Source organism: Bacillus sp. LBA3-1-1.1 (assembly GCF_040676495.1).
Taxonomy (GTDB): domain Bacteria; phylum Bacillota; class Bacilli; order Bacillales; family Bacillaceae_G; genus Bacillus_A; species Bacillus_A nitratireducens.
The window spans coordinates 1-115,343 of record NZ_JBEGIB010000008.1; the positions used below are offsets into that span (position 1 = coordinate 1).

General features: G+C 35.8%; 116 protein-coding genes, 2 pseudogenes and 2 riboswitches (1 of these 120 running past the window's edge). Of the genes and pseudogenes, 42 read left to right on the plus strand and 76 right to left on the minus strand.

The annotated features are described in order from the left end of the window. Positions 1-3,563 (minus strand): MSCRAMM family protein (locus MRBLBA3_RS08435; RefSeq protein ID WP_363380805.1); only part of this gene is annotated, 3,563 nt, incomplete at its 3' end. Between the two features lie 397 nt (positions 3,564-3,960). Beyond that, a complete protein-coding gene (locus tag MRBLBA3_RS08440; RefSeq protein ID WP_363380808.1) occupies positions 3,961-4,830 on the minus strand; it encodes a Cof-type HAD-IIB family hydrolase in 870 nt (289 codons plus the stop codon). Between the two features lie 134 nt (positions 4,831-4,964). Here MRBLBA3_RS08440 and MRBLBA3_RS08445 point away from each other — a divergent pair, with 134 nt between their 5' ends. Beyond that, complete coding sequence (locus tag MRBLBA3_RS08445) at positions 4,965-5,579, plus strand: DNA-3-methyladenine glycosylase (RefSeq protein ID WP_363380811.1); 615 nt, start codon at positions 4,965-4,967, stop codon at positions 5,577-5,579. A gap of 180 nt (positions 5,580-5,759) precedes the next feature. On the opposite strand, the gene MRBLBA3_RS08450 is transcribed toward MRBLBA3_RS08445, so the two are convergent. The 6 genes from MRBLBA3_RS08450 to MRBLBA3_RS08475 form a co-directional block, all read right to left on the minus strand. Next, positions 5,760-6,869, minus strand: coding sequence for a glycosyltransferase family 2 protein (locus MRBLBA3_RS08450; protein ID WP_363380814.1), 1,110 nt, complete (start codon positions 6,867-6,869; stop codon positions 5,760-5,762). Between the two features lie 50 nt (positions 6,870-6,919). After that, the gene (locus MRBLBA3_RS08455) at positions 6,920-7,999 is read right to left on the minus strand and encodes a tetratricopeptide repeat-containing glycosyltransferase family 2 protein (RefSeq protein ID WP_098323146.1); all 1,080 of its coding nucleotides are present in this window, start codon (positions 7,997-7,999) and stop codon (positions 6,920-6,922) included. 201 nt (positions 8,000-8,200) lie between these two features. After that, positions 8,201-8,959, minus strand: coding sequence for an alpha-acetolactate decarboxylase (gene alsD / locus MRBLBA3_RS08460; protein ID WP_044738399.1), 759 nt, complete (start codon positions 8,957-8,959; stop codon positions 8,201-8,203). A 17-nt stretch (positions 8,960-8,976) separates the two neighbouring features. Continuing rightward, entirely contained in the window at positions 8,977-10,665 is a 1,689-nt protein-coding gene (gene alsS / locus MRBLBA3_RS08465) for an acetolactate synthase AlsS (protein WP_000103525.1), read from the minus strand. Positions 10,666-10,888: 223 nt separating this feature from the next. After that, a complete protein-coding gene (locus tag MRBLBA3_RS08470; protein ID WP_000164622.1) occupies positions 10,889-11,245 on the minus strand; it encodes a YlbF/YmcA family competence regulator in 357 nt (118 codons plus the stop codon). Between the two features lie 143 nt (positions 11,246-11,388). Beyond that, positions 11,389-12,525: a DUF445 domain-containing protein gene (locus MRBLBA3_RS08475; protein ID WP_033658275.1), complete on the minus strand. Its 1,137-nt coding sequence runs from the start codon at positions 12,523-12,525 to the stop codon at positions 11,389-11,391. 134 nt (positions 12,526-12,659) lie between these two features. On the opposite strand from MRBLBA3_RS08475, the gene MRBLBA3_RS08480 reads away from it, so the two are divergent. Next, positions 12,660-13,712, plus strand: a complete 1,053-nt coding sequence (locus MRBLBA3_RS08480; RefSeq protein WP_000242808.1) for a YheC/YheD family protein — start codon at positions 12,660-12,662, stop codon at positions 13,710-13,712. 19 nt (positions 13,713-13,731) lie between these two features. After that, a complete protein-coding gene (locus MRBLBA3_RS08485) occupies positions 13,732-15,192 on the plus strand; it encodes a YheC/YheD family protein (protein ID WP_000658126.1) in 1,461 nt (486 codons plus the stop codon). 16 nt (positions 15,193-15,208) lie between these two features. Here the strand turns inward: MRBLBA3_RS08485 and MRBLBA3_RS08490 are convergent, their stop codons facing one another. Beyond that, positions 15,209-15,454: a hypothetical protein gene (locus MRBLBA3_RS08490; protein ID WP_000510461.1), complete on the minus strand. Its 246-nt coding sequence runs from the start codon at positions 15,452-15,454 to the stop codon at positions 15,209-15,211. Positions 15,455-15,880: 426 nt separating this feature from the next. Between MRBLBA3_RS08490 and sasP the strand changes: the two genes are divergently transcribed. Then, a complete protein-coding gene (gene sasP, locus MRBLBA3_RS08495; protein ID WP_000013349.1) occupies positions 15,881-16,084 on the plus strand; it encodes a small acid-soluble spore protein, SasP family in 204 nt (67 codons plus the stop codon). Positions 16,085-16,135: 51 nt separating this feature from the next. Here sasP and MRBLBA3_RS08500 read toward each other — a convergent pair whose 3' ends face one another. The 5 genes from MRBLBA3_RS08500 to MRBLBA3_RS08520 form a co-directional block, all read right to left on the minus strand. Beyond that, positions 16,136-16,870 (minus strand): amino acid ABC transporter ATP-binding protein, encoded by a 735-nt coding sequence (locus MRBLBA3_RS08500; protein WP_000623595.1) that lies wholly within the window; start codon positions 16,868-16,870, stop codon positions 16,136-16,138. Between the two features lie 28 nt (positions 16,871-16,898). Next, positions 16,899-17,597, minus strand: a complete 699-nt coding sequence (locus MRBLBA3_RS08505; protein WP_033658177.1) for an amino acid ABC transporter permease — start codon at positions 17,595-17,597, stop codon at positions 16,899-16,901. Continuing rightward, positions 17,584-18,381, minus strand: coding sequence for an amino acid ABC transporter substrate-binding protein (locus tag MRBLBA3_RS08510; protein ID WP_000732862.1), 798 nt, complete (start codon positions 18,379-18,381; stop codon positions 17,584-17,586). Before MRBLBA3_RS08510 ends, MRBLBA3_RS08505 begins: the two co-directional genes overlap by 14 nt. A gap of 307 nt (positions 18,382-18,688) precedes the next feature. Continuing rightward, complete coding sequence (locus MRBLBA3_RS08515; RefSeq protein ID WP_000116597.1) at positions 18,689-20,689, minus strand: ABC transporter ATP-binding protein; 2,001 nt, start codon at positions 20,687-20,689, stop codon at positions 18,689-18,691. Next, positions 20,686-22,446: an ABC transporter ATP-binding protein gene (locus MRBLBA3_RS08520; RefSeq protein WP_000493212.1), complete on the minus strand. Its 1,761-nt coding sequence runs from the start codon at positions 22,444-22,446 to the stop codon at positions 20,686-20,688. The genes MRBLBA3_RS08515 and MRBLBA3_RS08520 overlap by 4 nt, the downstream gene beginning before the upstream one ends. Positions 22,447-23,041: 595 nt before the next feature. On the opposite strand from MRBLBA3_RS08520, the gene gapN reads away from it, so the two are divergent. After that, positions 23,042-24,481, plus strand: a complete 1,440-nt coding sequence (gapN, locus tag MRBLBA3_RS08525; RefSeq protein ID WP_363380823.1) for an NADP-dependent glyceraldehyde-3-phosphate dehydrogenase — start codon at positions 23,042-23,044, stop codon at positions 24,479-24,481. 51 nt (positions 24,482-24,532) lie between these two features. On the opposite strand, the gene racE is transcribed toward gapN, so the two are convergent. After that, positions 24,533-25,360 carry a glutamate racemase gene (racE, locus tag MRBLBA3_RS08530; RefSeq protein WP_098883384.1) on the minus strand — a complete coding sequence of 276 codons (828 nt, stop codon included), beginning with the start codon at positions 25,358-25,360 and terminating at the stop codon, positions 24,533-24,535. Positions 25,361-25,560: 200 nt separating this feature from the next. Further along, positions 25,561-25,742, plus strand: a riboswitch (Lysine riboswitch). 146 nt (positions 25,743-25,888) lie between these two features. Here racE and MRBLBA3_RS08535 point away from each other — a divergent pair. The 3 genes from MRBLBA3_RS08535 to MRBLBA3_RS08545 all read left to right on the plus strand — a co-directional run bounded on the left by MRBLBA3_RS08535 (position 25,889) and on the right by MRBLBA3_RS08545 (position 28,935). Continuing rightward, entirely contained in the window at positions 25,889-27,313 is a 1,425-nt protein-coding gene (locus MRBLBA3_RS08535) for an amino acid permease (protein ID WP_098323141.1), read from the plus strand. A 60-nt stretch (positions 27,314-27,373) separates the two neighbouring features. After that, positions 27,374-28,573: an ABC transporter permease gene (locus MRBLBA3_RS08540; protein ID WP_363380827.1), complete on the plus strand. Its 1,200-nt coding sequence runs from the start codon at positions 27,374-27,376 to the stop codon at positions 28,571-28,573. A 158-nt stretch (positions 28,574-28,731) separates the two neighbouring features. Further along, positions 28,732-28,935, plus strand: coding sequence for a hypothetical protein (locus tag MRBLBA3_RS08545; protein ID WP_001066491.1), 204 nt, complete (start codon positions 28,732-28,734; stop codon positions 28,933-28,935). A 38-nt stretch (positions 28,936-28,973) separates the two neighbouring features. On the opposite strand, the gene MRBLBA3_RS08550 is transcribed toward MRBLBA3_RS08545, so the two are convergent. Both MRBLBA3_RS08550 and MRBLBA3_RS08555 read right to left on the minus strand, forming a co-directional pair. Then, the gene (locus MRBLBA3_RS08550) at positions 28,974-29,765 is read right to left on the minus strand and encodes a MerR family transcriptional regulator (RefSeq protein WP_098323139.1); all 792 of its coding nucleotides are present in this window, start codon (positions 29,763-29,765) and stop codon (positions 28,974-28,976) included. A 107-nt stretch (positions 29,766-29,872) separates the two neighbouring features. Then, positions 29,873-31,135 (minus strand): MDR family MFS transporter, encoded by a 1,263-nt coding sequence (locus MRBLBA3_RS08555; RefSeq protein ID WP_098323138.1) that lies wholly within the window; start codon positions 31,133-31,135, stop codon positions 29,873-29,875. 105 nt (positions 31,136-31,240) lie between these two features. Here MRBLBA3_RS08555 and MRBLBA3_RS08560 point away from each other — a divergent pair, with 105 nt between their 5' ends. Both MRBLBA3_RS08560 and MRBLBA3_RS08565 read left to right on the plus strand, forming a co-directional pair. Then, positions 31,241-32,980 (plus strand): SgrR family transcriptional regulator, encoded by a 1,740-nt coding sequence (locus MRBLBA3_RS08560; RefSeq protein WP_363380832.1) that lies wholly within the window; start codon positions 31,241-31,243, stop codon positions 32,978-32,980. Between the two features lie 183 nt (positions 32,981-33,163). Then, positions 33,164-33,682 carry a general stress protein gene (locus MRBLBA3_RS08565; protein WP_098883387.1) on the plus strand — a complete coding sequence of 173 codons (519 nt, stop codon included), beginning with the start codon at positions 33,164-33,166 and terminating at the stop codon, positions 33,680-33,682. A 54-nt stretch (positions 33,683-33,736) separates the two neighbouring features. Here the strand turns inward: MRBLBA3_RS08565 and MRBLBA3_RS08570 are convergent, their stop codons facing one another. After that, the gene (locus MRBLBA3_RS08570) at positions 33,737-34,285 is read right to left on the minus strand and encodes an NAD(P)H-dependent oxidoreductase (protein WP_098404622.1); all 549 of its coding nucleotides are present in this window, start codon (positions 34,283-34,285) and stop codon (positions 33,737-33,739) included. Positions 34,286-34,308: 23 nt separating this feature from the next. Beyond that, a complete protein-coding gene (locus MRBLBA3_RS08575; protein ID WP_000367281.1) occupies positions 34,309-34,848 on the minus strand; it encodes an ester cyclase in 540 nt (179 codons plus the stop codon). Positions 34,849-35,017: 169 nt separating this feature from the next. On the opposite strand from MRBLBA3_RS08575, the gene MRBLBA3_RS08580 reads away from it, so the two are divergent. Then, on the plus strand, positions 35,018-35,356 hold the full coding sequence (locus MRBLBA3_RS08580) for a winged helix-turn-helix transcriptional regulator (protein WP_000065117.1): 339 nt from the start codon (positions 35,018-35,020) through the stop codon (positions 35,354-35,356). 33 nt (positions 35,357-35,389) lie between these two features. Here MRBLBA3_RS08580 and MRBLBA3_RS08585 read toward each other — a convergent pair whose 3' ends face one another. The 5 genes from MRBLBA3_RS08585 to MRBLBA3_RS08605 form a co-directional block, all read right to left on the minus strand. Further along, complete coding sequence (locus tag MRBLBA3_RS08585; protein ID WP_098883389.1) at positions 35,390-36,592, minus strand: MFS transporter; 1,203 nt, start codon at positions 36,590-36,592, stop codon at positions 35,390-35,392. Between the two features lie 210 nt (positions 36,593-36,802). Further along, the gene (locus MRBLBA3_RS08590) at positions 36,803-37,381 is read right to left on the minus strand and encodes a TetR family transcriptional regulator (protein WP_002100298.1); all 579 of its coding nucleotides are present in this window, start codon (positions 37,379-37,381) and stop codon (positions 36,803-36,805) included. Between the two features lie 138 nt (positions 37,382-37,519). Continuing rightward, positions 37,520-37,834, minus strand: a complete 315-nt coding sequence (locus MRBLBA3_RS08595) for a DMT family transporter (protein WP_000539704.1) — start codon at positions 37,832-37,834, stop codon at positions 37,520-37,522. Positions 37,835-37,836: 2 nt separating this feature from the next. Continuing rightward, positions 37,837-38,193 (minus strand): DMT family transporter, encoded by a 357-nt coding sequence (locus MRBLBA3_RS08600; protein WP_000790622.1) that lies wholly within the window; start codon positions 38,191-38,193, stop codon positions 37,837-37,839. Positions 38,194-38,751: 558 nt separating this feature from the next. Beyond that, positions 38,752-39,111 carry a MerR family transcriptional regulator gene (locus MRBLBA3_RS08605; RefSeq protein WP_098883390.1) on the minus strand — a complete coding sequence of 120 codons (360 nt, stop codon included), beginning with the start codon at positions 39,109-39,111 and terminating at the stop codon, positions 38,752-38,754. Between the two features lie 140 nt (positions 39,112-39,251). Here MRBLBA3_RS08605 and MRBLBA3_RS08610 point away from each other — a divergent pair, with 140 nt between their 5' ends. Next, the gene (locus MRBLBA3_RS08610) at positions 39,252-40,022 is read left to right on the plus strand and encodes an SDR family NAD(P)-dependent oxidoreductase (protein ID WP_098883391.1); all 771 of its coding nucleotides are present in this window, start codon (positions 39,252-39,254) and stop codon (positions 40,020-40,022) included. A 78-nt stretch (positions 40,023-40,100) separates the two neighbouring features. Here the strand turns inward: MRBLBA3_RS08610 and MRBLBA3_RS08615 are convergent, their stop codons facing one another. Next, positions 40,101-40,556 (minus strand): N-acetyltransferase, encoded by a 456-nt coding sequence (locus tag MRBLBA3_RS08615; RefSeq protein ID WP_098883392.1) that lies wholly within the window; start codon positions 40,554-40,556, stop codon positions 40,101-40,103. 128 nt (positions 40,557-40,684) lie between these two features. After that, the gene (locus MRBLBA3_RS08620) at positions 40,685-41,179 is read right to left on the minus strand and encodes an Lrp/AsnC family transcriptional regulator (protein WP_000446106.1); all 495 of its coding nucleotides are present in this window, start codon (positions 41,177-41,179) and stop codon (positions 40,685-40,687) included. 204 nt (positions 41,180-41,383) lie between these two features. On the opposite strand from MRBLBA3_RS08620, the gene MRBLBA3_RS08625 reads away from it, so the two are divergent. Next, positions 41,384-42,295 carry a DMT family transporter gene (locus tag MRBLBA3_RS08625; protein ID WP_001146284.1) on the plus strand — a complete coding sequence of 304 codons (912 nt, stop codon included), beginning with the start codon at positions 41,384-41,386 and terminating at the stop codon, positions 42,293-42,295. A 32-nt stretch (positions 42,296-42,327) separates the two neighbouring features. Here the strand turns inward: MRBLBA3_RS08625 and MRBLBA3_RS08630 are convergent, their stop codons facing one another. The 9 genes from MRBLBA3_RS08630 to MRBLBA3_RS08670 all read right to left on the minus strand — a co-directional run bounded on the left by MRBLBA3_RS08630 (position 42,328) and on the right by MRBLBA3_RS08670 (position 50,022). Then, complete coding sequence (locus MRBLBA3_RS08630) at positions 42,328-42,810, minus strand: PRK06770 family protein (protein WP_098404616.1); 483 nt, start codon at positions 42,808-42,810, stop codon at positions 42,328-42,330. 87 nt (positions 42,811-42,897) lie between these two features. Next, complete coding sequence (locus tag MRBLBA3_RS08635; RefSeq protein WP_001126711.1) at positions 42,898-43,299, minus strand: nuclear transport factor 2 family protein; 402 nt, start codon at positions 43,297-43,299, stop codon at positions 42,898-42,900. A 157-nt stretch (positions 43,300-43,456) separates the two neighbouring features. Then, on the minus strand, positions 43,457-43,861 hold the full coding sequence (locus MRBLBA3_RS08640) for a DoxX family protein (RefSeq protein WP_001077751.1): 405 nt from the start codon (positions 43,859-43,861) through the stop codon (positions 43,457-43,459). Between the two features lie 161 nt (positions 43,862-44,022). Then, positions 44,023-45,087 carry a DUF871 domain-containing protein gene (locus MRBLBA3_RS08645; RefSeq protein WP_363380844.1) on the minus strand — a complete coding sequence of 355 codons (1,065 nt, stop codon included), beginning with the start codon at positions 45,085-45,087 and terminating at the stop codon, positions 44,023-44,025. Between the two features lie 48 nt (positions 45,088-45,135). Next, positions 45,136-46,500, minus strand: a complete 1,365-nt coding sequence (locus MRBLBA3_RS08650; RefSeq protein ID WP_363380847.1) for a PTS transporter subunit EIIC — start codon at positions 46,498-46,500, stop codon at positions 45,136-45,138. A 24-nt stretch (positions 46,501-46,524) separates the two neighbouring features. Continuing rightward, positions 46,525-47,409: an N-acetylmuramic acid 6-phosphate etherase gene (gene murQ / locus MRBLBA3_RS08655; RefSeq protein WP_000892369.1), complete on the minus strand. Its 885-nt coding sequence runs from the start codon at positions 47,407-47,409 to the stop codon at positions 46,525-46,527. Positions 47,410-47,559: 150 nt separating this feature from the next. Beyond that, positions 47,560-48,423: a MurR/RpiR family transcriptional regulator gene (locus MRBLBA3_RS08660; protein WP_000648176.1), complete on the minus strand. Its 864-nt coding sequence runs from the start codon at positions 48,421-48,423 to the stop codon at positions 47,560-47,562. Positions 48,424-48,440: 17 nt separating this feature from the next. After that, positions 48,441-48,770 carry a hypothetical protein gene (locus tag MRBLBA3_RS08665; protein WP_016101746.1) on the minus strand — a complete coding sequence of 110 codons (330 nt, stop codon included), beginning with the start codon at positions 48,768-48,770 and terminating at the stop codon, positions 48,441-48,443. Positions 48,771-48,894: 124 nt separating this feature from the next. After that, positions 48,895-50,022 carry a cation:proton antiporter gene (locus MRBLBA3_RS08670; protein WP_000899801.1) on the minus strand — a complete coding sequence of 376 codons (1,128 nt, stop codon included), beginning with the start codon at positions 50,020-50,022 and terminating at the stop codon, positions 48,895-48,897. A gap of 368 nt (positions 50,023-50,390) precedes the next feature. Between MRBLBA3_RS08670 and MRBLBA3_RS08675 the strand changes: the two genes are divergently transcribed. Next, positions 50,391-51,794 carry an amino acid permease gene (locus MRBLBA3_RS08675; RefSeq protein ID WP_098883395.1) on the plus strand — a complete coding sequence of 468 codons (1,404 nt, stop codon included), beginning with the start codon at positions 50,391-50,393 and terminating at the stop codon, positions 51,792-51,794. 145 nt (positions 51,795-51,939) lie between these two features. On the opposite strand, the gene MRBLBA3_RS08680 is transcribed toward MRBLBA3_RS08675, so the two are convergent. Further along, positions 51,940-52,143 (minus strand): hypothetical protein, encoded by a 204-nt coding sequence (locus MRBLBA3_RS08680; RefSeq protein ID WP_000391508.1) that lies wholly within the window; start codon positions 52,141-52,143, stop codon positions 51,940-51,942. Positions 52,144-52,222: 79 nt separating this feature from the next. Then, complete coding sequence (locus tag MRBLBA3_RS08685) at positions 52,223-54,685, minus strand: FN3 and LamG domain-containing metallophosphoesterase family protein (RefSeq protein ID WP_363380852.1); 2,463 nt, start codon at positions 54,683-54,685, stop codon at positions 52,223-52,225. A gap of 353 nt (positions 54,686-55,038) precedes the next feature. Between MRBLBA3_RS08685 and MRBLBA3_RS08690 the strand changes: the two genes are divergently transcribed. Further along, the gene (locus MRBLBA3_RS08690; RefSeq protein WP_098883397.1) at positions 55,039-55,464 is read left to right on the plus strand and encodes an S-Ena type endospore appendage; all 426 of its coding nucleotides are present in this window, start codon (positions 55,039-55,041) and stop codon (positions 55,462-55,464) included. Between the two features lie 60 nt (positions 55,465-55,524). On the opposite strand, the gene MRBLBA3_RS08695 is transcribed toward MRBLBA3_RS08690, so the two are convergent. The 5 genes from MRBLBA3_RS08695 to MRBLBA3_RS08715 form a co-directional block, all read right to left on the minus strand. After that, positions 55,525-55,869, minus strand: a complete 345-nt coding sequence (locus tag MRBLBA3_RS08695) for a DUF3992 domain-containing protein (protein WP_098883398.1) — start codon at positions 55,867-55,869, stop codon at positions 55,525-55,527. A gap of 20 nt (positions 55,870-55,889) precedes the next feature. Further along, positions 55,890-56,258, minus strand: a complete 369-nt coding sequence (locus MRBLBA3_RS08700) for a DUF3992 domain-containing protein (RefSeq protein ID WP_001277545.1) — start codon at positions 56,256-56,258, stop codon at positions 55,890-55,892. A gap of 110 nt (positions 56,259-56,368) precedes the next feature. After that, a complete protein-coding gene (locus MRBLBA3_RS08705; protein ID WP_002010780.1) occupies positions 56,369-56,974 on the minus strand; it encodes a DedA family protein in 606 nt (201 codons plus the stop codon). An 11-nt stretch (positions 56,975-56,985) separates the two neighbouring features. Further along, positions 56,986-57,267, minus strand: coding sequence for a YkvA family protein (locus MRBLBA3_RS08710; protein ID WP_000733856.1), 282 nt, complete (start codon positions 57,265-57,267; stop codon positions 56,986-56,988). 242 nt (positions 57,268-57,509) lie between these two features. Next, positions 57,510-57,920, minus strand: a complete 411-nt coding sequence (locus MRBLBA3_RS08715; protein ID WP_363380858.1) for a VOC family protein — start codon at positions 57,918-57,920, stop codon at positions 57,510-57,512. Between the two features lie 108 nt (positions 57,921-58,028). Here MRBLBA3_RS08715 and MRBLBA3_RS08720 point away from each other — a divergent pair, with 108 nt between their 5' ends. The 4 genes from MRBLBA3_RS08720 to brnQ2 all read left to right on the plus strand — a co-directional run bounded on the left by MRBLBA3_RS08720 (position 58,029) and on the right by brnQ2 (position 60,681). Continuing rightward, positions 58,029-58,244 carry a spore coat associated protein CotJA gene (locus MRBLBA3_RS08720; protein ID WP_098775069.1) on the plus strand — a complete coding sequence of 72 codons (216 nt, stop codon included), beginning with the start codon at positions 58,029-58,031 and terminating at the stop codon, positions 58,242-58,244. An 8-nt stretch (positions 58,245-58,252) separates the two neighbouring features. Continuing rightward, positions 58,253-58,516 (plus strand): spore coat protein CotJB, encoded by a 264-nt coding sequence (locus tag MRBLBA3_RS08725; RefSeq protein WP_000194953.1) that lies wholly within the window; start codon positions 58,253-58,255, stop codon positions 58,514-58,516. Between the two features lie 61 nt (positions 58,517-58,577). Next, the gene (gene cotJC / locus MRBLBA3_RS08730; protein WP_000265283.1) at positions 58,578-59,147 is read left to right on the plus strand and encodes a spore coat protein CotJC; all 570 of its coding nucleotides are present in this window, start codon (positions 58,578-58,580) and stop codon (positions 59,145-59,147) included. 217 nt (positions 59,148-59,364) lie between these two features. Beyond that, positions 59,365-60,681 (plus strand): branched-chain amino acid transport system II carrier protein BrnQ2, encoded by a 1,317-nt coding sequence (gene brnQ2, locus MRBLBA3_RS08735; RefSeq protein ID WP_001260916.1) that lies wholly within the window; start codon positions 59,365-59,367, stop codon positions 60,679-60,681. Between the two features lie 39 nt (positions 60,682-60,720). Here brnQ2 and MRBLBA3_RS08740 read toward each other — a convergent pair whose 3' ends face one another. The 4 genes from MRBLBA3_RS08740 to MRBLBA3_RS08755 form a co-directional block, all read right to left on the minus strand. Further along, entirely contained in the window at positions 60,721-62,643 is a 1,923-nt protein-coding gene (locus MRBLBA3_RS08740; RefSeq protein ID WP_363380863.1) for an ABC transporter permease, read from the minus strand. A 139-nt stretch (positions 62,644-62,782) separates the two neighbouring features. Next, a complete protein-coding gene (locus MRBLBA3_RS08745) occupies positions 62,783-63,787 on the minus strand; it encodes an ABC transporter permease (RefSeq protein WP_044738366.1) in 1,005 nt (334 codons plus the stop codon). A 1-nt stretch (position 63,788) separates the two neighbouring features. After that, positions 63,789-64,655 carry an ABC transporter permease subunit gene (locus MRBLBA3_RS08750; protein WP_000239667.1) on the minus strand — a complete coding sequence of 289 codons (867 nt, stop codon included), beginning with the start codon at positions 64,653-64,655 and terminating at the stop codon, positions 63,789-63,791. 88 nt (positions 64,656-64,743) lie between these two features. Further along, positions 64,744-65,478 carry a TIGR02206 family membrane protein gene (locus tag MRBLBA3_RS08755; RefSeq protein WP_000388705.1) on the minus strand — a complete coding sequence of 245 codons (735 nt, stop codon included), beginning with the start codon at positions 65,476-65,478 and terminating at the stop codon, positions 64,744-64,746. Positions 65,479-65,689: 211 nt separating this feature from the next. Here MRBLBA3_RS08755 and MRBLBA3_RS08760 point away from each other — a divergent pair, with 211 nt between their 5' ends. The 4 genes and pseudogenes from MRBLBA3_RS08760 (at position 65,690) to entC (ending at position 70,616) form a co-directional block, all read left to right on the plus strand. Beyond that, positions 65,690-66,793, plus strand: coding sequence for an efflux RND transporter periplasmic adaptor subunit (locus tag MRBLBA3_RS08760; RefSeq protein ID WP_098775072.1), 1,104 nt, complete (start codon positions 65,690-65,692; stop codon positions 66,791-66,793). Continuing rightward, on the plus strand, positions 66,790-67,464 hold the full coding sequence (locus MRBLBA3_RS08765; RefSeq protein WP_000609096.1) for an ABC transporter ATP-binding protein: 675 nt from the start codon (positions 66,790-66,792) through the stop codon (positions 67,462-67,464). The genes MRBLBA3_RS08760 and MRBLBA3_RS08765 overlap by 4 nt, the downstream gene beginning before the upstream one ends. Before the next feature lie 26 nt (positions 67,465-67,490). Further along, complete coding sequence (locus tag MRBLBA3_RS08770; RefSeq protein ID WP_414645979.1) at positions 67,491-68,642, plus strand: ABC transporter permease; 1,152 nt, start codon at positions 67,491-67,493, stop codon at positions 68,640-68,642. Positions 68,643-69,205: 563 nt separating this feature from the next. Beyond that, a pseudogene (entC, locus tag MRBLBA3_RS08775) lies at positions 69,206-70,616 on the plus strand (cell wall-binding protein EntC). Between the two features lie 54 nt (positions 70,617-70,670). On the opposite strand, the gene MRBLBA3_RS08780 reads toward entC, so the two are convergent. From MRBLBA3_RS08780 to MRBLBA3_RS08815, 8 genes are all read right to left on the minus strand, one after another. Beyond that, on the minus strand, positions 70,671-71,594 hold the full coding sequence (locus tag MRBLBA3_RS08780) for a HEAT repeat domain-containing protein (protein WP_044738362.1): 924 nt from the start codon (positions 71,592-71,594) through the stop codon (positions 70,671-70,673). Between the two features lie 107 nt (positions 71,595-71,701). After that, the gene (locus MRBLBA3_RS08785; RefSeq protein WP_098775074.1) at positions 71,702-72,787 is read right to left on the minus strand and encodes a DUF871 domain-containing protein; all 1,086 of its coding nucleotides are present in this window, start codon (positions 72,785-72,787) and stop codon (positions 71,702-71,704) included. Beyond that, the gene (locus MRBLBA3_RS08790) at positions 72,777-73,055 is read right to left on the minus strand and encodes a hypothetical protein (RefSeq protein ID WP_000900032.1); all 279 of its coding nucleotides are present in this window, start codon (positions 73,053-73,055) and stop codon (positions 72,777-72,779) included. The genes MRBLBA3_RS08785 and MRBLBA3_RS08790 overlap by 11 nt, the downstream gene beginning before the upstream one ends. Then, positions 73,031-74,341, minus strand: a complete 1,311-nt coding sequence (locus MRBLBA3_RS08795; protein ID WP_088038566.1) for a PTS sugar transporter subunit IIC — start codon at positions 74,339-74,341, stop codon at positions 73,031-73,033. Before MRBLBA3_RS08795 ends, MRBLBA3_RS08790 begins: the two co-directional genes overlap by 25 nt. Positions 74,342-74,418: 77 nt before the next feature. Beyond that, the gene (locus tag MRBLBA3_RS08800; protein WP_363380871.1) at positions 74,419-74,724 is read right to left on the minus strand and encodes a PTS sugar transporter subunit IIB; all 306 of its coding nucleotides are present in this window, start codon (positions 74,722-74,724) and stop codon (positions 74,419-74,421) included. Position 74,725: 1 nt separating this feature from the next. Beyond that, complete coding sequence (locus MRBLBA3_RS08805) at positions 74,726-75,046, minus strand: PTS lactose/cellobiose transporter subunit IIA (RefSeq protein ID WP_000131329.1); 321 nt, start codon at positions 75,044-75,046, stop codon at positions 74,726-74,728. 111 nt (positions 75,047-75,157) lie between these two features. Further along, a complete protein-coding gene (locus MRBLBA3_RS08810; RefSeq protein WP_363380874.1) occupies positions 75,158-77,098 on the minus strand; it encodes a BglG family transcription antiterminator in 1,941 nt (646 codons plus the stop codon). 146 nt (positions 77,099-77,244) lie between these two features. Beyond that, positions 77,245-78,333 (minus strand): DUF871 domain-containing protein, encoded by a 1,089-nt coding sequence (locus MRBLBA3_RS08815; RefSeq protein ID WP_363380877.1) that lies wholly within the window; start codon positions 78,331-78,333, stop codon positions 77,245-77,247. Positions 78,334-78,805: 472 nt separating this feature from the next. On the opposite strand from MRBLBA3_RS08815, the gene MRBLBA3_RS08820 reads away from it, so the two are divergent. The 3 genes from MRBLBA3_RS08820 to MRBLBA3_RS08830 all read left to right on the plus strand — a co-directional run bounded on the left by MRBLBA3_RS08820 (position 78,806) and on the right by MRBLBA3_RS08830 (position 83,348). Further along, a complete protein-coding gene (locus tag MRBLBA3_RS08820) occupies positions 78,806-80,008 on the plus strand; it encodes an MFS transporter (protein WP_363380880.1) in 1,203 nt (400 codons plus the stop codon). 185 nt (positions 80,009-80,193) lie between these two features. After that, positions 80,194-81,183: an NAD(P)-dependent alcohol dehydrogenase gene (locus tag MRBLBA3_RS08825; protein ID WP_002169108.1), complete on the plus strand. Its 990-nt coding sequence runs from the start codon at positions 80,194-80,196 to the stop codon at positions 81,181-81,183. A 509-nt stretch (positions 81,184-81,692) separates the two neighbouring features. Beyond that, positions 81,693-83,348, plus strand: coding sequence for a Na/Pi cotransporter family protein (locus MRBLBA3_RS08830; RefSeq protein ID WP_000456190.1), 1,656 nt, complete (start codon positions 81,693-81,695; stop codon positions 83,346-83,348). A gap of 36 nt (positions 83,349-83,384) precedes the next feature. Here MRBLBA3_RS08830 and MRBLBA3_RS08835 read toward each other — a convergent pair whose 3' ends face one another. Then, positions 83,385-84,383 carry a YhdH/YhfP family quinone oxidoreductase gene (locus MRBLBA3_RS08835; protein WP_001066585.1) on the minus strand — a complete coding sequence of 333 codons (999 nt, stop codon included), beginning with the start codon at positions 84,381-84,383 and terminating at the stop codon, positions 83,385-83,387. A 314-nt stretch (positions 84,384-84,697) separates the two neighbouring features. Between MRBLBA3_RS08835 and MRBLBA3_RS08840 the strand changes: the two genes are divergently transcribed. Further along, positions 84,698-85,900 (plus strand): LCP family protein, encoded by a 1,203-nt coding sequence (locus MRBLBA3_RS08840; RefSeq protein ID WP_363380884.1) that lies wholly within the window; start codon positions 84,698-84,700, stop codon positions 85,898-85,900. 148 nt (positions 85,901-86,048) lie between these two features. Next, positions 86,049-86,483 carry a hypothetical protein gene (locus tag MRBLBA3_RS08845; protein ID WP_000642368.1) on the plus strand — a complete coding sequence of 145 codons (435 nt, stop codon included), beginning with the start codon at positions 86,049-86,051 and terminating at the stop codon, positions 86,481-86,483. Positions 86,484-86,522: 39 nt separating this feature from the next. Here the strand turns inward: MRBLBA3_RS08845 and MRBLBA3_RS08850 are convergent, their stop codons facing one another. From MRBLBA3_RS08850 to MRBLBA3_RS08900, 11 genes and pseudogenes are all read right to left on the minus strand, one after another. Further along, positions 86,523-87,281: a sulfite exporter TauE/SafE family protein gene (locus tag MRBLBA3_RS08850; protein WP_363380887.1), complete on the minus strand. Its 759-nt coding sequence runs from the start codon at positions 87,279-87,281 to the stop codon at positions 86,523-86,525. Positions 87,282-87,314: 33 nt separating this feature from the next. Continuing rightward, positions 87,315-87,794, minus strand: coding sequence for a DsrE/DsrF/DrsH-like family protein (locus tag MRBLBA3_RS08855; RefSeq protein ID WP_000437714.1), 480 nt, complete (start codon positions 87,792-87,794; stop codon positions 87,315-87,317). A 72-nt stretch (positions 87,795-87,866) separates the two neighbouring features. After that, entirely contained in the window at positions 87,867-88,163 is a 297-nt protein-coding gene (locus MRBLBA3_RS08860) for a rhodanese-like domain-containing protein (RefSeq protein ID WP_000661801.1), read from the minus strand. Positions 88,164-88,178: 15 nt separating this feature from the next. After that, on the minus strand, positions 88,179-88,541 hold the full coding sequence (locus MRBLBA3_RS08865) for a rhodanese-like domain-containing protein (protein WP_001092307.1): 363 nt from the start codon (positions 88,539-88,541) through the stop codon (positions 88,179-88,181). Positions 88,542-88,571: 30 nt separating this feature from the next. Next, positions 88,572-88,802: a sulfurtransferase TusA family protein gene (locus MRBLBA3_RS08870; protein WP_002094724.1), complete on the minus strand. Its 231-nt coding sequence runs from the start codon at positions 88,800-88,802 to the stop codon at positions 88,572-88,574. 21 nt (positions 88,803-88,823) lie between these two features. After that, positions 88,824-89,960, minus strand: a pseudogene (locus tag MRBLBA3_RS08875) (MBL fold metallo-hydrolase). Positions 89,961-89,998: 38 nt separating this feature from the next. Beyond that, on the minus strand, positions 89,999-90,559 hold the full coding sequence (locus MRBLBA3_RS08880) for a sulfurtransferase TusA family protein (protein WP_363380892.1): 561 nt from the start codon (positions 90,557-90,559) through the stop codon (positions 89,999-90,001). Between the two features lie 88 nt (positions 90,560-90,647). Continuing rightward, entirely contained in the window at positions 90,648-90,911 is a 264-nt protein-coding gene (locus tag MRBLBA3_RS08885; protein ID WP_000456201.1) for a metal-sensitive transcriptional regulator, read from the minus strand. Positions 90,912-91,095: 184 nt separating this feature from the next. Continuing rightward, on the minus strand, positions 91,096-92,760 hold the full coding sequence (gene cdr, locus MRBLBA3_RS08890; protein WP_363380895.1) for a CoA-disulfide reductase: 1,665 nt from the start codon (positions 92,758-92,760) through the stop codon (positions 91,096-91,098). Positions 92,761-93,027: 267 nt separating this feature from the next. Beyond that, positions 93,028-93,612, minus strand: a complete 585-nt coding sequence (locus MRBLBA3_RS08895) for a DUF3238 domain-containing protein (protein WP_001284287.1) — start codon at positions 93,610-93,612, stop codon at positions 93,028-93,030. Between the two features lie 132 nt (positions 93,613-93,744). After that, the gene (locus MRBLBA3_RS08900) at positions 93,745-94,329 is read right to left on the minus strand and encodes a DUF3238 domain-containing protein (protein ID WP_000247260.1); all 585 of its coding nucleotides are present in this window, start codon (positions 94,327-94,329) and stop codon (positions 93,745-93,747) included. Between the two features lie 145 nt (positions 94,330-94,474). On the opposite strand from MRBLBA3_RS08900, the gene MRBLBA3_RS08905 reads away from it, so the two are divergent. After that, complete coding sequence (locus tag MRBLBA3_RS08905; RefSeq protein WP_000350029.1) at positions 94,475-94,948, plus strand: MarR family winged helix-turn-helix transcriptional regulator; 474 nt, start codon at positions 94,475-94,477, stop codon at positions 94,946-94,948. Between the two features lie 126 nt (positions 94,949-95,074). Here the strand turns inward: MRBLBA3_RS08905 and MRBLBA3_RS08910 are convergent, their stop codons facing one another. The 3 genes from MRBLBA3_RS08910 to MRBLBA3_RS08920 all read right to left on the minus strand — a co-directional run bounded on the left by MRBLBA3_RS08910 (position 95,075) and on the right by MRBLBA3_RS08920 (position 98,537). Then, positions 95,075-96,337, minus strand: a complete 1,263-nt coding sequence (locus tag MRBLBA3_RS08910) for a neutral/alkaline non-lysosomal ceramidase N-terminal domain-containing protein (RefSeq protein WP_363380900.1) — start codon at positions 96,335-96,337, stop codon at positions 95,075-95,077. Between the two features lie 109 nt (positions 96,338-96,446). After that, positions 96,447-97,862, minus strand: a complete 1,416-nt coding sequence (gene spoVR, locus MRBLBA3_RS08915; protein WP_001202725.1) for a stage V sporulation protein SpoVR — start codon at positions 97,860-97,862, stop codon at positions 96,447-96,449. 114 nt (positions 97,863-97,976) lie between these two features. Then, positions 97,977-98,537 (minus strand): nitroreductase family protein, encoded by a 561-nt coding sequence (locus MRBLBA3_RS08920; protein WP_363380904.1) that lies wholly within the window; start codon positions 98,535-98,537, stop codon positions 97,977-97,979. A 232-nt stretch (positions 98,538-98,769) separates the two neighbouring features. Between MRBLBA3_RS08920 and MRBLBA3_RS08925 the strand changes: the two genes are divergently transcribed. The 9 genes from MRBLBA3_RS08925 to MRBLBA3_RS08965 all read left to right on the plus strand — a co-directional run bounded on the left by MRBLBA3_RS08925 (position 98,770) and on the right by MRBLBA3_RS08965 (position 105,617). Then, positions 98,770-99,366, plus strand: a complete 597-nt coding sequence (locus MRBLBA3_RS08925) for a hypothetical protein (RefSeq protein ID WP_000277042.1) — start codon at positions 98,770-98,772, stop codon at positions 99,364-99,366. Positions 99,367-99,644: 278 nt separating this feature from the next. Further along, positions 99,645-101,150, plus strand: coding sequence for a spore germination protein (locus MRBLBA3_RS08930; protein ID WP_363380908.1), 1,506 nt, complete (start codon positions 99,645-99,647; stop codon positions 101,148-101,150). Then, entirely contained in the window at positions 101,147-102,229 is a 1,083-nt protein-coding gene (locus MRBLBA3_RS08935; protein WP_000799216.1) for a Ger(x)C family spore germination protein, read from the plus strand. Before MRBLBA3_RS08930 ends, MRBLBA3_RS08935 begins: the two co-directional genes overlap by 4 nt. 12 nt (positions 102,230-102,241) lie before the next feature. Next, a complete protein-coding gene (locus MRBLBA3_RS08940; RefSeq protein WP_000840531.1) occupies positions 102,242-103,351 on the plus strand; it encodes a GerAB/ArcD/ProY family transporter in 1,110 nt (369 codons plus the stop codon). 45 nt (positions 103,352-103,396) lie between these two features. After that, the gene (locus MRBLBA3_RS08945; protein WP_000761030.1) at positions 103,397-103,906 is read left to right on the plus strand and encodes a PCYCGC domain-containing protein; all 510 of its coding nucleotides are present in this window, start codon (positions 103,397-103,399) and stop codon (positions 103,904-103,906) included. Positions 103,907-104,027: 121 nt separating this feature from the next. Beyond that, entirely contained in the window at positions 104,028-104,276 is a 249-nt protein-coding gene (locus MRBLBA3_RS08950) for a YhdB family protein (RefSeq protein WP_001195459.1), read from the plus strand. A 165-nt stretch (positions 104,277-104,441) separates the two neighbouring features. After that, on the plus strand, positions 104,442-104,861 hold the full coding sequence (locus MRBLBA3_RS08955; RefSeq protein ID WP_000532269.1) for a disulfide oxidoreductase: 420 nt from the start codon (positions 104,442-104,444) through the stop codon (positions 104,859-104,861). Between the two features lie 12 nt (positions 104,862-104,873). Further along, the gene (locus MRBLBA3_RS08960; RefSeq protein WP_000738437.1) at positions 104,874-105,329 is read left to right on the plus strand and encodes a thioredoxin family protein; all 456 of its coding nucleotides are present in this window, start codon (positions 104,874-104,876) and stop codon (positions 105,327-105,329) included. Between the two features lie 72 nt (positions 105,330-105,401). Continuing rightward, on the plus strand, positions 105,402-105,617 hold the full coding sequence (locus MRBLBA3_RS08965; protein WP_001115400.1) for a DUF1540 domain-containing protein: 216 nt from the start codon (positions 105,402-105,404) through the stop codon (positions 105,615-105,617). Between the two features lie 32 nt (positions 105,618-105,649). On the opposite strand, the gene MRBLBA3_RS08970 is transcribed toward MRBLBA3_RS08965, so the two are convergent. The 3 genes from MRBLBA3_RS08970 to MRBLBA3_RS08980 all read right to left on the minus strand — a co-directional run bounded on the left by MRBLBA3_RS08970 (position 105,650) and on the right by MRBLBA3_RS08980 (position 107,909). Beyond that, positions 105,650-105,901: a hypothetical protein gene (locus MRBLBA3_RS08970; RefSeq protein ID WP_000834188.1), complete on the minus strand. Its 252-nt coding sequence runs from the start codon at positions 105,899-105,901 to the stop codon at positions 105,650-105,652. Between the two features lie 187 nt (positions 105,902-106,088). Then, positions 106,089-106,850: a L,D-transpeptidase gene (locus MRBLBA3_RS08975; RefSeq protein WP_000758417.1), complete on the minus strand. Its 762-nt coding sequence runs from the start codon at positions 106,848-106,850 to the stop codon at positions 106,089-106,091. Between the two features lie 192 nt (positions 106,851-107,042). Further along, positions 107,043-107,909 carry an SDR family oxidoreductase gene (locus MRBLBA3_RS08980; RefSeq protein ID WP_002094726.1) on the minus strand — a complete coding sequence of 289 codons (867 nt, stop codon included), beginning with the start codon at positions 107,907-107,909 and terminating at the stop codon, positions 107,043-107,045. 224 nt (positions 107,910-108,133) lie between these two features. Between MRBLBA3_RS08980 and MRBLBA3_RS08985 the strand changes: the two genes are divergently transcribed. The 4 genes from MRBLBA3_RS08985 to MRBLBA3_RS09000 all read left to right on the plus strand — a co-directional run bounded on the left by MRBLBA3_RS08985 (position 108,134) and on the right by MRBLBA3_RS09000 (position 113,294). Next, positions 108,134-109,435 carry an NCS2 family permease gene (locus tag MRBLBA3_RS08985; RefSeq protein ID WP_000482734.1) on the plus strand — a complete coding sequence of 434 codons (1,302 nt, stop codon included), beginning with the start codon at positions 108,134-108,136 and terminating at the stop codon, positions 109,433-109,435. An 89-nt stretch (positions 109,436-109,524) separates the two neighbouring features. Further along, positions 109,525-109,630: riboswitch (SAM riboswitch) on the plus strand. Between the two features lie 88 nt (positions 109,631-109,718). Further along, positions 109,719-110,831 carry a sugar ABC transporter substrate-binding protein gene (locus MRBLBA3_RS08990; RefSeq protein ID WP_363380913.1) on the plus strand — a complete coding sequence of 371 codons (1,113 nt, stop codon included), beginning with the start codon at positions 109,719-109,721 and terminating at the stop codon, positions 110,829-110,831. Continuing rightward, positions 110,828-112,315 carry a sugar ABC transporter ATP-binding protein gene (locus MRBLBA3_RS08995; RefSeq protein WP_363380915.1) on the plus strand — a complete coding sequence of 496 codons (1,488 nt, stop codon included), beginning with the start codon at positions 110,828-110,830 and terminating at the stop codon, positions 112,313-112,315. The genes MRBLBA3_RS08990 and MRBLBA3_RS08995 overlap by 4 nt, the downstream gene beginning before the upstream one ends. Further along, positions 112,299-113,294, plus strand: a complete 996-nt coding sequence (locus tag MRBLBA3_RS09000) for an ABC transporter permease (protein WP_097811659.1) — start codon at positions 112,299-112,301, stop codon at positions 113,292-113,294. The genes MRBLBA3_RS08995 and MRBLBA3_RS09000 overlap by 17 nt, the downstream gene beginning before the upstream one ends. 176 nt (positions 113,295-113,470) lie before the next feature. Here the strand turns inward: MRBLBA3_RS09000 and MRBLBA3_RS09005 are convergent, their stop codons facing one another. The 4 genes from MRBLBA3_RS09005 to MRBLBA3_RS09020 form a co-directional block, all read right to left on the minus strand. Then, positions 113,471-113,743 (minus strand): hypothetical protein, encoded by a 273-nt coding sequence (locus MRBLBA3_RS09005; RefSeq protein ID WP_000143386.1) that lies wholly within the window; start codon positions 113,741-113,743, stop codon positions 113,471-113,473. Positions 113,744-113,791: 48 nt separating this feature from the next. Continuing rightward, the gene (locus tag MRBLBA3_RS09010; protein WP_000432819.1) at positions 113,792-113,995 is read right to left on the minus strand and encodes a hypothetical protein; all 204 of its coding nucleotides are present in this window, start codon (positions 113,993-113,995) and stop codon (positions 113,792-113,794) included. Between the two features lie 128 nt (positions 113,996-114,123). Continuing rightward, the gene (locus tag MRBLBA3_RS09015; RefSeq protein WP_000892708.1) at positions 114,124-114,978 is read right to left on the minus strand and encodes a patatin-like phospholipase family protein; all 855 of its coding nucleotides are present in this window, start codon (positions 114,976-114,978) and stop codon (positions 114,124-114,126) included. Positions 114,979-115,108: 130 nt separating this feature from the next. Beyond that, positions 115,109-115,343: the 3' portion of a MarR family transcriptional regulator gene (locus MRBLBA3_RS09020; RefSeq protein WP_097811660.1), read on the minus strand. The gene runs 227 nt beyond the window's last position; only the last 235 of its 462 coding nucleotides appear in the window; its start codon lies beyond the right edge, outside the window; the stop codon is at positions 115,109-115,111.

A 115,343-nucleotide genomic window follows, 5' to 3' on the forward strand; every position in this document is an offset into this window, starting at 1 on the left:
GTTCCTTCACCTGGTGTTTCCGTTCCTTCACCTGGTGTTTCCGTTCCTTCACCTGGCTCTTTTTGATTTGTAATTTGAAGTTTTATAGCTTCAATTTTTTGATTAGAAATCGTAAATCTGATTTCTTTATCAGATAAAGTGTATCCTTCTGGAGCCTGAACTTCTTTTAAAATATAATCTCCTGGCTCCAATTCTTTCGAAGTTACTTTACCATTTTTATCTGTTGTTAATGTGTCTATTTTTGTTCCGTCTTTCAAAATTTCAAAGACTGCGCCTGCTAATGTTTTATCTGTATCATTAGCATCTACCTTTGTAATTTCTACTTGGCCTGTAATTTTTTCTTTCACTTTTTCATTCAATACTTCTTGTTTTGCTACTTCATTTGCAACAATGTTTACTTCTACTGTTACTTCTAGCGCTTTATAACCTTCTGGCGCTTTCGTTTCTTCTAACGTGTATTTTCCTGGTACTACGTTTTCGAATTTCACAACACCATCTTTATTTGTTGTTTTCGCTTCTCCAACTACTTGACCAGCTTCGTTCTTTAACTTAAATTCCGCACCTGCTAGAACTTTTCCACTTTCTGCATCCTTCTTGATTACTTGTAAGCTTCCTAGTTCTTTTGCGTTTTCTACTTGTACTTGTACTACTTTGTTCGCTTCCACAACGACTTCAATTTCTTCTTTTAACAACTTATACCCTTGTGGTGCTTTCGTTTCTTTCAATGTGTATTTTCCTAGTTCTAATTTCTTAGAGATTACTTTACCTGTTTTATCTGTTCGTAATGTCTCTACTTTTTTACCATCTTTATACACTTCAAATTCTGCGTCTGATAATACTTTCGCTTTATCATTTGCATCTACTTTTACGATTTCGAATTGACCAAGGCTCTTACTATTCGTTACTTTTACATCAATAACTTTTTCACCATCAACTGTTGCATGAATTACTTGTTTTGTTAACTCATAACCTTCTGGCGCTTTCGTCTCTTCTAACGTATATTCACCCGGCACTAGTCCGTCTACTTTAACAGTTCCAGACTCATCTGTTGTAATTCCTTCTTTTACAACATTTCCTTTCACATCTTTCAATGTAAATTCTGCGCCTGCTAAACGTTTCGCTTGATCTTTATCATCCGTTTTAATAATTTGTAGAGAACCTAAGACTTTTTCATTTTCTGCCTCTACTTTTACTATTTCGTTCTCATTTTGAATTGTTACTTTCCATTCTTTATTAGAAAGCTTGTAACCTTCTGGTGCTTTCGTTTCTTTCACTGTATATTCACCTAATGGTAATTTCGGTGACATCACTTTTCCACTCTCATCTGTTTTCAGTTCCGCTACCTTTTTGCCATCTTTATACAATGCGAATTCTGCACCTGATAACACTTTCGTTTTATCATTCGCATCTACTTTTACGATTTCAAATTGACCTGTTACTTTTTCGTTCATAACTTCTTGTTTTACTACTTCATTCGCTACAACGTTTACTTCTACTGTTACTTCTACTGCTTTGTAGCCTTCTGGTGCTTTCGTTTCTTCTAACGTGTACTTTCCTGGCACTAAGTTTTCGAATTGGACTACACCATCTTTATTCGTTGTTTTCGCTTCTCCAACTACTTGACCACTTTCGTTCTTCAGTCTAAATTCCGCGCCTGCTAGAACTTTTCCACTCTCTGCATCCTTTTTGACTACTTGTAAGCTTCCTAGCTCTTTTGCGTTTTCTACTTGTACTTGTACTACTTTGTTCGCTTCCACAACGACTTCAATTTCTTCTTTTAACAACTTATATCCTTGTGGTGCTTTCGTTTCTTTTAATGTGTACTTTCCTGGTTCTAATTTCGTAGAGATTACTTTACCTGTTTTATCTGTTCGTAACGTATCTACTTTTTTACCATCTTTGTACACTTCAAATTCTGCATCGGATAATAGTTTCTCTTTATCATTTGCATCTACTTTTACGATTTCAAATTGACCTGTAGCTTTTTCAACGATCTTTTTATTCAACACATCTACAGTCACTGTTTTATTAGCAGCTACATCAACATGAACTAAACTAGATGATAGTTCATAACCTTTTGGTGCTTCAACTTCTTTTAATGTATATGTTCCAACTGGAAGTTGTTTCGATAAAGCTTCACCTTTACCATCTGTAATAATTGTTTCGACAACGTTCCCATCTTTATCTATAACATCAAACTTTGCACCTGGTAGAAGTTGACCAGATTCACTATCTTTCTTCAATATTTTAAATTGACCATTCTCTACTTTTTTCGTATTCTTCATAACAATTTCAATTACCTTTGTATTATCAATTGTTACTTTTACTGGTGTATCAACTTTTATATATCCTTCTGGTGCACTAATTTCTTTTACAAAATAGTCACCAAGTGGTAAATCTTTAACTTCCGCAATACCCTTTTCGTTTGTTGTAACAGTAGCCACAACATTATTCTCTTTGTCTATAACATCAAATTTTGCGTCTTTTAAAACAATGTTTTCATCGCTTTCATCAACTTTTTTAATTTGTAAATTTCCTTTTTCAGCTGCCGGCTTTTTCCACTTCGGCCAGTTAAATTTAAAATTATGAACCTCAAATCCATCTCTTTGGTGTAATCCTCCAACAAAGGCTTGTCCATTAATAGAACCACCTTTTGTCTCTACAACAGCATTAGGCGCAAACACACTACCTACTACACCATATCCTTTAGTTGTTATCTTTGTAGCATTAGGGAACACCCAAATGACCTTACTAGCTAACTCAGTAAAAGATGAATTAGGATCATATGCTTGAGATGTATTAATTAAGTCTGTTGCCATCCCAGTATTTCTTGTATCATACAAAATTGCACCACTAGCAAAATTAACTGTTTCCGCATCTGAGTAAATAACAATAAAATCCTTGTTATCTACATTCGGAAGAAAAACATCTTTTACATCAAACGTTTTCTCTCCTGTTAACCCTGAAGAAACATAAATATTAGGATTTTTTACATCCTCACCAATTCCAAAGCTCATATTCGGTTTTGGTTTATCAGTGTGTAATTGGCCCGCATCCCCAATTACGCCATCAACGTCTTTTCTAAATTCTTTAAATTTAGCATCAATCTCCGCTTGCTCTTTATAAGCGATACGGTCATATGATGTTTTCATTGCGCCTTCTGGGTCACCGTCTTTTGTCATCGCCACTGTTCCATCTTGGATAATTACTTGTCCTGCTCCCGCTTTCGTAAATTGACCACCTAATAATAACGATGGATATCCTTCATCTACCCATGTTGCTCCAGCTAAGTTGTTCGCTCCAGTTGCAGCCGCTAAGACTGTATAACTTGATGCATTCATATTTTTTTGAACAGCCATCGCACCTTCAATATCCGCACTTGTTGCACTATGATCTCCAAAAATGATGGCGTTGTAATAAGATACGTCACCTAAACCTTTTAATTCTGTTGTAGCCGCCTCTGCTTTAAATGGTAAATGGATTAAAAAATTCATACATACTAGTAATACAACTATTAAACTACTACTTATTTTCTTTACTTTTTGATTAAATGATTTCCTCAAGAAATTCATTCCCCCTTTTAAACTTTTTAAAACCACAAAAAGAAGCACATTTTATATGTACCAAGTCTTACTCACATTAACTTAAAATAATCCATTTAAATAAAACAAAGAAATTCTACAACTAATTAATAAAATTACTACAATTCATTTTTGAAATAATACATGAACTAAACTATCATGCGGAAATGTTTTTACGTACGGGAGCCCAATAAAATTAATCTGAAGAATATTTCACGTGGTGTAACTACTTTGGCAACATCATCCACTTTACAACATTTTCCTAGAGTATTCAAGTGAATTGTATAGACTTCATACACAATTCACATTTTAAAATGCTTTCATTCATTTTAATAAGTTCAACAAAAAAACGTAGCCAAAAAGCTACGTTTTCCTTTCATCATTTCGGTGTATGTTTATGATTCTTTAAAAATGGAAGCGGAAATTGCTTACGGAAATGCTCTTTAATCATATATTCTACGCCGTTCTCAGTATTCGAACGTGTAATCCAGTCAGCGGCTTGCTTTAATTCTACAGGAGCGTTCCCCATCGCTACCCCGAGCCCAACACTTTCAATTACCTCTAAATCTTCTACGCTATCCCCAATCGCAACCATTTCACTAAGGTGAATATTTAAATGCTCCCCAAGTAATTGTAACCCGCGTAACTTTGATACATTTTGCGGCAAGATTTCTATTCGTTTCGGGTCACACTCAACATACTGTATATCTTGGAATGCTTTTCTTAGCGTAGTTAGCCCTCTTTCTTTTTCACCTTTACTATGGAAAACAACATCAATTTTTGGCGCCGCTACCGGATGATCACGAAGCGCATCACCTAACGAATCTACAAATTGAACTGGATAAAATAACGGATCTGCGCTTGATAGTACAGTACGCGCAATTAAGTTAGGTGTATTTCTCTCACGATTTCCGATTGAAAACCGTTCATGAGAAATGCGTACGTTACAATCAAAGTGCTCTAACACTTGCACAATATTAAAAGTCTTCTCTTCGGATAATCTCTTTTGAATGTACGGTTTATCTAGCGTTGCTGAAACGAAAGCACCACCGTGTGTCACTAATATAGAATCTAATTTTAACGCCTTTGCTACTTTATGAGCGGATTGAAAATTACGACTCGTAAATAATGTAACGTATACATCTTTTCTTTTCACAAATTCAATTGTTTCTCGTAGCCCTTTTGCGATTTTTCCGTTGTTGTATAGTAGTGTCCCATCTATATTAAGAGCTAGTAAGCGATAAATCATGTCGCACTCCCCCTCTTCGCTGTTGTACTCTATCCATAATTTATGAAATAAATGTAGCAAATAGAACGAGTTAGAATTACTACTCAAAATTTGGTTTACTATATACATATACAACCAGCAAAGGAGATAGTACAATGCAGGCACCACCTTCTTTTTATGAAGGCGATACGTTAGAAGTCGCAAAGAAGTTACTCGGACATAAACTTGTTCATATTGCGGATGGAATAAAACGAAGCGGAATTATTGTAGAAGTAGAAGCATACAAAGGTCCAGATGATAAGGCCGCACATAGTTACGGTGGCAGACGAACAGATCGAACAGAAGTAATGTTCGGTGCACCCGGACATGCTTACGTATATCTTATTTATGGTATGTATCATTGTTTTAACGTAATTACAGCACCAGTCGGCACCCCGCAAGGAATTCTCATTCGTGCTCTTGAGCCTATAGACGGAATCGAAGACATGAAACTAGCGCGCTACGACAAAACCGATATTACGAATAAGCAGTATAAAAACTTAACAAATGGACCTGGAAAACTATGCCGCGCACTCGGAATCACTTTAGAAGAACGCGGGGTATCATTACAAAGTGATACATTGCATATTGATTTAGTTCCGGAAGAAGAACATTTATCATCCACACATAACATAATAGCTGGCCCTCGTATTAATATTGATTACGCAGAAGAAGCCATTCACTACCCATGGCGGTTTTATTATGAAAAGCATCCGTTTGTTTCAAAGTAAAGAAGCTATCCTATAAGTAAGTGAAACCAACTTATAGGATAGCTCTTTTTTTCATAATTCATCACACGTCGAAAAGCCGAAATCCGGGCTCGGATTTCGGTTTTGTTTCTATAAAAGAAACCGTTGTTCCTCCAACATTGCCAAATACAGTTCATCTCCACAGAGAAAATCTTAAAAGCATTATTTTTTTAATGCATAATAATTATCCAAATTGAATTTCGACATAATGAAAGTTCCTGTTGGCGTTAAAAGTTGTGACATAGATTGTATGACATGCGGTAATTTCGCTGGCTCAATGGGATGTGATAGTAGGATGTACTGAAATTTTTCATCTGTAAATACCTCATGTAACTTGTCATACGCAGCAGAAATTGTAGGAGCTATCCTATTTGCAAGAGCTGCCGCTTTTTCATTACTTTCTGCTCCGAATAAAGAAACTGCCTGATAACACCCTTTTATTTTTAATAAAGTGGCACCACATCCAGCTCCTATATGAAGAATATTTACTTGATCAGGCGCAAATCGCTCTAAAATCGCTAGTAAATCATAATGAATGTATAAACTTTCACCATAAAACCCCCATTTTTCATACAATTTTATATTATTTGCATGTAAAACTACGGAAAAGTTAACACTGTCTTCTCTCCACGATACACTTCCGTAGTGATGAATAAATGTATCTTTACATAAATACAATTTATATCCTTTTTCAAACATCCTTAGTGACAAATCATCATCTTCATAATTCCCCGGTGTAAATCGTTCATCTAATAATCCAACTTCATCTAACACTGATTTTTTTATCAGCATACAGAATCCAATTAATTTCATACGTTCTTCCCATTTATCTTTATCACTTTGATTATATAAAGTTGCAAACTTCTGCATTCCTTCAATATCTTTATAAAAGGTTGGTATAGCGGTATAGTAAGCGGCATTATTAGTTACGGGCCCTACCGCTCCAGTATCCTTACTTTCATATAAACACCGAATTAAGTTGCTTAGCCAATTTTCAGTTACGACCACATCATTATTTAATAATAGAATATTATCACCTTTTGCCTCTTTAATCCCCTGATTGCATCCCTTTGGAAAACCCATATTCTCCGCATTTTCCACTAGCATAATATCCGATTGTTTTTGTAACCATTCTACAGTACCATCTGTTGACGCATTGTCCACAACTATTAACTCATACTCTTGTTCCACTGTATAAGTTCTAATACTTTGGATGCATTCTTTTGTATATTGTAATTGATTATGAGTCAATATAATTATACTTGTGAGCATGAATCAAACTCCTCTCAACAGCCAAAATGATCATCTAGTATTATTAAATACTATTTTTTTGATAAACTATCAAAATATTTTCTATTATATTCAATGCTTGGATTATTAGGTATGAACTGCGCAGCTTGTTCGTTATGATAAATTGCCTTTTCATATTCTTTTATTCGATCATAACAAATACATAGTTGAATATGCGGCAACCATGTATGACATTCTTCTCGGACAAACGGAGAATCCTTTGGTCGTGGCCCGTCAATTGCTGCATGGTACCAATATATCGCTTTAGAATATTCCCCTTGTTGCAAAAATACACGTCCTAAGTGGCAACAAAGTTCTCCTCTAGGCGTGTCATACGTAAATGATTGCAAACAAGACTGTATAGATTTTTTTAAGTCCCCCAATTCTAAATAACATTCGGCTCTTTTTAAACAAGCTTGAATATTATCTTCAACCCAACCCTTTTCATCATCTAAAAATTTAGAATACCCCTTAACAGCCTTATCAAATAATCTGTGATCCCTACATTCATTTGCATAATAGTACACATCACGGGGACTAAATTCTTTTCCACTCTCAAGATGTTTTTCGTATATTTTTAAATTACGATTAGTATATGCTTTTATTTTTTTATGACTTACCCCTACATCACTATTTATAAGATTTCCATACACCTCTAAATATTCATGAACAAATCCATGCCATTGAAAATTTCTACTTCTTTTGACTAATCGATATCGCCTTAAAGAATGTGTTGGATTTCCTTCTATATCAAAAGTTAAATAATATTTCATAGATACTGCATCCGTACTACGATCTAACGTATTTTTTAACTGTAGAAATTTCTTTATATCTTCCGTATCTATTATGTCATCTGCGTCTAGCCAAAGAATATATTCTTTTGTAGCTTTAGAAAATGCAAAATTTCGTGCCGCTGAAAAATCTTCAATCCATTGAAAATCATAAACTTTCGCATCATACTTCTTCACAATTTCTTTTGTAGCATCTGTGGAACCTGTATCTACAATAATAATTTCATCCACAACACTTTTGACCGATTCTAAACATTTCGATATAGTTTGTTCCTCATCTTTTACAATCATGCATAAACTAATAGTAATCAAGTTTCCCATCATATCCCCCCTACCCTTTTGATGTATATGTTTGGGGAGAAATTTATATTTCTTTTGCTTCAAAATTGAGTTTTCATTTTACAAATGAAACATAATGAGGCGGTACGGGTGAATTCACGAGAAGATTGCGCATCAATAAAAAAAACGAAGCCTGAACAAGACTTCGTTTCTTATATAGAGAATACATGATTTCGATTCCTTTTACTCCGCACCTTCCGCAGTCGCAATATCATTCTCTAAGTTTTCTCTCGATAATTCAGCTGCCATAAAATCAGCTGTTTCCGGAAGTGCTAAATGCATATGAGATTTTTGGCAAATTTGGATCGTACAGTTTTCTACAACATAATCGAAAACATGTCCGCCACCATTTCTCTCATCATCAATGTAATGTAAGTGGAAACCAGCTACACCAATACCTTGCGCGTAATCTGGTGTCCAAAATCCAGCAAGTGTACCTTCTGTATCTTTAAATGAAAAAATCGGTTGTGATTTCGTCACTTCAACGAGCGGCGTATACGGTTTTTCTTGTCTTGGAACGGTTCTCGTTCTCACTTCACGGAACGTACCATCCATTCGAATCGCATAAAATAAATTTTTACTTGGCATTAATTCATGTAATAACGCTTCAACTTCTTCACGATTCATCGGACGCTCTACCGTATAACTCATTTCTTTTTCAAAAAACGTTACAGTCGCAAAAGGTGTTGTTTCTTCCGGTTCTACTTTTTCCGCTGAACCATCTGAACGTAAATGGTAAAACTCATTATCAAACGCAATCATTTCACCATCTAATTGATCAAATGTACCGATGCCGAAATCACCACGTTCTTTCAATTCCTCAAAGTTAATAACACCATCATATATACCATCTAATAGCGCAAGCATTGTAGATGTCTGATATACTTCATTACTCGTTTTCGTTCTTTTTGCATCAATATCAATTAATTGCGCAACATTCATCTCACTCATGCCCCCCATTAGTTTAATTGGTTCGGTAATAGTTTTTCGCTTAATTTAATGTTGTCACGGTAATCGATTGGAATATCAATAATGACAGGACCGTCTGCTTCTAATGCCGTTTTCAATACATCTTCTAATTCATCTGGTGTATTAACACGAAGACCTAACGCCCCGAAACTTTCCGCATATTTCACAAGATCAACATCCCCAAATTCTGTAGCTGATGTTCTGCCGTATTTCATCATTTGTTGGAACGCAACCATATCGTACGTACCGTCTCTCCATACGAGATGGACAACAGGCGCATTTAAACGTACCGCTGTTTCTAATTCCATCGAAGAGAATAAGAAACCACCATCACCTGACACGGAAACAACTTTCTTGCCCGGTTCAACTAAAGTAGCGGCAATTGCCCAAGGTAGTGCAACACCTAACGTTTGCATACCGTTACTAAATAATAGTCTACGTGGTTCATAAGAACGGAAACATCTTGCCATCCAAATAGAATGTGAACCGATGTCACATGTAACGGTTGTATCGTCACTAATTAAAGAACGAAGTGTACGAATGACTTGAAGTGGATGCGTAACACCTTCTGAAGCACGGTTTGGAACTTCTGCTTGCTCTGATAATTTCGAGCGTAATCGTTCTAAAACTGCTTCTGATTTCGTATTTAATACAAGCTTTGGTAATTTCTCTGCGATGCTATTTACAGTTAAAGCGATATCGCCAATTAATTCACGCTCTGGTTGGTAATCATGATCGATATCCGCTTGGTGGTCATCAAGATGAATAATCGTTCTGTCTCCAAGTTTATTCCAGAATTTCGGATCATACTCAATTGGGTCATAACCGATTGAAATAACAAGATCTGCTTCTTCTAGTAAAATATCACCTGGTTGGTTACGGAATAATCCAACGCGGCCGAAGAAATGATCTTCTAACTCACGTGAAATCGCGCCAGCTGCTTGATATGTTTCAACGACAGGAAGTTCTGTATCAGCAATTAATTCACGAACCGCTTTCGTTACTGCATTCGTGCTCGCTCTCATACCGAGTAAAATAACTGGTAATTTCGCTGATTTTATTTTTTCTACTACATATGTAATTTCATGTGTGGGAGCGATTCCAAGCTGTGGCTTAGAAAGTGCACCGATAGACTCTACAGTCGTTTCCGCAGTCATAACGTCTTGCGGAAGACTTACTAAAGTAGCTCCTGGATTTGTGGAAGTCGCACTTCGGAATGCATTTGATAGCGCTTCTGGCACATTATCAGGATGCTCTACTTCTACGCTATATTTTGTGATTGGTTCGAATAGTGCAGCATTATCCATAGATTGGTGCGTACGTTTTAATCGATCCGTACGTGGAACCGCACCAGCTAAAGCAACAACGGGATCACTCTCCGCATTCGCAGTAACAAGACCTGTCGCTAAATTCGATGTCCCTGGTCCTGAAGTTACAAGACACACACCCGGTTTTCCTGTTAATCTACCAATAGCAGCTGCCATAAATGCTGCGTTTTGTTCATGACGACAAACAATTAACTCTGGTCCTCTTTCTTGCAGTACATCAAATACAGAGTCAATCTTTGCTCCTGGAATACCGAAAACATGTGTAACACCTTGTTTAATTAAACAATCAACAACAAGATCTGCTCCTTTTGTTTTTGTCTTCACGTCGTTTGCTTTTACACCTGTACTCAAACTAATCATCCCTTTATTTCATAATGTGTGTAATAAAGATTTTTATCTTATATACTTCACCACATTAATTAACATGGTGTAATATATCTCGATTATCATTATAGTACAAATGCATTATTTTTCCAACGATATGGATTTGACAGTTTTTTGACAAACAAAAGGAAAACCCTTACATTTTTCTACAATAAAAAAGACGCCCCTATACTAGGAGCGTCTTCTCTTATTACGCTTGTTGTTGCGCGTTATATAATTCTTCAAGTGGCTTCATGATAATTTTGTTAACGTCAGTGATAACGATGTTTAAACGTTGCTCAGTTTCCATTAACTTTGTAATTTTAGCATCTTGTTGAATGCGAGCTACAACTTCTTGTGCTTTTTGGTTATCTTCTTCAGTGATTTCTTGACCTTGCATCATTTTTTGTTGTAGGCCAAGTTGCATTGTACGGAACTCATCGAATAAGTTCTTTGACTCTGCATCTCCTTGTACTGCTGCGTAGCTTGCTTTTAAAGTTTGGAAATCTTCGTTTTCAGCGATTGTTTTTTGTAATTCATATGCAACATCATGAATGTTTTTTGTCATTTTATTTTTCCTCCTTTAGAAGGCTAGCGCTTTTCGCTCGCACTGCCTTTTAAGTGCATTTACATACGCACCTCTTCTTACCATATCAAACTATGCAAGAGATGTGAAGAAATTTCACTTTTATTTCTATGTATTCGCTTTTATTACCTAAGGAACAGAAGTAACACCCCTTGCACAAGTCCAATCATTCCTCCTAATAATGCCCCTAAATACGTAATCATTTTCAATTCGTTTTTCGTAATAGACAGAACTAGGTCTTCTAATCTCTCCGTTGAAAATGTAGAAACTTCTTGTTGGACAATTTCCGCAAGGTGTAAATTCTTTAGTATGCTCTCTACATTTTCTGTTCCCCACTTCAAGCCTTTCGTTACTGCACTTGGGACGATCTTTTCAATGATTGTTTCTCGAACTGGTTCACATACTTGCTGCACAGACTGATTTAAAAATTTACTCACTGTTTCCTCTACTTTAACTGCTGACAGTATGGATTTCACAATCATTTCTTTCTCTACAAACGTTTCTAATTCTTTTACATCTCTTCCTTTTAACTTTTCCCACTCTTTTTGCAGTACATCAGTTAAAAGCTTTTTCGTGCCATCTTGTCCTAAAAACTTAATGACTTCTGGCTGTACTCGATCCACCAAACTGACATTCCCTAAAAACATTCCGACTAAGTTAAGTAGCGTTCCCCTGGAAGCAAAGAAATCATCAATCATTTTTGAAAGACGACCTTTCCCTTCTTCACTTTCAAAAAAGCGAATTCCTCGATCTAAAATAAACGCCGATACATTCGGAATCGCATTCTCTACTTTTTCATGTATAGAATGAGGTAAAGCTTGTTCCCATGTATATGTATAGTACTCTGCTAAAAATGCCTGAATTTTTTCTGTGATCACATGTTCAATTTTTTGAGTAGCCTCTTCTTCTACATGTGCCAAGTTCCATTTTTCTAACATATGTCGTAACGACTGTTCATTCGTAATTGCTTGATCCACTTCCACTTGTGCCCAGCGAATTAAACTGGCTTGAAACTCTTCATTTGTTAATTTCTTTCCGATTCCTTCCGGTGTTAACAAATGTTCTACAACCATTTTCCCTAATTGAACAGCAAGCTCATCGCGACGCTTCGGAATTAACCCTGGCGTAAATGGAACTTGAAACTTTCCAACATAAATCGGACGATGGGGACGGAATAACATTTTTATTGCTAAATGATTTGTATATCCTCCAATAATCGCCCCGAGTCCTGTCGTTGTTAACATATTCAACCATATATTCATCATAATCAACCTTTCACTTCTACAAAACTATAGCATATCGTCATACGGACAAAAGTATAATGGTATAAAAATGTATTTGCAATATATAGCTTCGCCTATTATGCAAACATCTTGTTAACAAAGGAGTGATTTCGTTGGTTCTTGGTCTTTTAACTTCTAAATTTCATCACGAGCAAATGTATTACACCGAAATCGCTAAGCGAGCTCGTCTGTATCATAACGTCGTTGCTCAATTCACACCGTTTAGCATTGATTCAAAGACAGATCTTGTTTCTGGTCTTATTTACGATACAGATACAGGAAATTGGATAGATCAAACCTTTCCCATTCCTTCATACATATATGATCGCTGTCATTTCAAAGAAGATAAAGAATTCCAACAAGCAAAATCGATTATTCATTCATTACACAAACGTTCCTCGACTACTTTTTTAAATAACACACTTATTAACCCAAGTGATTTACACAATCTTTTTCTTACTAATAAACGTCTTTCCCCTTACATTCCAAAAATAAAAAAAGGAACGGTACAAGGAATTTTCAAATTACTACTAGAAACAAGAGATATCATTATAAGACCAATCAATATACATTCTAATGAAAATTTATATCGAGTCACTTACCAACATAAAACATTTCATATCGATACAATAAATGAACAGCATCGTACTTCTACTCAATTCAAACGGACAGATGACTTTATATCATGGTGCCAATCGAACATACACTCATCCCGTTATATGATTCATCCAATGTTACATCCTCCAAATCAACTATCATATCCGATTCATATTCGAACTATTATGCAAAAAAATAAAGAACAGAATTGGGTAGTGCTCGGTCAATTCATACAAAAAGCTTCATTCCCAGCACAATTTTTACTTTCCGTAACAGAGCGTTCCATGCTACATCCATTTTCCAAAATTAAATATTTGCTTTCTTCAACTGGTGTTCAATTATTGAAAGATGCTTTGCATGATGTTGTAAATGAAGTGTTTAAAACACTCGATCAGTCCTATTCGTCATTATTTGAATTAGAGCTTTCTACCATTATGGATCAAAAAGGTGCCATTTGGCTTATGTACGTTAATACGATGCCTTCTTACGAAGTTTATACTAGGTACAACGACGAACTGGCTGAACAAATTTTTCATGGTCCATTAAAATTTAGCCGATTTACACCATAACGAAAGGAGGAGACCCCCGTTGAAAGAGCACATATATACATTAAGTATTTCAGATGAGCATCCAAATAGTATTACTTTACCTTACGTTTTTTCTATTACACCGCCAATTACATCCCTTTCCTTTGGCTTACGTTATATTGCATGTGAGAATATTAAAATTCATTATTCATTCACGCGAGAAATTATTATTGGCGAACAGATTGCAGCCGATCTTTTACTACCGCATTCAGCAACAATCCATGCCTTCTTACACAATCAAACCATTGTTTTCGGCCCATTAATCGGGATTTTCACAACTGGCTTTAACGATGATTCTAATTCTCCTTTAGGGAGTCGTTCCATCTCTCTCGGTGAGTTATTAACACCACCATTCACATTGCAGCCATTTGTCTTTGTCTTTGGCCTTCAACATATAAACTGGGAAGAGGAAACAATTGAAGGGTACTTCTTTCAAGATAGCAAATGGGTAAAAAACAAAGTCCCTTTACCAAATGTCATTTACGACCGTTTACCAAATCGCCAAGCAGAAAATTACAAACCTATCATAAGAGCAAAAAAACGATTAGAAAGCGACTATGCGATTCCATGGTTTAATCCCGGTTTTTTCAACAAATGGGAAGTGCATCGACTTCTTATGAAAGAAGATTCAATGAAACCATTCTTACCAAAAACAGAAGTATTTCAACACTTTGAACAAGTAGAACGACTTCTCGGTACGTATAAGTACATTTATATGAAGCCGATACATGGTAGCTTCGGAAGAAACATTCATCAAATACTCTATTCTCAAACTGAAAATCGCTACTATTGTCGTTATCGTGAAAATGACCAAAATAAACTAAGAAAGTATCAATCATTAGAAGCACTTCTTAACCATGTGTTAAAAGGACATGATTTAAAAAAGTTTATCGTACAACAAGGTATCTCACTGCTCCGCTTCGAAGGGCAACCCGTCGATTTTCGCATTCATACAAATAAAAACCATTTTGGTAATTGGGTAGTCAGTGCAATCGTCGCAAAAATCGCCGGCAAAGGTAGCTTAACAACTCATGTAAATAGCGGCGGTGATACGAAATTACTTCAGGAACTATTTCCTGATTCAACAAAGCAAGTTCAAATTGAAAATAAACTAAAACAAACAGCCTTACAAATCAGTTATGCGCTTGATGGGCAAGTAACCGGGAACATTGGAGAGATTGGTTTCGATATCGGTTTAGATACAGCGGAAAATCCGTGGTTATTTGAAGCAAATTCTAAACCGGGGCGAACTGTATTCCAAGATGAAAAGCTAAAAGAACAAAGCGAGCTTACGCGCCAATTATTTTATGAATATGCCATCTATTTAACTGAACACTCTTTGCGCGATTCGAAAGAAAAAATATCTCAAATACAATCAAATCCTGCACCTAACACTGACAATATCCCGTCCCCTATGATTAACTCACAAATAAAAAAACAAAAACTTCCACCTCACTCATAAGGTGGAAGTTTTCTATTTACACAAGTTTCACTACAACCTCTGTTTCCACATTACACATCCCGCAATAAAAAACATGATTGCAGTACTCTTGTGAATTACTATGTGTTAAACCATCTACTGCACGCAATAATTCTTGATCCATATACGCACTATAATCGTCTATGTAATCTACAGTTTTCCCATAATCTTGGAGTATACCTTGGCAATTTTGACAAGAATATGTTTGTGATTCTAATGCGTTGCAAAGCGGGCAAATTCCCATCGTGATTCCTCCATATGTTATCCTTTTTAGATTCTAGCCGTGCATAGGAGCGGTCAGTCAGTACCTTTTCCTGCCCCATCCCGGGTTCAAACAGAACTATGAAGTTGATACCAATTTAATTTTTATTTTACTAAGCTGTAAGCACAGCTGATTGTATATAGAATTTAAACGCAGATGATTTCGCTCTTAGTTTAGCCTTCTTTCTTAAAAATACAACGATTACTCTTATTTCATAATTTACAAAATAGCGAAGATTTTTTTACAAAATTTACAAATTATTATTTTGTATATCTTTCTAGGTAACATCCATACTATGAGTACAAACTTAATTACCGATGGATTAGCGCCAAACGGGGCGATAATCTGGTTCAAATCCAGCTAGTCCAACCAAAAAAACTTTTATAACTCTAAGGAGGATATATTCCTATGGCAAACCAAAGTTCTTACAATCAATTAGTAGTACCAGGAGCAACAGCTGCAATCGATCAAATGAAGTACGAAATCGCTCAAGAATTTGGTGTACAATTAGGAGCAGATTCTACGGCTCGTGCTAACGGTTCTGTTGGTGGAGAAATCACAAAACGTCTAGTTGCAATGGCTGAGCAAAGCCTTGGCGGATTCCAAAAATAAATATATATGGCAAAAAGGTCTCAAGGCATATGCCTTGAGACCTTCCTTAATTTATTGCAACATTTGTAAAAACTTCTTCGTTCGTTCTTCTGTCGGATTTGTAAATACATCTTCCGGTGTACCTTGTTCGACAACGACACCGCCATCCATGAAAATAACACGGTTCGCAATTTGATGAGCAAAGCGCATTTCATGCGTTACAATAACCATCGTCATTCCTTCTTTAGCAAGTTCTTTCATAACCTTTAAAACTTCTTGAACTAGCTCAGGATCAAGTGCTGACGTTGGTTCATCAAATAGTAAAACTTCCGGCTCCATCGCAAGCGCACGAGCGATTCCAACGCGCTGTTGTTGTCCGCCTGATAATTGGAACGGATATAAGTCTACTTTATCCGCAAGGCCAACTTTTTCAAGGAAATAGTTTGCTTTTTTCTTCGCTTCTTCTTTCTCCATCTTTTTCACTGTAACGAGACCTTCCATTACATTTTGAAGTGCTGTTAAATGAGGAAATAGATTATGGTGTTGGAATACCATACCTGTTTGCGTACGAAGATTTACAATATCTTTCTTCGATACTTTTTGAGAGAAATTAAGCTCTTTATTGCCGATACGAATGTTACCAGCATTCGGCGTTTCTAACACGTTGAGGCAACGTAAGAATGTCGTTTTACCAGATCCAGATGGCCCGATAATAACAACCACTTCGCCCTTCTCAACTGATAAATCTATATGCTTTAGTACGGTATTATCTCCGAAACTTTTTTGTAAATGTTGAATTGAAATCATAAAAACAAAAACTCCTTTTATGAAAGGGTTATTTTAGAGTATAACGTTCTGAACGTTTTTCTAATATTTGTTGCACGATAGATAATAAGAAGCAAATTACCCAATAAATTAGACCTGCTTCGAAATAAACAATTAAAAACTCATAGTTCATTGCCGCAATTTCCTGCGCTTTTCGGAACATTTCTGTTACTAAAATTAACGACGCTAATGACGTATCCTTCACTAAACTAATAAATGTATTCGAAAGCGGCGGAATAGATACACGCGTTGCTTGCGGTAAAATAACACGTTTTAATGCTTGCGGATATGTCATCCCAATTGTGTAAGCCGCTTCCCACTGTCCTTTCGGAATAGAAAGGATAGAAGCACGAATAATTTCAGATGCATATGCACCAACATTTAATGAGAAACCAACAATTGCTGCTGTATATGGCTCAACTTCAATATTAAGAGTTGGAAGACCATAGAAAATAATAAATAACTGTACAAGAAGTGGCGTTCCGCGAATGATAGATACATAGATACGAGCAATCCATTGTAAAATACGACTACCTGAAATACGTGCGAGCGCTGTTAACGTCGCAAGTATAATACCGATAATAAATGTAATAAGCGTTAACGGAATTGTCGTAAAGACAGCTTCCTTCAGCATAGGCGCGAAGGAAGTCTGCATAATATCTATCCAAGTAGACAATCGATCTGACATCAATGCGCTACTTAGATACATTTTCACCGAACCATTTTTTCGTTATTTTATCGTACGTACCATCTTTTTTCATATCTTCTAACGCTTTATTTACTTCTTGTACAAGTTTGTCGCTACCTTTACGGAATAAGAATCCACTTTGTGACGCTTCTTTTTCTGTATCTACAATTTTAATTTTTGCATCTTTTTTCGTTTCTAAATAGTTTAACACTGATAATTTATCATTGATTGTGAAATCAACGCGGCCAGAACTTAATAATTCTGCTGCTTGGCTAAATCCTTCTACACCTGTGATTTCCGCACCATTTTTCTTAGCAATATCTGCGTAGTTACTTGTTAAAGATTGTGCTGCTTTTAATCCTTTTACGTCAGCAAATGTAGCAGGTTTATCTTTATCTTTCGCAATAACTAATGCTGCTGAAGAAGAAATATATGGACTAGAGAAGTCATATTTCTTTTGGCGATCTTCACGAATACCAACTTCGTTCGCAACCATGTCGAAACGTTTTGCATCTATTCCTGCAAGTAAGCTATCCCATTGCGTTTCTTTAAATACAGGTTTTACACCTAAACGTTTTGCAACTTCTTCTGCTAATTCAACGTCAAATCCAGTTAATTTATCGTTTGTATCGTGAAACGTAAATGGTGGATATGTACCTTCTGTACCAATTACAAGCTCACCGCTTTGTTTAATCTTTTGTAATGCATCTTGACTAGCTGTATCTTTTTTCTCTTCTTTACCGCAGCCTGCTACAATCCCGATCGCTAATGTAGTTACTGCAAGCACTGAAAATAATTTTTTCATGATAGTAGTCCTCCAAGTATTCTGATAGGAATTTAAAAACTATATTGATTGTATGCAATTTCGAACAATTTTTCAATGAAAATGTTCTTATTTAGTTTAACCTTTTTCTTCATAATCAAACAAAATGGAAAAATAACGCTACATACAAAAAATAAGTAACATTTTTTAATATAGCATTTATATAGAAAAAGGTAAAACAATACTTACTTATTTATAAGTTTTTCAGTCGGTGAAATGTATTAACTTCTGAGCGGACAATCCAATCAAAAAAGAACTTGCGAAAATCGCAAGTTCTCCCCTCTACATATTAAGCGCTCTGGTTTCCTTCCATTTGCGTTTTGTACATATCGTAATAACGCCCGCGCTTTTTCATTAATTCATCATGAGAACCTTTTTCTAAAATCGTTCCTCTATCAAGCACAATAATTTGATCAGCGCTCTTAATTGTTGAAAGACGATGAGCAATAATAAACGTCGTTCGTCCTTTCTTCACAACCTCTAGCGCTTGTTGAATCATCGCTTCAGTCTCTGTATCAATACTAGAAGTTGCTTCATCTAAAATTAAAATCGCTGGATCAAAAGCAAGCGCCCTAGCAAACGATATAAGTTGTCGTTCTCCGGTTGAAAGTGTACTCCCTTTCTCCGTAATTTCTTCATCTATATTGTTTGCAAACCTTTCCGCACCAACGTCACGTAACGCCTTTACGATGCGATCTTTTGAAATTTTTTCATTCTCTAAGCTAACATTGGATGCCACTGTCCCGCTAAATAGAAACGGATCTTGCAGTACAATTCCCATATGTTCACGAGTTGCTTGTTTCGGCATCTCTGTTACATCATGACCATCAATCGTAAGCTTTCCTTTTTGAAATTCATAAAACTGAAAGAGCACGTTCATAATGGAACTTTTTCCTGATCCAGTATGACCAACAAGTGCTACTGTCTCTCCTTGTTTCGCTTCGAAAGAAATATTTTTTAACACTTCATCTTTTCCATTGTAAGAAAACGAAACATTATCGAATTTCACATTTCCGTTTAAGCGAGGCATACGCTCTTCCTCTACTGCCTCTCCCTTTTCCTCTAGCAATTCAAAGACACGTTCTGATGCAACGCGCGCCTGCTCTAAGTTTGCAAGTTGGTTCACCATATTCGTAATTGGCGAGAATAATCTCGTTAAATAATCGACGAAAGCATATAGTATCCCTAGAGAAAGGAGCCCCGAAGCACTTAATGAAGCACCACCGAAATACCAAATTACACCTGTAAAAGCGATATTTCTTAATACAGACACTAAGTTATGCGAAGTTGCTGCATTTAAATTCAAAATTTTATTTTGATATTTAAAATAATCGCCATTGAGTTCTTCAAATTCTTTCTTCGTTTCACGTTCTTGGCGAAATGCTTGAATAATTGGCATACCTTGAATCGATTCATTCACCGTTCCGTTAATATCCGATAAACGAGAACGCATTTTATGATTGTATACAGACGCATACTTTCTATACATAATCGCCCAAACAATTAAAATTGGAATGATGAGTAAGCATAGCGCCGCCAGTTTTACATCAAGTAAAAATAGCGCAGCAAAAATCCCGATGATATAGATGATACTAGAGACGAATGTTGCAAGTACTGTCACATATAAATCACGAATCGCTTCTGTATCATTCGTTACACGCGATACAATTTTCCCTGCTGGTAAATGATCGAAATAACGAATTGGTAACGTTTGTATATGAGAAAAGACATCCTCCCTCATAATTTGAATAATTTTGTTTGCTGCCTTCTGTAAGAAGAACTGCTTTCCGTATGCAAATAATGATACAACTACTAATAAAGCGAAATATCCACCGCCGAGTAGTAATAACCGATTTATTTCTGGTTTATAAAACGCAAATACTTCCTCTTTCGTTAAGGCTTTCGCTTTATAAACCTGCACTGCCTTACCACTTTGTACTGTAAGTACATCACCCTTAACAGAACGAGTTCCTTCAAGCGTTATTTTATTCGGTACAAAATAGTACTGAAAACCAACTTGAATAACCCGAACCTCTTTCCCCTTTTTCTCACCTTCCTCAAAGCGATCACTTCGCTTATACAAGGCGCCATTATATGAAACAGCATCCTCACTCTTTTCTGTTTCATACCAAGGTCTCTCTATTCCAACGATATGCTCATCGATCATCGTTTTTGCGACGAAAGGACCCGCTAGTTCTGCAATAACGAAAACAAATAGCATCGCCATCGCTGCAAAAATCGGCCCTTTTACTTTCATCGCGTATTGAAACAATCGTTTTGAAACACTCATATTTTCACCCCACTATCCGCACTTTCACTTTCACCTTGTTGTCTTTCGAACTGCTCTGCATACCAGCCCCCATTTCGAACGAGCGCTTCATGCGAACCTTCTTCAATAACCTCACCGTTATCCATAACGAGAATCCAATCAGCATGCTGCACTGCTGACAAACGATGCGTTGTTATAATCGTCGTCTTCCCGCTTCTTTCTGTTCTTATATTTTCAATAATCGCTGCTTCCGTACGAGCATCAACAGCTGATAAAGAATCGTCCAAAATTAAAATTTCCGGATTTTGAATAACAGCTCTCGCAATCGAAATCCTTTGCTTTTGTCCACCTGATAAAGAAACACCTTTCTCTCCAACGAGCGTTTCTAAACCTTCCGGTAAAAACTCTAAATCCTTTTTAAACGCAGCTATTTCAATCGCTTTTTCAAGTTCTTCTTCAGTCGCTTCTCTGTTTCCAAATAAAATATTTTCCTTCGCTGTTTTTGAAAATAAAATGTGTTCCTGCGGTACATACCCAATCCAGCCAAGTACGTTATCATTCGGAATTTTATCTAGCTTTACATCAGAAACTGCAATATCCCCTTCTCCAAGTGGATATTGACGAAGAAGCTGGCGTACGAGCGTCGTTTTCCCACTCCCTGTTTTCCCAACAACTCCAAGTGTCTCTCCTTGTTTTAATGAGAACGAAACATTTTTCAAATTCGTTTCATTTGATGAAGGATATGAAAAAGTAACGTTATCAAATTGAATGTAATCTGGCTCTTGTACAACCTTTGGATTTTTCGGATTCTTTACATCCGGTTCATAAGCTAACGTTTCATTTACACGGTCGAGCGACGCATTTCCTCTTTGCATAACATTAATCAATTCACCAATTGCAAACATCGGCCAAATCATCATTCCTAAATAGACGTTAAAAGAAACGAGCTCACCTAGTGTCACTTTTGATTGGAATACGAGATATGCACCGTACACTAAACCAATTAAATAACTAAGACCAACGAGCATTTTCACAGTTGGTTGGAATAATGCATCGATTCTTGCTACTCTCATATTTTTCTCGTATACGTCATCTCCTAAATGATGAAACCTTTCTTGATCAGCATCCTCCTGTACATACGCACGAATAACGCGTACACCGGCAATTGATTCAAGTACTTTATCGTTCATATCTCCGAACGCATCTTGCGCAACTGTAAATCGTTCATGCAATTTCTTTCCGTACCTATTCATTGCAAACGCCATAATCGGAAGCGGTATAAGCGCAGCAAATGTTAACTGCCAACTAATTGAAAAGCCCATCATACAAACGATTGTAAGCATATATAGACTAGAATCAACGAGCGTTAATATACCAAAACCAGCTGTCATGGAGATTGCTTTTAAATCATTCGTCGCTCTCGCCATTAAATCGCCAGTACGATTTTTTTGATAAAACGTCGGTGTCATCTTGAGTAAATGCCCCATAAATTTTGAACGCATCGTTTTCTCAAGTACGAACGCACCGCCAAATAGTTGGTGCTGCCAAATGAAAGTAAGCACATACCCACCAATCGTTACCCCAAGTAAAATAAAAATATATTGCATAATTGCCTCGTTCGTTAAGGCTCCTGTTTTAATGTTATCAATTGTAATTCCTAATACTTTCGGAGGAATTACCTCTATCACGTTTACAATTAAAAGTACCCCAATTGCGATACTATACCTTTTCCAATGCTCCCTAAAAAACCAGCTTAACTTTAGTAATACTGAAAACAATATAACCTCTCCTTTCTCGTTCTCGTTTAATTCACATTTCTTTATCCGCTATCCAAACCCATCACATTTACATTTCGTAAGCCATACAATTTCATCACATTTTTCCACCTTCCAAATTCTGATTTTTTATAGTAACAAGGAAAATAAACAAAAAAAAGCATACCGCCGCTTGACGATATGCAATAGAATGCATAAAAGCGTACGTTACGATATACGCAACGTACGCTTCTCATAAGACAAGAAAGTCCTATATATCCGCACGGGTTGCGTAATGATATGAATGTTTTCCGCCATTTAACAGAGCTAAGCCCATTACATTTACGATTACAATCATTACGCACACCCCCTTCATTTATTTTCCATTTATTATCTTACAACTTTATTGAGTATTCTGTCAATTGTTTTTTTTACAAACCGAATAAAAATATACGCTACATCATTTTGAAATAAGGGAATCTTCTGTAAGAAAGGGCATACAAAATAAAAAAAGAATAAGAAATCGTTTTCATAAACATTTCATTTGAAAAATGTTATCAAACACCCTACAATCACCTTATACTCACTCTTACAAGTTGCTATTTTAGGAGGACTAATCATGACAACTAGCAATACGTACAAATTTTATTTAGACGGAGAATGGAGAGAAAGCTCTTCAGGAGCAACAATCGAAATTCCATCTCCATACTTACACGAAGTAATTGGACAAGTACAAGCAATTACTCGCGGAGAAGTAGATGAAGCAATTGCATCTGCAAAAGAAGCTCAAAAATCATGGGCGGAAGCTTCTCTACAAGATCGCGCAAAATATTTATATAAATGGGCTGATGAGCTCGTAAATATGCAAGATGAAATTGCCGATATCATTATGAAAGAAGTCGGTAAAGGATATAAAGATGCGAAGAAAGAAGTTGTTCGTACAGCTGACTTCATTCGTTACACGATTGAAGAAGCTCTACATATGCACGGAGAAAGCATGATGGGCGATAGCTTCCCTGGCGGCACGAAATCTAAACTTGCGATTATCCAACGCGCACCACTTGGTGTTGTATTAGCAATCGCACCATTTAACTACCCAGTAAACTTATCTGCTGCAAAACTTGCACCAGCACTAATTATGGGTAACGCTGTTATTTTCAAACCAGCAACTCAAGGTGCAATTAGCGGTATTAAAATGGTTGAAGCACTTCATAAAGCTGGTCTTCGAAAAGGTCTTGTAAACATAGCTACAGGACGCGGTTCTGTAATTGGTGACTACTTAGTAGAACACGAAGGCATCGATATGGTATCGTTCACAGGTGGTACAAACACAGGTAAACATTTAGCGAAAAAAGCTGCAATGATTCCACTTGTATTAGAACTTGGTGGGAAAGACCCTGGTATCGTTTGTGAAGATGCTGACTTACAAGATGCTGCAAATCATATCGTAAGCGGTGCATTCTCTTACTCTGGTCAACGTTGTACAGCTATTAAACGCGTACTTGTACACGAAAACGTAGCGGACGAGCTTGTTGGCTTATTAAAAGAGCAAGTAGCTAAATTATCAGTTGGATCTCCAGAACAAGACAGCACAATCGTCCCATTAATCGACGATAAATCTGCTGACTTCGTTCAAGGTTTAGTTGATGATGCTGCTGAAAAAGGTGCAACAATCGTTATCGGTAACAAACGTGAGCGTAACTTAATTTACCCAACATTAATCGACCACGTAACAGAAGAAATGAAAGTTGCTTGGGAAGAGCCATTCGGCCCAATCCTTCCAATCATCCGTGTTTCTTCAGATGAACAAGCAATTGAAATTGCTAACAAATCAGAGTTCGGTCTGCAAGCAAGTGTCTTCACAAAAGACATTAACAAAGCATTTGCAATTGCGAACAAAATCGAAACTGGTTCTGTTCAAATTAACGGACGCACAGAGCGCGGCCCTGACCACTTCCCATTCATCGGTGTAAAAGGTTCAGGTATGGGCGCACAAGGTATTCGTAAGAGCCTTGAGTCTATGACACGTGAAAAAGTAACTGTATTAAACTTAGTTTAATCTTATATGTAGAAGCTGATCTAGTTTTAGATCAGCTTCTTTTTATACAATTTAGTTCACGAGTTGTTTTTCCATAGCTAAATTCACACATTCTACAGAAATTCGATACCCTAGCCATCGCTCCGCAATATGTTCAAATGATGAAACTGAGCCTGTTGTAAAAAATCGATGCTTCGGATTAAGATTGTCAGACAAAATTCCTTTGTGCTGTAAAATTGTGCTTAACTCTATCGCCGTTTCTTCTGCAGAACTAATAATCGTCACAGCCTCTCCTAACTCCTTTTTTATATAGGACTCTAAAAGTGGATAATGCGTACACCCAAGAATTAACGTATCTATATCTTCTTTCGTTAATGGCAGTAAAGCTTGTTTCACTTGCTGCGTTACATATGCTTCATCTTCTAATTGATTTTCTACAACTGTGGCTAAAGTCGGGCAAGCATGGCTATGCACTTCCAAATATGTATCAAGCCCGTGTAATGCTTTTTCGTACATATTAGACTGTATCGTACCTACAGTTCCAATTACCCCGATTTTCCCTTTCTTTGTCACTTTAATTGCAGCCCTTGCTCCCGGATGTATTACGCCAATAACCGGAATGGAAAGTGCTTCTTGCAAATCATTCAATGCAGCAGCTGCACCAGTATTACATGCTACCACTAGGGCTTTTAATGGAAACTGTTTGAGGAACTCAACCATTTCAAATATGAAAGCTTTTACCTCCTCTACACTTCTTGGCCCATACGGACAACGCTCATTATCACCAATATAGTAAATACTCTCTTTAGGCAATTGACGCATAATCTCACTCGCGACTGTTAATCCCCCAACCCCTGAATCTAGTACACCTATTACGGAATTTTTATTACATGCAGACATATACTTCATCCCCTTCTCAATCTTCTTGCGTTAATAACATTTATTATATTATGAAAATTCAATATTAGATAACAATCCCTCTCCTTTTTAATAACAAACTCTTCTCTATAATCTGATTATTACTATATCCATTGACGTATAAAAATACATTTGTTACTCTTAACTACGTTAATTTAATATTTAAATCCTCATTCGTATCTCGGTGAGGTAGAGGTTGCAATCATTAAGAGTATCGTTTCAGGAGATGTAGTGGCATTGATGAAGGAATGAGAAAGGAATGATTGCCGAAGTAAGTTGTGTCCACCATGCACGCTTGCTGGGTCTGCATTTAATAAGTGCAGAACTGTCACAAACGTTTCGTTTGTGGAGAGCTATCGAGAGGTATGTCGTGGGTTTCTTATAAGATAGAAAGCATGTAGCGGCAGATTACGTGCTTTTTTTGTTTTGTTTGGACCTTCTCTTCCTTATCAGGAAGACATACATATCTCCTCGCTTGACTTGGTTATACTAACTTTGGAGGTATTTTCTATGCAACAAAAAAAATGGGGCTTTTGGGTACTAACAGCTTTCGTTGTCGGTAACATGGTTGGCGCTGGTATTTTCATGGTGCCAAGTACGTTAGCACAAACAGCAAGCCCACTCGGTGTCACTTTAGCTTGGTTAACAACAGGGTTTGGTGTTTTAATGCTAGCTCTTGTTTTCGGTAATTTAGCAATTCGTCGTCCTGATTTAACAACGGGACCACAAAGTCATGCATATGCTTTATTCTCAACACCAAAAAGAAAGAAAATGGCTGGTTTCAGTATGGTATGGGGATATTGGGTTGCAAACTGGGCAAGTAACGTTGCCATCATTACATCTTTCGCGGGATATTTATCACTCTTCTTCCCGATTATGAAAGATACGCGACTATTATTTTCAATCGGCTCGTTCGATATAGAAGTTGGAAAGCTAATTACATTTACTATTTGTTCCGTCTTACTTTGGGGAACTCATTTAATATTAACAAACGGTGTAAGCGGAGCTGGGAAACTAAACTTCTTAGCAACAACAACGAAAGTAACTGGATTCCTTCTATTCATTGTCGTTACGTTATTTGCGTTCGAAGCTTCAAAGTTTGGACAATGGTACACACCGATGATCGATAAAGAAGGCGTATCACACGGTCTCCTTTCACAAGTAAATTTAGCGGCCCTTACAACGCTTTGGGCATTTATTGGGATTGAATCAGCGGTTCTTTTATCAAACCGAGCTACTTCTCCCAAAACGGTAAAACGCGCGACTGTTGCTGGTTTATTAATAACAGTTGCAATTTATTTAGGAATTACAATTTTAACAATGGGTGTACTTCACGTTGATAAATTACAAGCTTCTGAACGTCCATTAGCAGATGCATTAAACGCTGCAATGGGTCACGGCGGCGGGAAACTTATGGCATTACTTGCTCTTACTTCCCTATTCGGTTCAATATTAGGTTGGATTTTATTAAGCTCAGAAGTACCTTATCAAGCTGCAAAAGAAGGTTTCTTCCCTTCCTTCTTCGCAAAAACAAATAAAAAAGGAAGTCCAATTCATTCACTACGATTAACAAACATTATGTCGCAAGTGTTCTTATTCTCAACATTATCAGGAACAATTGCGGAAGCTTATACATTCGTTATTACCGTATCAACACTGGCCTACCTCATTCCATATCTCGTTTCACCAATCTTCCAGTTAAAACTAGTCGCAACTGGTGAAACATATAAAAATGAAATGCGGGCAAGAATTACAGATGGTATAGTCGCAGTTATCGCACTTTGCTATGCACTATGGGTTATTAAAACCGGCGCAGCCGATATAAAAACGTTCCTTCTCGGAATCGGTTTATTCGCAATTGGCTTTGCTTTCTATCCATTAATGAATCGTGATCAGAAAAAAAATAACGAAAAGAAAAACGAGCAAGTTGCGTAACGCAATTTGCTCGTTTTTTCTTTTATAAAACATATATAATAGAACAAAGAGGTGAAAGACATGTCAATCGAATCACTATGGAGCAGCCGCTTCCAACAACATATTCAAAATATCATTACATACTTCGCACGTATGATTAACGGTTTACTATATAGCTTCATCTTTATTTCATGCGTTGGTGCATATTATTATGCTCAGTTTCTAAAAACTTCTCCTTCTAAAGGAATATCTTTAATACTCATAACGACCGTTCTTACATTTATTATAATGAGATGTCCCATTCGCACATTTATTCAAAAACCGGATGCTGTCTATTTACTTGCATTAGAAGAGAAATTAACATCTTATTTTAAAAAATCTCTTCTATATAATTACATCATTCAGCTTTTCCCTTTATTATTTACGTTCCTTATTCTCGTACCGCTTGCCATGCAATCATTACAATTAACTGTACCGTTCTTATGTACAATCTTTATCGTTTTAATGATTACGAAAGCGTGGAACATATACATACACTGGATGTGGCGTGATAGTTATGAAAAAAGCATATGGTTTATCATTCGCATTGCTTGTAACGCCCTGATCATTTACATGCTGTTTTATACTGCAAATGTGATCGTATTAGGCGGACTACTCTTACTTCTTGTTTTCCTGCTTCTATACACGAAGAAACAACCTACAAAACGAATACCGTGGGATTACATAATCGAACAAGAAGAAAAAATGGACGTTCGTTTCTATCAATTTGCTAGCATTTTCACCGATGTTCCGCAACTGAATAAGCAAGTAAATAAAAGAAAATGGCTTACAAATTGGATTGAACCTTTATTACATAAAAAACGAGCAACTTTCTTCTATTTACATACACTAGCATTTTTACGCGGTAATGATTATTTCGGTATATATATTCGCTTAGGGTTGATCGGTGCTTTCGCTCTATATTTTATTCCGAATATATATGTAAAAGGCGCTATCGCTTATATCGTCCTATATATGATTTCTATGCAGCTTCGTTCTCTGTGGAAATATTTTTCGGGAAATATTATTGTAGCATTATATCCAATTGATACTGAAAAACGAATGAATCAATTTCTCCGCTTAATCTTTATATTGCTAAGCATTCAACTCATTGTATTTTCAAGTATTATACTCATTGCCACAGGACAATTACTACATGCTTTGATTATTATGGTAATCGGAGTACTTTGGATCAAATTTATTATTGTACCAAAAACGAAGAAACGAATTTCTTCATTTTAACGAAAAAGAGGCTGCACATCACAGCCTCTTTTTTCGTCCCAAAATTTCTAATCACTTTTCATAGGCAGTTCTCATATAGTGAAAATGACTATATAATTCCTATCCATAAGTTAAATAATGATTTCGCACATATAAAATAAATAGATGGGAGCCCTATTATGAATAATACTCCACCTTCAACGCCCCAAGATAACTCCGAAAACAATAGCCGTGATATTACACTGCAAACATTACGTGTCATCGGACTCATCGTCCTTATTAGTGGTTATATCCTCGTCGCTCTCTCAGAAGTAGGTGAGCTAAAAACCTTATTAACAAACCCTAACGCCAATCCAAATTTAGCTGAAGTTGATCCTTTTTAACTTTAGAAATAAGAGGAGAAACTATTTGATTTCTCCCTTTATTTTTCTTCTTCATGAGTAGCACCAGCACCATACTCAAAATAATATTCCATCACGCGGTTTAGCCATTCTTCTTCCTTCTCTGTAAATGGAGATGGTGGGATTTCTCCCTCTTCCTCTCCACCTAGTCCTTCCAGCTCATTAACCATCTCTTCATTCATAAGTGAAAATGTAGAACAAATTGCCTCATTGGCTATCGTCATCCACCAGCCCATTAACTGTTGTACTTCGGGATCATCCACTGGTCTTCCCACTAATTCTTTTACACCTTTCGTATAGCGAATAAAATCTTTATCCCCTTTTACTAACACTTCTTTTGAGTGATCAAATAAAACTTTAACTACTTCATCCGAAGTATGCTGCTCAAACCATTTACGGTTATCCCTCTCCCATTCTATACTTCTAATTAAGTGCATGAGAAATCCGCTATCTATTTCCTCTTTTTCCTCTAATAAATTTAATGTACGATTAATAGCCTTAAGAACTGTCTCAATGTGTTCTCTCTTATCTTCGAAGGCCTTTTTTTGTATTTTTAAACTTTCATATAAGTCTACGTTAAAAATAGGACTATTAATTATTTCACTTATTTCCTCTAAACTATAACCTAGAAATTTAAAACTTACGATTTGTTGTAAAATAAGTTCATCTTTATTCGTATATAAACGATGGCCAGAACTAGGATTTTTTACAGGCTTTAGTAATCCAATTTCATCATAGTAGTGTAATGTTCTAATGGATACTCCTGTCTTTTCTGAGAACTCGCCAATAGAATAATACTGTTTTTTGTTCATCTTATATTGCTCCCTAAATGGTGTTATCGTCCTTCTACGCTTTCATCATACTACCTCACGTAACTGTAGGTGCAAGAAGAATTCATTATTTAATACATCTATATTATTTACCCAATCTGAGAAACCTCTCTCTCATCCTCATACTTCTCTTTCCCAATCGCCTTCATAAATAATAAAATACTGCTCATACCAACGATAAAATAAAGAGCACTCATGCCCCAAGATGCAATAAACGAACCTAGCATAACACCTAATGCACCATTCATTTTCGCCACTTGAAAAACCATTCCGTTAATCGCCATATAAGAACCTCGTGCCTCATCTGGCACCATATCTGCCATTATGGATTGACGAACCGGCACATACATCATCTCTCCTACAGTTTGGAAAAGCCCTGCAATTAATAAAATCCATAAACTATTGCTCGTTCCGAGTATTGTAAATCCAATTGTATAAATGAATAAGCCTACATATAAAATTTTCAAATCGTTGAAGCTTTTCAGCATTTTAATAAGAAGCGCTGAACATAACACAACTAAAATTGTATTCTCTGCTGATATCCAGCTCAGCATTCGAATACCTGTTAAATCAAACGTAAAACCATTCCCGAATAAAAAGTGCACCGTTTCAAATTCCTTCTGCAAACGTACCCCTAAATAATTATTAATTTGAAACTCTAAAGATAATGTACATATACTTGCTGCGCAAAAAATTAAAAACGCTCTATCTTTCATCACGACTTTATAACTATCCGCCATATCTTTTAATACATTTTTCTTCTCTACTGCTTTTCTCGCTACATACACTTCTTCCATATATACAGCCATCACATATAAAGTAATAACGGCAATAACTGTTAATCCGATAAACAATTGCAATCTATAGTTCTCAAATAGTAATCCGCCAAATATTGCTCCAATTGCCATTGATAAATTAATAACCCAATAGTTAATGCTGTACATCACTTTTCGATTTTCAGGTGTACTCACATCAATTAACATCGCCTCTGTCGCAGGGTTCATAAGTCCAGACCCTAAACTATTCACTAACATAAACACAAATGTTAGCCACGGTGAATCTACATAATCCGAATTTGCAACTCCCATACAAGCAATGGAAATGACTTGTATACTTTGACCGATAATCATCACCTTTTTACGACCGAGCCGATCCCCAACATATCCACCGTATAAGCCAATTACTAATGAAGCTATTACATTAATAAGTAGTAAAGCCCCAGCCATCGCACTACCTAACTTTATTGAGAAGTAAATTGCCATAAATGGAAAAATCATTGTGGACACAGTACGTGTTAAAAACGAAGTTATAATTCTAATTTTTATATTTCGATGCATACTCCAAAACCCCATTGTTTCCCCCTCCTTATGCTTACTTATTTTACTTTGAAAAAGAGGAAGAAAAAGGTTAGAATATTCTAAAGAGTTTCCCCTTTTATGAAAGAAGGAAGTGTGTATATGAAAATTATGGACTATTACATTCGTTTAAGATTACATGCACAAGACCAACAACATATCCGAAATAGCTTACAAGAATTAGCTGATGTTTTATATTGCAGTACGAAAAACGTAAAGATTTTATTAAAGAAAATGAACGAGGAGCAATTAATTCACTGGACTCCAGGGCGTGGGCGCGGGAATAAAACGGAAATTTTATTTGCACATAGTTTCCTAGAAGCAATTGAATTCTATACAGATGAACTGTTAGCGCAAGAAAAGTTAAAGGATGTTTTTCTTCTTTTAAAAGAACCCCTACCCCTTGCACTTCAAAAAAAGATAGAAAATAAACTGCATCATCATTTTGGATACGAACCTTCAAATGATATGTATGACATATTAAAGATTCCTATATCGAGAAAGATATTCCCATTAGATCCGGCTTTTGTGGCTGTAACTACGGAGAGCCATCTTACGAGTCAAATTTTTGACACGTTAGTCGTTTATAACGATGTTACTGAAAAAATGGAGCCACACATTGCACATACGTGGGAATTAAGTGAAGACGGGCTTACGTGGACCTTTTATTTACGAAAAGATATATATTTTCATAACGAAACAGTTTTAACTTCTAAAGATGTACAATTTTCATTTGAACGATTAAAGCAAGTTCACTCTCCTTTCGAATGGTTAACAGAAGAAATTGTTCAAATTGAAACACCATCACCACTGCAAATTCGATTCCATTTAGCAAAACCCAACTTATTTTTCTTACACTATGTGAGTTCCATGCAACTAGCAATTTTGCCACATGATGCAGCCATTCAAACTCATCATTATATAGGTACTGGACCTGTCAGGCTTGCTCATTACTCTGAAGATAATATCGTACTCGAAGCGTTCACCCATTATTTTAAAGAGCGCGCGTTATTAGACCGTATTGAATTTTGGGGTATTCCTGATCATGTGCAAATAGATGCTGATTATGAACTGCCAAATGAAAAGGAAAATGAAAGGCATGATATACAAATAGAAGAAATAGGTTGTATTTATGCTAGCTTCAACTTCACAAAACCTGGTCCTCATCACGACATGTATTTTCGAAAAGCTTGGAGAGAAATATATGACGTTGAAACGATACTTCGTAACATAGAGGGTAGACGAACAATTGCTGCATCAAGCTTTTTCCCTGAAAAAAGCCGCCAAGCTACTAAAAGGTCCTACTCTTTAGAAAAAGCGAACGAGTATTTAAAAAAGAGCACCTATAACGGAGAAACGATACATATTTATTTCTTCGCATTTAAAGACAGTGCAAATGACGCACATTTCCTAAAGGAACGTTGCGGACAATTAGGAATACACGTAGAACTTCACCCATTTCTCGTTTCAGATTATATGGATCGTTCTATTGATAAACATGCGGATATTATTTTCATGGGGGAAGTATTTGCTGCCGATCATGAACTTGCATTCTTAAATGTATTTAAAAATAAAAGTTGCTTCGTAAATCGGTTCATGGACCCGCACTATGAAAAACAAATTAACTGTTTACTTGATACCTTTTTATTAGAAGAAAATAAAAAGAAACGCTATGAGCTCATGTATGAAATCGAAGAATTTTTAAAAGCAGAACACATCATTTTATTTAACTATCACGTTTTAAAAAGAAAAACATATCCCTCTTCCTTAAAAAATGTAACAATTGATTCATTCGGTTGGGCAAATTTTGCGAAGTTATGGATACAGCCATCCATGTCTTAAAATGTGAGTCATTATAAAGTGAAACTTTAATCAGTGGGGGTTTTGTTCATCCCCACTGATTATCAGCCCTCACCAATCGGGCTTTTACGGGCAGTTGATCCCCAACCTAACTTCTTTGCTTCCGCTGAATTTTGAGGTGGGGGTCTTACTGCCCGCAAATAGCGGGATAAAAGGAGAAGAACCATGAAAAGCACCCTAGAAAAAAGACTTTCCTATCTATACACAGGTGAGTTATTTTCAATCATTACTTTTATTTTCACAAGTTACTTACTTAATTATGCTTATCCTACGTTACATTTATATTCCCTATATTCTTTTTGGGTCTCATTTCTTCTTTTAGAGTTTATCTTATTACAAGGAATAATTTACTGGTACGTAAAGTGGAAACGACTAAAAAAAGAGAAAACATCTGTTACGCCTATTAGGATGATTCAATATTTAAAAACACTTAAAAAGATAAATATAGCATTAATTATCACGGGATTTATTACGTTTACTATTGATTTTGTAATTTGGTATCCCCACTTACCTTTAGGCGGGGTATCATTCACTCTATTTATTTATATTTTTGCATTACTTGAGTACATTAACTATTTTCATACTCAGCTTTCATACGATAACATCTCTGATATTAAACATTTAATCAAATCAAAAAAACTAAAACAGTCCTGTATAAGTAAAGATTTTCAACGTATTCCATGAAAGAGAAGGTACTACATCCTTAGTAGTACCTTCTTCACATACAGATACAAACTATTATTTGATTACTCCCTCTAAGTGATCTTTCAAGTTCTCTAAATACTTCTCAACAGTAGGATTTTTCACCACATCATAACAAGCAAAACTCTTTAACGGACTCATGCCAAGAAACTTCTGTACACGATGTAAATGACTAAGTGCTGATTCTAAACTTGCTCCTTCAAAGAACTTCGTCTTATCTCCGAATGCTTTTTCAGGTGCGTTCCAAGTTGTAGAAAACATATACTGCTTCTCTTTTAATAAACCGCCTGTTCCATATTCATCTGCACCTTTAAAGAACAAGCCATATTCATATACTTCATCCATATACGTTTTAAATAATCCAGGAACACTAAACCAATAAATTGGTGTTTGATAAATTACAACATCGGCCCATAAAAACTTCTCTTGTTCGTCCTTAATACTATATCCATCTTGAATCGTTGTTGTTTTCACATGATGATTCTCACTTAATACAGTTACCATATAATCAACTAACGTTCTATTTAATCGTCCTTCTTTCGTACCGTATTTTTCATGTCCATTTATAATCAATATATTTTTCATCACTTTTCTCTCCCCTATATGATCTATTCTTCAACTATTAAGCCCAGTTGCTGCTTCAGCGTAAGATTATCTTCTAAATGCCAATCTTCCGTTATCTTGCCGTCCTTCACATGCAAAATATCAATTGCAAAAAAATTGATTTTCTTATCATTATGAGTTCCTGTAAAGGAAAGACGAGCCGTTACTTTATCACCAGCAACTAATAAATCTTCAATCTCACAATGTATATTAGGAACAACTTTACGAAAATTTTGTGCCGCGAACTTTAATCCTTCAGTGCCTTGCGGACGACCTTTCGGTAATGTATTATCAAAGAAATTTTCCGTAATAGTCTGCGGAATAAGCTCCTCTTTACCTGTATCCCAAAATGCATAAAAACGCTGAGCTGCATGCACGATTTCTGTCGCTTCCTTTTTACTTAATGAAGAATCAATTGTCATTGCTTTTGGCTTCGGCATTTCCTTTAATAACTGAATTTCAGTTTTTTGCCCACCACTACATGCTACAAGCACAATACAAATAACAAACAAACTAAGGAACATACACAACTTTTTCATATCCATGGAAATCACCTCCTCCTGATACAAACCCTTTTTATTTCGTATTGCTATTGTATATGCACTAACTTCCTTTATGGAAGTAGTGATATTTTTTTCATATAGTTACCAAAAGTATAGTTTTGTGATAAGATAAGGAAAATTCATCCAAAAAAAATTTATGGAGGCTATTTCCATGAGCAATATAGATCCAGTTGTATTAACGAAAGGTTTACCTGGTATACCTTGTCCTATCGCTAAAACACTTGACGTAATTAGTACAAAATGGACGTTTTTAATTATTCGCGACCTTCTTATCGAAGGAACATTACGCTTTAGTGATTTACAAAAATCAATGGACGGGATTAGTCCGAAAACATTATCACTTCGCCTAAAAGAATTGGAAGCACAAGAAATTATAACGAGAAAAGTATATCCAGAAGTTCCGCCTCGTGTAGAGTACACTTTAACGGATAAAGGAAAGCAATTAGAGGGAATTTTTATTGAATTAAAGCGGTTTGGATTAAGTTTATAAAACAAAAACCCCTTACCGTCGTAAGGGGTTTTATTACTTCGCAAAACTTTCAGCTAGCTGTTTCTCTCTCCACATAAATGTAATGCCGAGACCAACGATCAAAACAACACCTGAAAATGCATATGGATAATGAATGTTTATATCAAATAATATTCCGCCCATCGCTGGTCCTGCAATATTTCCTAAACTCGTATAAGTCGAGTTCATACCAGCAACGAATCCTTGCTCTTTTCCAGCTGCTTTTGATAAAAACGTCGTTAAAGCTGGACGAAGTAAATCAAATGCTAGGAAAATGAAGCAAGTAACGAGAAGTACAATCCAATAATTAAAGACTACAGTTGAAACGAACGCTAATACTGCACCTACAATTAAACATATTTGAATCAACACTTTTTCACCGAACATGTCGACCAATTTGCCAAACATAAATACTTGCACAACTACCCCAAAGATTGAACTAATTGTAATAATTGCGGCAATGTCTTTCGGTGTGAAACCAAATTTATGATCAGAAAATAGACTAAACACAGTTTCATACGCTGATAATCCGAATGCGAGTACAAATACGATAATAAATGCAATTGCATACATTGGATGTAATGATTTTTTTAAATCACCGATAAAGCTTGATTCCTTCGTATTAGCAGAAATCTCTGCAAGCTCTTCTTTCGTTAACGGCTCTTTCAAAATAAAGATGGAAATTGCACATGCTACAAAGGCAATCACTGCTGCAACAAAGAACGGCACACGTATTCCGTATTCTGCAATAAACCCGCCGATTCCAGGTCCTATAATAAATCCAGTGCTAATAGCTGCTGAAAGATAGCCCATCGCCTTTGGACGTTCCTGAATAGATGTAATATCCGCAACATATGCCGTAACACCCGGCATAATAAACGCAGCACTAATTCCGCCTAACACCCTCGCTACATAAAGCATCCACACATCTTTTCCTAATCCAAAAAGAAGCTCGGAAACACCAAAAATAAATAATCCAATGATGATCATTTTCTTCCTACCATAAAGATCGACCCAACGACCTGTAATCGGTGAAGTAATAAGCTGAGCCATTGCAAACACTGCAACGAGATAGCCCATCGTCTTCCCTGTTAAATTCATATCATTCATAAAGGACGGCATAACCGGAATAATTAACCCAATCCCTAAAAAAGCGATAAATATATTACTCAAAAGAATGATCAATACCATCTTTTGTTCTTTTATCGGTTTCTTCAATTTTTAACACCTCTTCCCGTAAGTTCCTCTCAAAAATAATGCCCAAGAAGCTTTTTCTTTATCCTGCTATTTGTGGGCTAATAATGAGTGAAGATCCCCCACTCATTAGAATTTCACTCTATCCTTCCACACATACATAAATACAGGGTGAATGACTATCATTCAGTTTTTCGCAGAAATGAACCTACCTTTTCAGACAGGTTCACCTTACTACTTCTTTATATGTAGTGCATGTGTTAAAAAATCTAGTACTTCTGCCTTTTGTAGCTCGACTTGCTCATCATCTTTATGATCATATAAATAAACTTGTTCCGCTGCTGATTCAACAAGAGCGATAAATAACTTCGCTGTTCGCTCTGCGTGAACCGAATCACGAATTTCACCTGATTCTTTTGCCTCACTTAAAAAGTCACTTAGCCATATATAAAGAGGCTCATATACAGCTTCCCATTCTTTTATATGTTCAGTTGATGCAAGGCCCGCATACATTAATGCTTGTATTTCACGATATTCAGCTATAAAGTTAAATACCGCATCTATTACTTGCTCAACTTTACTTGAAAAAGGTGCATCGTTCTGTACTTTTTCTTTCACTGCAAGTATCATCTTCTCAACCATCACTTCTGCTATTGCAGGCATAACAGATAACTTAGAAGGAAAATATAAATAGAAAGTTCCTTGTGCAATGCCAGCCAATTTCACGATATCAGAAATCTTCGTTTTTTCAACGCCCTTTTCCTGAAACACTTCAATAGCTGCATAGACAATTTTTTCTTTTTTATTCATCATCTAAACCCTTTCACACGCGTATTGAATGACTGTCACTCATTTTATAAAATAACTAGCTGTACTGTCAATTATCGTGCACTTTTCATAATAAAAATCTCCCAACAAATCGTTAGGAGATTTAACTTTAATATCCTTTTCTTATGAAAGAGCCTTTAATCCCGTAACTCCACATACGATAAGAGCTACGCTAATCAAACGTGCCTTACTTTTCGATTCACCAAACAGAAACATATTTAATAAAACAGCTCCTGCTGTTCCAATGCCAATCCAAACCGCATAAGCTACACTTACTTGTAAGAACAAGAAAGATGTGTATAAGAATGCAAAGGAAGTTGCAAATCCACCTATATAAATCGCTCCATTTGTTAACGTCTTATCTTTACTATACATTTTAAGGCCTATCACACCGACTATTTCACTAATTGCGGCACAAAATACGAAAATCCAACCCATTTTTAAGCAGCTCCTTTCACAATTTCTTCCGCGGTTTCTTCTTTATTATCAGCCAGTTTTAAACCGATAACACCCGCTACGACCATCACGATAAAGAATAGTTTCCCTACACTGAAACTGCCGCCGAAAAGGAATACATCCATTAGGAAAGTACCTACCGTACCAGCTCCGGCAAACACAGCATATACAGTCCCTGTTGCAAGATGTTCGCACGCTTTAGAAAGAAAATGAAAATCAACAGCAATAACTCCTACAATAATGACCCAATGCCACCAAGTATGGGCTGTATTAAAACCGAACACCCAAAATATTTCAAAGATACATGTTAATATCACATATAACCAAGCTTTATTTTTCATACTTACCACCTCTTATGACTGACTATCAGTCATTTTTGTTTTAAAAAAATATACTCTTCAATCACTACTATATAAAACAACTATCATCCTCATTTATCATTTATTTCGTTACATAGTTAACTAAATTCAAAAATTATTTAATGCACTTTTAACATCCTTAATCAATGAATTCTCGTCTTCCCTAACCTTCTTGTATGCATCCAAAAATATATTATCAGCACCCTTTCAAAAGTTAAAATGACTGAATGTCATTCATTACTATTGTATGTGAACAATTCACAATATGTCAACTGTGAATTTTCATACTGAATATGGACAGCAGCATAATAAAAACGAAATACATTTAGGAAAAAATTTCATTTCCACCTGTATATTTCTCAATAATCTGTTAATAATAAGGGTAACATAATATTTTCTCCATTCCCCCTTGGAGATCCCTTAAATAGAGTAGTTAGCTTTTGCTAACTGCTCTATTTTATTTGTCGGCACACTATGGTGAAATACCCATAGATCAAATCCATTTTTCATCACATAACAAGGAACAGAGTATTTTTTAATCTATTTATTTTTCAACGAGTCTTTGTATGCAATAATTTTATTTGCGAGCATCTTCTCCGTAATTTCTAAGTTTTCTCTTTGAGTTCGAATAGATTTTTTATGATTTTCTAACAGTTGTAAACGAGCTTCGGTCGTATGCTCCCCTTCTGTATATAATCTAGCGTATTCCCTTATTTTTGCTATCGGCATTTGCGTTTGTTTTAACTTCATTACAAACTGCAACCACTTTATATGTGATTCTTCATACAGTCGATTCCCATTTGTATCGCGATTTGCAATTAATATGTTCTCTTTTTCATAATAACGTAATGTATGTGTGCTCACTCCTAATAATTTAGCTACCTCGCTAATTGTGTACATACTCATACTCCCTCCACATGCCATTTACCATCATATATTTGACTGCTTTATTAAATGTATAAAAAACATTTGACTTAGAGTATACTCTAACAAATAAAATCTAACCATACTAAATTAATTTGAACTTAGGGGGATTTTATATGAAATATACTGTTATTACTGGTGCTAGTTCCGGAATTGGCTATGAATCGGCTTTAGCCTTTGCATCTCGCGGAAAAAATTTAATACTTGTAGCTCGAAGAAAAGAAGAATTAGACGGATTAAAATTAAAAATTAAAGAAATGCATCCAAAGTTGGAAGTTGTCATTCGAAGAACTGATTTATCCGTCACTGAAAATGTTTATAAACTTTATGAAAGCCTACAAACTTTTCAAATTGAAACGTGGATTAACAACGCAGGATTTGGTAATTTCGCCTCAATTGCCGAACAAAATTTAAATAAAATAGAAACGATGTTACATGTAAATATAGAAGCACTAACAATACTCTCTTCCCTTTTCGTTCGAGATTATTCAATGGTTGATGGGACACAGCTTATTAACGTTTCATCGGGCGGTGGATATACGATTGTGGCTAATGCTGTTACGTATTGCGCTACAAAATTCTATGTAAGTGCATTTACAGAAGGATTATCTCACGAACTGAAAGAACAAGGTGCAAAATTACAAGCAAAAGTTTTAGCTCCTGCTGCAACTGAAACAGAGTTCGCGAAACGCTCATTTGATATTGATGAATTCCAATACGATAATGTTGTACCAAAATTCCACACCGCAAAACAAATGGCACAATTTATGCTCGACCTTTATGATAGCGATAAAGTTGTAGGGCTTGTCGATGGTTCTACGTATAACTTTGAGCTTAGAGATCCGCTTTATAATTTTGCAGTAAGACAAACGAATTCAAATTCTTAACAACATCTCATTTCTGACTAAAATATAGATACCCACTATTTCTTAAATAATAGTGGGCCTTTTCTCTCTCTAAAAATTTCACCCAACATACCGTATCATCGCCACCTCATCACAATAATCAACTTTGGGGCAATGTCTACAATCAATCCACACTTTTTCTGGTAATGCTTCTCTATTCACAAAATCAAACCCGCACTTTTGAAAAAATTCCGTTTCATATGTTAAAGAAATTACCCTGTTCACTTTTATCTTTTCCGCCTCATTCATTACATGATTTACTAACTTACGCCCTATCCCTTTTCCTGCATATGTATGCGAAACTACTAACGATCGTACTTCTGCAAGATCCTCTCCTAACACATGTAAACCAGCAACTCCAACGATTTCCTCTCCTTCTTTCATAACATATAAACATTGTAAATATTGATAGAGAGACAAAAGAGAACGCGGCAAAACAACTCCTTCTTTTGCATACATTTCAATGAGATTATAAATTTCTTTCACATCACTTGTAACCGCATTAAAGATTTTCATATTATATCCCCTTGCCTCCGATATTAATATTCATAACTCGAACTGTATTTTAATACATAATTTTATATAATAATACATCTCTCTTTTCTCCTCGTCAATCACTTTATACAAACAAAAAACCAAGCAATCTAATCGATGCTCGGTTCCTCATTTCGTATCGGCAATACCGTCGAATATTTGATTTCACGAAGTGCTAAACTCGTCTGTATCCGTGTAATACCAAGCTTGTTCAACTTTCTAATAAACTGCTCTAGTTCTTTACGATCACGATTTGCAACCTTTAATAAATAATCATACTCTCCTGTTAAACAGTGACATTCTAACACTTCTGGCATCGCTTCTAATTCTTTTTCCAACACTTCCAGCTTATCTGATTGATGAATATTCGTACTCATAAAAATGAAGCATAGTAAATCAAAACCAAGCTTTTCTTGATTTAAAATTGCTACTTGCTTATCAATAAAACCTTCCCCATCTAACCTTTTTATTCTTGCATGCATAGCAGCCGGTGATAAATTAACGCGTCGTGCAAGCTCTGCGTTACTTACTTGTGATTCCTTCTGCAATATATCTAAAATTTGTACATCTAAATCATCTAACACTTTAATAACAGATGACTCCATCAAAATTCCCCCTTTTTATTACCGATGATTATTCGAAAAAACACCTCACACCTCACATAAAACTGAACGTTTTTCTATAAATCGCATTTACAACAAAAGATTTTATTGATTTTTAACCATTATACAAAAGAATATATTACACAATAAAGAAAAATGCTAAAATTATTTACAATTCATATTAATTACGGCAAAGGAGATTTTTGTATGCCTTATTTTTACGTCTTTTTACTATTATTAACGAGCTTACTATGGGGAGGAAATTTCGTCGTTGGGAAATCGCTCGTTGATCATGCATCACCAATGACACTGACAAGTTTAAGATGGATGATTGCGATTGTTTGTTTATTACCGATGGTATGGTTTAAAGAAAAAAAAATCGTTCCGCCTCGTGCTGCAATACTTCCGTTAATACTTATGGGCATTTCAGGCGTTGCTCTGTTTAACATTTTTCAATTTTTAGCACTTGAAAAAACATCCGCAACGAATGTAGGGCTTATTTCTACATTAAACGCGATCTCAATTGCACTATTTTCATCTTTATTTTTAAAAGAAAAGGTAAATACTCTTCAAATTTTATCAATGATTCTTTCATTCTTCGGGGTTATCCTCGTCCTTTTAAAAGGTAATTTCGCACTTTTATTTTCACTACATTTTAATAGCGGTGATTTATGGATGATTGCGGCTGTTTGTATTTGGGGAATCTATTCTGTTTGTAGTAAATGGGCTACAAAAACAACTACACCACTCATGGCAACATTATATTCTGGTATTTTCGGCGTTATTTTATTACTGCCATTTAACATAGGTAGCTTCACTGTTTCCAATATTAATTCTTCTTTCATTACATCACTTTTATATACAGGATTAATATCAACAGTACTTTGTATGGTGTTTTGGAATATTGGCGTACAAAAATTAGGAGCTACAACATCAGGTATTTTTCTAAACTTCAATCCCATTTTTACAGCGATTTTAGCATTTATTTTCCTTGGAGAAGAATTAACATGGATTCAAATTTTCGGTACAATTATCGTCGTGACAGGATGTTATTTATTTTCTCATTTCAAAACCGTTGCTATTCAGCCAACTAGAGCTTTAATGCGAAAACATTCTTAATCAAAAACATCGCCACTTTGGTGGCGATGTTTTTATTTACCTTTCATTTCTTTCACATACTGCTTTTCTTCTTCTGGCGATAAACGTTCTGTTGCTTTTCCAGTATCACCACCTTGAATTTCCCACAAAAAGTTATGCTCCTCAACCGTTTGTGAAAAATCCCCTTTCTCCCAGCGCTCCAACGTAGAAAGTAGCTTTGATTTATATTTGAAATTTGTACTGCTTTCTACTGCGTTTTTCGCACTACGAATTTCCTTATTTGTCATTTCAATAAATCCCCATTTTTCAGAGGACTTCACTTTTTGATGTACCATCCTATGCATTGTAGAAATAATTTCATCTTCACTAGCTTGTGGCTTCTCTTCCTTAACTTTCTTCTCCTGTTGCCCCATTACTTTTTGTTCTTTAAGATTCTTCTCCTCCTCCTCTATATAATTAAGAAGTTTAGTAACACCGAATACAGCTCCTATCGCAATTACAATCATTGTAATTGTCCCTATTATCCATTTTTTCATATTATGTACTCCCCATTCCCCTAATAATTACATAAACAAATGGAATCGCCTGCGCACAGCCGATTCCATTTGTTTCCTTATTTCATTTTAAACCTTCATCGCTTCTCGTACAATAAAACTATCCACATATTGCTTTAATTTTACAATTTTTTCATTTTTAAGCTGCCATACATGAACGAATTCTGCTTCAAACGATTTTCCCGTTTCTTTATAAACTCCTGAATAAACCCCTTCAGCAATAATTACATCTTTTTCGTTTACTTCATGGTACGTATTTACACTCGCTTTATAGTTATCCCACTCTGATCCTAAACGGCTAAATACATTTTCCATTATTGCTTCTACACCTATATAAGTTCCCCCGTATGGGAATCCTTCTGCCTCTGTCCATTCTACTTTTTCAGAGAGGGCTTCCGCTAAATGTTTTGCATTCGAAGAAGCTGATCCTTCATATGTGCTTCGAATAATTTCTAAATTTGATTTAGGCATCGTACTTCCTCCCTCGTTTATTTATTCTTTACACAAGTTGTAACTAAATTAGTTACAACTTGTGTAAAAAAATATTCAAATTATTTTATTCTTAATTCAGTTATTGTAACTATTATAGTTACAATAACTCTTCAAGTCAACAATTTATAAATAAAATTTACTTCGTTTTCATTACTTTCTCTTTTAAGAAACGATCTACATATCCTTCTGCTTTTACAACGAATAAATACGCACCCATTGATAATAATGCAAGATCTAATTCATACCCTGGATTCTTTCCATCTCCTAATAATCCTGCTGCTCCATTTACCTTTACGATAGCTCCAGCTAAAATAAGAGCGAATAACAATCCTACATATCTTACGCCTAAACCGATAATTAATAATATACCACCAACTAATTCAACTGTTGCTACGCCATATGCAAGACCACCTGGTAAACCGATGCTTGTAAACCATCCCGCTACGTTATCTATACCTGATTGAAACTTTGCTAAACCGTGTGCAAAGAATGTCACTCCTAACACGATACGAATAATTAAATTCCCAATATATTGATTCATTTTGAACTCTCCTTCTTTGTTTTGTTATGGTGAACATTTATTCACAAGACAAAACAATACGGTATTTCTTTTCATTCGTCAAATGCTTTTTTTTAAGAATACAAAAAACATTATCCGTTTTACGAATAATGTCTTTTATAAAATAGCGCTAATTCAAGCTTTTACTCTATCACACAGAAAATTCGGAACTTTTTTCCAGCGCCAATATAAGGCAATAACGGTACGTCCTCTTCCACAACCATTCCGACAACATTCATTTTCTCATCTACAGGTAAATCATTTACAACAACTTGCATCTCCCCAGCATATCTACCGTACAATTCATTATCAATTGTAATGCTGCCTTTCTTTCTTGCAATTGTATGCATCGGCTGTAACACAACTTTCTTTCCTTCTCTTGATTCAACTGAACGAATGACATCACGAGCCGGGTCAAACCGATTTGTATGCACTTGTTCTACCATTTTTAATACTTCACTTTTCTTTAGCAATGGCTCATATCGCAGCGGAATAATCCCTCTACTCGCACTCGCTATCTCTTGTACACTTTCTAGACTTCCGCTTATATCCCCGATTAACACCTTATCGACACCACACTCTTGTACAAGTTCTAAATACGCTTCAAGCTGGCGCATATTGCGGTGCTTTTCTAACGTTGGTAAGCCTTCATATAACGGACCGCGTTTTTCACCATCTCCCGGAATAAATGCCATCGTTTTTATTCCGCACTCATGTAAATACTTATTTTGTTTTTGTAAAAACGACTTTGCTAGTCCTGTTTCTGGGCGCGGGTAAAAATTATGCCACGCTTCTACATTCTCTACTCGTATATTTTCCGCAAGTAACTCTTTCCAAAATGAATCTGTAATCGTACTCGCATTTAAAGCTACTTTCATTTTATGAGATACGCGTGCAATTTCTTTCGGCGTGATGCCATAATCCATTCGTAAACCAGTAATACCCCACTCTACTAACTCTTCCACATTTTCGTACGTCATCCCTAAATGGTGTAACGATTTTGGAGAAACATCGACCATTAATTCCATTTCATTTTCGAGAGCTTGTTTCCCAAGTATTTGAATTAACTCTTTATACGTATTTGGATCATCTTCTGGAATGTTCAATGATGTAAAAATAGATGAAAACCCGTTTTCCTTCGCTACTTTTAGCCACTCTTCTTGCTTCTTTACTCGTTCTTTTGCAAGATAAATTGAAACTCCTATCATATGAATCTCCCTTTCTATGAATAAAAAAAGAGAAAGGAATCCCTTTCTCTATATGTTTTCTGCCATTTCTTCTTTAAAGCCAAAGAAGTACGTAAAGATGAAACCGAAAGTATATGCAACTACTAACCCAAGGAAATATAATAAATATTTATTATCAGCAATTAACGGAATTAATGATAATCCTGATACACCGATTCCGAGTGCGGCTGTTTTCATAACTGCTTGGAATGCACCGCCAACTGCTGCACCGAGACAAGCAGTAAGAAACGGTTTCCCAAGTGGTAATGTAACCCCGTATAATAACGGTTCGCCAATTCCTAAAAAGCCAACTGGTAATGCACCTTTAATTACGTTACGAAGTCGTTTGTTTTTAGTTTTTACAAAAATAGCAATCGCTGCGCCTACTTGCCCAGCTCCAGCCATTGCTAGTACTGGTAATAAAGGTGTTACGTGCGTTTGATTAATAAATTCCATATGAATTGGTGTTAAACCGTGATGCAATCCGACCATAACGAGAGGTAAAAATGTTCCAGCAAGCACCGCTCCCGCAAACGCTCCGCCAATACTTAAAATACCATTAATTCCGCTTGTAATTCCTTCAGATAAGAAACCTGCTACCGGCTGAATTGCTAACATCGTTACGATACTTACCACTAACACAGTAATAAGCGGTGTTACGATAATATCAACTGCATTTGGTACAGCTTTTCGAACTTGTCTTTCCACTACAACCATAAGCCATGCTGCAAAAATAACTGCAAATAATCCGCCCCGTCCGGGTACTAGCGCTTCACCGAATAATTTTACAGTCGCCATCGCCGGGTTAAAAATTAAAATACCAGCAATTGCCCCAAGAACTGGTGTCCCGCCAAATTCTTTCGCTGTATTCCAGCCGACTAAAATGCCTAAGAATGTAAAGATACCGCCACCAATGAGTAGTAGCATTTGTAGCCACGTTGCATTCGGATCGGCACCTGCGTTTTTCGCAAAGTTAGCCACCCCATTTATAATTCCTGACGCAACAAGCCCCGGAATTAACGGAATGAAAATACTTCCTATTTTTCTTAAAAAGTTTTTCACTGGTGTATTATTTTTCTTCTTAATCTCTGACTTCATCTCTTGCCCAAGGTCTTCAAGGTGATGATCTGCCACCTCACCAATTCGCAGGCCTGTTAAACCTTCCATTTCAGCTGCTACTTTATTTACTGTCCCTGGTCCAACAACAACTTGAAGCGTCTCATCTTCAATAACTCCCATAACCCCTTCAACCTTTTTCAAAAGTTCCATATTCACTTTACTTTCATCATGAAGCGTTAATCGCAGTCTCGTCATACAATGAGCAATGCCACGAATATTTTTTACTCCCCCAAATTGCTCTGAAATCTCTTTGGCCATTCTCTCTTCTTTCTTCATAATAGAATCCCCCTCCCTATTATTTTATAGTGCCTTCTTCACAAACCCTTTCGCTTCTTTTAATTTCTCCAGTGCTTCCCCATACTCACACTGCAATAACACCATAACAATCGCAGCTTTCACATTACGTTCTGCTTTTTCATAATACTCTGCTGCTACTTCATAACTAATGCCTGTTGCTTCCACAATAATTCGTTTTGATCGTTCTACTAACTTTTCATTTGTAGATTGAACATCTACCATTAAGTTTTTATATACTTTCCCAACACCAATCATAGAAGCTGTTGAAATCATATTGAGTACTAATTTTTGCGCTGTACCAGCCTTCAAACGCGTTGAGCCTGTTAAAATTTCTGCGCCTGTTTCTACTTCCACATTTAGTTTTGCATATTTACTTATTTCAGCATTTTTATTACAAGAGATACTAGCTGTACTCGCTCCCACGCTGCCTGCGTACTTCAAGCCGCCAATTACATAAGGAGTTCGGCCACTTGCTGCAATTCCAATCACTGTATCTTTCTCGTTTAATCCAATGCTTTTTAAATCTTCTTCTGCTAACTCTTCGCGGTCTTCGGCACCTTCTACCGCTTTAGTAAACGCTTTCAATCCACCTGCTATAAATCCTTGTACCATTTTATCATCTGTACCAAATGTCGGCGGACATTCAACCGCGTCTAAAATACCTAAACGGCCACTCGTACCAGCCCCAATGTAAATTAATCGGCCCTCTTCTTCAAAAGATTGAATAACAGCCCCTACAATCTTTGCAATTTCTTCTATTTCATTTTCAACTGCTAACGCAACAGTTCGATCTTCTTGATTCATACTTTGTAAAACTTCTTTTATGCTCATCTCATCTAAATTCATCGTCTTCTCATTACGATGTTCTGTCGATAAATTTTCTAACATATTACCACCCACTTTGAAATTTAATTTCATACTTTCATTATAATTTTAGGAAATTTAAAATCAGTATTACTTTATTATTTTATGAAATTTTATTTCTTTTCATGACGAATTTATGTCAGTATGCAAAAAAAGATGGGTTTCCTCATCTTCTCATTTTAACTTCCGTAACCGTAGAGCTTCTTCTCTTGTCTCCATAAATTGATCCAACACTTTATTACCAATACGATTAAAAGTAATCACATATAAAGCATCAATCATATTCAGTTGTGTCATTCTTGAAGCAATACTTGCAATACGATGATCTTGCTCTACATCTGGCATACAAAGACGAATATCCGCTTCTTTATATAAAGGTGATGATTGGTCAAGCTTTGTAATCGCAATAACTGTTGCACCTTGTCTCTTCGCATATTGCGCCATTTCAAGTACATCTTTCGTACGACCAGATGTTGAAATCGCAACAAATATATCGCCTTCTATTAAATTCGTCACAAGCGGCAACATCATATGAAAATCAGATAGCATCATCGCTGTAAATCCGAGCCTTGTAAATTTATAAGCCCCGTCCATCGCCGGAGTAGCCGATCCGCCTACTCCGTAAAATATAATTTTATCCGCATTTACAATACGATCTGCAGCTTTCTCAAGTTCCTTTTTATCTATCGCAGTAACGCTCGCCTCAATTGCAGCTTTATTCACATATGTAACTTTATTAAACAAGTCGTACGGTCCATCTTCCGTATTCATCACTGAAAAATCATTAATATTATAATCAGCAATCGTTAATTCACGAACGAGCGCGATTTTAAATGATTTAAAGCTCCCAATCCCAATCGACTTACAAAAGCGAACAACACTTGCCTCACTTGCGCCTGCATTCGTTGACACTTCTTTCGTCGTTAAGTTCGGAACAATTTCTGCATTCTCCATTATGTACATGGCAACCTTCTTTTCGGCTGGTGAAAATTGATCCATATTACTTTCAATTTTAAATAGTAATGTTGAAGCTTTCACTATTTAACCTCCACTTCTTATGGTTGCGTATATTCTCTAATATCATTTGTATCATATAGATAAAAACCATCATTGCCAGGTGGATGGTGAACAATTACAGTTCGATCCCCTTTTTTATATGACGTTATTTCACCTTCAGATCGCTGTTTTTCCCATCCATGTATCCAAATTGCAAAGTCAGGTACAAAAGCAGTGTACTTATAGTCTTTCGGATTTTCGTCTTCTACATAGGAAGAAAAAATAGAAACTGGAAATTTTTTCACTTTTGACTCTTTCCATGCAGTAAATGGTATACATAGTGCAATAAGTATGATTACACCTATAACTTTCCCCTTTGTAATCTTCACACTTCCCTCTCCTTGTCATATCACATACATAGATTTTATCATAATTACAATCCATTCATGCTACATGACCACTGCATTTTGCAATAAAAAAAGAACTTACCTACATCAGATAAGCCCTTCCTCTCTATACAAAATACTTCTTCAAAAGCGGCGGCGTAATAATTGTCGTCAATATAACAACAATGACAATCGCTGTGAAATTTTCTTTCGCTAACAAATTCGCCGCAAGTCCATTTGCTGCGATGATAAGCGCCACTTCTCCGCGCGAAACCATTCCCGCACCGATACTAATAGAAGATTGAAGGTTGAATCCTGTCAGTCTTGCGCCTAAACCTGATCCGATTAACTTTGTGAATATCGCAATAAGAGTCATGATGATAATGAACCAAAGCTGGCTTCCGATACCTTGAAATGTAATTTCCATTCCGATACTTACGAAGAACACTGGAACAAATATTGCATAAGCAATTGGTTCAATTTTATGTTCCACTTCATGCTTATACTCTGTTTGAGAAATGGCAATTCCAGCTGCGAATGCTCCAATAATACCTGCAATCCCCATCATTTCACTGTAATACGAAAAAGAGAAACAAATAATAAGAGCTGCACTAATTAATGCTTCTGTTACGCGAAGTGGTACGAGCATTTTCATAATCCATGGAACAACTTTCCAAGAGATGAAAACAATACTTACAAAAAAGATAATTTTCTTTGCAATGACTAGCGTTACATTTACATCTTGTGTACCTAAAAAACTCATCACAAATGCTAATAAAATAACGACAATTACATCATCAAATACAGCTGCACCTAAAATCGTCGTACTTTCTCTCGTATTCATTTTCCCTAAATCTCTTAGTGTTTGAACAGAAATACTAACCGAAGTGGCACAAAGTAATAACCCTAAAAAGATCGCATGCGACTGTAACATTCCAAACGCAAGTCCTGCTAAATACCCACCAAGGAATGGGAAAATAATTCCTCCCATCGCTACTGCGAATGCAGATTTTAAATTACGATTTAACTCTTCTAAATCAGTTTCGAGTCCTGCCATAAACATAAGTAGCAAAACACCAATTTCGCTAAGCTCATCAATAAGTTCTGAACTATTAATAATACCTAGCAAAGCCGGACCGATAATAATACCAACAATTAATTTACCAAGTACAGAAGGCTGGCCGAGTCTCACGCTAATATCACCAGCTAATTTCGTACAAAGTAAAATGACAACAAGTTCAAAATAGAATAACATAGCATCTTCTCCTACTTTATAAAGTGAAACTTTAATCAGTGGGGAATTTTCCCATCCCCGCTGATTATTAGCCCGCACCAATCGGGCATTTACGGGCAGTTAATGCGGGATAAAGTGAAACTTTTATGAGTGGTTTTGTCACTCTGTTAACCCTCGTCTATTTCTGCAAGTAGTTTCCCCTATTCATTCGCATTTTATTTGTCATATTTTTTATTTGACAAAATATTCTGAATTATATTAAGATTAACCCAGAATTTTTAAAAAACTACATACCATAACTGTACCTCCATTCACTTACATACTCTTTTCTAGTGGACTCATAATATATTCGCAGTTATGGAAATGAAAAAACGGGGGGAGAGTCCAAAGTGAAGTCATTATTACGAAAAAAAGCGCTTAGTACTGAATCACCACAGCAGTTAGATAGAACATTAACCGCACTCGATTTAACATTTTTAGGAATTGGCGCCGTAATTGGGACAGGAATCTTTGTATTAACAGGTATTGTCGCAGCGAAACATTCTGGTCCTGGTATTATGCTATCATTCCTTATTGCTGCATTTACTTGTGCTTGTGTAGCCTTTTGTTATGCCGAATTTGCTTCTTCTATTCCTGTCTCAGGAAGTGTGTATACTTACGCATACATGACAGTCGGAGAAGTTGTCGCCTTTATCGTTGGTTGGTGTTTAATGCTCGAATATTTACTTGCCGTCGCAGCAGTAGCTGTCGGTTGGTCTGGTTATTTACAATCTTTACTACAAGGATTTAACATCCATCTGCCCGCCATAATAGCCTCGGCCCCTGGTACAGGAAAAGGTGGTCTCATTGATTTACCAGCTGTTTGTATTTTACTTCTCATTACTGGGCTTTTAAGTTTTGGGATACGCGAAAGCGCACGCATTAATAATGTTATGGTCCTTATAAAATTAGCAGTTATTATCGCCTTTATCGTAGCGGGTGCAAAATATGTAAAGCCTGAAAATTGGACACCGTTCATTCCATTCGGGTACGACGGTATTATTACCGGAGCTGCCACTGTCTTCTTCGCCTTTTTAGGTTTTGATGCAATCGCAACCGCGGCAGAAGAAACGAAAAAACCGCAGCGTGATTTACCAATTGGCATTATCGGTTCCCTTCTTATTTGTACAGTTTTATACATGATCGTATCTTTCGTTTTAACAGGCATGGTTCCTTATACGCAATTAGACGTTTCTGATCCAGTTGCATTTGCACTACATTTCGTTGGTGAAGATACAATTGCGGGGCTACTTGCAGTTGGTGCGATGACAGGAATGACAACCGTTCTTTTAGTCGTTATGTATGGACAAGTTCGTGTTTCTTATGCAATGAGTCGAGACGGCTTACTCCCGAAAGCGTTATCACGCGTAAATAAAAAAGTAAAAATCCCTTTATTAAACACATGGATTACTGGCGTATTTGCAGCTTTATTAGCAGGACTTTTAGACCTACATTTACTAGCGAATTTAGTAAACATCGGTACGTTAACAGCCTTCACATTCGTTTGCTTTGCTGTACTTATTTTACGTAAAACTCATCCTGATTTAAAACGTGGCTTCCGCACACCACTCGTACCTGTACTACCAATTGTCGCTATTCTTTGTTGTTTATATTTAATGATGAATCTCTCCAAAACAACATGGATCAGCTTTGCAATTTGGCTTATAGTCGGTTTATGCGTCTACTTCTTCTACTCTAGAAAACATAGTCATTTAGCTACTGAAAAAACAAATGATGAGAAAAAAGAAGCATAAAAAAAATAGCTCGCCTATCATAAAGGCGAGCTATTTTCATTAACGATTGTAAAACAAAAAATATACCGATCAACTTTTGTATACTTATCCCGCTATTTGCCGGGCAGTAAGACTCCCACTGATTAAAGCTTCACTTTATTTTCCCTTACTTCGTCTCTTTCTTTTTCTTTCTCCACGCGTTTACACTATCAAAGAAAAAGTTAATAAATAGCGTTCCTAATCCCGCCAATAAAAATGTCATTAGAAATAGAACCCATATACTTTTATCTTTTAATAAATAATATCCTACAAGGAGCACAACGGCGATCCATACATATTCAAGAATTCTTTTTAGCTTTTTCTCTTCCAAATTATTCGCTCCTTTTTCTATACTACTTTTAGTATAACAAAAAAGAAGCCTATCATGATAAGCTTCTTTTTCTTATACCTTACTTATTGATACTTTTTTCAACGAGTGAAATAGCGTGCTCTAACGTACGATTCATTGATTCTACATACTCATCTTTTACATTTTTATCTTTTAACACAGCTTCTGCAACTGTGATTTTTTGACTTAATGATTTAACTGAACCGTCTGTTACATTTCCATCTTGCGCTTTCTTTACTAAAGCTTTTGCAAATTCAACATTCACTTGTAACTTTTCTTTCGGGGTTTTAGGCTGTTCTTCTGCCACTTTTGATTGTACAAATGTTTGGTTTGCTGTTTTTAATTCATTATACATTTGAACAATTTGTTCTCCTGTACTCGCTATATTCTCAAACACTTTCTTTGCATTGTCATAACCTTTTTGTAATTCTTTAAAAGCTTCTTGAGAATATTGACCTGGCTTTTCACCAAATTCATAAGTACCTGCCAATACTTCTTTCGCTTTTCCGATTTCTTCATATAACGTATTTGCTTGCTCTAATTTTGTACGAGTAGAAAACTCGTTATATGCCGCTACTACTTCTGAAGAACTTAATGCTTTACTATATAATTTTGCGAGTGTAATTTGTCCATTTAACGGAATACCGCCATTTCCGTTGCTATCAGGATCTGCACCAAGTGCGAATGGTACGTTCGGGTGATATACTTTCCCTTGAGCTGGCTGACTATTTACTTTTTTACCATCTACATAAATTGCTACTTCACTGCCGTTATATGTTCCTGTTAAATGATACGTTTTGTTTGCTTCTAATTGAACACCCACACGTTTATAGCTTCCGCCAATATGAGCCCATAATTCTACATATCCACTTCCTGTAGACTCAAAACCAATTCCACCGCTCTCTGTATTTTGCAAAATACCTTGTCCGCGAATTTCATTCATTGAAAATACAGTTTCTAACGTAAATGAATTTGCTACTTTTTCTTTTTGTGCTGCTGAAAATGGAAGATACCCAAATGTATTTGCTTTTCCATTTAATTTCATTACATTTGTTTTCAATGCTTTATCATATTCAATAGATACATTCCCTTTCACATCACCTTTTGTTCCAAACGGTGAGTTATCTTTAAATGTACCATCTAAGAAATTCACATCAAAAACGTCTGCCTTTGGCACTTTTACATTCGGATCGATATTATCTTTTTTCGTTGTGATTTCTGCAGTTAATGGCTGCGCGCTCTCATTTCCAAACGAATCAATCGCAACTACTTCAAGTGTATATGCTTTCCCGCCATCTAATCCTGCAAGTGTAAATGTAAGTTCTTTTGGAACTGGATCACGATAAAACTCTGAGAATGCTAACAATTTATTCTTTATTTCTCCAGTTTGCTTATCTCTAGCTTGTACACGATAAGAATGAACAAGAAGGTTGTCCAATGCTTGCTGGAATGTTACTGTTGCTGCATTTTCTGTTACATTTGATACCGATAACTTCGCATCTTTTGCAAAGTAAGGCTTTTCTTTATCGCGATCTTCTACATGCGTAAATGTTTCTTTCTTTGATGGCAACTGAATTTTCCATGGCTCACCTGTCCAAGAATTCGTATGGAAGTCGCGGCGATTAATCGTTACTTCTTTATCATCCACTTCTACTAATAAACCTTGACTTAATGTACTCGCCCCTGACGGGATATTTCCTTGTACTTTACCACCTTCAACTTCCATATAACTTACAGAAGATGTACCAACAGATGTAAAGTCTTTTTGATGAATCGATCTTGGATCATCTAATGGATAATGTGAATGACCTGAAAATGTAATGACTTGTGGGTACTCTTTTAACACTGCATTAATTTTTGCACTATCTTGTGTTCCCCATTCATGACTACCGTATACTGTATCTTTAATATGCTGATGTAAAAATACGAAAATCGGTTTTTCCGGATCATCTTTTTGTGCCTTTGCCATTTCTTCTTTTAACCAATTAATTTGCTTGTCCGAATAATAGCCATGTGTTGTTCCATTCTCTGGAGACATAACAAGGAAATGATACCCCTTTACCACCTTATGATAATAAATCGATTCCATTCCTGTCTTTTCTAAAAAACGCTTCTGCGCTCCCTCTTCTGATAAACCGTTCCAATAATCATGATTACCAAGAGAATTCATTCGTACCGCATCTTTATTTGCATTTTCGTTATACACTTGCATGAAACGATCATATTGTTGCAGCGATCCTGAATCTGTGAAATCACCTACAATAACAAATGCATCTTGCTTTGGGGCAAGTGTATTAAACTGCTCAATCGCTCGTTTCCAGCGAAACGTATCGTCTGTTCCACTATTTTTAATATGTACATCACTTACAACTGGAAAAACTATCTTCTTCTCACTTGGTGCCTTTTCTTGCTTTTTCTCTTCCGCTTTAACCGACGTACTCCACGGTAATGATACAAATGCCAATACAAACACCATTAATAATCCAATAAGACCTTTTACTTTTCGTAAAGCAGTTCTTTCCACGTGAATCCTCCTCATAATAATTGATTCATTACAAGGGCTATTTTATCTTAAACATATTAATATCGTTTAAATAACAAATGAATTTTATTAGATTTTTGTAAATATACAGTTAATTAGGTGTTAAGTCCAACATTACTCGTACTATTGTATACAACCACCTTTTGTCTAAAAGAGTCTGATCATTCTTTTCCCATGTCTATTCACATATAATCTTTTCTATAACATTAATGATAAGTTAAGCTGTAAGCCTATTAGACAATCTTAATTTTAAAAATTTTCTTCTTTTCTTAACACATCGGCCATGCTTCTACATTTAATAGTAGTAAAAGACAACTTAAAAAGGAGGGGTTGTATTGAAGAACAAAAAAAATATTGGCTGTTTCGCTCCTTTATCTATCATTTGCCCAGAGCCTTGTCCACCATCCCCTCCTCCGAATCCCAATTGTGAACTAGTAACAAATGAATTTGCTGGGAATTTCCTCATAACTAACAACACCATTCCCTCTACCAAAGATGCACTACAATCAATGATACTGTGGCAAAGTGATGGGATACTGCTTATATCAGGTACTGTCTCGGTTTACAATAGTACTAGCAGCACTGAAGCAATTACAATTCAAATCATTGGAGCAGTAACCAATATTTCCACTGTGTTTCCTGGCAATACAATATCTTACACAGGTAAAGATTTAAAATCCGTTAGTATTATTAATATACAAAATAATCCTTCACTATATTTAGAAGGCAAGTACTGTTGCCAATTTACATGTTGCTTATAGAATACCAATTTTATTACTTCCTCAATTTTAAAAAAGCATACCATTTACGGTATGCTTTTTTTATGAAATTGGATAACGTACTGTAATACAAAACTCTCCTTGATTAACAGTCGTTCCCGTCGTTGTAATTCGAACAGTAGTAAAGTGCCTCACTGTGAAAGTACCACTACTTTGCGGTTGTACAGTAATCGTATCGACTACTGTAACACCTACTAAAAAATCCACTGTAATTGGATTCGCACCTGTATCATATTTTACATAACCTGAACCGTATATTTCTTGTGTAAGATTATTCGTATAGACAATTTGAGTACCCGCACCTGTAATTGACCAGTCTGCACATACTTGATCTTGCACAAGTGTTTTATTAGAACAACAAGACAAACTGGAACTTCTCATTCCCATTTCAACCCTCTCCTATTCTTCTACGAAAGTGAATAGCGTGTCGTAATACAAAATTCTCCCTGATACGTTCCAGCAGGTGTTGCAGGTAACACAACTTGTATACTATCAAAGCGGCGATACGTAAACGCGATACTCGTTCCTGGGTTTAATGTTTGTGTATCAATTGTAGCCCCAGCAGAATCAAGTGCTTCTACAGTAATTGGGCCTGGTCCAACATCATATTTTACAAAACCAGTACCAATTACGTTTTGGTTAATATTATTTGTATAGAGAACATTATCAATTGCTGTTGTAACTACAGTAGCAGACCACGGACTACACACTTTATCTTGCACATAATTTTTATCTGGACAGCAAGTTAATGCTGACCCTGAGCACTCACAAGACATAGTTGTTTCCCCTCTCTCTTTTATATTCCCTATATGTGTATGTCCCTCAGAGTCTTTTGCCTGTACTATTCATCTATTTTCAAAAAATATGCAAATTCCATTACCAATGACTAGATAGATTCCGATCTGTTTCGTTTTTTCATAAATTTATAGATTAAAATACCACCTACAATAATAAGAACGACCGCTAATATCGGTAGCATATATTGCCCAACAACACCCGCTGCTTTTTCCCAATGCGGACCTAATTTCATTCCAAAATAAATATACAAAGTCGTTAATGGGAACATTGCTACAAATGTATATATACTAAATTTCCATATATTCATTTTCGCCATACCACATGGAACAGAAATAAGCGTTCGAACTCCTGGCACAAAGCGTCCAACAAATGCTACAACTGGTCCATATTTCTCAAAGAAATCATCTGCTTTTTGAATTTGTTCTTCTTTAATAAAGAAGTATTTCCCGTATTTTATTAATAGAGGACGACCACCGTAATAACCGAGTGCGTATAACGTTAATGGTCCTGTCGTTCCACCCAGTGTTCCAGCTAATACAGCTAGCCAAAAATTCATATCACCCTCGTATACCCAATATCCAACCATAGGCAAAACTACTTCTGCTGGAATAAATTCAAACGTTAATGCTAACACAACTCCAAAATAAGAAAACTGCTTTAAAAACTCGATTATATCTAAAATAATTTGCTCCATATTTTCAACTCCTATCCTACGTTTACGTTATGCTTTTCTTGTAATTGAACTGGCGCCATTTTTACAATTCGATTCAAAATGAACAACACAATTCCAATATCATCTAAAATACCGATAAACGGCAGGAAGTCTGGAATTAAATCAAGCGGCATCGCAACATACCCAACTAAAAAAGCAATAGATAAGATTTTCTTCTTTATTGAAACCTCTTTTGAAGTAAAAAAGTCAAATAAAAATGGAACAAAACGGCGAACACGAAATACAACTCTTAATCTACTAATAAGTTTTTTCATTTTTATATCTCCTCTCTTTGTATACAAAAAGGACCCTACCAAGTATGGTAAGGGTCCTAAAAAAGACAAGAAGGGGCCTTTACCATTGCTGGTAAAGGTCTCACTAACAACGAAATCGTTGCCAATAAAGCCGAGGGTTTCTCCCTGTAATGACGACTTTATTGTAATAAGTTACTCCCCTTTATATACACAATTTTATACACTCACATTAAAATATTTGCCTAAGCTTGTCAATATTTTTTTCATTCACCATTCAGGTTATTACATTGTAAAACGCTCTTTTCCATGTTCTCTATTGAAATAAATTGGAGTGTATAACCATCTGGATCATGAAATATTATTCTAACTTCTTCACCGCGGCGCTTTTCTAAAAATGATATTTGATAAAACGCTAACTTTTTCTTTAACCGCTCGATATTTGTAGTTTTTAACAATAGTTCCTTCACTGATGATGTAACAGTCTCTCTATGCTCTCCCAGTCCCCTGTTTACAACAAAACAAATTCTCGTTGAACCAATATCATACCACACACCTGTTACACGTATTTGTGGCCTCTCCTTGCTCGGTTTAAACCCTAGAATTCCTTCATAAAAATATAATGTTTCCTTTAAGTTTTTAGATTCTAATACAATACATGTTGTAACACTTTCCATCCGCACTCCCCCTGCCCCTTTTAGTTTTCTATATGAGTCATAATTTGCAATTATGTACGAATACAATACGTAGTGATGAATATTTCATTTATAAAGGAGGCGTGTAACATGGATGAATTTATGAAATCCTACATACCTTTTCATGGCCCAAACGATCCTTGCCCTCCAATTGGAAAGAAATATTACTCAACTCCCCCACACCTATTTATGGGCTTTCAACCACCTAACTTACCCCAATTCCCACCAAAAGAAGCTTTAAGAAAAGGGACTTTATGGCCTGCTTTTTATGATTTTTATGAAAATCCTCACAAAAAAGGACGGTGAATAAAAACGTGACACAAACATTGCCTGATGAATATTACAAATGGATTGAAGAACTACAAGAACTAGACTTTGTATTAGTTGAACTTACCCTCTATTTAGATACGCACCCCGACGATACTGCAGCTATAAATCAATTCAATGATTTCTCCTATAAACGGAGAGTATTACAACAAAAAATTGAAGAAAAATACGGGCCACTTCAGCAATTCGGAAATAGTTATTCTAACGCTCCATGGCAATGGAGCCAAGGACCGTGGCCATGGCAAATATAAAATGAAACTTTAATTAAGTGGAGTTTACTGGCAGCAAATAGCAGGATAAAGGAGAGAAACTATGTGGATTTATGAAAAAAAATTACAATATCCAGTTAAAGTGAGTACTTGTAATCCAGCACTCGCCAAATTATTAGTTGAACAATATGGCGGTGCGGACGGCGAACTGGCTGCTGCTCTTCGCTACTTAAATCAACGTTATACAATTCCTGACAAAGTCGTTGGCTTACTAACCGATATCGGTACAGAAGAGTTCGCCCATTTAGAAATGATTGCTACAATGATTTATAAATTAACGAAAGATGCGACACCAGAACAAATGAAAGCTGCTGGATTGGATGCGCAGTACGCTAATCACGATAGCGCTTTGTTTTATCATAATGCAGGTGGCGTTCCTTTTACTGCTACTTATATTCAAGCAAAAGGAGACCCTATCGCAGATTTATATGAAGATATTGCCGCTGAAGAGAAAGCACGAGCAACTTATCAATGGCTAATTGATTTATCTGACGACCCCGACATAAACGACAGCTTGCGCTTTTTACGTGAACGAGAAATTGTCCATTCACAACGTTTCCGAGAAGCGGTTGAAATTTTAAAAGAAGAACGTGATAAAAAGATTTTCTTTTAACACACATATCGTAACGATATGTGTTTTTTTATATTTAAAGTTAAATCCTTCCTAATTAACATATAAATAGTATATTTATTCAATTTAATGCATTATTTTTTAATATTTATAAAATTCCCTCTTGCTTTCTAGTCATCAGACCTTTAAAATAATAACAGTTACTCGACAAATTATTTGAATTTTCGACAAAAACACTCATTAGGAGGATTTTCTTTATATGCGTACAACTTTAAAACCAGCGCAAATACTTTCGATTAGTTTACTACTATTCGCGGTTTTCTTCGGTGCTGGTAATATGATTTTCCCGCCCCTTCTCGGTCTTTCTTCCGGAGAGAATATGTGGGTTTCCATTACAGGATTTATTATTACAGACGTCGGTTTATCTTTACTAGCTATCGTCGCTGTTGCCCTTGCTGGTGGTAGCTTTAACACTTTAGCGAGCCGTGTTCATCCAAAATTCGCAGCAATATTCGCCATCATTATTTATCTTTCAATCGGCCCACTATTTGTTATTCCACGAACTGGATCTGTATCTTATGAAATTGGAATCGCACCACTTTTCCCAGATCAATGGTACTCTATGTTAATCTTTAGTGCGATTTTCTTTACAGTCGTCTACTTCTTATCATTAAATCCATCCAAATTAGTAGATCATATCGGTAAAATATTAACGCCAATTTTACTTGGAATTATTGCAATTATGGCAACAAAAGCGATTCTTTCACCAGGATCATTTGCAGAACCTATCGGTGACTATAAAGAAATTCCATTTTTCAAAGGATTTCTTGAAGGATTTTTAACTTTAGATGCAATCGGAGCACTCGTATTATCAACGATTGTTGTAAATGCAATTCGTCAAAACGGTATACAAGATAAGAAATCCATTGCGAAATATACAATTATTTGCGGAAGCATTGCGGCCCTGTTCCTAACAATTGTTTACTTCTTACTCGGCTATATCGGCGCTTCAAACGGGAACTTAGGACAATTCGAAAACGGTGGTCAACTATTAGCTACTGTTATGTACCAATTCTTTGGGACAAGCGGTAATGTTTTATTAAGTATCGCAATTATAGCCGCTTGTTTAACGACAGCAATTGGTGTTGTAAGTGCATTCGCTAACTATTTCACAACAGTATTAACAAATGTTTCGTACAAGAAGCTTGTACTATACGTTTGTATTTTTAGTTTCGTTATTTCAAACTTAGGTTTAAGTTTATTAATCAAAATTACATTACCCGTATTAATTATTTTATATCCAATTACAATCATTTTAATTTTCGTATCCTTTATTGATAAATATACGAAACGTAAACCTTCTGTCTATATCGGAGCAATGATTGCGGCCTTCCTTATTAGCTGTATTCATGCACTTGATAATGTGGGAATGATACCAAGTTTTATCGCTAATATCGTACACGCAATTCCTTTTTATGAATTAGGTATTGGCTGGATTGTTCCAGCAATAATTGGTGGTATAGTCGGATACTTTATTCCGCAAACAGAAACTGAAGGTGAAGTTTCTACGAAATAACGAAAAGAAGCGAGCATGAAAAATTGCTCGCTTCTTTTTTTATTTTCTATCGCTGAATACGGTATTTGTGTACGATCGAACCGTTAACATATAGTAACTAAAGTAAATCATGATATACACTCCTATACTACCTAGTAACGGCAGACTATATTCGAACATTCCTGTAAAGCCCATCAAACTTAAAAATGCAAAGAATGTATGACAAATCGCAAGCAGTAATGGTATTACAAAAATCGCTCCTACTTGTTTTCTTACAGACTCTGTTGCTTCCCTTTTCGTTAATCCAATTTTCTTTAACATGCCGTATGCCGGTCGCTCTGCCATCGCTTCTGTTATTTGTTTAAAGTATAAAATACATCCAGTAGCAAGAATAAAGACAATCCCTAAAAATATACTTGCAAATAATAATACTGCACCATCTTGCAATTCAGATTGGCTCGCCTCTTCAAAGGATTGGAATTTTGCTTCCTTAGATAGGATAGTCCCTAACTCTTTCGTTAGCTCTCTACTACCGTTTCCTTCAACGATAAATCCGCTAACTGTTGAAACAGCATGTCCTTGCTGCAGCTTATTAAATAACGAATCTTGAACAACAAGTCCAACTGGTGCAAGTTTCCCACTCACAATTGTTTCCTCACGATGATCAACGATTGTTATACCATTCTTCATCCCTTCAAAGGATACGTCGTTTCCTTCAAGCGAATTCTTTTCTATGTTATATGATTTATACGAATCTAATAAAACAACTTCCTTTTCAGAACCTAGAATGACTTGTTTATTACCTAACATAGAAGCAGATTTATTAAAATCTGACTCTTTTATAACTTGTACGTTACCATTACCTATTAAATATCCTGTTAATATTTGTTCTCCCTCTATCTTTCCTTGCATAGAGAGCATAGCTATAGACGTTTCATTTTTGATTCTTAACTCGTGTTTTTGAATTTCTTCTCTAACTTTCTTATCTAATTCCTTTCCAGTTGTTACATACTCATAACTAACTGGATTCATTAATGTCGCCGTTTTCTGCGCTCCATAATACATACTAGAACTAATTCCAATTGTACATAGTGTCACTGCACTTAATAAAGATAATAGTGCAAGCATCTTTACGTTTCCTTTTATTCTGAAGAACAATGAAGAAATCGATAAAATGTTCGTTCCATTCCAATATTTCGTTTTATCTCCCTTTATTTTATGGAGTGATTTCACTGTATACTGCTCAAATAGTAAAAACGTACCTTTTACAATACACCCAAAAATAATTAGAGCTGTAATAAAAATTGCTCCAAACCCGAAAACTTGTGTGAATAACGCAATTGTATAACCTGCAATTAATAAAACAAGCGCTCGTTTTGCTTTCTTACTTGAATACGTAGGTGCCTCTTCTTTCTGATTTTCACCATATAGTAATTCAACTAAACGATGCTCATAAATTAACTTTTTACTTTTCCATGATGCAATAAAGAAAATCGCACCTATCGTTATAAGAACTTCTACTATAGACAAAAATGAAATCGTAAATGTAAATGTAAACGCACTTCCCATTAATTTCACAAGAAGCCCTGCACATATATTCGCTATAAATAAACCAGAAATAATACCTAATACACTTGCCGCAACACCAACTAGTAATGTTTCATAAAAGAGTAACTTCGCAATTTCTTCTTTACGAATTCCTAATAAACTATACAATGCAATTTCTTTCTTCTTCTTTCGTAAAAAGAAGCTATTACAATAAAAAATAAAAATCGTTAAAAAGATAATTAATAAAATTTGTGCAAACGTAAATGTCGTTTCTACTTTATCCGATTCTTTCAAAAGCGCTACTACACTTTCATTTCGTTTAATCGATACGAATGTAAAATAAATAATAATGCTGCCTACTAAAGAAATAAAGTATAGAAAATAATCTTTCATATTTCGTTTTATACTACGCTTTGATAATTCTAAAAAATCCATCGTATACCTTCACCTGCTCTCACATTTCTCTATACATGAAGTGTATACGAAATTGTATTTCTCCCCTATCGATTTTCATTACACCTCTCTTATGATATTGTAATATAACAAAATAAAAGAACCTAGTTTCCTAGGCTCTTCACATCGTATGTTTAAAAGTAAATAACTCTTCTTTTGACTGCACAGCAGATTGTTCCTCTTCTACGTCCGTCTTCTTTATCTCTCCCCCTAACCTTACTTTCATCATCGCCTCTTCTATACTTTTCACAATCATATTTCCTGAAAAAATAGTAAGTCCGAAAAATGTAATTGGGACAAGAGGAATCCATGGATGCACTGTTAATGACCTAAAATAGACTCCTATTAACCCTGACCATTCATGTGTGTAAGAGTCTACTTCTTCTACCGGTCCAAAAAACTGAACAGTTCCTCCAAAGAACACTTCTAGTAACCCTAAGTGCAGCAAAATAGTAAGAGTCTGCGTAAACTGCTGAAGAAATACGAGTATAAACGTCATATAGAGATGCGGAAAAAGATGCTTTATAACAACGTGTCTTCTTGATCCACCTAATATGCGCGCGGCATCAATAAATTCTTCCGTTTGTAATTTACGAACTTCCTTCGCAACATACAGTGCAATAACCGGCATCGCAAGCAGTACAAGTAATACAACTTGGAACGAAGCCCTTTCAAAAAAAGTTGTTGTTTCCTCTCCACTTCCAAATCTATTCACAGATTGAAGAAAGAAATACGCAATCATAACTGTCGGAATAACTGTGAAACTATCAAAAAAAGCCTCAATCTTCGAAAAGCCTCTTTTTATATATGTTCCGAGTATAACACCGAAAAACACACCTATTACCATTCTAAGTGCCGCAATTAAAATAGATATACCAATCGTCCACTTCGCGCCTTCAATGACTAAATGTAAAAGGTCATATCCTTTCCGGTCTGTCCCGAGTAAAAATTGTAATGAAGGTGAAAATGGTGGCACTTCTGGGTTTCCGGCCGCATCATATTGCAGTGTAACTTTTTTAATCTGTCCATCATTCCATATCGTATTTCCGATGCTCAAAAGAACTAATAGGAGAAGAAATCCAATGCTTATCCAAAATCTTTTATCACGTTTTATATACGTCCACATATTATAATCTCTCCTTCATCGCAGCTGGAATGAAATAATGAAACAGCTTAAATAAAATAAATATCGGAATATAAATAAGCAGCACACTAACGATGAAAACCTCCACCCTAATACCCTCGTACGATTTTAAAAACATGAAAATACCACCCGTATTAAAAATCCATTCTATAATATATAAATTAGATAACATAAAAAAGATATTTGTTTTCGCAAAGAAAAGTGTACTAAGCAACACATTTCGTAAAACATGACGATTTAAAATATGAATATGATTTAGCCCTTTCGCCTTAGCAAATAGTACATAATCTTTTTCTAACTCATTTTCAAAACGAAGCACTAACATTTTTACGAACAGAATCGTAGTCGGTATACTCAAACATAATATTGGCAATCCTCTAATCGACTCGCCTCCAATTGACGCAATTTGAAAAGGTAAAAAACCTGTTTGTTTAAAAAACCATACAACTAAAATTTGTGATACTAAAATAAGAAGAATGTCTGGAATAGATTCTAGAAAGATGAGAAATGATTTAATACGATGTTGTATACGCGGTGAACTACTCATAATTACATAAACAATACAAAATGCTACAAATAATGAAATGAAAAAAGCAGCCAAAAAAATAACAATCGTTTCTTTATAATGGACAAACAACTGCGGAAATAAAAATTTACCTCTCACATATTGCAAATTGGAGATATCCATTAAGTTCACAAACACTTCTTTTAAACTCTGTATGTACTTTGATGCATGCAGCTCAAATCCATAAAATAATTTCGGCAGTGCTCCTATACAAATAATACCCAAAATCGAAATAATAAATTGAATCGTCACTTCCATCCCATTCAGAAAAACTTTTTTGACCACGTTTTCCCTTCTCTCTATATATAATTTACCCTCTAATTTTATTCTTAATTTTCTGAATTGTAAATATTTATAAAGAAAAATCACTAGGTTATGACCCTAGTGATTCTTTATGCGCATGCCCTTCTCTTTTCGCAAACGGTATATACAAAATGAAACATCCCATAAGCGCAGCTATTTCTAATGAAATAATATAGTAAGGATGCGGTCCTAACATATCGAGTAATGAAGCAGTTTCTGGCTTATGAGCTAAAAACATATAATTACCGCCTGTTTTATAATTCACAAATGAAACGATTGGAATTACTATGTTTAAAAATATCATCGTACGCTTAATCGATTGCAAGGTTGGTCTATATCCTTCTACCCACGTCATAAAGAGTGGTGCCCAAATGAGTAATACATGTGCAATGAAGAATTCTAAAAAGCGAAAATGCGGAAAAGCATATTGCACGTTCGGCGTTAAAATGGCTTGCGATGCACCGATAATTCCTGTAAAAAACACAATCTCATATATTCGATAACTTTTCGTTACAATCATAATCGATGCTAACAATAAACTAATCGTACATAACTCAAATGGTAATGAAGTGCCTAGCTCAAAAATCCCAGCTTTCCATTCCCACATATGAAGTCCAATCTCACTTCCTATAAATAGAAATGCAATCGCATATCGAACCGTTATATTCCACTCACTTTGACGCAATAAATCTTGGTATTGATACAGAAAAAATATCCCCACCAACATAATAAATAATATAATGACATGTTGCCTCGAGTACGGAATAAATGGTTTTAATGGATGCGCACTAAAATAAGCTTCCATCTTCCTTCCTCCTCTCCTTCATACAATATTATTGTTAGAAAGAAACAACGAGTCAATTCATTTGCTTAAACTAGGACAACCTCTACCTTACATTTAGATATTCATACCTTACAAAACTGTAAGGTTATTGTAAGCTAAAACGATTTGTCAGATTCTTCACCTCTTTTATACTTAATGTAGATACTAAAACGAACGAAAAGGTGATAAATAGATGAAGAAGAAAAATAAAGTGTTAATTACTAGTGTAGTAGCAATCGGAATTGCAGCTGGATCATATTTTGCATTTGCTGGCGGTGGTTCAGAAATAGCAATGGCATATAGCGGTTATAAAGTTACGGAAAAACAAATTGAAAATGCACAAAAATTTGGCGGCGAAGTTATTCCAAGCGGTATTGAAACCATTTCATTCGATCCAACAAAAGGCACGTATGAATTAGCTGTTAAAAAAGGTGATGAAGTGAAAAAAGGTCAGCCTCTGTTTAAATACAATGACCCTACTGCTAAACAAGGTGTAACGGAAGCAGAAATGCAAAAGAAAATCGCACAAAAAGAAGTAACATTGTTCCAAAAACAAATTGATGCAGCGAAACAAAAATTACAAAAAGATAAAAATGCAGGCCTTCCCGCTGAAGCATTAAAAGCATCAGAAATTGAAGTGCAACAATTAGAATCACAACTTGAAATGAAGAAATTTGAAGTTGAAAAAGCTGATGAAATGATTAAAGCAGCAAAAGAAAAGGTAAACACCCTTTCTGTAACGAGCCCTACTGATGGTGTAATTGATGATATCGTAAAAACTGCTGATGAAAAAACAGGCATGAGCGGCATTACACTTCGTCACGCTGGTCCATTTAAAGTAAAAGGTCAACTCTCTGAATATGAGCTTGCTAGTATGAAAGTTGGGCAAGAAGTAACTGTTTCGTCAAAAACGGTCGCTGGTAAGACTTGGACAGGAAAAGTAACAGAAATCGGTTCTACACCATTAAAGAGCATGGACGAAAATAAAACTGTTTCTAATTATCAATTCACTGTCACATTAGACAATAGTGAAGAATTACAAAACGGCTTCCACGTATACGTGACAAGTAAATCTGGCGAAGCAACTGGTACAATTATCCCGAAAAGCAGCATCGTGAAAAAAGGTGACAAAAATGTTGTCTTCATTGTAAAAGATGGTAAAGCGAAAGAACAAGCGGTTACTGTTGAATTTGAAACAGATAGCGAAGCGAAAGTTTCTGGAGTGAAAAAAGGAGAGCAAATTATCTCTAAACCTGAAAAAGACTTAAAAGATGGTATGGAGGTTGTCGTTGAATGATTAACTTAAAAGGCATCACGAAATCTTTCCAAAATGGTGCAGAATCCGTTCAAATATTACACGGCATTGACGTAACACTGAACCAGGGAGAATTCACTTCTATTATGGGACCCTCTGGTTCTGGTAAATCAACATTAATGAACATTATCGGTTGCTTAGATAAACCAACAACAGGTGCGTATGAACTAGCTGGTCAAAATATTTCAAACATGTCTGAGACAGAACTTGCACACGTTCGTAATAAAGAGATCGGATTCATATTCCAAAACTTTATGTTACTACCAAGACTTACAGCAATGCAAAATGTTGAATTACCTCTTATTTATGCAGGTGTTGATAAAAAAGAGCGACGTGAACGTTCACTAGCAGCTTTAACAAAAGTAGGTTTAGCTGATCGTGCTACTCACTTACCAAATGAATTGTCAGGTGGACAAAAGCAGCGTGTCGCAGTCGCACGTGCAATCGTAAATAACCCGAAATTTCTCTTAGCAGATGAACCGACGGGTGCACTTGATACGAAAACGAGTACACAAATTATGGACCTCTTTTACGAACTAAACAAACAAGGCTCAACAATCATTATGATTACCCACGATCGTGAAATCGGGGAAGCGGCAGCACGTCAAATTGTAATTCGTGACGGAAATATCGTCCAAGATTGGAGAGGTTAATTTTGAACACGAGTGAAAATATACGCATGGCCCTTTCCTCTATCTTTGCCCATAAAATGCGTTCTATATTAACGATGCTAGGAATTATTATTGGTATTAGTGCTATTATTACTATCATTTCAATGGGTGATGGTACAAACGCAAAGTTTAAAGAAGAGTTAGGCCAAGGAAAAGATAATGAAATAACGATTTACTACAACAACCCTGATTATGGAACAGATAGTGCCAAAATCACACCTGATATGCTAAACCGTCTTCAAACTGTGCCAGGCGTTAAAGATGTTTATCCAGATGTAAGTATGAAAGTAAAAGCATCTGCTGGTTCAAAAGATGTCTCTCTTGATTTAAAAGGTGGAACAGGCGCCTTTATGACAGATTCAAAAATAAAATTAGTTCACGGTCGTGAATTAAACGACAGCGAATTAAACCAGGCAATCCCTGCTGTTATATTAAATGAAGAAGCTTTCAACAAATTATTTAGTGGTTGGGAGTCAAATCTATACACAGATATAAAAGGAAAGCCATATAAAATAGTCGGTGTATACGAAACGAAAAACGAATTTGGAATGGCTATGCCTGAAGGTTATACATCACTTGAAAACGCGCCTGTCATTTCAGGAGTAAATGAGTATGACTCTGTAAAATTAACAATGACCTCTCCAACAGAACGTAAAGGTGTAGAAAAACAAGCTGTTTCTGTTTTAAACGAAATGAAAGCTCCTAAATTCGAGCACAAATTCGAAGCACAGGACTTAGGTGAATTTACGAAGCAATTAGACGAATCCATCGGTATGATGAAAATGGTATTCGGTGGTATTGCCGCTATCTCCTTACTTGTTGGTGGTATCGGTGTAATGAACATCATGCTTGTATCTGTAACAGAGCGTACACGTGAGATTGGTATTCGTAAAGCACTTGGTGCAACGCGTGGTAAAGTATTAACACAATTCTTAATTGAATCTTGTATTTTAACAGGACTCGGTGGTTTCATCGGATTCATGCTCGGTATCTTCTTCGCTTGGATCGTCTCAATCTTTGCCGGATGGCCACTCGTTGTCTCAACAGAACTTGGGCTTCTTGCAGTAGGTATCTCAATGTTAATCGGTATTATATTCGGTCTACTACCTGCTAACAAAGCTGCAAAACTTGATCCAATTGAATGTTTACGATATGAGTAAATAAAAAACGTAGGAGTTTACACTCCTACGTTTTTTATTTTATTGAAGGCAAATTCAATTTTATCGCTGTTTTATTAAAAATCTGCGTCTCTAACTCCTACTATATAACTCTGAAGCAATTCGCGAACTAATTCATAACAATATCGTCCCTTTAAATCATGTTTCTTCTATTATATATGTTTCATGTTGCGATTACCTTTTTATCCTTGCAGCTTCCATTTCACATTACAACTATCCTGCAATCCTATTATTGCAAAAATACTATGTAATAACACAAATTCAAGGCGTAATTTTTTCCATACTACAACTTATTTTGTAACAATTATATCTCTATTTCATTAAAATCACCCCTATATATACGACTTCACACACAATAAGATTATATTTTCATAACTACATTACGATTCAAATAGTTAAATACCCCTTTTTCGTAACATTACAGAAACATTTAAGTAATACCAATGATACATTATTAATCTATTAGTAATTAAAATAGTGTTGATTTTATGAATCATATGTTATAACCCCCCAAAAACCGTAAAGAAAACGTTATCAGGATATTAATGGCATTATTACAGAATATTAACGCCTCATTACGAATGCTTTGTAGTTTTGTGTTTTCCGCAAATAAGAAAATAATGGTTGATATAATGAGGTCAACGAAAAACAAATGCAATGGAGGCTATTATGAAAAAATTTATGGGTATAGCAACAGCAGCGGTTTTTGGTCTTGGGATTTTCACAACATCTGCTAAAGCAGAAACGATTGTAACAACTGATGTACTAAATGTACGAGAAAACCCAACTACTGAATCAAAAGTTGTCGGAAAGTTATTAGATGGATATAAAGTTAACGTTTTACATACAGAAAACGGATGGTCAAAAGTTAAATTAAATAGTGGTAAAGAAGCTTTCATAAGCGCTGACTACACTAAAGATTCTTACTACGTAACAGCAAACGTATTAAACGTACGTGCTGGAGCAAATACAGATTCAGCGATTCTTGGTAAATTGAAAAAAGATGATGTAATCGAAACAACACACCAAGTACAAAATGATTGGATTCAATTTGAATATAACGGCCAAACAGCTTATGTACACGTTCCTTACTTAACAGGGAAAGCGCCAGTTAAAGTTCAGCCAGTAGTTAAAGCTGAAAAAGTAACTAACGTTCAAGATACTGCTAAAGTTCGTGAAGCAGTTAAAGCTCAGGAGGCAGCTGAAGCTCAAGCAAAAACTAAAGCTCAGGAAGCAGCTAAAGCTCGTGAAGCAGTTAAAGATCAAGAGGCAGCTGAAGCTCAAGCAGCAACTAAAGCCGAGGAAGTAGCTAAAGCTAAAGAGGCAGCTAAAGCTCAAGAAGCGGCTGAGGCTCAAGCAGCAGCTAAAGCTCAAGAAGTGGCTAAAGCTCGTGAAGCAGCTAAAGCTCAAGAAGCGGCTGAAGCTCAAGCAGCAGCTAAAGCTCAAGAGGCAGCTAAAGCTCGTGAAGCAGCTGAAGCTCAGGCAGCGGCCGAAGCTCGTGAAGCAGCTAAAGCTCAAGAAGCAGCTGAAGCTCGTGAAGCAGCTAAAGCTCAAGAGGCAGCTAAAGCTCGTGAAGCGGCTAAAGCTCAAAAACCAGCTACACAACAACCTGTTGCAAAAGAAACTGAAACAAGTGCACCATCTTCTTCTCGTGAATTAAGAGTTCAAGCAACAGCTTACACAGCGGATCCACTTGAAAATGGTTACAAAGCAGGAGACCAAGTAAAATCAGCTATGGGTCATAACTTAACAGCTAATCCAAACATGAAACTAATTGCAGTTGATCCAAGTGTCATTCCATTAGGTTCAAAAGTATGGGTTGAAGGTTACGGAGTAGCAATCGCTGGTGATACTGGTGGAGCTATTAAAGGAAATAAAATCGATGTTTTAATGCCAGATAAAGGTACATCAAGTAACTGGGGACGTAAAACAGTTACAGTGAAAATTTTAAACTAATTATTAAAAAAAGAGTTAGTCTCATTATTGAGGCTAACTCTTTTTTTATGATTCTTACACTCTTTCTTTCTCTTGAAAGTAACTAATATGATCCCGAATCCATTTTCTTTCTGACATAAACAAGTTTCCTCGTTTTTTATATACTTTACCAAACGTCTGTAAAACTTCTTCATGATCAGCAAACTTATGTAAAAAACAAAGAGCAATGACGATCTCTGATTCATCAGTAGGCTCTACTTCATTTTTACGTCTTCTAGAAACAACTTTAGTTACACGTTCGCTAATTGGTTGAATCGCCATTTCATCTCCATATGCATAAATAGCTCGAACAGCTTCGTATTTCACCATCACATTTCTATCCTTTAAAGCTTCAATATAAACTATTTGTAAGTCCGCTCCCCCTATTTTCGCTAAAACCTCAATAACAGTTGAACGAACATAAGCACTATCGCAATGTAAAAGCTTTGTTAAAGGTAAGATTGATCGCTTTGTTCCAATCTCATATAAAGTGGCACATATATTTACAATATCATCTCGATTCTCTTCCACTGTAAGTAACTTCAATAAAGCATCTTCTGCTTCCAACGATTTACACAACTTTAAAGCGATGACAGCAGAATAACGAACTCCACTATTTTTATGATATATGTAAGGAATAATTTTATGTGCATTGCTTGCTTCAGATAATTTACTTAAATCTATGAGCATGCTATCTAACACCATCCTGCTTTCTTCACTTTCTAACCGATCTATCAAATAATCTGCAATATACATCTCTTTAGTATTTATTGCAAGTCGTGTAATTAAAAAATAAAGATTTGTTTTTATATATACTTTTCGTGCTTCCATTACTTTCTCTTGGAAACAAGAAAAAAGCGATACATCATTTAACTGCCTCGCTTCTTCATACGCACATTGCCGAATACCTGCTTCTTCATCCGCCATCCGCCTTAATAAATCATCTATATACTCTTCCATCTCCTTATCTCCCGTCCAAATTAAATCTATCTCTTTGCATTCTATATACGATAGACTACTATTTCAACAGAAAAAAGAGGATGCCGTAGCATCCCCTCCTATCTTCCCTATTCCACACAAGTAAACTGAGTCCAAGCCCCTACATAATCTAGTAAGAACAACTCCTCTTCAGCAATTGTACCGACAATATTTTTCCGTTCATCTATCGGCATTTCTTTCAAGATGATTTGTAGTTCACCTTTATACTTACCAAATGAGTTGTTACCAATTACAACTTGCCCTCTTTCCTGTCGTACACTTTCGCGCACTGGGAAGTCATAGTCTTTATACTTTTTGCGTACTTCTGTAGAACGTACCATATATTCTGTTATGTCGCCGCGTCTTACGTGTAATTCTTGCAGTGTCGCTTTCTTCTCTACTTCAGTCGCTTCGTCTACAAAGTGTACCTTTAGCTGTAACATGTAACGATTTAAGTTTCCTAGTTTCTCTAACTCTTCTTCACTCGCATAAGCATTTCCGATAATAACATCATCAATAAGCCCTGTTGCCCATAAATGTTTCGCTTGTACTTCAATCGGTAAGTTACGATGTTGTTCTAACGTACATAATCCGTCATTAATATCCCATGGACCGATTTCAGCTGCATGTGACGTAATAAAGGCTGCCGTGCGAATACCGTGTTTTTTAAAGCGTTCACTACAGCGAATAAAATAGTCGTATGGAAGTCCAGTAAATTTTTGCGGATAGAAGTTATGACAACCGATTAAAGCTGACTTATTCGCCTGATGCGAAAGAATATTTTCTAAGTAGGCAATATCGTTACTTACGTTTAGCTCAATTTTTAAGCCGTACGGATTATTCGTCATTTTCGCTTCTGTTAATCCGTCAAATCCTAGATCTAAACGAATACCATCTGCACCTAACTCTGCAAAGAATGATAGATCACTATAGCTAATACCAAGTTGATCGAATACTGCCGGAGCTACATCTAAAATAACTTCCATATTGTTATCTTTTGCATGATTAATAATTTCTTTAAATTCAGCTACAATTTCTTCTTTCGGACGATTCACAGATAATAGACATGTGAATATTCTTGAAAAACCGTGACGTGCCGCTGCCGAAATGTATGCCATATCTTGTTCTTTCGTTGAATGCTCTGGATAAAGTGAAATTCCTAATTTACGCTCCATGCTTTTGCATCTCCTTCACACGTTGTATTAATGCCATGCTAGTAAATCTATATTTTGCAGATAAACATGTTGCACATAAAATCGTTGGTACAATAATTACGTACGGTGATTGTATACCTAACATTACATATGCACCCATTGAACTACCGATAAATAAAATTGATACTAATAGTAACACTAATAAAGATTTACTTTGTACCCATTTTGAATAATGTGCAATACACTGCCCCGCTACGAATGTAATTAAGATGATAATTGCTCCGAGCATTCTGTTTTCTCCTCTCCTGCTAATTGTTGCTTCTCATACATTTTGAAGAATGGATAGTAAATAACGAATGAGATAACAAAGTTAACCAGTACAAGTACACCAGCCATAATTGTCCAGTCCGTACTAATAATCGCTGCAATTGGTGCTAACATCGTAAATGGCAGTTTCGCCATCATGAGCGGAATCATACCTGAAACAACTGCGAAATATGATACTGTCGTTGTAACTAACGGTGTTATAACGAATGGAATAATTAAGATTGGATTCATTACAATCGGCGCCCCGAAAATAATTGGTTCGTTAATATTGAATAAACCTGGCACGAATGATAATCTACCTAACTCTTTTAGGAACTTAGATTTAGAGAACATAAACATAATAACTAAAGCTAATGTTGAACCTGAGCCACCGATCCATACGAACCATTGAATAAATTGTTCTGTAAATAAGTTTGGTAACTGATGTGCATTTCCTGTAGCTGTGAATACTTCCATATTTTCAAGAATTGCTGAATCCCACATTGGACGAATGATTGGTCCTAAAATCGCTGGACCATGTATACCGAATGACCAGAAGAATACGATTAGGAATACTGTTAATAAACCACCGAATAAATTATTTCCTACTAATACTGATTTTAGTGGTGCGATTAAATATGTGATTGTTGTGTTTACATCAAATTTCAAACCGTAACGAATGCCCCAGAATAAAAGAATAACGACTAAAGTTGGAATTAATGCTGCAAACGAGTTTGCAACTGCTGGTGGTACACTGTCTGGTAATTTAATCGAGATATTATGCTTAATCATAAATTGATAAATTTCTACTGCAATTAATGCTGTAACAATTGCTCCAAATAAAGAAGTTGCACTTAATGTTCCTACTGAAATATATCTACCTGCATCAATAACACCTGGTACAGCTTTTGTTATTTGAATTGGTTCAACTGATGCTAGTAAAAAGGCGAGTACAGATAATAATCCTGCACTTAATTGATTGAGCTGATAAAAGTTCGCGAGTGAAGCCCCTACTCCAAACGCTGCGTATAATGCCATTAATCCTACTGTAAATCGGAATGGAATATCTAAAATATGGCGAAACGGTGCAATCCACTCCATATATGCATCAATTGGTAAATTTAAAAAGATAACGAAAAATGATCCGACAATCGTTAACGGTAACGTAGAAATAACTCCGTTTCGAATTGCTAATAAATGTCGTTGCCCCGCAATCTTTTGCGTTGTCGGCATAATCTTCTGTTCCATAAAACTCATAAAACCATTCATCGATAACCCTCCCTATGTTCAATGTGGTGAAATTAAAAAGTTATAACATTATAATGTTTATATTTAAAAAAATATAATTACGCTAAAATTAATTGTTCTGCCTGCTTAATTACTTTTAAACCGTCACACATGCCATAATCTCGTTGTTCTATTATTGCAACCGGTATATCGTATGATTTCGCAAGAAACTCTACCGCTGGAAACAAATACTTCACCTGTGGTCCGATTAAAACAACATCAGCATTTTTTATTTCCAGTTTCACAAGTTCTGAATCAACTGCTTTAATTTTATAATCCTTCCCTTGTTTCATTGCCTCTTCTTGCATTTTTCTTACAACCATACTCGTTGACATACCTGCCGCGCAACATAATAAAATGTACATCTTATATTGTCACTTTCTCTTCCACTCGTTTATGAAGAGTAATAAATTCTTCAGCAAGTTCTTTCACTGTAATGGCATTCATTAAATGATCTTGTGCATGCACTAACAGTAAACTGATTTCTGCATGATTGCCTCTTGCTTCTTCTTGAATTAAGTCTGTTTGAATACGATGAGCGGATGATATTTCTTCACTAGCAAGTGTCATCTTTTCACTCGCATTCTCAAAATCTCCTTGTCTTGCAAAAGCGATTGCTTCAAGTGCCGCGCTTCTCGCGTTGCCACCATGTAAAATTAACGCAAATGGAGTTTGCATATCAGTCATTTTAAATTCCCCCAAGATATCTTTTTTCTATATTGTTATCTTATTATGAAAACGCATACAATTAAACATAAAAAACTTCCGTTGTGTAACGGAAGTTTTTATATACTTTTCTTATAAAGATAATAATATCTCTTGGAAATCTGCAATTACTTCAGCCTGAGTTAATTTCTCTATCGTATTTTGACTAGACATAATATCGTATAAAAAATCATAAAGCTTTTGTAAATCTTCATTATTATTGCGCTTTACACTAAATAAAATAATAACTTGTACTTTCTTATCTCCCCAGTCAACTGCTTTATCAAGTGTACAAAACATCAAAAATGTTTTCTCACTTAATAACTGCATCGGATGCGGAATCGCAACTAAATTTCCAACCGATGTCGGAGATGTATTCTCTCTTTCCATAACAGAATCATAAAAGTTTGCAGGTACATAACCTTTCAAAGCAGCTTTCTCACATAAAAACTGAATAACCTCTTCTTTTGTAGAGGCACTACGATTTAAGAAGATCAAATCTTCCTTAATATATTGCTGCACACTAGTATTCACATGCGTAAACAACTGCTGGCCAATCGATTTAATCTCTTTATCATCAAATATTGAGTTCACTTTTATAACAGGCACAGGCAAACCACTCGGTATATGAATCGTACTAATAATACAATCTATTTTATCTTTATAAAGGTCTTCCACTTTCAATTGATAATAACCTGTAATCCCTACAATCTCTAATTTATCTCGGAACTGTGATAGAATTTTATATTTCAATAGCTGGGCGCTTCCTTGACCAGTCGCACAAACTAATAAACATCTTTTCTTTTGATTCTCTTCCTGTAAACGACTCATCGCTCCCCCGAAGTGAATCGCAATATAACCAATTTCACTTTCCGGAATCGATTCTCCCGTATATTCACCAATTATATCTCCAACGAGAACTGCAATTTCAAAAGCATACGGATAATTCTTTTTCACTTCTGCCAAAAGAGGATTTCTCGTATTTAACTTATACTTCAAACGGTTTAATAACGTTTTTAAATGAACACCAAATCCAAATAATAATTCTTCATCATAATAAAAAATAAGATTCCGTTCTTCCGCTACTTTAAAAAGAATATGTTGCATGAATGCATATAGATCTTTTCCTAATAATTCTTCCACATTTTCATAACGGTCTTTCGCTGTAACAGCAGTACTTAATAAATGCATCGTCACATATAAAACTTCTTCTTCTGGAAATGAAAGGTGCAACTCACTCTCTAAATCCCCTACAATCTGTTTCGCAATTGTATATTCTTTCTTTATTATAAGTTCAGCTTGCTCCGCATTTAGTCTTTTCATATAATGTTGATCTTCACAACGCCTTAATGCAATTGCAATATGAATGACTAAATTATCAATTTCTATATCTGATAAATATATCGTTCCTCCCTCGATATACTTTAATATAACCGAACGGATAAGTGGTATATGAGGTAACAATAAGTATGTATCCCTCTGCTCAAATTGCTCATGAAACGGAGTATGGTCATAACGCGGTAAACCATATTGTGATAAACAAGAACGAATATTAAATTCCTCTCCCACAATACGTATACCATAATACGGTCTCTTTTCAATTTGTAATTGATAACGGCCACATATATCTGTAACATCTTTCATAATTAAATTTACAGTCGATTTACTCACATAAATCTCCTCTGCTAACTGTGAAAGTTTCACATACCCCTCTGTCGTTAAAATACGTTGCAGGATGTACGTTATCCTTTCTTCATAAGAAGTTGGGATCTTTTCTGTCTGTTTTTGAAATAGACTCACGCAAAACTCTTCAAATTTCTTCGTTTGTATAATTTCTAATTCGTATCCAGTTCCTCTTTGCGATTCAATTTTCGCCCCGTTTTCTTCCAATATATCATTTAATAATTTTATATCCTTTTGAATTGTCTTCGTTGATACATGTAAACGGCTCGCTAAAAAAGCTCGATTTAACATCGATTTCTCTTCTAAAAACTCCTCTAAAATAGAAATTAATCGCTGATGCACTTTTGTCATAGCTCTTCCTCTCGCTCTTTATATAAAAGGGAAAAAGCCACTGAAATCAGTAGTTTTTTCCCTTTTATCCCGATTAGTGAAGGCTAATAATCAGTGAGGATGAACTACATTCCCACTGATTAAAGCTTCACTTTATCTCGCTCTCATTATTTCTTTAGTGTAAATCCAAATTTATCCCAAGCTTGTAAATAATCTAATAAGAAAATTTCTTCCTCTACAATTCGGCCAACTACATTTGTTTTTCCTGTATTCACCATATCTTTTAAAGCAATTTGCAATTCACCTTTATATTGACCATACTGTTCATTATCAATTAAAAGATCACCACGCTTAATTTCGCGCGTATTATGCGGTTTGAATTCTTCTTTTTTATATTTCACACGACTTTGTGTAGAGCGAATCATATATTCAGATACATCTCCGCGATAAAAATGTGGTTCGTCTAATACGATAATTTTTTCTAGTTCTGTTGTTGTATCATATAATCCTATATCAAATGTTTGTTTCTCTTTATTTAATGCACCTAGTGCTTGTAATTCTTCTTCTGAAGCATAAGCGTTCGCAATAATAACATCATCAATTAATTCTGTCGCAAATAGATGCTTCGCTTGTGTTGTCATCGGTAATTCACGGTGCTGCTCTAACGTACATAAGCCTTCCGTTACTGGCCAAGGCCCATATGTTGCATCGAATGATGAAATAAAAGCAGCGGTTCTCATACCGTAATCTTTAAATTGTTTCGAGCATTTAATGAAATGATTGTATGATAATCCTGAATAACGGTGTGGATAGAAATTATGACAACCAATTAAATTTTCACGATTTGGTCTATGACTCATAATATTATCTACATACTTCGTACCGTTACTCATATTAATCTCAATTTTTAAGCCATATGGATTGTACGTCATAATTGATTCTTCTAAACCTGAGAACCCAACATCTAAACGAATACCATAAGCACCTAGTTCATGGAAGAACGATAAATCGTTATACAAAATACCTAGTTGTTCAAACACAGTTGGACTAATATCAACTAATACTTGGAACCCTAATGCATTCGCATGAGAGATCGTTTCTTTAAATTCTTCGATAATTTTCTCTTTTTCTCCATCCACAGATAGTAAACATGTGAACACACGTGTAAATCCGTATTTACTTGCCAATGTTAAATATTCCTTATCTTTCTCTACCGTTGAATGTTCTGGATAAATAGAAATACCTAATCGTCTCATATGTACACGCCTCTTTCTTCATCATATTGTAAACCTTTTCAAATATATGTAGCGAAAAAGTATGTATCCCCTTCTCTTCCACTACAATTTGAATCCGCTTTCTTTAAAGAAAAAACAATTTCTATCATTCATAACAATTACTAGTCTATACATCTATACTTTACATCTTTTTTTCATAGTTGTGTAGCCTTTACACAAATTTGTCAGTTTTTCACCTGAAAAATTGTTATCCGCTTTCAAGACACCTTCCTTGACTGTTATGTTGACCAATACATATACTCGAAAGAACAGAGATAAAGTGAAACTTTAATCAGTGTGGGGTTTTGTTCATCCCCCACTGATTATTAGTTGAACCAATCGGGCGTTTACGGGCAGTTGATCTCCCACCTAACTTCTTTGCTCCAGCCGGATTTTGAGGTAGGAGTTTTACTGCCCGTTAATGCGGGAAAACTTTTATATAGGGGATGAATATATGGGAGAGGCAGTACTCGTAAAACGAGAACCGTTATGGACAAAAGAGTTTATTGCGCTAATTCTAGCAAACTTATGTATGTTTTTAGGATTTCAAATGTTAATTCCAACTTTACCTGTTTATGTGAAAGAAATTGGGGGCACAAGTTCAAATATCGGATTCGTTGTCGGTATGTTTACCGTTGCAGCACTTTTTATTAGGCCACTAACTGGAAATGCCTTGCAAAAATTCAACAAAAAAATCATTTTAATGATTGGTACCGCTATTTGTTTACTCGCTATGGGCAGTTATCTTTTCGCTTCAACCGTTTTCCTATTACTTGCCGTTCGAATTTTACACGGAGCTGGTTTTGGTATTACAACGACTACATATGGCACTGTCGTTTCAGACTTAATTCCGCAAGCTCGCCGCGGTGAAGGCATGGGGTATTTCGGTCTTTCTGGAACTATTGCCATGGCGCTCGGTCCCCTTATCGGACTTTGGCTTATGCAAGCATATAACTTCACGATTCTTTTTTTATGTGCACTTTCATGCACAATAGTTTCATTAATATTAACGAAACTACTTCAAATCAAAAAATCGCCGCAACCACCACAGCAAACATCTGGTACCTTTCTCGATGGATTTATTGAGCGTAAAGCTTTACTTCCTTCATTATTAATATTATGTATTACATTAATGTACGGGGGAATTGGGAGCTTTATCACATTATTTGCTACGGAAGTCGGGATTGCTGATATTAGTCTCTTCTTTTTATTTAATGCACTTGCAATCGCTGTAACCCGCCCGTTTTCTGGAAAATTATACGATACGAAAGGCCATACATTCGTCATCATTCCAGGAGTTATTATTACGTTTACGGGTATTATTTTATTGTCGTATACAACTACAATTCCGAGCTTAATTATTGCCGCAGCGTGTTACGGAAGTGGTTTCGGAGCAATTCAACCAGCACTACAAGCGTGGATGATTGACCGAGTAGCCCCACACCGAAGAGGAGTAGCAACAGCAACATTCTTCTCAGCATTTGATCTTGGAATTGGTGCTGGAGCGATTATTTTTGGGTTCATTGCACACTTTACCAACTATGCAACTGTATATCGATATTCCTCTCTATTACTTATCGCTTTTCTTTTCATTTACATCACAAACTTACGGAAACAAAAACAGGGAGATAAAACAAACGAAAAAGCTGTTGGGTAATGCTAATTGATTCTTTTTTGAGATACTTGGACTAAGAAAATCATATATACACAAATACAAAAAGCAGTGGATTCCTAAGAAAAATCACACTGCTTTTTGCATTGTATTGAAGAGTGAACCGCTGTTCTATTTATTCATGTTGTTCGTATGATATTAATATATAGAACGAATTGGAGGAAATATTAATGAAAGCAATAGTGTACACAAAATACGGTCCCCCCGACGTTCTTCAACTGAAAGAGATAGAAAAACCTGCTCCTAAGGACAATGAAATACTAGTAAAAATAAAAGCGACAACCGTAACAGCAGGAGATATTCGCTCACGAAGTTTTACGGTTCCCTCTTCTGTTTGGCTACCCGCTCGAATCGCACTTGGCTTTAAGCAACCGAAAAAACAAATACTCGGAATGGAATTGGCTGGTGAAGTTGAATCGGTAGGAAAAGACGTCACACGATTTAAAAAAGGAGACCAAGTTTTTGCAGCTACCCAAGTAAATTTTGGTTCTTATGCTGAGTATATTTGTCTACCTGAAGGTGGAGCAGTGTGCATAAAGCCCTCCAACATATCCTATGAAGAAGCCGCAGCCATCCCAATTGGAGCACGTACAGCTTTATTTTTCCTTAGGAAAGCTAACGTTCAAAGCGGTCAAAACATTCTTATTTACGGAGCTTCTGGAAGTGTCGGAAGTTATGCAGTACAAATTTCCAAGTATTTCGGCGCAACAGTTACAGGTGTGTGCAGTAGCTCCAATTTAGAATTGGTCAAATCTCTAGGAGCTGACGAAGTAATTGATTACACCACAAAAAATTTTTCTACTACAGACGAAACTTATGATGTTATCTTTGAAGCGGTAAACAGGAGCTCCTTTTCAGAGTGTATTAAAATGTTAAAGGAAGATGGTACCTATATAAATATCGTTGAACCGTTACCAAGTGCTCAAATGCTCTGGACTAAATTGACAAGTCGCATGAAACTCATATTAAGTCAAAACGCACCTGAAACTTCCGAAGCATTAAATTTCCTTAAAGAACTTGTTGAGAACGATAAAATAAAAGTGGTCATTGATAGGCAATACACTTTTGAAGAAATTATTGAAGCTCACATATATGTTGAAAAAGGACATAAGAAGGGAAATGTCGTCATAACTATGGAGCATAATGACGATTCTAAATAAAGAAAAAACACTTTGCATAATTGTTAAAATGCAAAGCACCGAAAGTTTTTAACATAAAAAAGCAGAGCAAATTCATATGCGAATTGCTCTTTTTTATTGTTGCGAGCATCTCAAAAGAAAACAGTTTAAAATAATTTAATCGTTTTTTACTTTCATTAAATAAATCCATTTCAAACCTCCCCCGTTTCCCTACATATTTTTCTAACTTTAATCAAAAAATATGCAAAGAACCATCATCATAACAAAATAAAATTCCAATCCGCATACCCAGTTGGGTAGTTTTCCTTCACCTATTTTTACTATCAATAAATAGTGTGATAAATGTGACTTCTTCACAAAATAGTCATATACCATGCATGAAAACCAATTAAATCCAGGTGTTTCTTTAAAGAATTGTAAACTTTTTATCACTTTGTAAATTTAGTGTAAATTTTACTGATAAACCGTTTACAGTGCCTCAAGGTTTAGTTAATAATTACATCGTACATGAAATTTAAGGAGTGGAATGTGTGGAATACAATATTCAAGATATGATCTTCCAGTTCATTGGTGGATTAGGTATTTTCTTATTCGGGATTAAATACATGGGCGATGGACTGCAACAAGCAGCTGGAGATCGTCTTCGCGATATTTTAGATCGCTTTACAACAAACCCACTTATGGGTGTACTAGCTGGTATGTTAGTTACTGTATTAATCCAATCAAGTTCAGGAACAACAGCTTTAACAGTCGGACTTGTAAGTGCCGGATTTATGACATTAAGACAAGCAATTGGTGTTATTATGGGTGCGAACATCGGCACGACAGTTACTGCATTTATTATCGGAATTAAAATCGGAGAATATGCTCTCCCAGTTATGGCAGTTGGAGCGATTTTACTATTCTTCTTTAAAAATAAAAAAGTACATTCTGTAGGTCAAGTTGTATTCGGTTTTGGTATGTTATTCTTCGGTTTAGAATTAATGAGCGCAGGTATGAAACCTCTTCGTTCTTTAGAGTCATTCCAAGAGTTAATGATTAGCATGAGTGATAATCCAATTTTAGGAATTATTGTCGGTACAGTGTTCACTTTAATTGTACAAAGCTCAAGCGCAACAATCGGTATTTTACAAGAACTATTCGGTCAAGGTGCTATTGATTTACAAGCTGCTCTTCCTGTATTATTCGGTGATAACATCGGTACAACAATTACAGCCGTATTAGCAGCAATCGGTACTTCAATTGCAGCAAGACGTGCAGCATTAGTTCACGTTATCTTTAATATTATCGGTACCATTATCTTTACGATTATATTAATACCATTTACAAATTTAATTCAATATTTCCAAACGTCATTAAATTTAAATCCAGAAATGACAATTGCATTTGCACATGGAACATTTAACGTAACGAATACAATCATTCAGTTCCCATTCATTGCAGTATTAGCCTGGATTGTAACAAAAATTATTCGCGGTGAAGATGCATCTATTAACTTCAAACCACAACATTTAAATCCAATCTTTATTGAACAATCTCCAGCTATTGCTTTAACAGAAGCTCAAAAAGAGATTATCCGTATGGCGGAGTTTTCATTAGATGGATTAAAAGAAGCAAATCAATTTTTAAATACACAAGACAAAAAACATGCTAACATGGCTACTCAATTAGAAGGCGCTATTAACAATTTAGATAAAAAAATTACCGAGTATTTAGTTTTACTATCAGAAAAACCACTTTCATCAGCAGATTCTGAGAAGCATTCTGTTTTAGCTGGTGTTGTGGGGGATATTGAACGTGTCGGTGATCATGTAGAAAACCTTGTCGAACTTGTAGATTTCCAAATTTCAAACCGTGTTTCACTATCGGATGAAGCACTAGCTGAACTAAATGAAATGCTTGAATTAACAATTTCAACATTACAAGATGCAATCAATGCTTTAACAAACTTTGACACTGAACTAGCTCAAACTGTTATTGCAAAAGAGCGTAAAATTGACCAAATGGAACGTGTTCTTCGCAAACGTCACGTAATACGTCTAAACGAACGTAGCTGTTCAGGCGATGCGAGTATCATCTTCGTTGACATGGTAAGTAACTTAGAGCGTATCGGTGATCACGCTGTAAATATTGCTGACGGTGTTTTAGGTGAGCAAGGTAAACTAGCAGTAAAACAATCATTATAATTACAAAAAGAGACGCTAATGTAAGCGTCTCTTTTTTCATTTCATCTTTACAACCGTTCTTCCTTTTAACTTTCCTTGCAGTATAAGCGCAAACTTCTCATCTAATTCTTCTAATGTACATTCTTCTGTATAAGATAATAGCTCTAAGTTTTTCCAATCGGTCGCTAACAATGCCCACACTTCTCTTCTCATGTCTACTGGACATTGCACTGAATCTATTCCTAAAAGGCTAATACCTCGTAATATGAATGGATATACCGTTGTATTTAACTCCTGCCCCGCTACATTACCACACGTCGTGACACAACCGCCATACTGTAGTGATTTTAAAGCTGTTTCTAACATCCTTCCGCCTACAGTATCGACAACCCCAGCGTATATTCCTTTAAGCATCGGTCTTCCTGATTCATCACTCAACTCCGCGCGGTGAATCATCTGTTTTGCACCTAAACGTAGCAACATCTCTTTCTCTTCTCTTTTTCCCGTTGCCCCTACTACGTTATATCCTAACTTCCCTAAAATACTAACTGCTACACTGCCTACTCCGCCCGTAGCACCCGTTACTAAAACATCTCCCATACTAGGCGTAATTCCCGCTCTAATGAGCTTATACACCGATAAGGCAGCTGTAAAACCGGCTGTCCCGTACATCATACTTTCCTTCAAAGACATTTCTTTTGGTAAAGGAACAACCCAAGATGATGGCACGCGAATATATTCTCCGAAACCACCAGAAGTATTCATACCTAAATCATATCCAGTTACAATAACTTGATCGCCTTCCTGAAAGGCGTTATTTTCACTACTAACTACCGCTCCCGCTGCATCAATGCCTGGTGTATGAGGGTATGTTCTCGTTACACCTTTGTTACCCGTAGCTGAAAGGGCATCTTTATAATTTAATGAAGAGTAATGAACCCGTATTAGCACATCTCCTTCAGGTAAACTATTAATTTCTCTCTCAACAAGCTTTCTTTCAAATTGATTATTTTCTTTTTCGTTCACGACAATTGCTCGGAATGATGTATTATTCATTATGCTCTCTCCTTCATCCGTAAAATCTTTCTTTATTATATAAGAAGTACATATACAGCTCATCACATCTTCTTGGCTATATTTCAACAAATCTTACTTCTCTATCACTTTCTCACATTGCATATTTTCATTTCTACTAAAACAACTTATACTTATTCTACATCTCAAAAATAAAATATATAAAATCTGACTTTTTATAAATAAATTGAATTTTTACGAAATGTAAATGATTTGTAATGTTTTTTTTCGCTAAATTTCATTATAATAAGTGGATATGAGTGTCGTATTTCAATCCAAATGAAGGAGTACAGGAAATGGAGCAAAACCCATCTTTGCAAGAAAATACACGCAATAAACCGAAAAAAAGTAAGAAAAAAATAAAAATTATTATAAGCGCTATTCTATTCTTTTTAATAGTAGGCGGCGGTTATACTTGGTTTTTAGCAAATAAAGCATCTTCTGCTATTCGAAATGCCGCACACGATTTAGCGCGCGGTGATAAATCTGATTTACGTGATAAGGCTGTAAAACCTATTACAAACAATGTATCTGTCTTAATCATGGGTGTTGATGAAAGCGATGTCCGTGGGAAAGAATACGGTGAAGCTATAAGAACGGATGCACTATTACTTGCAACTTTTAATAAAGATAGCAAAACTGTTAAACTATTAAGTATTCCACGTGACACATATACTTATATTCCAGTAGAAAAGAAAAAAGATAAAATTACACACGCTCATGCATTCGGTTCTGCTAAAAACGGAAAAGATGGTGGACCACAAGCAAGCATTGATGCAGTTGAAAAATTAATGAATGTTCCTGTCGATTACTTTGTAAAATTCAACTTTAAATCATTTATAAAAATCGTCGATGACTTAGGCGGTATTGAAGTTGATGTACCCGTTGAATTTACTGAGCAAGATAGCAACGATAATGCTGAGGCAATTCACCTGCAAAAAGGTGTTCAAAAGTTAAATGGCGAAGAAGCACTTGCTCTTGCTAGAACAAGGCACATTGATAGTGATGCAATGCGTGGACAACGTCAGCAACTCGTTATTGAAGCAATTTTAAAGAAACTAACAAGCGTTGGATCCGTAACAAAAGTTGGTAACATCATTGATGATATTAACGGACAATTCGTTACAAACTTAACATTCGATGATATGCTTTCATTCTATAAATATGGAGCAGATTCTTCAATTGAGAAATTACAAATTGAAGGTGAAGATTGTTACATGGCAAAAGGTGATGATACATGTAGTAAGTCATCTGGTGGTGGCCGAACTTACTACTACAATCCAGATAAAAAAGAATTAGCTAATGTTACAAACGAACTTCGTAGTCACCTTGGACTACCTGCCTTTACAAAATCTGATTCTGATTCGAAAAAAACAAGCTCAGAGAAAACAAAAGAATCTAAGTCTGAAAATACGAGTGAACGCGAATCAAGTAACGATGAAACTCAAAATAAGAATAACAGTGAAGATACAGAAACATCGTCTAATGACAATGAATAAAGTGAAGCAGTGCTCTATGGAGGTAGAGCACTGCTTCTTTTTAATGCTTTCAAAACAAAAAATCAGAACTTTCCAACTATCTTTTTTAATATTTTTAAATTATAATAAATAATAGTAATCTATTCCAATTATCAGGGGGCTCACACATATGAAAGCTGCAGTAAAACATAACATTTCAGATTTTAAAGAGTACTTAAAATCAAACGATATATATATGGAAGAAAATATAGATGAAAATGATGGTTCTGTACATTTCTCAGTAGGACTAGAAACAGAAGCTGGCGCAAAAATTCAACTTATCGCTGCTTTCGACAGCGAAAATCCTACTGTGGATATATACTGCTTCAATGTTGCTCAAGTACCTGATTCGACAAATGACATTTTACATGTCATCAATGAATTAAACACATCTTACCGATTTGCAAAATTCACGCTAAATAAGAAAAATGCAATTGATATTTCAACATCTCTTGCATTCTCAGAACCAAACTTTAATCCAGCACTTGTCTTTGAACATACGAGAATGCTATATAAATTAGCAAATGACGAGTATAAAAACTTAATGAAAGTTATTTGGGCATAAGTAAAAGGATGGGCTGCAAGCAGCACCATCCTTTTTTATTCATATCATATCGATCCACATCTTTATAGCGGTGCCTACAATTAAAATAGACAATACATATTGTAAAACCTTTTGATTCACTCTCTTCCCTACTCTCACCCCAAGAGGAGCGGCAAATAAACTTGCTATCGCAACGATAAGAGCTGGCATAACAACTATTTGTCCAGTAATCACTTTCCCCGTCGTAATCCCTACCGAGGAAATAAACGTAATAGCGATAGATGTTGCTATTGTCGTACGTATTGGTAGTTTTAAAACAACTAGCATAATCGGGACTAAAAGAAATGCACCACCAGCCCCAATAATGCCGGAAACACTTCCTACAATAAACGCTAACATACTTGCTAACCATTTATTATAATTAACTGCTCTGCTATTATTTTTCTTCGGCACAAACATCATAATAGCCGCAATAGTAGCTAGTAATGTGTAAACAATGTTTACAGAATGCTCATTTAATAAATTCGCGCTAAAGCTACCTACAAAGCTTCCTATTAATATACTAGCTCCCATATACACAACTAAAGTTTTATCCATATCGTTACTTTTCCTGTACGCCCACGCACCTGCAAAAGTTGCAAAGAACACTTGAATCGCTGTAATACCACTCACTTCATGTGACGTATAGCCAGTAAATCCTAGCAATACTGGAATGTATAAGATCATCGGATAATTAATGATTGCACCGCCAATTCCAACCATCCCTGATATAAATGATCCTATAAACCCAATAATAAATAGTAGTACTGTTAAACTCATATTGTACCCCTCGCCTTCTAAAAAGAAGGTAATTTAAACAAATAAATTTACATTTCCATCCGAAGCATCTGCTAAATATGCTCCTACCCCAGCAAATTCTATCCCTTCCATAATCTCTTCCTCTTTTAACCCTAATAAATCTACTGTCATTTGACAAGCTACAAGCTTAACTCCCTGTTCTTTCGCCAAATCAATTAAATCCGGCAAAGGCACCGCATTGTGCTTCTTCATAATACCTTTAATCATCTTTGGCCCCATACCAGCAAAATTCATTTTTGATAATCCCATCTTATTTACACCGCGCGGCATCATTTTTCCAAACACTTTCTCTATAAATGTTTTCTTTACTTTCACATGCTCATCTTTCCTAAGAGCATTTAAACCCCAGAAAGTATGAAAAATAGTCACTTCATGATCGTACGCCGCTGCACCATTTGCAATAATATAAGCAGCCATCGCTTTATCATAATCTCCACTAAATAAAACGATTGTTGTTTTCTTCTGTTGTTCCATGTTGTTTTCCCTCCGATTACCTATAGGGGTATTTATTTGTTTGTACAAAGGCTGAAATCATTTACCTCAGTCCTATATGACTTTACCTTCCCAAGCTAACATACCACCTACCATATTGATTGCTCGAAAACCGTAGCTCTCTAAAAACTGAACTGCTCTTGCACTTCTTCCGCCAGAGCGACAAACAATAATATATTCCTGATTTTTATTTAACTCATGCATACGAAATTCTAATAGGCCTAGTGGAATATTACATGCTTCTGAAATTTTCCCTTCAGCTACTTCTTCTACTTCACGTACATCTACAATATTTACTGCTTCTTTACGTAACAATTTTTCTTCTAACTCTTTTGCAGTCATTTCTTTCATTTCTCTATCTCCTTCTTAATTACAAGCATTCATACCACCTGAAACATTTATAACGTGCTGAAATCCTAATTTCTTTAATACTTTTGCTGCTTGCTTACTTCTCATCCCGCTCTGACAAATAACAATTACATCCTTATTTTTATCTAACTGATTTGCTTTACTAACTAACTCATTTAGCGGGATATTCTGAAATCCTTTCATATGATTTCCTCTATATTCACCTACTGTACGAACATCGATGAATTGTTTACCCTTTTTCCCCACTATACTCTTTAATTCTTTTCCATTTATATTTTGAACACCTTTCACCGGTAAAAAACGTGAAATAACAAACCCTGCAGCAAGTACAATGAAAAGCGTACTTAATATTGTATTCATATAACCAACCTCTCTACATCTATAAAACTACTACGCCTTCTTAATCCAAAATTTCAGCACATCAGCTTCTTCTGCACGCTTTACGATGTCATGACCACCTTTATTTGCCCACGCTGGAATATCCTTTACCGACCCTTTATCCGTTACATGTACTTCTAACACTTCTCCAGTTTGTAAAGTATCCATCGCTTTCTTCGTTCTTACAATCGGCATTGGACATGCTAAACCTTTCGCATCTAATACTTGTTTGACATTCATCATCTATTCCTCCAGTTTGTTATTTTATAATGAATCATGAACTGCACAACGATTTGGGCCAATCTCCATTTCACGCTCTTCTTCCACACTCGGGTAAATCTTACCCATATTCGTTTGACGAATTTCTTCATAAGCATTCGGCTGAGGCGGTAAGTTCTCTGTCACCGTTTTACGAAACTCTACCTCATCGGCAATATTTAATCCTACATTCTCCTTAAATAAATCTTGTAAATGCGCACTCACAATACCTCTGTCGTCCATTTCACTTATTTTTGAATAATGAGCTGGTAAAACAATTAAATCTTGAGACAGTTCCTTATAAAGTTTATATAACGTATTGCGTAAATCACTCACCCAATCTTCAGCCTTTCCAGCAAGATCTGGACGCCCGATTGAATCTACAAATAAAATATCGCCTGATAATAAATAGGAATCATCTACAATAAATGATGTACTTCCAATCGTATGCCCCGGTGAGTATAATGCGTTAATTTCAATTTTGGTACCCCCCACCGTAATGACAGCTCCTTCAACAAGCGGTTTATATGAGAAAACGACTTCCTCCGCATCCTTTGAAGGTAATCAATACGTACCGCCTACTTTTTCAGCTAACTTACGCCCACCAGAAATATGATCTGCATGTAGATGTGTATCCATTACGTTAGTAATAGTAGCTCCATGCTCTTTTGCAAAATCTTCGTATACTTCAATTGTTCTCACCGCATCAATGACTGCTGCTTCACCTTTTGAAATGACCATATAAGATAAACACCCTTTTCCAAGGCGATTAAATTGATATATACTTCCCCCGCCCTGTACATCCCCTACCTTTAACGGCTTCACATACTCACTCCAAGCTTTCATACCGCCAGCTAAATAATAAACATTATTAAAGCCGGCATGTAACAATTGCTCTGCGACAAACTGAGAAGATCCCTCTTTCGCACATACAACTAAAATCTCTTTCTCCCTCGGCAATTCATCTACAATATGATCTACACCATCTAATAAATCAAAATATGGTTTATTTATAGAAGTGATTTGCTTCCCTTCAATTTTCCAATCTTCATAATCCGTCTCATTCCGAACATCTAAAATAAACAACTCTCCGAATAAAACTTTCTCGGCAACCTCTTTTGCTTGTAACATCTTAACACTCATCCAATTACCCCCATAGGTATATTTTCATTTAAAAAATTTTATTTCCCCACATTCCCTTGCCACTCTAACATACCTGGAATGACATTCTTCACATTTGAATAACCTTTCTCTTTCAACATTTGGCACGCTATATCACTACGGTTACCAGTCCGGCAAACAACATAAATTGGCTTCACATAATCTAACCTAACACTATCTATTTCACCTAATGGAACCGAAATGGCAGATGGAATATGACCAAAGGCAAATTCCGCCGCTTCACGAACATCTAATACAGTACACTCTTCACCACTTAATAATAGATCTTGCAATTCCGCATTCGTAATCGTATGAGGATACTTCACAACTTCATTTACTTCATGTTCATGTGCTTTTCTTACATAATGCTTTAATATATTCCCCTCTTGTTTCGTTCCGATATATTGATGCCCTACTTTACTTGACCAACTTTGAATATCTAGCGTAGAACCTTTATCTGTCGCCTCTATTTCAATAACTTGCCCTGATGCCAACCCTTCCATCGCCTTTTTTGTCTTCACAATTGGCATCGGACAAGCCAATCCTTTACAGTCTAAACTCGTATCAACTTTTATACTCATAATCATTTCCTCCCTAATTATTATACATATACCTGTAGGGGTATAATAAAATGTTTTTGAAAATCTGTCAACACATACGTTTGACAGATTATCTGCTTTTTACAAGCAATTGAACAGCTTCTTTAATTAACTCTTCATTTGAGCCATTGCCTGTCTCAAACTGCTCACGTAAACATTGCTCTAAATTTGTTCCCACAACGAGTCCAATTGTACGATCAAGTGCAGAACGGGATGCAGTTAACTGTGTAATAACATCTCGGCAATCTTTTCCCTCTTCCATCATGCGAAGCACACCACGAACTTGACCTTCAATACGTTTCAATCTATTTTTCATATCTTGATTATATTCCATTCTACAATCACCTCATTACCATTATGTCACCATTTATAACTTATGACAATATATTATACCCTGCAGGGTATATTGTAAACCCCTATTTTTATTTTTCATCTTACATGTTCGCAAAACAAAAAGTGAAACCTTAATCCATGGGGTTCATCCTCCACCAAATTTTGAATTGAAAGATGAACAAATATCAATATACAATCCGGTCTGGTAATACTGTTCCGTATAATTTAAAGCCACCATCTACATTCTTTACCTTATATCCTTTTTCCATTAACATACGTGCTGCAACATATCCCCTCATCCCAAGCTGACAAGTAATATATATTTCTTTGTCAATTGGCACTTCATCCAAACGATCACGTAATTCATCTAACGGAATATTAATAGAACCATTAATCATTCCCTGTTTTAGTTCATTAGGCTCTCGAACATCAATAAGATATCCACCATTTTCAACAATACGATCTATTTCATGCCATTGTACCGTGTCCACAAAACCATCTACTATATTGCTTGCCGCATACCCTACCATGTTTACTGGATCTTTTGCGGAAGAATACGGTGGTGCATATGATAATTCTAAATCCGGTAAATCAATTACAGTTAAATTCGCCTTCATTGCCGTTGCAATAACATCAATACGCTTATCTACCCCGTCACGTCCTAAAGCCTGTGCTCCATAAATTTTTCCACTCTCTTTATTAAAAATTAATTTTATTAGTACTGGCGTAGCATTCGGATAGTATCCAGCATGAGAATTGGCCTGTACATGTACTACCTCATAGGGTATATTTAATCGTTTTAATATTTTTTCATTTACTCCAGTCGAAGCAACTGTTAAATCAAAAACTTTAGCCACTGAAGTTCCCATCGTACCTTTATATAAAGAATCCGTATGACCATGAATAATATCTGCTAACATGCGACCTTGACGATTAGCCGGCCACGCTAAAGGAATCATTGTTTCTGTTTCTGTAACAAAATCTTTCACTTCAATCGCATCACCGATTGCATATATATGTGAATCCGACGTTTGAAATTTCTCATTTACTTTTATCGTTCCTCTAACTCCTAGTGCTAATCCTGCATCCTTTGCTAAACGACTCTCTGGTTGTACACCAATTGCTAAAATAATCATATCTGTCTTTATATTCAAACCGCTTTTTAAACGCACAATGGTTCCGTTCTCTTCTATAACATCCACACCATCTTCAAAAACAAGCTCAACATTATGCTGTTTCATCTGTTCATGTACATACGCTGCCATCTCATAATCAATCGGTGGCATTACTTGATTTGCCATCTCTACAAGAGTAACATCAAGTCCTCGTTCTCTTAAGTTTTCAACCATTTCTACTCCAATAAATCCACCACCAACAACCGTCGCATGATGTGGTTTCTTCTCATCAATGTACGCTTTAATACGATCTGTATCAGGTACATTTCGTAACGTAAACAACGCTTTTGCTTCTTCAATACCCGGAATAGGTGGAACAATTGGTTTTGCCCCTGGTGAAAGAATTAAAACATCATATTCCTCGTTATATGTTTCATTTGTAGTTACATTCTTTATAGTAATTGTTTTCTCTTCTTTATTAATTTTTACTACTTCACTCAATACACGTATATCTAAATTAAAGCGCTTTGACATCTTTTCAACTGTTTGCACTAATAGTTTTTGTCTTTCTGTAATTACACCGCCAATATAGTATGGTAATCCACAGTTTGCAAATGAAATATATTCACCGCGTTCAACCATAATAATTTCATCTTCTTCACTTAAGCGACGAAGCCTTGCAGCTACTGATGCTCCACCAGCAACTCCACCTACTACAACAATTTTTCTAGACATATTTTAAACCTCCATGTTGTTTATTATTTAATTTCTCCATGTATTACAAACAAAAAACTTATACCCGTATGGGTATATAATAAAATATACAAAAATTATTTTCAATATATATATCTTTCGTTCACAAATTCGAAACAAAAAAGAACCTAGATATCTCCAGGTTCCTTTCTGTATGATTAAATCCATGCCTAAAGGCGGCGTAGTATGGAGTAATACTTATTTTTGACGGCTGAATCCATTTACGAATGAAGTAATTTATCATACTTCCTATAAACTCTTTGTAAAACTATAATCCATTTCTCCACCTAACGCTTCAGGTGTATCACCAGTTTCTCTAAAATCATGTGTATAAATTTGTTCAAATGAACCGAAATCTACTTGCTTATAAAATTCGAAACAAGGGAATCCATCATGTTCTCCTTGAATATCGATACTACCATCCTTTTTCACACATACAGTTAATAAATAGTCCACAGGAGGGGCATACATATTTAACGGATTACTAGCGCTTGCACTCATTTTGAATTGCACACCGTCAGAATTCCATGAAATATCCGTACACACAATATTTTCAGTACTCGCTTTTCCTGTTCTTTTATTCACAGAACCATCTGGATTTGTCACCTTCTCTGTCGTAATACCCGTGTTTGCATATGAAAACACTTCTTCTTTATAAAAATCCACTACTACCTCTTGCTCAACTCTAGAGCGCATAGTATTTACCGCATGTGGTGTAAATTCACGTGAATCACCTTCGAATTGGATTACTTTCCCTGTTTGTACATCCTTCCGCGGTTCTGTCCAAGACATTGGAATAAATACGTTAGCTCTAATTTTAACGATATTGGCCATAAGAAACACCTCTATAATTTTATTTTAGATACTGTATACTATTGAGTAAAACAGACCACAATTTCGCTCCCATAATCAATAGCTTTCTCTTTTACATTTGCTACTTCCTTCTGAAAAATAGCGCTATATTTATTAGATTGTCGTTTTAAAACTATATTCCATTTCTCCAGCTAGTGCTGCTGGGGTATCATCCGTTTCTCTGAAATCATGTGTGTGTATTAATTCAAATGAACCAAAGTCTATTTGCTTATAAAATTCATAGCAAGGGAAACCATCATGTACACCTTCAACATGCACAGTACCACTTTCATTAACTCGTATAGTCAAAAAATAATCAGCTGCAGGTGCTGCCGCGTTTAAAGGATTACTTGCACTTGCTCTCATTTCAAATGAAACTTCATCTTTACTCCATACAATGTTTGTACATGCAATGTTATCTGTACTTGTTTCTCCCTTTTGATACTCAATTGAGCCATCTGGATTTGTAATCTTCACAGTGACGATACAAGCATCTGCATATATGAAAATTTCTCTTTTATAAAAATCAACAGTCACTTCTTGTTCTAATCTTGAACGCTTTGTGTTCACAGCGTATGGTGCAAATTCACGTGCATCTCCAGCATATTCAAACGCTCTTCCTGTTGCAGGATCCTTAATAGGTTCCAGCGATGCATATGGTGCAAATACACTCCCTCTGATTTTAACGATATTAACCATGTGAAACCTCCATTGCTTCTATTTAGATAAATCATTATTTGCTCTATCACTAATATATAGTCAATTTGATTGACTATACCCTGTATAGTACAATAGGTTTCACCTATAGTCAACTTAATTGACTACAATCACGGAGGTTATATATATGGATCATCAAACATTTAACGAACTAGACCTTACTTCACTTTTATCATTATCTTTCAGTACATTAATTACTGAACTACATGATAGATTAAGTGAATTGGGATTTGAAGATATTAGGCCAGCACACGGTTTTATGTTCAAACGCATCCTTCCTAATGGAGCAACCGGTATAGAACTAGCTGAATATTTAGGGGTTTCAAAACAAGCCATAAGTAAAATGGTAGATTCTCTGGAGAACAGTGGTTATGTCACACGCCAAACGCATCCTACTGATAAAAGAGGTAAAATCATTGTTTTAACCGAACGTGGTTTGTCAGTAATGAAAGCAAAAGAAGAAATAGTAGCTGAAATAGAACAACGATGGATTGAAAACATAGGTGAAGAACGAATGCAAATGCTTAAAGAAGATCTAACAACATTCGTTACTAAAGAAAATACAGGGAAATTATCATCAAACATACGACCTGTTTGGTAAATAAAAACTCCATATAAAAAACGAATCCATTTTGAAAAAGACTAATCAAAATGGATTCGTTTTTTACAGTTGATTAAAATCATTGATTCCTTTAAATTTTGTTTTAAATATATGAGATAACATATTTTACGAATTATATAATTCCCTAACTCTCTTCACAACCAATCCCGTCGTATTCGCCTCTGGCGGCATCAACAAGTTTGTAACCGTTCCATACACAATAGGGTTTAATTCCACTTCATATCCGCCATATGCATATTCCTCTTTTGTCGGTAAGTAACCAATATATCCATTCGTATTTCCACCAAAGAAAGCTAGTTCATTTTGAAGACTCTCTCTCACTTCTAACGCAGTTTCCGAAAAAGGTTCCATCGGTATGCCAGAGAACATACCATCATTAATTTGAAACAGTTGAACTTCTAAATCAACACTTAACTGCCGAATACCTTGCTTATATTTCTCTAAAACGATAGTAAGCCATTCATCCGTATTCACGCCCCACTGCTTCTCCGCTAATTGAGCCATGCTTCGTATCTCATCAATTTCGGGAATATCCTTCAACTTCATTTGCATCGTACTCGAGATTGTTCTTAAATTTATAATTGGGCTATATGTAACTATTGGCAACATCGTTAATACATGTCCACTAAGTGTGTAAGCCATTTGTTTTAATGCTTCCCTTGAACCGCGATATTTCGCATTCACATTTCCAGCAGCACCTTGAACGATAATAACAGGACAGTTTACTATCTGCTCAAGAATCGCTCTCGTCATTCCAGGATAGTCCGCTGATAATACATCACTATCACCTTTTAAAACATTCGGATGCGCAGTACAAAATACTACAATCCCAGATAGCTCCTTCGTTTCAGCATCTCTTATTGCTAACATGCCAATTCGTTTATCTACAACACCCTCTATATTTGTTCCCATCTTTGCTTTTCCATCAGGCGTCCGTTCTCTTCGGTTTACTCCAATATCACCTGTCGTAACACCCCATCCAGCTTCACATGATCTCATGTTGTTATTTGCAGTAACAGCACCGTGCACTATATTATTTAATAAAATCGTTTTATACGACTTTATTAAAGGATGATTACCGACTGTTTCCGGACCAGAGTGAGTATGCGTATAAACAACTGTTATTTGCTCAAATGGTACATGAAGCTCACTAGCTACTCGTTCACGAATAATATTCGTATCTTCTACTAACATTCCAATGTTATCAATACTTATAAATACAGTCTTCACTTCATCTTTTTCAAATACAAAGATTGTCCCGTAAATGTGCTCTTCAATATTATTAATTCCTGTATCTCTATGGTATCCAATAAAATCAATACCTAAAGGCGGCGTAATATCCACCTGACATACCCCTACTTTGCTCACTTGAATCGCTCCATTTCTATATGTAACTCCCTTTCTTCAAGAATAGCATATTTAACTTTGTTCCAAATAAAAAAGAACGGACATAGCATTTCTATGTCCGTTCTTTTTATCACACATACTTCCGATGCACCATCTTCCCATCATAAGAAAACACAACGCCCTTACTCTCCACAATCGACTCCATATGCACCGTTCTCCCCCATAACTGATGAAGGTACGGTAATACTTTTTCTAAGTATTTTAAATCTAGTTCAATTCCTTCATAGCTATGTTTAATGTACAATTCCCCATTCTTTAAGTAGTCTCCATCTTCTACTACTAAGTACGGGAAACCTCCATTAGTACGCATATTTACAAGTTGATCACGCACATGCTCCCATTCTTTATCAATTACTTTATATTCTTTTCCTTGGCGCTGGAATAAGTACATATCTTCTCTCATTACAAGTTTTTTATTTAAATAGTTTCTTAGGAACGATACATCCCATTCAATTTCCCGTACTTCAAAGATTTTGTCACGACCAGAACCAGGCTTCACACCGCGTCGCTTCATTTCTTCTGTCGGGTTATTATAGCGCTCTTCAATATCTTCGAACATTTTAATACCGAGGTAGTATGGATTAATACTTGTTTTTGATGGCTGTACGACACCTGCGTTAAGCTTCGCGAATTCGATCGCTTCAGAAGATGTTAAGTCCATTTCACGAAGTATGCGTTGATGCCAGAAGGAAGCCCAGCCTTCATTCATAATCTTCGTTTCAAGCTGTGGCCAGAAATATAACATTTCCTCGCGCATCATCGTTAATATGTCGCGCTGCCACTCTTCTAGCTCACGGCTATATTCTTCAATAAAGAGGAGTAAATCTTTTTCTGGCTGCGGTGGGATTTTCTTCTTTTTATGCATATTAGGTCGTTCCCTCTTTTTGTTTCGATCATCTAAATTCCATAAATCATCGTACTGTGATATCTTTTTCTTTTCTACATCCTCTTCTAAATCTCCAATACTCCAAGCAAGTTTCGGACGCATAAGCGATGGATCAATATGTTCTTGAATGGCAAGTACGGCATCTAAAAATGTTTCTACCTCTTCTCTTCCATACTTATGTTCATACGCCTTCACACGATCTGCGGTCGCTGCCATACTCTCCACCATATCGCGTTTCGTATTAGAGAAACGAATATTATTTTTGAAGAAATCACAATGTGCTAAAACGTGCGCCACGATTAATTTATTTTGAATTAAAGAATTCGTATCTAATAAAAAGGCGTAACATGGGTCAGAGTTAATAACGAGTTCATAAATTTTACTAAGTCCCAAATCATATTGTAATTTCATTCTGAAAAATTGCTTTCCAAAACTCCAATGCGAAAACCTCGTCGGCATCCCATATGCACCAAATGTATAAATAATTTCCGCTGGACATACTTCATAGCGCATCGGATAAAAATCAAGACCAAATCCAGTCGCAATTTCCGTAATTTCAGCAATCGCATATTGTAGTGCTTTATCATCACTTGCTCTCATTATTTTCCCTCCTTACACTTTCCCTTAAGAAAGTGTATGATGAGGAACAAGCTTTCATGAGGATTGATTGCATAATAAAAAGACACTCTCGCAAAAACGAGAATGTCTCATCTATTAACCCTCAATAATCTCCATCTTCTCCGTAATCGGTGTACGAGCTTTTCCTTCTGGTGCTTTATCGAAATAGCCAAGGTGAAGAATTCCAACGATGCGTTGACCTCTTGTTAAACCAAGTCCTTCTATAAATAATGGGTTGTAGTTTAATCCGCCTGATTTCCAAACAGAACCTAATCCACGTTCCCAAGCAAGTAATTGGAAGTTTTGCATAAATGCGCATGTTGCAGCGTAATCTTCGTCACGTGGAATTTGACGTGGATCTTCATCAATGTAAACAACGATTTGTGCAGGTGTACTTAAGAAACGATCAGATAAAATTTTGCCGCGTTTCGCTCTTTCTTCTTCTGTGAAAGAGTTTAATACTGCATCTACTAACTTCTGACGACCTTCTCCAATATATAATTTACAATTCCATGGTTCACGATGTTTATGATTCGGTGCCCATGTTGCGTCGTTTAATAGTTCAATTAATAGCTCTTTTTCTACTGCTTTATCTGTAAATGTACGAACAGAGCGTCTTTCTTTAATAACATTTGCGATGGAAGTATATGTAGTCATATTTTTCTCTCCCTTATTTTTATCTATATGTATAATTCCGTTATTGATATTGATTTTCAATTTCGATTATAACCTAGTTTTTCACTATTAATCAATGTTTTATGTTGGAAAACAGCTAAAAAATTAATTTCTCGTTGTGAATAAAAAAACTTGGTGTGTTCACAAGTTTTTCACATTTTATGGAAATGATAAGTGTAAAGTTTTCCACATTATCCATCTAGGAGGAGTTTATATGTACAAGAAAATCGTAGTAAGTATGACTATGGCAGCATTATTGTGCGGGATATCTGTCTTCCCTGCTTCCGCTGCCACGCCAAAAGAAGTAACAATGCACCATCATAAACCTATTTCAGAAGAAGAAATGCAGTCGCTCGAAAAACTCGGCTATAACAAACACGAAATTTGGAAAGCTGCACACATTGCAAGAATAAGCAAAAAAGAAATTAAGGACGTTTTAGCTTACTATAAACAAAATAAATCTTGGGAGAAAACAGCCCAGCATTTCGGTGTGGATCCAAGTAAATTGAAAAAACATCATATGAATAAAGAAACGAAAAAAGCACTACTGCAAGAATTAGCAAACATGCAAAAGTCCACACCAGATGGACTGAAACAAAAAATGAAAGAATATAACATCGGCTTACGCCAACTTACCGTGTTAACAATCATCTCTCAAAAAAGTAATACCCCTCTTGACGATGTACTAAAAATGAAAAAAGATGGGATGGATATTAAACAAATTGCGGAAAAATTAAATGTTAAAAAAGAAGATATACGGGCAGAAATGATTAAATTAGTGAAGTCTATTAAAGAAAAGAAAACAAATTAGCCTGTCAAAAAGGAAGAGATATTCAATACTCTTCCTTTTCTTTATCCCGCTATTTGTGGGCAGTAAAACTCCCACCTCAAAATTCTGCTGGAGCAAAGAGGTTAGGTGGGAGATCAACTGCCCGTAAAAGCCCGATTGGTTCAACTAATAATCAGTGGGGAATGAACAAAATCCCCACTGATTAAAGTTTCACTTTATGAACTTTCAATTTTCAAGTATAAATTCCCGTCTTTCCCAAAAACTAACACAAGTAAATGATGCATGTCAGGGGTGAGAAAATGTTGCGTTCAACATCTAAAAAGAATAAAAAAACAATCTGTTCCATTCCCGAGTTTATCCACACGATGAAAGAATCTAGTGATTTCGTGTCTTATAACGTAGTAGACGATGGAACATTGTGTTTGTTTTATTATAAATCTACAGCCGAATCACTCCTCATTAATCGATTCATTTTAACACCTATTAAAAGAGAATTAGATCACATTGAAAATATAAGTGACATAGCAAATATCGTCACACTTGAGGAGATTATCACAGGCCCTTCTATTGACGATATTCGTGAAAAATTATTAGGTGGGTATGTGCTCATACAACTAAAAAATGATTCTCAAGCAGCAGAATATGCACTTATTCGTGCTGAAAGTTCAGTTTTAGGTACACGATTATATAACGATACAGAAAATGAATATAGTGTAATCGGTCCCAAAGTCGGATTCGTTGAAAATATTGATACAAATACACACTTACTTCGCCGAAGTATTGTAACGGAGCAATTAGTTTTCAAAGAAGTTGTAGTTGGCTCTATATCAAAAACAAAGGTCATAGTTGCTTACATCGAAGGCATTACAAATGATCAGCACGTCAATACTGCAATGCAGCGCCTACAAGGCATTGACTTTGATGTTCCTTTCGATGCGACTATGATCGAACAATTTATTAGCGATAATAGTAACTCTCCTTTCCCTGTTTTACTACCTACAGAGCGCTTAGATCGTTCTGTTTATGCACTCATTAATGGCGGTGTTGTCATTTTAACAGATGGTTCACCATATGCATTAGCTGGACCGGCAACATTACTCGATTTCTTTGTATCTCCAGAAGATTATTATTTACCATGGATAGCAGGCTCATTTCTTCGAATGGTTCGTTTTTTCGGAGCAGCATTCTCTTTATTTTCATCAGCTATTTATACAGCTGTATTAACGTATCACTATCAAATGATTCCTGCGGATTTACTAGGTCCGATTATTTTTTCAAGAGCTAATGTACCCTTTCCGCCCATTTTAGAAGCACTTTTTTTAGAAATCACAATCGAATTGCTCCGTGAAGCTGGAGCACGATTACCTACAAAAGTTGGACAAACAATCGGCATCGTTGGCGGGATTGTAATTGGCCAAGCATCTGTTCAGGCTGCTTTAACGAGTACCATTTTATTAATTGCAGTTGCTTTATCAGCACTCGCTTCTTTTACAACACCAACTGTAAAAATGTCTTCTACTATCCGGATACTACGATTTCCACTTATTCTTTTAGCTGGTGTATTTGGGGGCTTAGGTCTCATTGTAGGATTCGTATTCATATTAGCTCATTTAATTCGCTTAAAATCACTTGGATCACCTTATTTATTACCTTTATATCCATTTCGCGGTTTAGGGACAGCAGAGGGGCTCCTTCGCCTGCCATTTAGTCAAACTGCTGGACGTTCCTCTTTTCTAAGACCAAAAAAGAAATGGCGCTATGATCCAAACAAAGCGAAAGAAAAACATGATGGTGAAGAGAAATGAAAAATACTTTATTATGCTTTTCCATTATCACTTTAATTTTCCAATCCGGCTGTACACAACCGAATATAGTAGACACACAGCGAATGATTCATGTAGGTGGATTTGATATAACGAAAGACAAACAATTTCGCGGGACGATTTTATATCCCGATTACACAAAAGGCGTTCAATCAAAACCAGAAACTCAGTCAACTACTGCTGGCACGATTGAAACAATATCTTCACGACTAAATGCAAAATCGCCTCATACTATCGCTGTCGGTCAAATGCGTGTTGTGCTTTTTGGAAAATCCATTGGCGAACATGGAATTGGCGATATTATAAATAATTTGCAACGTGATCCTAATATTGGTCGAGATGTTCAACTAGCACTGGTAGACGGTTCTACAGAAAAACTGCTCAAACATATTAAAACAAATGGATCACTCTATCTGTCTGACTTACTGGAGCAAAACATAGAAGCCGAAACGATTCCACGGACTGCTTTAAATATTTTTTTATATAACTTTTATTCATCAGGATGCGATCCATTTCTTCCTTATATTGAAATTGATGAAGACAAGTCTGCTTCCATTAAAGGACTCGCTTTTTTAAAAAAGGATAAAGTGGTTATGTACACAGATAAAAAAGGATCTTTTTTATTGAAATTACTCCTTAATCCAACTACAAATGGTCGTTATGAAGTTCCAATACAGCAAGGTAACCATAAAGGATTAATTGCCACTCAAAACTTATCTGGAAAGAGCGTTTGTTACCTTTCCGATACTGGTGACATTCCGAAAGTTAACATCCACTTAAAATTAAATGGACTCATAAAAAGCGCTCCAAACTGGCTTGATTTAGCGAAAAACGAAAACATAACTTACATAAAAAAACATGTAGAAAAAACAGTTGAGAAACATTTAAACGAATTAATAAAACAATTCCAAGAAAAAGAGGTCGATCCGATAGGGATACGGGAAGAAATTCGTAGTCATTCAAGAAAATGGACTATAAAACAAATTCAAGAAATGTACCCTAATGTAGATGTTGCTGTTCACGTACAAATCAATGTTGTGCAATCTGGTATCGGAGAATAGTGAGGTGTTACAATGGCTGAGCAAAATAAAACAATGACTGTTTCCCCTTATTTCACATTTCTTTTATTACACTCTCTTCAAATTGGAGTAGGCGTGTTAGGATACCAACGAGTTATTGCACAATATGCTGGTTATGATTCTTGGATTTCCCTTATTGTTGCGGGTGTCTTAACTCATATCGTACTGTTTTGTATGTTAAAAATGTTAGATAAAGACAATGATTTGATGACCATTCATACGACATGTTTCGGAAAATGGATTGGAACCTTTTTGTCTATGTGCTTTGCTGCATATCTTCTGTTATTTTGCCTTACTGTGCTTCGTACATATATCGAAGTCATTCAAGTATGGGTCTTTCCTACAATTAAACCATGGAAATTAACATTATTATTTTTACTCGTGACGTATTACGTAATAAAAGGTGGCTTCCGCTCTGTAACAGGAATGTGTTTTTGGGGAGTCGTAATACCGATTTTCGTACTATTCTTCTTAGTTTTCCCTATGAAATACGCACATGTCCGTAATATTTTACCTATTTTCACCCATTCACCTGCAGACATTCTATATTCAGCGAAAGCATCTGCATTAGAGTTTCTTGGATTTGAAGCAATCCTTATCTTTTACCCACTTATTAAAAAGGGAAAATCGCTACATAAATGGGCACATGGCGGGATTGCTTTCACAACTATTTTATATGTAGTACTAGCAATCGTTTCCCTTATGTACTATAGTCAGGGCCAACTGCATCATACAATTTGGCCTACTTTAACAATGCTAAAAATTATTAAAGTCCCATTCATTCAGCGATTTGAATACATTATTATTTTCATCTGGTTTCTTATTATTTTACCTAATCTTTGTTTAACCATTTGGTCTTCTTGTCGTATTAGTAAATACTCTTTTCACATACCATTTAACATTACATTGCCATTGTTTATCGCGACTATATTTGTTTCATCTTTGTTTTTCACAAACAGGGAAAGCATCAATACATTAAATACCGTACTATCTCAGGCTGGATTGTATATTGTATACGCTTATATCCCAATCTTATTTCTATTCCATTCACTACGATGGCGCTTCAAAAATCAGTCGAAAAAATCTTCACCCGACACACCATGATATTTGATACAATTTGGTTAATACATTTGTAAAGGGGACAAGCGAATGAAAAAGTATGTATTTTCTTTACTTGCAGTACTTAGTTTAATTCTTGCTGGATGCGGGAGTACTGGTACAAATGAAAAAAAATCATCTGAATCAAAAGAAGAGCATGACCACGCATCGCATACTCAGCAGGCTGACATTCAAGAAAAAACAAAAGGAGTCGACACACTCCCTACCTTCCTAGACAAGCTTGATCCACAAATGAAAGATATCTACACTGTCGCTGGACAAAATGCAGAGCTATTAGATTGGATTCCATGTTACTGCGGTTGCGGTGAGAGTGTAGGACATAAAAATAATAAAAACTGCTTTATTCGTGAAATTAAAAAGAATGGTGAAGTTGTTTGGGATTCCCACGCAACAACTTGCGTCAATTGTCTAGAAATCGCAGTTGAATCTGCTGCGATGAAACAAAAAGGAAAATCAACTCTTGAAATTCGTAACTATATTGACAATAAATACAAAGAAGGCTATGGCAAGCCAACACCTACGCCAATGCCAAAAGCATAAAAACGAGGAAACACCTCGTTTTTTTCTTTTCATTCACTTTTTTTCTTAACAAATTCTTTCAAGTTTATTTCTCCTTACTTGTCACACACTATATATAACTCCTCAGTAAGGAGGGTACACAGTGCAAACATATAACGACTATGATAAAGCTCTCTATTACACGTATTGCTGTAATTGGGATAAATTACTCGTTCTCATGGTTCAGACGAACGATCAATTATTTTCTAAGCGTATTGAGCATTTTTTACACGCTTATCAATACAGTAAAGAACTACCAGAAGTTGATAAACAATTGCAACTCCTATTTCAATATATTGACCACGCATCCCAAAAGTCACATGTAGAAGAAGTAGAGCAAATTCAAATGTAAAATATAGCGCTATTCTCTTTATGAGAATGGCGCTTTTTTAAAATGTTTATACCAATAAAAGTTTCTCCTTATAAAACTTTTATTGATAAACATATTTTTTCTTTCTTTTCCCTACTACTTCATACTATAATTTAGTATGTAACTATTATAAGTGAGGTATAAAATATGGGACGAGAAAAAAAGCAAGAATATGCTTTACTTACTGCATGGGGAGCTTCGTTTATTGCTACATTAGGAAGTCTATACTTTTCCGAAATCATGAAATTTGAGCCTTGTGTCCTTTGTTGGTATCAACGTATTTTTATGTATCCATTCGTTTTATGGCTCGGTATCGCTGTAGTAAAGAAAGACTATCGCATTGCAAGTTATTCTTTACCAATCGCAAGTATTGGTGCTTGTATATCTTTATATCACTATGCAATTCAAAAAATCGCAGCATTTTCAGCTGCTGGGGCAGCTTGCGGCCGCGTACCTTGTACGGGAGAATACATAAACTGGTTCGGCTTTGTGACAATCCCGTTTTTAGCACTTATCGGCTTTATCACAATCGCTGTTTGTAGCTTCATCGTAATCAAAAACAAATAAGGAGATGAAAGAATGAAAAAAATGCTTATATTTGGCGGTATTATTATCGCCTTGTTTGCAGCAATTTTTGCTGTAACACAAATGGAAGAAAAAAATGCTTCAACTAGCCAAAAAATTGATAATGCTACTGGTAGTCAAACAGATGGTTCTGACTACTACACAAATAAAATCTCTCTTTCAGATCTTCAAAAGAATTTAAAAGAGAAAAAAGAAGAAACAGTATACTTTTATCAAACATCTTGCGTTCATTGTCAAAAGCTATCTCCTATCGTAGTACCAATGGCTAAAGACTTGAACGTTGATATGAAAGTTATGGACATTGAAAAACTAGATGCTCCTTGGGATGAATATAAAATTAAAGGAACTCCAACAATCATTCACTTTAAAGATGGCAAAGAAGTAAGCCGTATTAGTGGTGAACAACCGAAAGACAAATTAAAAGAATGGCTTGAGCAAACGAAAAAATAACGAGAAAAGGAAACTCCTTCTATACATGAAATGGACGTAAAATCCCACACTAATGTATAAGGAGGGGGTTTTATGCCTGAAGTAAAATGCTCTGTTTCCAATTGCTCATTTTGGGGACAAGGTAACTTTTGTCAAGCAAGTGCAATCGTTGTTCAACCGGATGCACAAGAGGCTGGTCAGAATACAAATGATTCGTTTACAAGCGCTACTTTAACAAACGAGACGCTTGAAAGTTCTGTAACAACGAGTGTAGAAACTTGTTGCCATACATTTAAACCAAAATATTAAACGTAAAAGCATACGATTAGTCGTATGCTTTTTTACATTCCTCTCCAAAAATCATGCATTATAAAAAAGTACAAAATAACGAGAAGGACCGTCCCGCATAAAGTGATGCGTCGATATACACTCTTCTCCCCTTCCCTCGCTTTAACAAACGCCCAAATAAATCCGACGAACAATATTAAATCAATATATGGAACATAAAAGGAGAAGACGAGTAACGCATATAAATACACGATAAATAAACAAGTCGTGATTAAGAAAATTTTAAATGCAAATTCACTTTTCATAATGTGACCGCCCCCCAATCTGTACTGTATTATATTCAGCAAAACATAATAGTTGCTGTTTCAATTTTTTTATCCCGCTATTTACATGAATCCCAATTAGTATAAGTTTATAATCAGCAAAGAAGAGTAATTCCCCCATTAAGTTTCACTTCATCACAAATAAGCTACCGCCTATACACGGTAGCTATTACGGAACATCATATTTTCTTTTATATATATTACTTAAGATCGAATAAGGTAATTGCTCATAACGAATTTTTTCTCCCGTTTCATCAACAATATACAAATTGCTTCCTATATAATATATTCCATCTTTTCGTTTGGAGTACACTGCATATTTTTCATTTGGCAATACCGTTTTTACTTTCGTCAATTGTCCATTTGGTTCTTGCCAATATATATTTACACGGTCTACTAGCGTAAGTGTTCCAATTTGTTCTTCTTCTACTTTACGACCATTCCAACTCACAACACGATAACCAAGCTTATACGCCTCATATTCGGGACTCGTATAAAAACGAGAAATAATTACTTTCGTCTGTAATTGTACCCGTTCATATAACCATTGTATGTCCCGATCATGCATGCGAATACAACCATTCGACTCTCGACTTCCAATCGTCCATTCCCGATTTGTCCCGTGAATCGCATATTCCTTTTTATCCAGACCTAACCACCTCGTACCGAGAGGATTATTCGGCGCACCCCCAGGTATTTTTTTTCGATGGTATTCTTTATTTTTATACTTAGTTATAATACAAAAATTACCTTCAGGCGTCGGGGTACTATCTCTTCCTGTCGTTATCGGAAATGTTCTCTTATAGTTTCCCTCTTCAAAAAAAGACAGCTGATTCGTTTTAAGGTTAACTAATATTAAATGATCTGTATTAGCAAAAACGCTAGCTGGTAGGCAGAAAAATAGGATTATAATCAACCATACTTTCTTCATCTAAATCCTCCCTAGCACTAACATCATAATAAAATGAAACTTTACTCAGTGGAGATTTTGTCTATCCCCCACTGAGTATTAGCCCACACCAATCGGGCATTTATCTCCACCTGAATTTTGAGGTAGGAGTCTTACTGCCCGCAAATAGCGGGATAAATGCAATTAGCTTTACTTTGCTCTTATAAATGAAATCTATCCATTTACAATAACGCCCCCATTTACATGTATCATCTGCCCTGTTACATATGCCGAATCATTAGACGCCAAATATACATACGCAGGCGCTAATTCATACGGCTGACCAGGTCTTTGCATAGGAACATTGCTCCCGAACTGTGATACTTTTTTCTCATCAAAACTTGATGGAATAAGCGGTGTCCAAATTGGACCTGGGGCAACACCATTTACACGAATCCCTTTTTGTACTAATGATTGAGATAGCGACCTTGTAAACGCGACAATTGCTCCTTTCGTTGCAGAATAATCGATCAACGTTTCATTTCCTTCATACGCAACGATAGATGCTGTATTTATAATTACATCCCCTTGCTTTAAATGGGATAGCGCTGCTTTTGCAACATGAAAATAAGAGAAAATATTAATACGGAATGTCGTTTCTAGCTGTTCCGCTGTAATATACTCTAGTCCTTGTTGCGGATATTGCTGTGCGACGTTATTAACAAGAACATTTAAACTGCCCAGCTGCCGGACGGTCTCTTCCACAATATCTTTACAATGTTGTTCACTACTCAAATCCCCCGGCAGTAATACACAATTCACGCCTTCTTTTTCAACAAGTTTTTTCGTCTCATTTGCATCTTCATCCTCATCTAAATAAGCAATCGCAATATTTGCTCCCTCTTTTGCAAAGGCGATGGACACAGCTCTCCCAATTCCACTATCTCCCCCTGTAATTAATATATTCTTTCCTTTTAACTTTTCGCTTCCTTTATAATTTGGATCTTCAAACTTTGGAAGAGGATTCATTAACGATTCAATACCAGGCTGTTTATTTTGATGTTGCGCTGGCATTGTTAAAAAGTTTTTTTGCTGCGGCATAACTTCCTTCAACTCCTTTCCCCTTATAATGCGCACAATAAAAAAAACTACTTACACATTAAAGAACCGCAATGCACACACAGTTTTACGATTAATATTCGAATTTACGACATAAAATATGAGTTGTTCTAAAGTTTTTATGCAAAACTATTGCAAAATAGTTAAAAAACGAATATTATATATAACTGTTGTGAAAATTATTCGTAAAAAGAAAGGATGTTTATATGTTTAACCTTTCAAAACATAAAACTTCTATTAAAACTGAAATTATGGCAGGTATTATTACCTTTTTAACAATGGCATATATCATTGTCGTAAACCCTGTCATCCTTGGGGATGCAGGTGTTCCGTTTGAACAAGCATTTACAGCTACTATTATCGCCGCTGTTGTCGGAACATTATTTATGGCAATCTTTACAAACTTACCAATCGCAATTGCACCAGGTATGGGATTAAATGCTTACTTCTCTTACTCTGTTGTCAAAGCTCATGAAGGCATGACTTTCGCAATTGCATTCTCTGCTGTATTCGTAGCAGGTATGATTTTAATTTTGTTATCATTCACATCTTTCCGTACGAAATTAATGGAAGTAATTCCTGAAAACTTAAAACATGCACTTACTGCTGGTATCGGTCTTTTTATTGCTTTTATCGGTTTGCGCTTAACAGGAATTGTTACTAAAAATGATGCCAACTTAGTTGGGCTTGGCGATCTTCACTCTGCTCCAGTTCTACTAGCATTAGCCGGCCTTGGAATTACAATTATCCTTATGTCTTTAAATATAAACGGGGCACTATTTATCGGAATGTTACTAACTGGTATTATCGCTTATTTCACAGGGCAATTAACGTTCTCAAATGGCGTTACGTCAATGCCTGGATTACCAGAAGGTATTATCGTTGCAAACCCAATTACTGCTGTATCTGATGTAATTAACTACGGATTATACGGCGTTGTGTTCTCATTCTTCCTTGTTACATTATTTGATACAACAGGAACATTACTTGGTGTAGCACAACAAGGTGGATTCATGAAAGATGGAAAGCTTCCAAAAGCAGGACGAGCTCTTCTATCTGACTCATTCTCAGCAACAATTGGAGCTATGTTCGGAACAACACCATCAACAGCTTACATTGAATCATCTGCTGGTGTTGCAGCCGGTGGTCGTACTGGTTTAACAACTGTTACAGTAGCTGTTCTATTTGCATTAGCAGCATTCTTCGGGCCGTTAGTGAGTGCTGTTTCTGGCGTTTCAGCTATTACAGCACCATCATTAATTATCGTTGGTAGTCTTATGATGGGTTCAGTTCGCCACATCGATTGGGATACATTCGATGAAGCATTCCCAGCATTTTTAGTAATCTTAAGCATGCCACTTACATCAAGTATTTCAACAGGTATTGCACTTGGATTTATTTCATACCCACTTATGAAAGTGGCAAAAGGACAATTCCGTGCTGTTCACCCACTTGTGTATTTATTCGGAATCTTGTTCGCTTATCAATTAGTTTTCTTACCACATTAAAATCCCTCTTCCTGAGGGATTTTTTTTATAAATACTGTTTGACAATACCATCCATTTGTGAAATAATTCAAAATAGTTAAATATTCGATGTCTTATCAAGAGCAGGTGGAGGGATGAGCCCTACGAAGCCCGGCAACCGACCCATTTATGGGCACGGTGCTAATTCTTACAACACATTGTGTTGAAAGATAAGAGTAATATGATAAGACGTCTTTTCTATATGAAAAGGCGTTTTTTATTTTCACTCCCTCCTCTCTCTTCTTAGTTTAGGAGGGATTTTTTTATGAAAAAATTATGTTCCATCGTACTTATTTTTCTCTTATTTACATTAACAGCTTGTACAAATGAACAAGATGCTATCTCTTCACAAAAGCAAGAAACTGTGAAAAAGGCGACTACAACGGTAGAAAACCACTTACAAACAGAAGTTCCAAGCCAAATGAAGAAGCCATTAAAAATCGCATTAATTATGCAAATGTCCATCGGAACTTTTTCCTCTCAATATATTGAGGGCGTCAAAAAACAAGTCGAGCTATTTGGCGGCAGTGTACAAGTCTACAATTCTGATAACGATTTAGCAAAAATGGCTGCAAATTTAGATACTGCTATTAATTCAAAAGTGGATGGTATTTTAATTGATCACGGTCGCTCTGAAGCACTAAAACCTGGAGTAGAAAAAGCGTTACAGGCGAATATTCCCGTAGTTGCGTTTGATAACGATCTACGCTTGCCAGGTGTGACAATTATTGATCAAGATGACTATAGTCTTGCATGGAAATCATTAAAAACGTTAGCGGAAGATTTGAATGGCCAAGGAAATATCGCCGTCGTATGGGTTGGCGGATTTGCCCCAATGGAACGTCGCAATATTATCATTGATGCTTTTTATAAACGTTATCCAAATATAAAAGAAGTTGCACGCTTTGGTACCGCTAGTAATAACACACCACTTGATACGCAAACACAAGTAGAGGCTTTACTAAAAAAATATCCAAAAAAAGGTGATTTACAAGCTATTTTCGCTTCGTGGGATGAGTTTGCTAAAGGGGCCGTCAAAGCACTCGAACAAGCTGGTCGTACAGATATAAAAGTATACAGCATTGACTTAAGTAATGAAGATTTACAACTCATGCAAAAAGAAAATTCACCTTGGACTGCTACGGCTGCAACCGATCCAGCTGAAGTCGGTAAAGTTCAAGTGCGTTTCTTATACAAGAAAATCGTTGGTGAACAAACGCCAGATATTTATTCACTAGAACCTTATTTAGTAAAGAAAAATAGTTTGCCACAAGAAAATATAACGATGGATCAATTATCAAAGCATATAAACGGTTGGGGAGACTCAAAAGATGCATATTCTCCTTGGATGAAAAAATTAGAGAAGGAGAAAAAATGATGACATTCTCTCTTCAAAACATTACACATTCTTATCATGTAGCTACACCTGTTCTAGAAGATGTTTCTATTCATATTCAAAAAGGAAAAGTGCACGCTTTACTAGGAATGAATGGTGCGGGAAAAAGTACTTTACTAAAAATAGCAACTGGTGAAATCCAACCAGTTGCTGGGAATATAAAAATTGATAATCAGTCTATTTCCTTTACTTCACCACGCGATGCAAAAAAGCATGGTATTTCTTTCGTAACACAAGAAGTGGATCACGGACTTATTCCTGGATTATCTGTATTAGAAAATGTACTAATCGATCATTTAGCAATGCAAAATAAAGTACTATTTTCAAAGTCAAAATTAGTCTCACTCGCTAAACAACATTTGCAAACTGTACAGGCTGATTTAAATGTTTCGGAAGATGTTTCAAACTGCTCATTACATGAAAAACAGTTACTTCTTATCGCAAGAGCTTTATCCAACAATACAAATTATCTTTTATTAGATGAGCCTACTTCTTCTCTTGGACCGAAAGAAGTTGAAACCTTCGGGCAACTATTAAACGATTTAACATTGAAAGGAATTGGCATCATCTTAATTTCTCATCGTTTATCAGAGATTCGAAATTTCGCGGATGATGTAACCGTATTACATAACGGTAAAGTTGCACTTTCTGAAGCGATTACAAAGGTTACAGATCAACAAATTGTGGAAGCGATGACTGGAAAACAACTTACACTTCCTATTAATACAGCACCAAAACGAGGAAACGAAGAATTATTTAAAGTACAAGAACTTCCATTACACAAAGACCATTCTTCCCTTTCTCTCACCGTACGGAAAGGTGAAACTGTTGTGATATACGGATTAATTGGCAGTGGCAAAACAACACTTGCTGAAACGTTATTTGGTACTCGTCATACTTATCACGCAGAAATAGATGGTCAAACAATAACAATTAAAACACCGCGAGATGCGATTAAAGCAAAGATCGCACTTGTACCAGAGGAAAGAAGAAAACAAGGCGTATTTCTTTCGGAAGATATTATAAGTCACACAAATTTACACCAATCAGGTTGGAGAAGAAAACAAACCGAATTAAATAATGCTACTGCGGCAATTACCGCTTTCAGCATCTCACCAAATGATCCAAAAACCTTTATTCATTCACTTAGCGGCGGAAATCAACAAAAAGTCTCGATTGCAAAGTGGAATGGATTCAAACCTAATCTATTTCTTTTGGATGAGCCAACTAAAGGTGTCGACGTCGCTGCGAAACAAGACATTTTTCAATTCATTCGTAACATTACTGAAAACGGAAGTTCCGTAATTTACTTCACAGGAGAACAAGATGAAGCACTACATATCGCTGATCGCATTCTTATACTGGCAAACGGAGAATTTGTAGGTGAATACTTACCAAACGAACTATCTCCTGAACAGCTTTTACATTTATCTGAAGGGAGTTATTCCATTGAATCTCGTTCATAAAACAAAAACTAAGAAACTATATTTACCTACTCATCTTTTTTATCAATTTAGTACGATTGCTATCATTATAGGTGTTACAATTTTCTTCTCTATCGTCAACGATTCTTTTTTAACATACAACAATATTAGTGATATTTTACGTTCCATTTCTATCGTAACGTTACTTGCAATTGGTGTTACCTTTACATTAATTGTAGATGGATTTGATTTATCAGTCGGCTCTACCGCTAGTTTAGCAACCATTGCCGCTGCTTCCTGTCTCGTTTTATATCGACAAGAACTATTAGTCACACTCCTTGTTCCTATTCTTTGTGGGCTATTAGTTGGATTATTAAATGCACTACTCGTTATCCGAATTAAACTACCAGATTTACTAGCTACATTAAGTATCATGTATATCGTGAATGGAATACACTTAACATTTTCAAAAGGATCTTCTATTTATGAAGGAATGTCTGGTGCCAAAGGACATTTTATTCCATCCTTTTTATTTATCGGTCAAGGTTCTGTGTTAGGAATTCCAGTCCCTGTCATTATCATGCTTATCGTCGTTTTAATTGCATATGTATTTTTAGAAAAAACAACGTACGGTCGTTTCTTTTATATGACAGGTGGGAATCGAGAAGCTGCTAGACTAGCTGGTATTCCTACTGATCGTTACCGTGTATATGCTTATATGATTAGCGGTTTACTTGCCTCTATTGGCGGTATTATTCTATGTAGCCGCGTTGGAACAGGACAAGTTTCAGCTGGCGCCCCATTATTAATGGATGCAGTTGCAGCTGCCTATATCGGTTATGCAATGTTCGGTGCTAAGAAACCAAATGTCATCGGAACATTTCTTGGTTCCGTATTAATTGGAATCATATTAAACGGCCTTACAATGATGAACGTTCCTTATTATGCGCAAGATATCATTAAAGGCAGTATTTTAATTGCAGCTTTAGCCTTTTCATTTATTAAAAAGAAGCGTAAATAAAGTGAAACTTTAATCAGTGGGGGTTTTCTCCCCCCACTGATTATTAGTTGAACCAATCGGGCATTTACGGGCAGTTGATCCCCCACCTAACTTCTTTGCTTTCGCCTAATTTTGAGGTGGGGGTCTTACTGCCCGTTAATGCGGGATAAAAAAGTAGCGCATCGAATTCCGATGCGCTACTTTCCTTTTGCAACAATCACACGAACTACTTTCAACGCAAAAAGCAAAAGACCGTTCGCTATTGCTGTAACACCTAAGAAGATTGCTATCATAAGCTCTCCCATTCCGTTATTAAATATAAAAATAATAGAAGAAATGAAAGCCAAAATAAACAATATGAACGCTGGTATATATTTAATAAAAGGCTTCTCAAATGATCTTTTAGAAAGAAGAAATGTAATTAACAATGTCATAATAAAAACAAAATATACCGCAAATAAAAAAGTCATATGAAAGCCTCCTCTACGACCAAACTACTTAAAAGAGGTTAGAAACCTTTAATATTTCTCATTTACCTGCAATTCTTTACTATACTTTTGAATGAACACTGATGAAATAACCATTACCATTCCTATACTAAAACCAATAAGTTGATCTAATAACATTTCATCATGAATGAACCAGCGCAGTAGAAATACGCCACCAAAAATAAGCAACATTGTAAATCCAGTATGTCTAAGCCCTTTATATACATTTTCCATATGTATCACCTCTCTACATACTTTTATCCATATTATACCATAATCCAAAAAATGTATATAACCAACATTCGGTATTGAAACCAATAATAAAAAAGGCTGCAGAGAACTCCATCTCCACAGCCTAATACTTATTTTTGCAAAAATGCCTGTAAATCTGCAAACTGTCTCTTTGCATCTTCATAGCCTTGCTCATATAAAATTTGTAGTTTTGTCGCATCTTTTTCCATACGATCTACTTGAAGCGGCACTTCTGGGCGAATAACAAATAAATTACCCGCTTGCTCTTCTTTTTCAATGTAGTGAAGTGTTTCATTATACACTTCATAACGAGTTAGCATCGTATTAACAAGGTTCGGATATTTTTTATAAGCTTTCGCTGCAACCCAGCCAAATTTTGATTTTTTCTTTGCGTAACCATAATTTCTCGTCAAAATAACGACTGATTTTCTAAATCCATCCTCCTGTGCTTTACGGACTGGAATCGGATCAGAAATCCCGCCATCTAACAATTGCTTACCACGGTAATTTACTACTGGTGCAATGAAAGGTAATGAACTAGACGCTTGTAATAAATTGAGCGCATCATCATTCGTTCCCTCTTTTTCAAAATAAACAGACTGCCCTGTTTCACAATCCGTTGTTCCTACAAGGAAACGTTCGGGACTATTAAAGTATGTTTCAAAATCAAACGGCACATGCTTTTCTGGTATTTCATGAAAAATGAAATCCATGTCAAATAACTGACGTTTTCTCCATAAGTTTTTATATGATAAATACTTCGGATGTGATACATAATCAATATTGACCGTTTTATTTCTATTTCTTTGTCTGGAAAGATACGACGCTGCATGACAAGCACCAGCTGATACACCGACTACATATGGAAAATATAAACCTTGTTCCATAAAGTATTCTAGTATCCCGCCCGTATATACACCACGCATACCGCCGCCTTCTAATACTAACCCCGTATTTTCAAGCATGTTATTCTCTCCTCTTTATATATATTGACTCTTTAATTATTCACTATGTTAAGTATCTTGTTCTATTATATATGAGTTCTTTCAGAAATTATATTGAAAAGGCTTGAAATGGAGGGATTTTTTCTTCCAATTATATTTCCAAATAACCAGAGATATCCTTTATAAACCTTTGAATAAAATCTTGTTCTTCTTTCGTATATGTATCTAAAAGTAACAGCCACTTTTCTTCAGCTTGTTTATGCAACTTTTCATGAGCTTTATATATTTCATTTCCTCTTTCCGTTAAGCGGAAGAAAATTTCTTTTTGATTGTCTAACATTTGCATCTTCTCAACGAACTGCTTTTGAAATAACTTTGTACAAATT

What these genes read in the sequence shown, in the direction of transcription:
- MRBLBA3_RS08450 (WP_363380814.1), bottom strand. Translation starts at nt 6,869, where the DNA reads ATGCTCACAAGTATAATTATATTGACTCATAATCAATTACAATATACA.
- MRBLBA3_RS08535 (WP_098323141.1), top strand. Translation starts at nt 25,889, where the DNA reads ATGCAACAAAAAAAATGGGGCTTTTGGGTACTAACAGCTTTCGTTGTC.
- MRBLBA3_RS08980 (WP_002094726.1), bottom strand. Translation starts at nt 107,909, where the DNA reads ATGCCGCAGCAAAAAAACTTTTTAACAATGCCAGCGCAACATCAAAAT.
- MRBLBA3_RS08885 (WP_000456201.1), bottom strand. Translation starts at nt 90,911, where the DNA reads ATGGAATATAATCAAGATATGAAAAATAGATTGAAACGTATTGAAGGT.
- MRBLBA3_RS08945 (WP_000761030.1), top strand. Translation starts at nt 103,397, where the DNA reads ATGAAAAAGTATGTATTTTCTTTACTTGCAGTACTTAGTTTAATTCTT.
- MRBLBA3_RS08935 (WP_000799216.1), top strand. Translation starts at nt 101,147, where the DNA reads ATGAAAAATACTTTATTATGCTTTTCCATTATCACTTTAATTTTCCAA.
- MRBLBA3_RS08705 (WP_002010780.1), bottom strand. Translation starts at nt 56,974, where the DNA reads ATGGAGCAAATTATTTTAGATATAATCGAGTTTTTAAAGCAGTTTTCT.
- MRBLBA3_RS08835 (WP_001066585.1), bottom strand. Translation starts at nt 84,383, where the DNA reads ATGAATAATACATCATTCCGAGCAATTGTCGTGAACGAAAAAGAAAAT.
- MRBLBA3_RS08785 (WP_098775074.1), bottom strand. Translation starts at nt 72,787, where the DNA reads ATGGAGCGTAAATTAGGAATTTCACTTTATCCAGAGCATTCAACGAAA.
- MRBLBA3_RS08825 (WP_002169108.1), top strand. Translation starts at nt 80,194, where the DNA reads ATGAAAGCAATAGTGTACACAAAATACGGTCCCCCCGACGTTCTTCAA.
- MRBLBA3_RS08865 (WP_001092307.1), bottom strand. Translation starts at nt 88,541, where the DNA reads ATGAATACAATATTAAGTACGCTTTTCATTGTACTTGCTGCAGGGTTT.
- MRBLBA3_RS08955 (WP_000532269.1), top strand. Translation starts at nt 104,442, where the DNA reads ATGGGACGAGAAAAAAAGCAAGAATATGCTTTACTTACTGCATGGGGA.
- MRBLBA3_RS08755 (WP_000388705.1), bottom strand. Translation starts at nt 65,478, where the DNA reads ATGGAAGCTTATTTTAGTGCGCATCCATTAAAACCATTTATTCCGTAC.
- MRBLBA3_RS08720 (WP_098775069.1), top strand. Translation starts at nt 58,029, where the DNA reads ATGGATGAATTTATGAAATCCTACATACCTTTTCATGGCCCAAACGAT.
- MRBLBA3_RS08850 (WP_363380887.1), bottom strand. Translation starts at nt 87,281, where the DNA reads ATGAGTTTAACAGTACTACTATTTATTATTGGGTTTATAGGATCATTT.
- MRBLBA3_RS08790 (WP_000900032.1), bottom strand. Translation starts at nt 73,055, where the DNA reads ATGCTCGGAGCAATTATCATCTTAATTACATTCGTAGCGGGGCAGTGT.
- alsD (WP_044738399.1), bottom strand. Translation starts at nt 8,959, where the DNA reads ATGAATGTTGCGCAATTAATTGATATTGATGCAAAAAGAACGAAAACG.
- MRBLBA3_RS08920 (WP_363380904.1), bottom strand. Translation starts at nt 98,537, where the DNA reads ATGACTACATATACTTCCATCGCAAATGTTATTAAAGAAAGACGCTCT.
- MRBLBA3_RS08840 (WP_363380884.1), top strand. Translation starts at nt 84,698, where the DNA reads ATGGAGCAAAACCCATCTTTGCAAGAAAATACACGCAATAAACCGAAA.
- MRBLBA3_RS08475 (WP_033658275.1), bottom strand. Translation starts at nt 12,525, where the DNA reads ATGAATATATGGTTGAATATGTTAACAACGACAGGACTCGGGGCGATT.
- MRBLBA3_RS08925 (WP_000277042.1), top strand. Translation starts at nt 98,770, where the DNA reads ATGTACAAGAAAATCGTAGTAAGTATGACTATGGCAGCATTATTGTGC.
- MRBLBA3_RS08765 (WP_000609096.1), top strand. Translation starts at nt 66,790, where the DNA reads ATGATTAACTTAAAAGGCATCACGAAATCTTTCCAAAATGGTGCAGAA.
- MRBLBA3_RS08745 (WP_044738366.1), bottom strand. Translation starts at nt 63,787, where the DNA reads ATGTGGACGTATATAAAACGTGATAAAAGATTTTGGATAAGCATTGGA.
- MRBLBA3_RS08590 (WP_002100298.1), bottom strand. Translation starts at nt 37,381, where the DNA reads ATGATGAATAAAAAAGAAAAAATTGTCTATGCAGCTATTGAAGTGTTT.
- MRBLBA3_RS08895 (WP_001284287.1), bottom strand. Translation starts at nt 93,612, where the DNA reads ATGGCCAATATCGTTAAAATTAGAGCTAACGTATTTATTCCAATGTCT.
- MRBLBA3_RS08595 (WP_000539704.1), bottom strand. Translation starts at nt 37,834, where the DNA reads ATGGGTTGGATTTTCGTATTTTGTGCCGCAATTAGTGAAATAGTCGGT.
- MRBLBA3_RS08700 (WP_001277545.1), bottom strand. Translation starts at nt 56,258, where the DNA reads ATGTCTTGTGAGTGCTCAGGGTCAGCATTAACTTGCTGTCCAGATAAA.
- MRBLBA3_RS08985 (WP_000482734.1), top strand. Translation starts at nt 108,134, where the DNA reads ATGTTTAACCTTTCAAAACATAAAACTTCTATTAAAACTGAAATTATG.
- MRBLBA3_RS08490 (WP_000510461.1), bottom strand. Translation starts at nt 15,454, where the DNA reads ATGGGAATTTGCCCGCTTTGCAACGCATTAGAATCACAAACATATTCT.
- MRBLBA3_RS08870 (WP_002094724.1), bottom strand. Translation starts at nt 88,802, where the DNA reads ATGATGAATGTCAAACAAGTATTAGATGCGAAAGGTTTAGCATGTCCA.
- MRBLBA3_RS08620 (WP_000446106.1), bottom strand. Translation starts at nt 41,179, where the DNA reads ATGGAGTCATCTGTTATTAAAGTGTTAGATGATTTAGATGTACAAATT.
- MRBLBA3_RS08625 (WP_001146284.1), top strand. Translation starts at nt 41,384, where the DNA reads ATGCCTTATTTTTACGTCTTTTTACTATTATTAACGAGCTTACTATGG.
- cotJC (WP_000265283.1), top strand. Translation starts at nt 58,578, where the DNA reads ATGTGGATTTATGAAAAAAAATTACAATATCCAGTTAAAGTGAGTACT.
- MRBLBA3_RS08975 (WP_000758417.1), bottom strand. Translation starts at nt 106,850, where the DNA reads ATGAAGAAAGTATGGTTGATTATAATCCTATTTTTCTGCCTACCAGCT.
- MRBLBA3_RS08645 (WP_363380844.1), bottom strand. Translation starts at nt 45,087, where the DNA reads ATGATAGGAGTTTCAATTTATCTTGCAAAAGAACGAGTAAAGAAGCAA.
- MRBLBA3_RS08505 (WP_033658177.1), bottom strand. Translation starts at nt 17,597, where the DNA reads ATGTATCTAAGTAGCGCATTGATGTCAGATCGATTGTCTACTTGGATA.
- MRBLBA3_RS08995 (WP_363380915.1), top strand. Translation starts at nt 110,828, where the DNA reads ATGATGACATTCTCTCTTCAAAACATTACACATTCTTATCATGTAGCT.
- MRBLBA3_RS09010 (WP_000432819.1), bottom strand. Translation starts at nt 113,995, where the DNA reads ATGGAAAATGTATATAAAGGGCTTAGACATACTGGATTTACAATGTTG.
- cdr (WP_363380895.1), bottom strand. Translation starts at nt 92,760, where the DNA reads ATGTCTAGAAAAATTGTTGTAGTAGGTGGAGTTGCTGGTGGAGCATCA.
- MRBLBA3_RS08455 (WP_098323146.1), bottom strand. Translation starts at nt 7,999, where the DNA reads ATGGGAAACTTGATTACTATTAGTTTATGCATGATTGTAAAAGATGAG.
- MRBLBA3_RS08960 (WP_000738437.1), top strand. Translation starts at nt 104,874, where the DNA reads ATGAAAAAAATGCTTATATTTGGCGGTATTATTATCGCCTTGTTTGCA.
- MRBLBA3_RS08855 (WP_000437714.1), bottom strand. Translation starts at nt 87,794, where the DNA reads ATGGAACAACAGAAGAAAACAACAATCGTTTTATTTAGTGGAGATTAT.
- MRBLBA3_RS08470 (WP_000164622.1), bottom strand. Translation starts at nt 11,245, where the DNA reads ATGACAAAAAACATTCATGATGTTGCATATGAATTACAAAAAACAATC.
- sasP (WP_000013349.1), top strand. Translation starts at nt 15,881, where the DNA reads ATGGCAAACCAAAGTTCTTACAATCAATTAGTAGTACCAGGAGCAACA.
- MRBLBA3_RS09015 (WP_000892708.1), bottom strand. Translation starts at nt 114,978, where the DNA reads ATGCTTGAAAATACGGGGTTAGTATTAGAAGGCGGCGGTATGCGTGGT.
- MRBLBA3_RS08905 (WP_000350029.1), top strand. Translation starts at nt 94,475, where the DNA reads ATGGATCATCAAACATTTAACGAACTAGACCTTACTTCACTTTTATCA.
- MRBLBA3_RS08510 (WP_000732862.1), bottom strand. Translation starts at nt 18,381, where the DNA reads ATGAAAAAATTATTTTCAGTGCTTGCAGTAACTACATTAGCGATCGGG.
- MRBLBA3_RS08580 (WP_000065117.1), top strand. Translation starts at nt 35,018, where the DNA reads ATGAGCAATATAGATCCAGTTGTATTAACGAAAGGTTTACCTGGTATA.
- MRBLBA3_RS08550 (WP_098323139.1), bottom strand. Translation starts at nt 29,765, where the DNA reads ATGAACAAAAAACAGTATTATTCTATTGGCGAGTTCTCAGAAAAGACA.
- MRBLBA3_RS08715 (WP_363380858.1), bottom strand. Translation starts at nt 57,920, where the DNA reads ATGGAAAGTGTTACAACATGTATTGTATTAGAATCTAAAAACTTAAAG.
- MRBLBA3_RS08760 (WP_098775072.1), top strand. Translation starts at nt 65,690, where the DNA reads ATGAAGAAGAAAAATAAAGTGTTAATTACTAGTGTAGTAGCAATCGGA.
- MRBLBA3_RS09005 (WP_000143386.1), bottom strand. Translation starts at nt 113,743, where the DNA reads ATGACTTTTTTATTTGCGGTATATTTTGTTTTTATTATGACATTGTTA.
- MRBLBA3_RS08560 (WP_363380832.1), top strand. Translation starts at nt 31,241, where the DNA reads ATGAAAATTATGGACTATTACATTCGTTTAAGATTACATGCACAAGAC.
- MRBLBA3_RS08575 (WP_000367281.1), bottom strand. Translation starts at nt 34,848, where the DNA reads ATGGATATGAAAAAGTTGTGTATGTTCCTTAGTTTGTTTGTTATTTGT.
- MRBLBA3_RS08815 (WP_363380877.1), bottom strand. Translation starts at nt 78,333, where the DNA reads ATGAGACGATTAGGTATTTCTATTTATCCAGAACATTCAACGGTAGAG.
- MRBLBA3_RS08770 (WP_414645979.1), top strand. Translation starts at nt 67,491, where the DNA reads ATGGCCCTTTCCTCTATCTTTGCCCATAAAATGCGTTCTATATTAACG.
- MRBLBA3_RS08600 (WP_000790622.1), bottom strand. Translation starts at nt 38,193, where the DNA reads ATGAAAAATAAAGCTTGGTTATATGTGATATTAACATGTATCTTTGAA.
- MRBLBA3_RS08630 (WP_098404616.1), bottom strand. Translation starts at nt 42,810, where the DNA reads ATGAAAAAATGGATAATAGGGACAATTACAATGATTGTAATTGCGATA.
- MRBLBA3_RS08570 (WP_098404622.1), bottom strand. Translation starts at nt 34,285, where the DNA reads ATGAAAAATATATTGATTATAAATGGACATGAAAAATACGGTACGAAA.
- MRBLBA3_RS08740 (WP_363380863.1), bottom strand. Translation starts at nt 62,643, where the DNA reads ATGGATTTTTTAGAATTATCAAAGCGTAGTATAAAACGAAATATGAAA.
- racE (WP_098883384.1), bottom strand. Translation starts at nt 25,360, where the DNA reads ATGTCTGCATGTAATAAAAATTCCGTAATAGGTGTACTAGATTCAGGG.
- MRBLBA3_RS08440 (WP_363380808.1), bottom strand. Translation starts at nt 4,830, where the DNA reads ATGATTTATCGCTTACTAGCTCTTAATATAGATGGGACACTACTATAC.
- MRBLBA3_RS08880 (WP_363380892.1), bottom strand. Translation starts at nt 90,559, where the DNA reads ATGAGTATAAAAGTTGATACGAGTTTAGACTGTAAAGGATTGGCTTGT.
- MRBLBA3_RS08615 (WP_098883392.1), bottom strand. Translation starts at nt 40,556, where the DNA reads ATGAAAATCTTTAATGCGGTTACAAGTGATGTGAAAGAAATTTATAAT.
- murQ (WP_000892369.1), bottom strand. Translation starts at nt 47,409, where the DNA reads ATGTTAGAAAATTTATCGACAGAACATCGTAATGAGAAGACGATGAAT.
- MRBLBA3_RS08445 (WP_363380811.1), top strand. Translation starts at nt 4,965, where the DNA reads ATGCAGGCACCACCTTCTTTTTATGAAGGCGATACGTTAGAAGTCGCA.
- MRBLBA3_RS08605 (WP_098883390.1), bottom strand. Translation starts at nt 39,111, where the DNA reads ATGTACACAATTAGCGAGGTAGCTAAATTATTAGGAGTGAGCACACAT.
- MRBLBA3_RS08810 (WP_363380874.1), bottom strand. Translation starts at nt 77,098, where the DNA reads ATGACAAAAGTGCATCAGCGATTAATTTCTATTTTAGAGGAGTTTTTA.
- MRBLBA3_RS08845 (WP_000642368.1), top strand. Translation starts at nt 86,049, where the DNA reads ATGAAAGCTGCAGTAAAACATAACATTTCAGATTTTAAAGAGTACTTA.
- brnQ2 (WP_001260916.1), top strand. Translation starts at nt 59,365, where the DNA reads ATGCGTACAACTTTAAAACCAGCGCAAATACTTTCGATTAGTTTACTA.
- MRBLBA3_RS08795 (WP_088038566.1), bottom strand. Translation starts at nt 74,341, where the DNA reads ATGAATGGTTTTATGAGTTTTATGGAACAGAAGATTATGCCGACAACG.
- MRBLBA3_RS08640 (WP_001077751.1), bottom strand. Translation starts at nt 43,861, where the DNA reads ATGAATCAATATATTGGGAATTTAATTATTCGTATCGTGTTAGGAGTG.
- MRBLBA3_RS08780 (WP_044738362.1), bottom strand. Translation starts at nt 71,594, where the DNA reads ATGGAAGAGTATATAGATGATTTATTAAGGCGGATGGCGGATGAAGAA.
- MRBLBA3_RS08965 (WP_001115400.1), top strand. Translation starts at nt 105,402, where the DNA reads ATGCCTGAAGTAAAATGCTCTGTTTCCAATTGCTCATTTTGGGGACAA.
- MRBLBA3_RS08990 (WP_363380913.1), top strand. Translation starts at nt 109,719, where the DNA reads ATGAAAAAATTATGTTCCATCGTACTTATTTTTCTCTTATTTACATTA.
- MRBLBA3_RS08635 (WP_001126711.1), bottom strand. Translation starts at nt 43,299, where the DNA reads ATGCCTAAATCAAATTTAGAAATTATTCGAAGCACATATGAAGGATCA.
- MRBLBA3_RS08930 (WP_363380908.1), top strand. Translation starts at nt 99,645, where the DNA reads ATGTTGCGTTCAACATCTAAAAAGAATAAAAAAACAATCTGTTCCATT.
- MRBLBA3_RS08970 (WP_000834188.1), bottom strand. Translation starts at nt 105,901, where the DNA reads ATGAAAAGTGAATTTGCATTTAAAATTTTCTTAATCACGACTTGTTTA.
- MRBLBA3_RS08565 (WP_098883387.1), top strand. Translation starts at nt 33,164, where the DNA reads ATGAAAAGCACCCTAGAAAAAAGACTTTCCTATCTATACACAGGTGAG.
- MRBLBA3_RS08540 (WP_363380827.1), top strand. Translation starts at nt 27,374, where the DNA reads ATGTCAATCGAATCACTATGGAGCAGCCGCTTCCAACAACATATTCAA.
- MRBLBA3_RS08500 (WP_000623595.1), bottom strand. Translation starts at nt 16,870, where the DNA reads ATGATTTCAATTCAACATTTACAAAAAAGTTTCGGAGATAATACCGTA.
- MRBLBA3_RS08800 (WP_363380871.1), bottom strand. Translation starts at nt 74,724, where the DNA reads ATGTACATTTTATTATGTTGCGCGGCAGGTATGTCAACGAGTATGGTT.
- MRBLBA3_RS08940 (WP_000840531.1), top strand. Translation starts at nt 102,242, where the DNA reads ATGGCTGAGCAAAATAAAACAATGACTGTTTCCCCTTATTTCACATTT.
- spoVR (WP_001202725.1), bottom strand. Translation starts at nt 97,862, where the DNA reads ATGAGAGCAAGTGATGATAAAGCACTACAATATGCGATTGCTGAAATT.
- MRBLBA3_RS08515 (WP_000116597.1), bottom strand. Translation starts at nt 20,689, where the DNA reads ATGAGTGTTTCAAAACGATTGTTTCAATACGCGATGAAAGTAAAAGGG.
- gapN (WP_363380823.1), top strand. Translation starts at nt 23,042, where the DNA reads ATGACAACTAGCAATACGTACAAATTTTATTTAGACGGAGAATGGAGA.
- MRBLBA3_RS08860 (WP_000661801.1), bottom strand. Translation starts at nt 88,163, where the DNA reads ATGAAAGAAATGACTGCAAAAGAGTTAGAAGAAAAATTGTTACGTAAA.
- MRBLBA3_RS08805 (WP_000131329.1), bottom strand. Translation starts at nt 75,046, where the DNA reads ATGACTGATATGCAAACTCCATTTGCGTTAATTTTACATGGTGGCAAC.
- MRBLBA3_RS08900 (WP_000247260.1), bottom strand. Translation starts at nt 94,329, where the DNA reads ATGGTTAATATCGTTAAAATCAGAGGGAGTGTATTTGCACCATATGCA.
- MRBLBA3_RS08820 (WP_363380880.1), top strand. Translation starts at nt 78,806, where the DNA reads ATGGGAGAGGCAGTACTCGTAAAACGAGAACCGTTATGGACAAAAGAG.
- MRBLBA3_RS08695 (WP_098883398.1), bottom strand. Translation starts at nt 55,869, where the DNA reads ATGGGAATGAGAAGTTCCAGTTTGTCTTGTTGTTCTAATAAAACACTT.
- MRBLBA3_RS08545 (WP_001066491.1), top strand. Translation starts at nt 28,732, where the DNA reads ATGAATAATACTCCACCTTCAACGCCCCAAGATAACTCCGAAAACAAT.
- MRBLBA3_RS08610 (WP_098883391.1), top strand. Translation starts at nt 39,252, where the DNA reads ATGAAATATACTGTTATTACTGGTGCTAGTTCCGGAATTGGCTATGAA.
- MRBLBA3_RS08650 (WP_363380847.1), bottom strand. Translation starts at nt 46,500, where the DNA reads ATGAAGAAAGAAGAGAGAATGGCCAAAGAGATTTCAGAGCAATTTGGG.
- MRBLBA3_RS08710 (WP_000733856.1), bottom strand. Translation starts at nt 57,267, where the DNA reads ATGAAAAAACTTATTAGTAGATTAAGAGTTGTATTTCGTGTTCGCCGT.
- MRBLBA3_RS08555 (WP_098323138.1), bottom strand. Translation starts at nt 31,135, where the DNA reads ATGGGGTTTTGGAGTATGCATCGAAATATAAAAATTAGAATTATAACT.
- MRBLBA3_RS08670 (WP_000899801.1), bottom strand. Translation starts at nt 50,022, where the DNA reads ATGTTATTCTATTTTGAACTTGTTGTCATTTTACTTTGTACGAAATTA.